Genomic DNA, 115,343 nt, shown 5'->3' with positions numbered 1-115,343 from the left:
AATATTGCGGAAGAATTTCCGATCAGTGAAGCAGCTGTTAAGAAGACGCAGAGACATTTCAAAAGCATCATCAAATTAGATAAAAATTTCCACATCTACATCCACGGTGACCGTCAGAAATTGGCTACGGGAGAAGATGAAAAAGGGAAATACTATATGTTGTATTTCGATAAAGAAGTTTAAACTATAAAATCGCCCAGTTAATGAATAAAATTATAACTTTATAACGAATCACAAAAATATTCGTTATGAAGTTTATGATCATTTTCTGGATGCTCTATACGCTTTTTTTCTGCATCCCATTTCCGATTTTCATTTATACGACCAGCATTGAGAATCCTTTAGAACCTAAAAGTTCATTGGAGACGAGCCATATCTACCTGGGGATTTCTTTGGTCATCTGGTTATATGTTGTAGGATTTTTTATCTACAGTATTTTTATAGAGACGATAAAATCTAAAAACAGAATTAACACAATTATGGAGCGTGGGATTCCCAGAGATGCAAAAGTGATTGATTATAAACTGATGAAATACAGCGCGAAGTCAAATACCAATTTCATACAGATTGTATTAGCTTTTGCCAACCTCAGAAATGTGCAGATAGAACATGTGATGTTTTTTAATGACATCAAACCTGAAGAAAAGAGGTTTGAAGCAGGAAAAACCGTTAAAGTGCTGCTCAATCCCAATCCATTACAGGAACCGTATTTTATTTTAAAGGTACAGAAAACAAAATATAATAAGATAGGAATGGCCTTACGGGTGATTTTTATGCTTTTCCTGCTCACGTATATTCCGGCACTCTATTATTATTTTTATACTACAGAATCTTTTAATTTCGGATGGCGGTTTTTAACGTTTATGCATCCTATTATCTTTAGCGGGATTATGTTTTTAGCCATTATTCTGGTGTATCAGCTGATTATTAAAAGCGTCTTCTTTAAAAATAAAAACGAACGTATTCTTTTCGCCGGAAGAAATGCCGAGGCGGATATTATCAGTGTAAGCCAGACAGGATTGATTATTAATGGGCAGCCTCAGGTCTTATTCCAGGTCAGTTTTAAAGATTTTAAAGGGAAAGCGCATATTGCGACCTACAGAAAAGTAATTTATCTTCTGGATATTGCTTCAGTACCGAAGCACGGAAAGATTGAAGTGATGTATGACGAAAATAATCCGGGGAAAATTATTATTCCAAAAGTGTCTGCAGAAAGCGGCACCATAATGACTTAGAAATAAGGGCGAAAAGATATGTTTATCTTTTCGCCCTTTTCTTTATTTTTTTCCAAAGAACAACGCTCTGCTGTACTCGTAATTCATTCTGGCAATATTCAGCACAGAGATTCCTTGCGGACATTCCACCTCGCAGGCTTCCGTATTAGAACAGTGCCCGAATAATTCATTGTCCATCTGCTTTACCATGCTAAGAACTCTTGTACTCCTTTCTTCTTTTCCCTGCGGAAGTAAAGCCATATGAGAAATTTTGGCTGAAGTGAAAAGAGCGGCACTTCCATTTTTGCAGGTTGCTACACATGCACCACAACCGATACAGGCAGCTGCGTCAAAGGCTTCTTCAGCCAGCTGATGAGTGACAGCAATAGCGGTGGCATCGGGTGCCTGACCTGTATTGACTGATACAAAACCACCTGAAGAAATAATTCTGTCAAAAGAAGAACGGTCGACTTTTAAGTCTTTTTTTACCGGAAAGGCTTGTGCCCGGAAAGGTTCTATGACTATGGTTTCTCCGTTTTTAAATGATCGCAGGTGAAGCTGGCAGGTCGTTGTATTTTTTAACGGACCATGCGCTAATCCGTTGATCATCATGCCGCATTGTCCACAGATGCCTTCCCGGCAGTCGTGATCAAATTCTACAGGTTCATCTCCTTCCGTAATGAGTTTTTCATTCAGGGTATCCAGCATTTCTAAAAAAGACATATGGGAATTCAGTTCTTTCAATTCATAATCTACCAGTTTTCCTTCAGACTGGTTGTCTTTCTGTCTCCATATTTTAAGATGTAAATCCATAATTTCTGTTTTTTATTTGTAGCTTCTTACCGTAGGTTGTATTTCTTCGAATACCAGGGGTTCTTTAATCAGTTCGGGCTCTTTGTTTTCACCATTCCATGCCCAGGCGGAAATAAATTGAAATTCGGCATCATTTCTTAATGCCTCTCCATCCGGTGTCTGATATTCTTCGCGAAAATGGGCACCACAGGATTCGTTTCGGGTAAGAGCGTCGTAGCACATCAGTTCTCCAATTTCAAAATAATCTGCCACACGGCCTGCTTTTTCAAGTTCGGAGTTCATAGAATCTCCTTTTCCGGAAACTTTTACATTTTGATAAAACTCCTGCTTTAGCTTTTTAATTTCTTCAATGGCATATTTCAGGCCTTCTTCATTTCTTGCCAATCCGCAATAATCGTATAAGAGTTTTCCTAAGGTTTTGTGATAATAATCTACCGTCTTGGTTCCGTTGATTCCGATAAACTGTTCTATCTGTTTTTTTACCCCATTTTCTGCCTGATCAAATGCGGGGTCGTCAATTGAAATTTTCCCGGTGTGGATTTCATTGGAAAGATAATTGGCAATCGTATAAGGGGCGATAAAATAACCGTCCACAGAAGCCTGTAATAGAGAATTGGCTCCTAATCTATTGGCTCCGTGATCTGCAAAATTCGCTTCTCCCAATGCAAATAATCCTGGTATAGTTGTCATCAGTTCATAATCTACCCACAGACCACCCATGGAAAAGTGAGCAGAGGGGGAGATCATCATAGGCTCCTCATAAGCGTTGTATCCTGTTATTTTAAGATACATATCAAACAGGTTTCCATATTTCTCCTGAATTTTATCTTTTCCTTGTTCAAGTATAGCTTTCGAAAAATCAAGATAAACAGCATTTTTCAAGGGTCCGATTCCAAATCCTGCATCGATGCGTTCTTTAGCAGCACGGGAAGAAATATCTCTCGGTGCCAGATTTCCAAAGGCAGGATATCTCCGTTCCAGATAATAATCTCTTTCGTTTTCAGGAATATCATTGGGAAGTCTGGTTTCCTCTTTTTGTAAAGGAACCCAGATTCTTCCGTCGTTACGCAGTGATTCTGACATTAAGGTCAGTTTTGACTGATAATCTCCGGACTGAGGAAGTGAAGTAGGGTGCACTTGAATCCAGCTTGGAGAAGCCATTAATGCTCCTTTTTTATGAGCTCTCCAGATCGCAGAACCATTACAGCCCATCGCCAGGGTTGATAAATAATAGATTTTACCATATCCTCCGCTTGCAAGCACTACGGCATGGGCAGCATGTCTTTCGATTTCGCCGGTATCCAGATTTCTTACAATAATTCCTCTGGACTTTCCGTCAATAACAACGAGATCCAGCATTTCATGTCTTGAATATAGCTGTACACTGCCTTTTCCGACTTGCCGCATCAAAGCCTGATAGGCTCCCAACAGCAGTTGTTGGCCGGTTTGTCCTCTGGCATAAAAAGTTCTGCTTACCTGTACACCTCCAAAAGAGCGGTTGTTGAGGTAGCCGCCATATTCTCTTCCAAACGGAACACCTTGTGCTACGGCCTGATCGATGAGGTTTAAAGAACATTCTGCCATCCGGTAAACATTGGCTTCCCTTGCTCTGAAATCACCGCCTTTTAAAGTATCTAGAAACATTCGGTAGACGCTGTCACCGTCATTTTTATAATTTTTGGCTGCATTTACGCCTCCCTGTGCCGCTACGGAATGCGCTCTTCTCGGACTGTCCTGAAAACAGAATGATTTAACATTATATCCCATTTCTCCTAAAGAAGCCGCAATTGAACTTCCTGCTAAACCTGTTCCTACCACAATAACATCTAATTTTTTGCGGTTGGCAGGATTAACGAGCTTGGCTTTCTTTTTATAGTTGTCCCATTTCTGTTCCAACGGGCCTTGTGGTATTTTTGAATCTAAAATCATAACTTTTCTGTTTAATGAGCAGTGAAGTATACATAAATAGGCATCAGTGCAAAACCGATACTGATGATCACTGAGTAGGCAATTCCAATCGTTTTAAACCATCGTACAAACTTCGGATGATAAAGTCCCAGCGTTCTGACAGAACTGTGTATACCATGGATAAGATGATAACACAGGGCGACCATAGACAGTACATAAATAATGACATACCACCATTCTTTGAAAACAGTGACTACCAGGATATAAAGATCTTTATTCCCATTTTCATCCAATGGCGGGTTTCCGAACTTATAGATATACCAGAAATTCTGAAAGTGAATCACTAAAAAGATCAAAATCAACGTTCCTAAAATCCCCATATTCCTGGAAGCCCATTTGCTGGCTCTTCCCCGTTGGTCTTTGCGGTAGCTTCCGCCCGTTTTTTTATTGTGTAAGGTAATCACGAATCCATCCAATGCATGAAGAAGAATGCTTGCATACAGTACGTATGAAACTATTTTGATCACAATATTTCCGGATAAAAAATGCGAATAGGCATTAAACTGCAGGTGAGCCTGCTCCTGGGGTAAAAAAATCTGAAGGTTTCCCAAGAAATGAATCAACAGGAAGAAGCCCAGAAAAAGTCCTGTAAGGCACATCAGCATTTTCCTTGATAAGGTAGACAGCATATTTTTTTATATATATAAATTAATAATATCCTAAAATTTTCATCCAAAGTCCACCGACACCCATATAGATAATCAGAAGGACAATTCCTATTTCCAGTCCGCGAAGCCACCATGCTTTCAGTTCAACATAACCGCTTCCGTAGAATACCGGAGCCGGACCGTGCCCATAATGAGTAAGTACCCCATAAATTGATCCTAAGAAACCCAACATCATTGCTAACAACATAGGTGGAATTCCTAAAGAAACACCTACTCCTAACAGCGCAGCATACATTGCTGCTACATGGGCGGTGGCGCTGGCAAAAATGTAATGACTGAAAAAATATACCAGAATAATAACCGGAAAAGCAACCTGCCAGCTTAATCCTCCGATTTTAGCTTTAATTAAATCACTGAACCAGCCAATAAATCCAAGTTCATTAAGGGTACTTGCCATCATGACCAGTACGGCGAACCATACAATCGTATCCCAGGCGCCCTTTTCAGCTTTTACATCTTCCCAGGTCAGTACCGAAGTTAGTAATAATAAAGTCAGTCCTATAAAAGCAGTAGTGGTAGCATCAATAGAAAGAGCTCCGCCAAAAATCCAAAGTCCCAGTAAAATAAAGAAGGCTAGTAACATCAGCCATTCATTTTTAGAGATAGGGCCCATTTCTTTCAGTTTTTCAGCAGCCATTCTTGGTGCATCACCTGTTTTTTTCAATTCAGGCGGATATAATTTATACAATACCAAAGGAACAACAAAGAAAGCTACCAGACCCGGTACAAAACCGGCAGCAGCCCAGGACATCCACGTAATATTGATTCCTAAATTGGCCGCAAATTTTTGACACATCGGATTACTTGCCGTACCTGTTAAAAACATGGAAGATGAAATCAGATTCATATAATAACTGTTCAGCGTTAAAAATGAGCCTAATTTTCTGTGGGTTTCAGGTTTTTCCGGAACAGAATCGAAGCTGATTGCCATGGATTTCATAATCGGATAGATAATCCCTCCGCCTCTTGCCGTATTACTTGGAATAGCAGGAGCCAGACAAACGTCAGCAAGTCCTAATCCATAGGCCAATCCAAGAGAACTTTTACCAAAAATTCTGATGAATAAAAAGGCAATCCGGTTTCCCAGTCCTGTTTTAATGAAGCCTCTGGCAATGAAAAAGGAAATCCCGATCAGCCAGATTACTTTATCTCCAAAGCCTGAAAGAGCCTTTGTAATTGATTTTCCGGCATCACCGGGAGCCGCAACCTGGGTAAGTGCTGTAAACCCGATGGCCATCATACACATAGTTCCCATAGGAGCTGCTTTAAGGATAATTCCTAAAATAGTAGCGGCGAAAATAGCAAACAGATGCCATGCATCCGGGGAAACCCCTTCGGGTACAGGGATAAACCATATAATAAGCGCAACGGCAAACGTTATCGCTATATTTTTAAGATTAATTTCTTTCATGATAATCAATGTATTAAGCGGTTAAAATCTACTCTGTACCTGAACGATAAATAGATTGTTGTTGTATTGTGAAGTATTGTCAATCTGGTATTTGTAGCGGTCGAATTGCATTCCGAGTTGTATTCTCGCACCATAATTTTTCAAAAACTCTAACCCTACCATCGGTGTAACGGTTTGTCTTGGATTTGAATTGATTCTGAAATTAGTATCAATGTATTCATAGCGGCATGACAATTCAAAAGCGCTGAGGTTTTTATGATTCACTTCATACCTCAGATTCGGAAGGAAATAAACCCCTCGGATCAGATATTCGTCCGGATTTTGAGGCCTTAATTCCGGGGTTACAGCAAAATAGAGTGGATGATTGGTTGCCTGCTTGGCTTCCAACTGCATATCGAGGCTCCATTTAGGATCAAAATTAACCAGCGAGCTGAGGTCAACACCTACGGCGTATATTTTTTTGCTAAAAACTTCACCGATACCTCCATTAAACCCTAAATTCAGTGCATATTTTTTATTCAGTCCAAAAACCATTCGGGTAGAATACTGTTTTCCGTTATCATTGTCATTCACCTGGTTTTTCCCATTTCCATTAACGACGGATAGGGCATATTGAAAAGGGATCTGACCTAATTGGAGCTGCCCCGTAGCTGAAAGACCGATCTGGAAACTTGTCCAGCCCAGTTTTCCGAATTCAGTATATTGGTTGGACCAATCCAGGGACTTGATGATGTCGATAGGGTAGGTTTCTTCAATACCAAACCACGGTCTGAACTGTCCTACAGTAAAGGCTAGTTTAGGATTAAAAGTATATTTCAGGTAAGCATTTTCAAGGACTCTGCTTTTAGGATCATTTTTAAAATCAGCAAAATTAGCCAATGCTACCACTTCCGTACGTTTGCTGATCTGTGCACGAACCTGAACACGCATGTATTTGAGCATGAAATTATTGCTTGTGCCTGATCCGTCGGAATGATGAAGTCCGTTAACATCCACATCCTTAGACATACCTACCAGATACCGGGCCTGAAAAAGACCTTTGATCTGAAGCTGAGGATATTTCACGTTATCTTCCTCCGGTTTAGTTTGAGCAGAGTCTGGAATCTGTGCGGTTGCTGATGCGCAAAAGAGCATAAGACAAAAGAACAGACTACTCTTTTTTGTTGAAAAAAAGGTCATAAAATTGGTATTTAATGATAAATATATCGATGGATGCTAACCTTACTTATATTCCTAAGAATTTGAAAGGTTTGGATTCTTTAAAATTAGTATTGGCTTTCCCGCTGTAGGTTTGGTAATTACTGAGATCCAGTTTCATTACTTTTGCTTTAGGGCTTAAATCAAAATCTTTAAGGTTTATCCAAAATGTATTAGGGGTAAATACGGTTTCAAAATAATAGACCAGATTTTTCTGATCTGAAACAGAACGCCATCTCGTAGAGGAAATATTAGGCTCTGTTTCTGAAGAAATACCATAAGGAACAGAACAATTTCTGATCACGCTGAATACGCTGGCAACAGCTGTACGCGTATCACTGGTCTGCGGAATGGCATTGATATAATAAGAAGCTCTTACAAAACGATCTGCTGCACGATTGGTTCCTGGAAGCATAATATTTCCCGGAATTCCCTGCCAATAAGCATTTAAAGCAAGCTGTTGGTCGAAAACGGGAGAATTCGTCATTACGGTATAAGAAGGATCGTGGTGAATCACCAGCTTTCCGTCAATGTATTCAAAAACAGCATTATCGCCTGTTGCGTCGGAAAGTGAAAGATGCACGGTAGCAAATTTTTCAGTTCCCGGAATATAATCACTGACAATAACGAATGGATCGTTTTTCAAATAATCAACGGCTTCTTTTACCGTTCCGAAATTATCAAGGAAATATTGTGCCCATAAGGAAATGGCAAGTCCCTTTTTATTCCCTTTAGGATTAAATTCAGGATATTTGGATTCACCCAGCCATAAAAGATTGGCCACAAGGCCGTTTTCATTCATTCCGTCGGCTGTAGCAATATCCCATGAAGTACTGATGATACTGCCATATTTGGAGGTCCATTGTAATGACAGCGGTCCCACTTCTCCAGTATGTTGAATCCCTCTCGGAAAAACCCAGAGATTAGCTGGAATTTCATCTTTCCAATCCATAGATCGGGCTGTGAGTACGGTTTTGTCCGGACCTTTATAAACGAGCCTTGTACAGGCTTCATATTCGCTCCAAATTCCTATGGAAAGGACAAATGATAGTAATAGTAAAGGGAACTTTTTCATAGTATTATATTTTTTGAACTGACGTAGAACTTATATTGAAATTTCGGCAAGAAATTCAACGATTACGAATTGAATTCATTATTTGGTGATATAAATTTAATAAATTTTGTTTAATTAACATAATTATTTTAAACATTAATGTGAAATTTATGTTAAGTATCAGTGTTGCAGATTTACGCTTGAAATATTGAAAAATTTTCATTATATTCAAAATAGAAATAGCGGTAAAATATTGAAAAATGAAGTTTGTTTTGGCTTGATATTTGAATAGTTAGCTATAAGCAATGCAAGGCATATAGTATTATATAGCCTTAACTCTTCGGTACCACAAAGTACTATATCTTTAAAAAAATCGTTATATTTGATAGTTTAAAGAAATATATGAATTTTGTAGAGTGCCATGAGGAGCCAATACATATCCCTGGATATATACAAAGTTTTGGATATCTGATTGGCATTGACGCAGTCTCTAACTCCATTACCTTTTTTAGTGAAAATATCAAGGATATATTTTCTATCGAGAACACCAGACAGCTTTTCGATAAGAAGATTACTGACTTTCCTGAAATTTTTCCCAGTATCATAGAAGCCGATATTTTTGCCTCCCTGGATCAGTTTACAAAAAGAGAAAATGAAACTCATTTTGATAAAATATTCATCGGCGAAAAAGAATATCATTTTTCTATTTTCAGAAGTAATAATCATATTTTTTTAGAGTTTGAAGCCGTATTGGAAAATCCCAATAAGCGCATTTCCAATAAATATGACAATTTCTATATCATTGATGATGCACAGGAAATCTGGGAACAGCTCCTGAGCACCCTTTCAAAAATCGTGAATTACGACCGGATGATGGTATATAAGTTTATGATGGACGGTTCTGGAAAAGTAATTGCTGAAAAGAGCAATAATGCGATGGAAAGCTTTCTAGGGCTTCACTACCCGGAATCTGATATTCCAAGACAGGCAAGGGAACTTTATTTAAAAAAGAGAAAAAGAATTTTCAGTAATGTATATGCTGAGAATGTTGCTCTTATCAGCAAGACAAGTGGTAATATTGATCTCAGCTTTACGGCATCAAGAGGAATGTCTCCTATCCATGGGCAATACATCAAAAATTCTGGGGCATCTTCCAGTTTCAGTGTTTCTATTATTATTGACGATTATCTTTGGGGGCTTGTTACCTGCCAGAATTCTGAACCTAAACACATCGATCTTGAAGATCGTGTACAGGCAGGGATTTTTACAGCATTGGCGGCCAATGCCTATTCTTCCTTTAAGTCTAAAAAAGAACTGAATTATCGTATAGCGCTGAATGAAAAATCAGCAGCTCTGAAATCTGACTTTTTAAAACACGGTACTTTATTCGATTCTCTCATTGGAAATAAATCCGAAATTAAAGGACTGCCGGAAGCTGATGGACTGGCTATTATCGCAGAAGATAATATCGTAACAGAAGGAAATGTTCCTGAACGGGCCGTTATTGAAAAAATTGTCGATTGGGCTCATGAAAATACACAAGATAATATCTATATCAGCCGAAGCTTTCTTAAAGATTTCGGCGATATTTTAGGATTGGATGAAAGAGCAGCCGGGATTGCGATCTATTTTGTGGAAAGAAGCAAAAATGAAATGCTGATCTGGTTCCGTAAAGAATTTGACGAACATATCAACTGGGCAGGAAATCCAGAGAAGAAAATAGGGGTATTTTCACAGAATGGCGAAGAAAAGCAGATTATTTCTCCAAGAACATCTTTCCATGTATTTACGGAGAATATTAAAGGAAATTCAAAAAGATGGAATTCCAGAAATATCAGTGCGGTACAGGCTATACGTGATGTGATTTTAGAAACTTCGCATAAGCAGTATACTGCCATCAAAGAGCTGAATAACCAGTTGAGAAAAGTAAATGAGGAACTCGACAGTTTCTCGTACACGATCTCGCATGATTTGGGCACCCCCCTTACCGTGATGAAACTGAATGCCCAAATGCTTCTTTCTAATTTTGAAAAGACAGAAAAGAATAAAAATAAATTAAACTCGATTATTGAGGAGATCGACAATATGGCGGAGATGATGCATGATGTATTACAGCTCAGTCGTGCGAAGCATAGCGAAATAGATCTTGAGAGTTTACAGACCGTAAATACCATCAGAAAAATCTCGGAAAATGCTAAGATCACTTTCGAAAGCCCGAACAGTGAAATCATTATTAAAGAATGCCCGGATGTTCTTGCAGATAAAACCATGCTTCATCAGGTGTTTTTAAATATCATTAATAACGCTGTAAAATATTCTTCCAATCAGGATCAGCCAAAGGTAGAGATCGAAGGAAGTGAAGATGGGGAAACCATTATTTACAGGATCTCAGATAACGGAATCGGAATTCCAGAAGAGGAAAAACACAAAATGTTTAAAATCTTCAACAGAATGGATAACGCGAAAAAATTTAAAGGAAACGGAATAGGGCTGTCTATTGTTCATCGTATTATGAAAAGAATCGGTGGAAATGTGGCCTACGAAAGCAATAAAGATGGTACTTCTTTCATTTTAACGTTTAAAAAGCCTTAAATTTGAGGAAACTTTTAAATACTTACTATGGTATCTGAATATCTTAAAAAAAACACGGCAGAATATCACGATGCTGCTGAAAAACTTTTTAATTCTGAAAAGATCTTTAACAGAACTTTTACTTTAGAAGACTACAAAAAGATTATCAACACCAATTATCTGATGCTTTTGCATTCTGAAGATAAAATATTCAACAACCTTTCTGATAAATATGCTGAAAAGCTTCAGTTGGATAATAGAAAAAAACTTCCTTTAATTGAGAAGGATCTTGAAAGTCTTTCTCTGGAAAATCAAACGGCTTCCCATGATCTTGAGTTCAGTAATGAGCATGAAGCACTGGGAGCTATGTACGTGATTGAAGGATCCACATTAGGTGGAAATGTAATTGCAAAACAGCTTTCTAAAACGGAAGGATTTGATCAGGTAAGCTTCAATTTCTTTGGATGCTATCAGGAAAATACAGGACCGATGTGGAAAAATTTCAAAGAGGTTCTGGATACTGAAGTGAGTGAAGAAAACTACAATGAAGTGTTATCCGGAGCTAAAAAATTATATACGTTTCTATTAAACGTCAATTAATTTCTTTTAAACCTTAATAAAATTCCTGAAAGATTGCCCAATTTTTCAGGAATTGTTAAATTTGGGCGTTCTAATTTTTAGACTCAACTAAAAAATAAATTTTTAAAAGTATACAATATGAAAGTAACTGTAGTAGGTGCAGGCGCTGTAGGAGCAAGCTGTGCGGAATACATCGCTATGAAAAACTTCTGTTCAGAAGTAGTTTTAGTAGACATTAAAGAAGGTTTTGCTGAAGGTAAGGCAATGGATTTGATGCAAACCGCATCGCTTAACGGATTCGATACAAAAATTACCGGAACAACAGGAGATTACAGCAAGACTGCAGGTTCTCATGTAGCAGTAATCACTTCAGGGATTCCAAGAAAACCTGGAATGACCAGAGAAGAGCTGATCGGTATCAATGCCGGAATTGTAAAAGATGTTACGGCTAATTTAGTAAAACATTCTCCTGAAGTAATCATCATTGTGGTTTCTAACCCAATGGATACAATGGCTTATCTGGTACACAAAACATCAGGTCTTCCTAAGCACAAGATCATCGGTATGGGTGGTGCACTGGATTCTGCAAGATTCAAATACAGATTGGCTGAAGCACTGGAAAGCCCTATTTCTGACGTTGACGGAATGGTAATCGCTGCTCACAGTGATACAGGAATGCTTCCATTATTGAGCAAAGCTACAAGAAACGGAGTTCCTGTAACTGAATTCTTAGACGAAGAGAAACAAAAATATGTAATCGAAGAAACGAAAGTAGGAGGAGCTACCTTAACTAAACTATTAGGTACTTCTGCATGGTATGCACCTGGTGCTGCTGTTTCTGTAATGGTTCAGGCGATTGCATGCGACCAGAAGAAAATGATTCCTTGTTCTCTAATGCTTGAGGGTGAATATGGTCAGAATGACATCTGTTTAGGTGTGCCTGCGATCATCGGAGCTAACGGTGTGGAAAGCATCGTAAACATTACACTGACTGCTGATGAGCAGTTAAAATTCGCTGAAGCAGCTAATGCTGTGAGAGAAGTGAATGGTGATTTGAAGTTTTAATATTTTAAACTTTATATACAAGAACCCAGCGCCAAAGGCGCTGGGTTCTTTATTTTACATCAAAAAAAGACAGACCCTCAAAAGAGAAAGGTCTGTCTAAATAATAACTAAAGGCAAATATATTTTTATGGTGTAATGACCACAAGTACATTTCCACCCAGCTCGCTCCATGATGCGGTAACCGTTGCGCCTGGTGGAGTACTGAAAACTCCTCCCGGAACTTCACAAGCTTTCTCCAGACGATAATAATCTCCGGCAGGGCTGATGATATCCAGAACTCCCCATCTGCTTACGTTGCTTACAAACGCGGGAATAATGTTTCCGGTAGAAGGATTGGCTGTATAACTGGTTCCACCTACTGCTTCAGCGATGACGTCCCATGTATAAATGGGGGGATTCACAAGCTGGGCAGTATTGTATTGAGTATACGTCACACTTTGACCAGAGTTGAGCGTGGTATATCCCTGGGCTGTTATAAGAGGTTGACAATCCATTACCAGTTGATTGCCACGGCCGGCAAGTCTGAACTGGATATTATTCGGGGTGAAATTAATAATCTGGATGGTATTGGTTTGTGACAAAGCCAATGAAGCAATGGATAGAAATATAAGGAGTGCTATTCGTTTCATAGTGGATAATGGTTTTAGTTTTAAGAATTATAGTTGATTATTACTGTCGCGGAAGATCTCTAAAGCCCATTTTAAGGCTGCTTTTTTGTCGCCGTTTGTTGCTTTTTGCAGTTCATCATCTTTTACACCTGTAGATTTGATCAGGCCCTTTGCGGCAGGATATAAAATATTCAGTCTTCGCTCACTCATTTCGGGGAATTCCGGAGAACGTTTTTCTTCTTCGGTGGGAAGATTTTCTGGATTGTTGAGATGAGTCAGTGCCTGTTTAAAGTTTTGCACCGCTTCGTTTTTCTGATTTTCCTGTGAAAAGACAGGCATGTTTTCATTGCTGCATGAGGTAAGAAATACACTGCATGCAACCATTAAAAGAATGTTTTTTTTCATAAAATTGGAGCTATGGATATGATATTTGCAGGTCTTAGTACCTGAGTTATTTGTGAATGACAAGTTATTGAGTGATTACAACCAATACATTTCCGTTTAGTGTATTCCATGTGGCGGTAATAGAAGATCCGGGAGGAGTTGTATAAGGACCATCATTACCGGTGCAGGATCTTCCTAGCTGCAATTGCTCTCCAGCCGGAGTAAATATATTGATGAGTGCCCACGAAGTAGTACCACTAATGGCCGTGGGAACGCTCATTCCAGTAGTCAGGTCGTAAGTAATATGAGTGCCATCGGGAGCGTAAACCTTCCATGCATTGATTGGTAAGGCTGTAAGATGCGTTGAATTGTATTGTGAATAGGTAATTGATTGCCCTGGAGACAAAGCTATCGGATCCTGGTTGTATACCCAAGGCACGCAGTCAATAGTTGGAGCTACCTTGTCATTTCCTTGCAGAGTAAATTTAACGTTATAAGGAGAAAAATTAATGATCTGAATGGAATTCGTTTGGGAATACATCATTGATGTTATCAGCATAAAAATGAATAATGCAGTTTTTTTCATAAGTGAACTGTTTTAGAGAAGATTAAAGTAAGTTATTACTGTCACGGAAGATCTCTAAAGCCCATTTTAAGGTTGCTTTTTTGTCGCCGTTTGTTGCTTTTTTCAGTTCATCATCTTTTACACCTGTAGATTTAATCAAGCCCTTTGCGGCAGGATATAGAATATCCAGTCTTCGTTCACTCATTTCTGGGAATTCTGGAGAACGTTTTTCTTCTTCGGTAGGAAGATTTTCTGGATTGTTGAGATGAGTCAGTGCCTGTTTAAAGTTTTGCACCGCTTCATTTTTCTGATTTTCCTGTGAAAGGACAGGAATATTTTCGTTACTGCATGAGACAAGAAATAAACTGCATGCAGCCATTAAAAGAAATGCTTTTTTCATGATATTATTTAGGTTATTAGTTGGGTTAAAAATATTAAAATTTCATTAATAATCAATTATTGGTGAAATATATTTTTAGTTAATCACGTTTGTTTTAATGATATATTGTAGTAATGTTTTGATAAATAAAGGGTTGTTGTTTTTCGAATGGATGAGTTTTTATCGTATAAAACGCCAAAAACATCACTTATTAGTGATGTTTCTATTAGAAAAGCGTGATTTTAAATATGAATTTGTATGCTTTCTTGTGAGATTTAATAAGAGATAATGTATTTCAATCAATTTTCAACAGTTTATTGCTAAAAATGAAATACAGTTTTATTTCAGATTTCTTCTGGTTTTTTCTTTTTTAAGATTATTCCAGTTGATGAAATTAATAAGTAATAAAGGGAACAGGCAAACCGGAACGATAAGTAAAGGGCTGAATCCTTTTTCAATAGTAAGGAAGAGAAGTGCACAAAAGAGTAGGACCAGTGTGCACATCAGCATTATAGTCATTACTTTTAATGTTTTCTCATTTTTTATGAGTTCTTCATCGGTGTAGTCGGTTATTAGTTTATTTTTCATATTATTTTTGGTTAATTACTTCTAAGGAACTGATATTTCCTGTGGGGACTATTTTCACAGTTTTACTGCCTTTTTCTGCATAGAAATAGTAGGAACTGTTGTTGTCAATAATATAGATTTCTGTTGTTTTTCCCGAATTGAAGGTCACAACATAATTATTCTTAAAACTTTGTTTCTCAAGTTTATTTTTCACCATTTTACCTTGTCCTATTCCAAGACCAACAAAAAGAGAAAGAAGTGCGAATGCCACAATTACCCCGAAAACAGGGATCATTGCCTTTTGGAGTTCTTTTTTGTCTACATCTGCATTAAGTCGGTAAGACTTAAGTATTTTTTTACCCCATTCTTTATGACTGTTTTTAATGAGGACTGCCTGATATATAAAAAAGGCAAGGAATATAAAAGTGATCAGAATGATAAGAATAGGGTTGGAAGTAATATCAGAAATAGGACTGATCAGGATATCGGTAATGGAAGAAAATTTTAGAATATGTATTCCCAGCGGATAAAAAAAAATACTTTCCTTTAAAAGTCCAAGAATGATGAGGTATAAATACCCCAACGGAAGAAGTCCTTGAATTTTTTCAAAATATTTCATGCCACTAATATATTATTTTTATCCTAATACTTAGGGTCTATTTAGATTAAATAAAAGAAAAAAACGTTCTGTAGAGAGCGTTTCTGTTATGATTTCTGACAGGTTTTATTATATGATTTTGTGCTTTCAATTTGTTTCAGATCTTAAGATTAACTAAACGACTGCCTGAATTCCAAAGGCGACAGATTAGTTTTATTTTTAAATAATTTACTGAAAGACTGGGGATGTTCAAAGCCCAGTTCGTAAGCAATTTCACTTACAGACAATGGGGTGGTTGACAGTTTTTCTTTTGCTTTTTCGATCAGTTTTTCATGAATGTGCTGCTGGGTACTCTGTCCGGTAAGTATTTTTAATAAACCGGTAAGATAGCCGGGGGAAAGATTAAGCTGGGCTGCAACGTGTTGCACGGAAGGCAGACCTTTTATAAGAAGGTCTTCATTACTGAAATAATCTTCCAATAGATCTTCCAGAGTATCCAGGATTTTATGATTGGATATTTTACGGGTAATAAACTGTCTTTGGTAGTAGCGTTCAGCATAATGCAGAAGGGTTTCAACCTGGGAAATGATGATATTCTGACTGAATTTATCAATATTAGCATGGTATTCCTGCTGGATATTCAGTATGATCTGTTTCAGTGTATTTTCTTCTTTTTCAGAAAGAAATAAAGCTTCATTCACCGAATAATCAAAATATTCATATTGTTTTATAGTCTTGGCCAAAGAAGTTCCCCATAGAAAATCGGGATGGATGAGCAGTATCCATCCCGTATGTTCAGTGTTTGAATTTGGATCTATCGTAATACTGAAAACCTGTCCCGGAGCCATGAAAAACATAAACCCTTCGTCAAAATCATATTCCTGCTGGCCATATTGTATTCGTGCATTAGAGGTACGTTTAATAGAAATAGAATAAAAATCCTGAATCCAGCTCAATTCAGTACTTTCCGGATTGCGCCTGATGGTACTGTAATCGATGATGCTGATCAGCGGATGTTCCGGCTTAGGCAGTGCTCTGAACTGATGGAACTCAGTGATGGTTTTTATTCTTACGGGCTGTTTCACGATACTAAATTACATATTATTGATGATACGCTGCCGCAAATTGTTCAGCAAAATCTTTCAGTTTTACATTTCCAAGCACAGGCTTATGTTGTCTGTAATCTTCATACAAGAGACCGCTCCCCCTGGCTGCATTCATCTCTACAAAACCTTTTGCCGTTTTAGGATTCATCCCTGCACCGATCATTCCATTAAGCATTTCTTCATCGGTAACGGTAATCCATTTCAAATCTGGATTTCCAATGGCTTTCCCTAATGTTGCTGCGATGTCATCAGGCGAAATTTCTTCACTGGCAATATAGCGAACCTCTCTTCCGTTAAAAGGTTTTTCAATTTCTTCAGCAATAACAGCAGCAATATCCAATGGCGAAACCCATGGTTCCTTTTCACTGCCTCCATAGTTTTGGAAGATGGCATTTTGAGATTTTATAGTAGGAATAAAAGAAAACATATTGTAGTAAAATCCTACAGGACGCATAAATTTAATGGATACCTCTTCAGGAAGTTCATTCAATAGCTGCTCTACGTTATAATGAAAGGTGAGAATACCGTTTCCATCCTTCATGTGAGCCCCGATGCTGCTTAGATGGATGATGTTTTTAACCCCTGATTTTTCGATAGCAGATTTATAATTGCTTCCGATTTTAGTATTGGCTTCAATAAAATCCAGATCATGATTAAAAAAACTGCCGGCATTCAATGCTTCCATGGCATAGACAACATCAGCTCCCCGAAATGTTTCCGCCAAGAAATCAATATCTTCCATCGTGCCTATGGCAGCTTTGGCACCTAATGCTTCAATAGCTATTTTTCTTTCAAAACTGCTGCTTATAACCGTAACAGCATGTCCTTTACGTATTAATTCTTTGGTTAGCGGTTCGCTGATATTTCCTAACGAGCCTGTTACAATAATTTTCATTTTAACTATTTTTATACGGACAAAGTTCAGGAATAGCTACAGATCAGATGTAGCCGGATCTGCTTTTTATGTAGCCAAAAAAAGAGCGGTAAAAACCGCTCTCTCATTTATCTAACAATGTTTACAAATAAACACATCCACATCCTGTTTCCCATGACTGACAAAGGTGCTGGGGCTCAATACATCCGCCACCGGGACCGCCGCCGCCAGGACTGGTTCTATAACATATCCCGCCACTGCAGTAGCTGTTTCCACCTCCACTTGGAAATCCAGGCGGACAGTTGCCATCGGCATCACAGATAGCAAAAGGGATATCTCCACCACTAATGAATACCAACTCTTTTCGTGTTAATTTCTTTGAATTTTTCATAGCAGTTACTATTTTTAATTTGATAGGACTAAGATATAAAATTATTTAACACACTTTACGGTGATTTAAGTTTTTGGCGAAAAATTTAAAATGAATACTTGTTTTTCTGCATAAAGTATAAGATATTTTCGAGATAAACTTTAAAAAGATCTCCCACAGACTCAGCTTATTTAACAGATCATCATAAAAGAATCCATGTTATCAGCTCAATCTGTGGGAGATTATCGTAATGCTATGTAAGAAAAATCTGGCTTTACATTTAAATCATCCTTATTATTAAAAATAATAGGAAGCAAGTTTCATTACGGATTTAATACACTAAAAGAAGCTTCAGAATTAGCAAAGAAGTTACTGTATATAACCTCTGTATTTCCCACACGGATCTCATAAATATTTTCCTGAAGGCCTTTTACCAAATCATTCGCGACATCGGAAGCCGGAATTCCATTTTCTTTGCCACCGATTCCTTCGGAAAGGTCTGTGTTGACGAGTGGTGGCATTAATTCAAATACTTTAACGCCAGTATTTTTTGCAAGTTCATATCTCAGTAATTGAGTATAAGAATGCAGAGCTGCTTTAGAATCCGAATAGGTAGGAATATTTGATGCGGGAACAAAAGCAACAATTGATGAAACGTTGACGATTGCTGCTTCAGTCTGCTGTTTTAATAAAGGAAGTAATTTTTCGGTTAGTCTTACCGGAGCGAAATAATTGGTGGCAAACTCAGCGACGGCTTTATTATAGCTGTCTGAATTTTCTGAAAGTGTATAAGCATAAGCATGTCCGGCGTTGTTAATAAGGACATGCAGAGATCCGAATGTGTTTTTAATCTCTTCGACCAATCTGTCAACATCACTTTCGTTGGTAATATCGGCCTGAATGATAAAAACATTTTCTAAATTTTTTGCTGCTGCATCTAGCTTTTCCTTATTTCTTCCTGTGATAATAACGGTGTTGTTAGGACTTAATGTTTTTGCAATTTCTAATCCGATTCCTGATCCTCCTCCGGTAATCAGAATGGTGTTGTTGGTGATGTTCATAATGTTTGTTGTTTAATTATAACGTATTTTTATATTTTGTACTATTTAGTACAAAATTGGATAAAAAATTTTATTCGATGAGTTTGAGATTAAGTGCAATGAGTGAACGAAGGGTTTCGGGAGAATTTTCCATTCTTCTGGTCACATGAATTCCGTTCCATAAATTGCTTAAATGCCATCCCAGGATTTCCGGATCTTCGGTACTTTTGATCTGTCCGTTTTTTTGTGCATTTCTAATGATATCTGTAAAAAGCTGTTGTAAATTTTTCAGTAGGAAAGCGGTGGTCATTTTTATTTTCTGGTCTTTTTCTGAAAGCTGAACCAAGGCGTTTCCCAAATAGCACCCGCGCTCTTTATCACAGTCGGGAGAATCGGCAAGGCTTAAAAAGTATTGTTTGATGAATTCTATCTTGTTTTCAGCATTTGCTACGCTTTCCAAAAAAAAATGATAAAATTGTTCTGAAAACTGTTGGAGAGATCTGATATAAAGTTCCTGTTTCCCCCCTTTAAATGCCAGATAAAAACTTCCTTTTCCGATTCCCATAGCTCCAAGCAATTCATCTGCGGAAGCAGTATCGTAGCCCTTGCTCCTGAAAACTTCAGTTGCTTTTTCTACGGCTTCGTGCTCGTTAAATATTTTGGGTCTTCCTGCCATTGGGATTAATTTCTGAAGCAAAGGTAAATAATTGTACTATTCGGTACAAAATAAAAATATCAATATCTTTTATAGCTTCTGTCGATAAGATGTTGGGATGGTATCAAATGTTTACCGTATAATAATATACTCTTCATCCACCATCAATTCGATATAAGGACCCTGTAAAGGATAATGTTTCGGACTTTCTAGGTGTCCAAAGTGAAGTGGATATTTCTGAGTAAGATGCCGGACTTTACTTCCAAAAGAATTGATGTCAACAGATTGTATATGATCTTTTTTCTGTCTTCCATTAGTGAAAATGAGCATCAGGTTGCAATGGTTTTTAAAATCAAAATCGTTGTAATAGAATACAGACAAATGTTCTTCATGGCAAATGTGTACAAGATCATGAATAAAACTTATTTTATCTTCCAAAGGCAGATTACAATCGATTCTCATGGAAAAATTTTCAGCATGATCTTTTTTAAAATCGGATCCGGTAAGCTGAATAAAACGATGTTCTATCGTCTGAAATTTTTCTGCTTCAGGATTGAAGTTTTTCGTTGATTTTATTTCGAATGGAAATCCGGGGCCCAGTGAAACTGCGTTTTCTAAGATCAGTAATTTTTCTATTTCAAGGACCAACTGAAAATGATAATCAAAAAGACTATAATCACCGATAGTCATCATAAGTTGATTTCCATTGATCTTACATGACAGATACGTATTCTTAAACTCAGATTTCAGGTGTTCTAATTTTTCAAGGAAACGGTCGACATTATCCACTGAAACTTTTGCTTCCAGCTCTGCGGGGTTGTTGGCGTGCCCTCCAATCCCTTTGAAAAAATGAAAAAAATTGGAATGGTATAAATTTTCCGGAAATTGATAATACCAGTATACTCCTAAAATCATGAGTGCAGTAATTGATGAAAATGTATGATTCTCAAATTTAAATAAAATTTCACATTCCAAAACTTTGAAAACCCTTAAATTTGTGGTCAATAAAAATGTACCAGATGCTTAGGAAAATTTCAATTGCGGCAGCTACCGCTTTGTCCGTAATTACAATTAATGCTCAGAAGACCAAAAATTCTCAGGTAGAAAGACCCAAATTAGTCGTAGGTCTGGTGGTAGACCAGATGCGTTGGGATTATCTATACCGTTTTTATAATAAATTTGGAAACGAAGGTTTCAAAAGATTACTGAATACCGGATACTCTCTGAATAACGTACATATCAACTATGTGCCCACCATTACGGCTTTAGGACATACTTGTATTTATACAGGTTCAGTTCCTGCCATTCATGGGATTGCCGGAAACGACTGGACGGATAAAGAAACCGGTAAAAATGTGTATTGTACAGCAGATGAGAGCGTACAGCCGGTAGGAACTACGAATGCAAAAGCAGGAAGTCACTCTCCTAAAAATCTTTGGTCTACTACCGTAACTGATGAATTGAGGCTGGCTACCAATTTTCAGGGTAAAGTAATTGGCGTTTCTTTGAAAGACCGTGCTTCTATTCTTCCGGCAGGTCATACTCCAAACGGAGCGTTTTGGTTTGATGATTCTACAGGAGATTTTATTACGAGTACCTGGTACATGAATGAATTGCCGCAATGGGTGAAATCTTTTAATGCACAGAAACAGCCGGAGAAATTAGTGGCAAACGGATGGAATACCTTACTTCCTATTAATCAATATACAGAAAGTTCACCCGATAATTCTTCATGGGAAGGGCTTTTGGGAAGTGCGAAAACGCCGACTTTCCCTTACAGCAATTTAGCAAAAGATTATCAGGAGAAAAAGGATAATATTCGTTATACCCCTTTCGGAAATACACTAACCCTGAAATTAGCCGAAGCTTCTGTGGAAGGCGAAAAATTAGGGGCCGATGCTGTCACAGACTTTTTAGCGATCAACCTGGCATCTACCGATTATGCAGGCCACAAATATGGTCCTAATTCTATTGAAGTAGAGGATGTTTATATAAGGCTGGATCAGGATCTGGCTCAATTTTTCAACTATCTGGATTCAAAAGTAGGAAAAGGAGAGTATACGATTTTCCTTTCTGCAGACCACGGGGGAGCACATTCTGTAGGGTTCTTACAAGAGCATAAAATAGCAACGGGTTTCTTCGGTGAAGGAATGGAAAAGGATATCAACCAAAAATTGAAAGATAAATTCGGGGTGGATAAACTGATCAATGCAGTGGATAACTATCAGGTATATTTTGACAGAAAACTATTGGCAGACAACAAGCTTGAATTAGATGATGTAAGAGATTTTACGATCAAAGAACTTGAAAAAGATCCTACGATTTTATACGCGGTTTCCGTTACCAAAGTTCAGGAATCTACTATTCCGGAGCCTATAAAACAGAGAATCATCAATGGTATCAACAGACAGCGAAGTGGTGATATCCAGCTGATCTCCCACGATTCTATGCTTCCTTCTTATGCTAAAAAAGGGACGACGCACAGTGTATGGAATTCTTATGATTCCCACATTCCGTTAATCTTTATGGGTTGGGGAATACAGCATGGTGAAAGCAACAAAGCGTATAATATGACTGATATTGCACCAACGGTTTCTTCTTTATTGAAAATCCAGTTTCCAAGCGGAAATATCGGAAATCCAATTACTGAAGTGATCGGGAAATAATATCAAAACAAATATAAAAAAACACTCCTCTTAGGGGTGTTTTTTTTGATTAAATAAATGCTAGGATCGGATGATCTGCTGGATGTGTTTCTGGAACTTTATATTCTTTTTCCTCACTTTAACAATGAAGAATAATAATACTCCAATGATCAATAGGCTTAACCCAACGATGATTGCTGTAAGAAAACGATAATGTGAAGTCAGTTCCCTGCTTTTCATCAATGTTTCTCTGTTGTGATTGTTGATCGCATGGTTGATGGATTTCAATTCATTCTGTGCCCTCTGAAAGCGCATTTCAAAATATTTCTTATTGTATTTTTGATAAAATGCCGGTTGTCCCAGTGCCAAATAATTTTCAGCCATTTCTTTATAAATACCTTCATTAAGAGTTAAATCACCCGTATTTTTGCAAAGATCTTCTGCCTGAATAAGCAGTTTCAAAGCCGTTTCATTTTCTCTTTTTTGTTTATAAACCTCAGCCATACCTTTTAATGCAAACGCTTCTAAGCTTTTCGCCTGATTTTTTTTTGCAAAATCCATCGACTGTAGGAATGCCTGGTGGGCTTTTTCCAGTTGATTGAGTTTAATATAGCAGTAGCCGATATTATAAAAAACAACACTGATATTGGCATAGGTCCCTTCCCTGGTTATTACTTTTTCAAAGTGCCGGATAGAAATAAGCAGTTTTTCTAAGGCAATCTCAGGATTCGACTGGCTTTTATAGATCATTCCCCGGATGGCATAGCTTCTTCCGCTTTCAGAATGCTTTTCAGGGGCTTCGTCCGGAAGTTTTGCGATATACGTTTCAACCTCATTAAGAGTTTCAAGACTTTTACTGAAAAGTTCCATCTGCTGGTACTGGACGGCTGCTGAAATCAGAACTTTAATCTGGGTTTTGAGATCATTGGTCTGTAATGCCAATTCTTTAGCTTTTACAATATATTGCAGGGATTGGTCGAAATCTCTTTTGGCGATATTGGCAGTAGAAATAAGAAGAAGGATACTGATCTGGTTATTGATATCTTTTTCTCTTTTGAACAGGGTTTTACAGATGTTGATCGCATTGTCGGGATTATCATAAATCTCTATTCGTGCTTTTTGCATCAGAGAATCATCTGATATCTTCTGTCCGGAAAGAGGTGATAAGACCATCAAAAATAAGACGGTAACTATTTTTAAAGCTAATTTCATAACGTATTGCTTTTACTTATTTCCTGGATATAGGTATTGGGAGACATGCCGGTTACCGATTTGAAAACAGTGGTAAACGCACTGTGCGAGGAAAATCCGCCATATTCTGCCAGATAACTAACCTTATAATTAAGATACACAGGATCCGTTTTTAACAAATGGGCTATATGGTTGATCCTTAAATCATTGATGTAGCCATTGAAATTTTTGCCTTTGCTGTTGTTGATGACTTCAGAAAGATATTTGGTATTGATGCCCATCTGCGCAGAAAGCATCGATATCGACATGCTTTTGTTGAGGTAGCGGTCAGATTTTTCCCATTCGGCCAGCTTTAAGAGAATTTCATCTTCTTTTTCTTTAGAAATCTTGTTCGCATCTTTTTCCGGACTTTTTTCTGCTGAAAATACAGTTTCTTTAACTGGATCTGTTGGCTGAATCTGAATGTCCTCTTCCCATTTTTTTTGTTTCTCAAAGAACTCAGACTGTTTTTTTACCTCTTTATTTTTATTAGTTAAGAATAAAAAATAAACGATTAAAATAATGATGAGAAGAGAAAAAATGGAAGCTAATACCTTTATTTTTTTTGATTCATTCTGCTCCTGAAATTCCAGGTTTTTGGTTTGATTAGCTTCTACCAGCTTTATAATATAACGAATACCTTCTCTCGTATTGGAGTCTAGTTTTGCTTGTATCTCCGTGTAATACTTGTTGTATTCATGGTATTTTTCATCATTATGCAGTGCAAAATAATTCTTGGATAACGATTCGTAAATTTTTGATTTCAAATCACTGTAAGGAAGATTCTGAACCTTCGTTAATGCTTTTTCCAAATGGATTACAGCAGTTGTGTATTCTTGCTTTAAAAAATAATAGCGGGAAAGACTTTCATGAACCATTGCCTGAAGATAGGCGTAATCCGTTTTGTTTTCTGTAAAAAGTAAAGCAGATTCTAAAAGGGATCGGGCGTCTTCTAAATGATTTGACCTCATCAGATATAACGCTTTAAAGATCTTATTTTCAATGTCGAGAATCAGATTTTCCTGGTTGCCGGAACCAAGATATTGATCACTTTTTGCCAGGTTTTCTAAAGCTGCCGGATAATTTCTGTTCAGTCCAAAATTAAGGGCCTGAAGCTGATAAAGTTTAGCGGTGGTTATTTTTAATTTCGCATCATCACTTTTCAATAATCTCTGATCAGCCAGCAAATTGGAAATTATTCTTGTTGACTGGTTGTATAAATCCAGATTCTGATATTGATCTGCAAGATTATAGTCGCCAAATACCTGTAAAAAATAAGAAAGATTTTCTCTTTCTCCGGAGTCTTCCTTTTGGCTGTATGTATTGACGGATTGTACATAATCTCCTTTCATTGCATAGGCCTGTGAGATGATATTTTGCAAAACTATTCTGTGTTCGATATTCTGGTCGCTGATCAGTAAGCTCTGGGAATAGCTGATGCAATCATCGGGATTCTGATATAATTTCTGAAAAGCTTTGTCTGATAAGATGCTAAAATCAGGACCCGATTGGCCATTAATAAAAACTGAGCATAGCAGTATAATCAGTAATTGTATGTTCTTTTTCAATATCTTCTTATGAAAAAAAACATTTTTGTTGATTTTTCCTTCCGTATCCTTATGATCTGTCTTCAAAGTAGAGTTTTTGTATAGGTTTGTTTTTTAATGATTTATATTATTTGTTCTTTTGAATTTCACGAATTATGTAAGTCTAACCCTTTTGAAATGCCAAATATAATATTAATATTGTTTCCACCAATTCAAAATAATAACCCCAAAGAAACATGAAAAAAATTTACAACCTTTCATTGAAAACTTTATATGCTTGTGCGCTGTTTGGTTTTTCAGATATGGGTGCGCAGCTTACCGTGATGGGCGTGGGAAATTATACGGTAGGAAGTATCTCTGATAATGGAGTCTTAAGTATGCATACGAGTGGAGGCGGGATCTTTAAATGGGATGCTGCAAACGGTCTGGTTCAGATTGGAAATCTTACGAATGGATATCCTGCAGCAGGCAGGACTCTTATTTCTGGTGATGGAACTAAAATAGCGTCTTCGGTGACGAATCCCAACACCAATTTTAATGAAATAGCGACGTATGATACCGGCACTGCAGCCTGGACCAATCATGGAGGCCTTGTTCCTACAGGATGGGACGGAAGTGTAAGTTCCACTTGGGGAATGACAGCTGATGGAAATACCATTGTGGGGCTGGGCTGGCTTACGGCAGGAAGTGCTCATGCTGTAAAATGGGATGCCGTAAATGGTGTAACAGATTTGGGAAGCATAATTGCTGGAAGAAGTTCGAGAGCCAATGCTGTAAATACCGATGGTACCGTGATTGTAGGATGGCAGGATGAAGATAACGGAACCAGAAGCGGGGCAAAATGGGTAAATGGAGTAGAAAGCTTTATCACAGATGGTAATGGTGATAATGTAGGCGAAGCGGGAGGCGTTTCTGCTGACGGAAATACAATTATAGGCGCTGCAATGCCCAATCCTTATGTTTGGAGTGCTACAGCAGGCCTTGTTTATATAACACATCCAAATTCCTCTGCCTTCTTCAGAGGCGGGGCAACGGGAATTTCTGCTGATGGCAGAAGAGTAGTCGGCTTTTTCAGGCCATTCGCGGCACCCCCGATGTCTGGAGAGGGCTTTATATGGACCTCGGCAGCAGGGCGTATCAATCTGAATGATTATGCGGCTGGCTTGGGAATCAATACGCAAGGGGTTACGATGTCGCTGCCACTGGCAATATCCGGGGACGGGAAAAAAATTGCGGGAGTAGGAACTAATGCATCCGGACAGATCGTTGCATTTTATCTTGATCTGTCGGAGTTTCTTTCTACCAGAGAAAATGGTAAACAGGGTAATAATATATCCATTTATCCTAATCCTGCGAAAGACATTATTTACATCAAAGGAATTAACAGCATTGAGAAAGCTGAAATATACAATATGGTCGGTCAAAAAGTAAAAACATTCAATTCTGGGGAAGACAGAATTGATGTATCCTCCCTGTCAAAAGGGAATTATATACTGCATGTGTTCGTGAAAGGGGAAGTTTCACACAATCATAAATTCATCAAACAGTAAAAATTAAATTAGACGCACTTAAAAAGACTTAGACCATAAACTCGCAGAGAAATCTGCGAGTTTTGTATTTTAGGATTTAGATTGTTTTAATTGATATAAGAAGCGTTAAAAGACATGGAAATAGGCCTGCAGGGCATATTGATCCCGGATGATGTTCCGTTATTTACCGCTCTGATCATTCTTATATCCAAAGTATGATTTCCTGCAGTAAGGAATTTTACCGTGTTGATGGTAAATTGCGTACTGGTTCCTGCTGTTGTTTCCTGCGTTCGGAGATAACAGTCTGTGGCGATCCCGTCAATATATAATCTTGCCTCATAGGTGGCTTGTCCGCCTCCTGCGGGAATTCCTACATAATCTACTCCAAGCATGAAATTAATGAATAATGTTTTACCACCGGCCGGGACTGTAACAGATTGAGAGGTACCGGTTACGATAGCAGCTGTAAGATCATTAACATTAAAATCGGCGCCGGTAGTACTGTTCACAGCAGCCGTATTGATACTGGCAGGCGTTGGATTGGCAACGGTGATTATATTTCCTGCGGAATCAACGCCTATAGACTGTCCTGTACCTATTGGAGTCGCTGAGGTAAGATTCGTCAGCCTTAATCCAGAAACATTCGCTATTCCTGAAGCTATTTCGAATTTTGTATTGGGAGCTGCTATGCCTATACCGATATTTCCGTTGCTTAATAAAGTGACTTTTTCTATGTCATTGGTTTTTAAAGTAAGTGGAGCGGTATTCATAGTCCCCAGACTCAGTTTGGTTGAGTTTCCGTAAGAATTTACCTGTGCCTGGTTGGCATCATCTACATGCATATCCAGATTGGCAGATCCTCCGGTTAAGGTCATAGATCCTTTGGTAGAACCGCTTGCAGCAAGGGTTCCCAAGCCTGAGCTGGTCACAATGGCGAGATTGGTATTTTCATTGGTGAAAAGTAAAGGATTTCCATTGGTGGTAATCGTTCTTGCACCTGTCAGTACACCATTCGAGTTATAGATATTGGAGGATAGCCCTAATTTTGTCCAGGCTGTTCCGTTGAAATAATAATACCCCACAGCATCTATATTGGAGGCAGTTCCTGTTAATGTTCCTGTTGCAATACTGTTTACATAAATCAATGTTGAATTGGGAATGCCGGTCATACTTTGCGCTCTTTGCCGGTCTACTCTTGGGATGAGCAATCCGTCAACGGCAGTACCGGGGCCGGTGGCATTTTTTGCAGTAATATCAAGGGTTGAAGAGGGTAGGCTGATATTAATTCCCGTTTGGGCTATAGCAAATACAATTCCCGTAAACAAAAATAAGACTGAAAGTTGAAATCTTTTCATGGAGGATGTTTAAGATAATGAAGGATTACAATATTTATATTGCTTTATCCTATTTGGGTAAAACTTAGTTTAAATAAGAAGCATTGAATGACATTGAAATTGGGGTGCAAAGCATATTGGCACCGGAAGTTGTTCCATTATTGAATGTTCTCTGCATTCTTACATCAATCGTATGATTTCCTGCGGTCAGAAACTTAATGGTACTGATGCTGAAAAATGCATTGGTACTGATTCCTACTTCCTGAGCACGCATATAACAGTCTGTGGGCACTCCGTCTATATATAACCGTGCTTCATAATAAGCCGTTCCGCTTCCGTCAGGTGTACTGATATAATCTACCCCAAGCATACAATTGATAAATAAGGCTTTACCGCTAGTGGGAATAGTAACGGATTGGGATGTTCCTGATACAACCGTTGCCATGAGATCACTCACATTAAAGTTAGCTTCAGTAGTACTGTTCACAGAAAAAGTACTTACGCTTGTTGGGCTGGGATTGGCAACAGTTACCACATTTCCGGTTGTATCTACACCCAATGCCTGGCCGGCAGCTATGGGGGTGGCAGAAGTAAGATTGGTAAACCTTAAACCGGATATATTGGCTGTTCCTGAAGTTAATTCTAAAGCTGTATTAGGAGTAATAGTACCAATACCTACATTTCCGTTACTCAATAGAGTCAGTCGTTCTGAGTTGTTGGTTTTAAGAACAAGAGGAGTAGAGTTGGTCGTTCCCATACTGAATTTTGGAGTCGTTCCTGCAGCATTGAGCTGCGTTGCGTTGCCATGCTCTGTATACGTGTTGACTGTATTTGTGTCTGAAGATAAGCTTACGGTACCTCTTGCAGATCCGTTTGCGGAAAATCCACCTTCAGTTTCACTGCTGATAATACTAGCTGTAGTGGTTCCGTTGACAAAATTAATAGGATTTCCTTGGGTTGTTACCGATCTGAAGCTGCTTAGAGTACCATTTGAAGTATATATATTAACAGAAGGATTTAATTTAATCCAGGAAGTCCCGCTATAGTAGTAATAGCCCGGTGCATCTATATTGACAGCCGTTCCGGTTTGTGTACCAGTAGCAATGGTATTAACGTAGATCATGGTAGATATGGGAATACCAGTCATACTTTGTGCTCTTTGTCTGTCTACTCTGGGCACCAATATCCCATCTACCTCAGAAGCAGTTCCTGTAGGGTTTTTAGCATTGATATCTAAAGTAGAGAGAGGGGTGGTGGTATTGATCCCGATTTGTGCGAAAGGTAAAGAACAAGCAGCAAAAGTCAGTATGATAGAAAGTTGAATACTTTTCATAGAGAATGTTTTAAAACGGATTTTCATTTTTACTGTAAGAATAATAGTGGTTAAGTCAGTCTTTTTGTTGACATTAATTCAAATAGGTTGCATTCAATGACATAGAAATCGGGATGCAAAGCATATTAACCCCTGAAGCAACTCCATTATTAAAAGTTCTTGTCATCCTTACATCGATCGTATGATTTCCGGCTGTAAGAAATTTCACCGTATTAAAACTGAATTGTGCGCTGTATCCACCGGGCCCGTATTCCTGGGTACGCATATAACAATCTGTAGCAGCGCCGTCTATATACAGCCTTGCTTCATAATAAGAAGAACCGCTTCCAGTAGGGTTGCTGCCATAATCTATTCCCAGCATAAAATTGATAAATAAGGCTTTCCCACCAGCAGGAATACTCACAGACTGTGAAGTTCCCGGTACTATGACCACAGTAGTGTCATTGACATTAAAACTCGATCCTGTCGTACTGTTTACAGAGGCGGTAGTCACGCTGGCAGGTGATGGGTTGACGAGTGTAATTACATTTCCTGCAGCATCCACTCCCAAAGTCTGTCCGGTGCTGATGGGCGAAGCAGAGTTAAGGTTCGTAAATCTTGTGCCAGAAGTATTGGCTGTATCAGAAGAAATTTCCAGTTTTGTATGGGGTGCGGATGTTCCTATACCTACATTTCCATCACTTAGAATGGTAAGCCTTTCGATTCCGTTTGTTTTTAACACAAGCGGGCTGGCATTGGTAGATCCGATGCTTAATTGAGTAGAATTTCCGGAAGAAACGAGCTGTGCGCCGGTAGTATTTACAAAATAATCAAGATTGGCTGAGCCTCCGACCAGATTTAACCATCCTCTTGATGAGCTGTTGGCAGACCAGGCTCCTTCCGTTGCAGAAGTGATTATTTTTATGATGTTTGCCCCGTTGATGAACGTTACAGGATTTCCGTTGGTCGTTACCGTTCGTGTGTCCGATAAAGCTCCGTCAACATTATAAATGTTCTGTGAAGTAATAAGTTTTGTCCATACCGTTCCATTAAAATAATAATAACCTGCTGAATCGATGAGGGCTGCGGTGCCGGTTAATGTTCCCGTAGCGACACTGTTGATATAAATCAGCGTGGATACGGGAACTCCAGACATATTTTGTGCTCTCTGCCAGTCTACTCTGGGAACTAACAGTCCATCTGTATCAGTGGAAGTTCCGGTAGAATTTCTGGCACTAATATCCAGTGTGGAAGCAGGGAATGGATTATTAATGCCAACTTGTGCAATAATGAGTGTGAAATTCGCAAATAGGAATATAAGAGAAAGTTGTACTCTTTTCATGGTTTAGTTTAACGTGTAGATTGATAATTGCTAGGTTGCAAATATTGATCTTTTATTTATAAAACAAACTAAAAAGAGAATAATATTCTATTAAACTATTGGTATTGATGTTTTTAATTATTCATTTTCCTCCGTATCCTCGATTTCATCGCCTTCTCCATCCTCATACTGCTCAAGATAATAAGTGAAACTAAAGTCTTCCATTTCATCTTCCGCATCTTCAAGCGTAGCCAGCAGATCTTCAAACATCTCCAATTGGTCTACCGTCATATTGACGAATTCAAGGTGAAGGGGCATTTCCAGTCCTCCGGTAATGATGTCAGACAGCGCATCAAGATTATCGCCGAAATATTCCGGCAGCGTTATCTTCTCCTTTAATTGCGCGTAAAAGTCTTCGTAGTCGCCTATGTCTGTAAAATCGATATATATTGTTTTCATATTCTGTTATTTATTATTTAATCATTTTTTGTCATTGCGAGGAACGAAGTGACGAAGCAATCTCAAAAAAACATCCATGATATTTTCAATCTCGCAATGACTTATTAATTACTGTTTCTCAAAACTCTTATAATGGTTTTTGGTCAGGTACACATCGCCTTCTTTTGTAAAGATGATCCGGTCTGCATTTCTTCCGCCGCATTGATAATTCACATCTGCCTCAAAGTATTTTTCACCATCCGGAAGTCTTCTTTCTCTGTTGCTGAATTTGTCACCACCAATTGCTTTTCCCGGAAGGGCTTCACAAAGATTCCCTTTTGATGGATTCCAGCCTTCATTTCTTGCTTCATTTTTTGTGATATAATAGTCGGGCAGCCGGTGCTGCTGTTTTACATAACTGATGACGGTTTTTTCTTCCGTTAATTTTTCAATTGACTGTTGACCCGCCGAGGAACTTCCGGTATTTTGATCTTCTGCAGAAATGCTTCCTAAACTGCCAGCTTCTGTTGTTACAGGATTGCGATCATTCTTTTTATCCGCTATAAAATTATTATAAACGTACATGGCAGACATTCCAAAAAGAAGTCCTAAACAGATGAAAAACAGAGATCTTATTTTACTATTCATATCGTTATTATCAAGGGTGAAAGGGGGCAATGTCAATTGTCAATTGTCAATGGTGAATTAAAAATTGACCGGTTACTATTCACTTTTATTTTCCATATCATTAATAGCCAACAGTGAAATGTCAATGGTGAGTTGTGAATTAAAAAATTGACTATTGACCATTCACTTTTATTTTTCTAAGAGCAAAATGTCAACAATCAATTGTGAATTAAAAAATTGACCATTCACAATTCACTTTTCCCATCTTAATCGTTTCTCCATTCTTCAGGAATATCACATACCGGGATTGGATCGATTTTGTGTCTTGCAGCTTTGTGCATTCTGTCGAAAATCAAGAATACCTCTTTATCACGACCTTCATAATCATCAGCGGTTTTCGTTCCATATTCTTTCTGGATTTTTTCCAGCTCAGGATAAGTGGCGCCAATCTGTTGTTCATCGGTTCTGTCTACGTCCCAAAGTCCGTCTGTAGGAATTGCTTCCTGAATATTTTTCACCAGATTTAATGCTTTTGCAAGCGTGTATACTTCGGTTTTGTATAGATCAGCAATAGGAGAGACATCTACACCGCCGTCTCCATATTTGGTGTAAAATCCAATTCCGAAATCTTCCACTTTATTTCCTGTTCCGCATACCAAAAGTCCGTTAAGCTGCCCATAATAGTATAAAGTAAGCATTCTCAGACGAGATCTTGTATTGGCGAAAGCTAACTTTTCATTAGGATAAATTTCTTCCTGTACATCAAAGGTTTTATATAGCTCTTCGAAGGCAGGCGTTAGATTAACAGACATGGTTTCTACATTCGGGAATCTGGATTTCAAATCATTCATATGTTCCCAAGCACGGTTTACCTGATCTTCTTTCTGGCGGATCGGCATTTCTATTAATAATGTTTTTAAGCCTGTCATAGCAGCCAGAGTAGAAACAACTCCTGAGTCCACTCCTCCGGAAACGCCTAATACATATCCATTTACATTTGCTTTTTTAGCATAATCTTTTAGCCAGCTTACAATATGATCAATTACTTTTTGTGTCTGCATTGTTTATTTTTTAATCTATTTCAAATTTTACAGGATAATATATATATCCCTTTATATTTTTAATCCCTTATCAGATAATTTTCTTTTTAGATTCCCTAAAAAGTGAGGTCAAAATTACTGGTTTTTTCCTAACCAGATTGAGGATAATTATTTTTAATTTGTAAAATTCTGATATCTGATTTCTTGTGTCTAAATTATTATTCAGCTCCAAAAACCGTAAAGTCAGTTTTCATTCCTTTTTTTATATCAGATTCTTTCATCTTGTTCCCTCCTACATTTAAAGTCTGCAGGCTTGGATTTCCGGAGACATCGAGTTTCTGGATTTGATTATGCTCAACATTCAATTTTCTTAAATTTTTAAGCATTGCCAGGTCAATTGTTTTTAATTTATTTAAAGATACCGTTAGCTGATCAATTCTGGGAGTTGCTCGTAACGAAATATTTTCAAGCAGATTGTTGTCGAGATAGAGTGATGCCAGGCTTTTAAGGTTTTCTGCTTCAAATTTTGAGATTTTACAGCCTGTACATGAAAACAGCTCCAGATGATCCATATTCTTAATGATTACATTCGAAATGCCGTTGTCATCCAGCATGATCATTTTCACATTTTTGAAAAATACGAGATCGTCTGTTGAGGTAATACCTTTCTGTACCAAAAATAAATTGGTTACCCGATTTGCTTCCAACTGCTCGATAGATCCACTTTTATTCAAATCAAAATTTTCCAGAACGGCCTTTTCAAGATTTTTATCTTTAAAGTCGAGTTTTTGTCCGTAGAAAAGAGAAAGACCAGAAATAAGGCAGAGGATTGCAAATATTTTATTTTTCATTATTAATTGTGTTTTTAATCCTTATTTTTGTAAAACATAAATTCCATGTAAAAATAATGAAGATTTTTAGAATTATTACGCTTTCTTCTCTTTTAGTTTTAGGATTAAATTCTTGCAAAAAAGAACCTGAAAACCAATGGAAAGTAGAAGTGAAAAATACAGCTGAAAAAGTTGAAATTACGGATATTTCAAAAGAATTTTACAGCCAGAATATGCCGCTGGATCAGTTTAAAGCTAAATTTCCATGGTTTCAGGGAACGGTTTCCGATGCAGATTTTGAAAAAAGAAGAGGAGATGAAGCAGAAATTAAAATCTATAAAGAAGCTGCTGCTAAAATAGACCAGAATAAACTTCAAAAGGAATTACAGGATTTGTTTTCCCATATCAAGTATTATTTTCCGAAATTTAAGAGTCCTAAGGTATATTTGTTTTCATCAGCATTGCAGATGATTCAGGACCCTATTTTTTATGATGAAAAGGGGAATCTTTTGTTCATCGATATCACCGGCTTTATGGGAGATGGAAATGCCAATTACAAAGGCCTGGAAATGTATTTTCAGAAATCGATGAACCCACAGAATATTGTTCCTAAAGTTTCCCGCCTTTTTGCTGAAAATATTGTGACAGCATCTCCTGACCACCAGAAATTTATAGATCAGATCGTCCTTAATGGAAAAATCATGATCCTTCAGGATGCCTTTTTACCGGATGTTCCTGATTATCTTAAAATCAACTATACCCAAAAACAGTATGAATGGGCGAAAGCAAATGAAGCGAATATCTGGAATTATTTTGTGGAAAGTAATTTGCTTTTTGGAGATGACCACAGGCTGGAAGAGCGTTTCATCACGCCGGGACCATTTTCAAAATTTTATACGGAGATCGACAACGAATCTTCTCCACAGATTGGAATTTTTACCGGGTGGCAGATGTGTAAAAAATACATGGAAGAAAAACCTGAAACAAAACTTACAGACTTCCTGAAAATGGATGCTACCGTAATTTTTAATCAATCAGGATATAAACCAAAGTTAAAAGAATAAATAGTATACAATTTAGAAAAAATAGAAAAAATGAGAAAGACTCAAATAACGATAGACGTAGAATTGGATGAAAATCACATCCCTGAAAGCATTACCTGGAACGCACAGGATGGGGGTGTTGAAAAAGAAGAAACCAAAGCTACGATGATTTCCGTTTGGGATGATAAGGCTATGGAAGCATTAAGAATCGATTTATGGACCAAAGAAATGCCGGTAGATCAAATGAAGATGTTTATCCACCAGATTATGGTATCTTTAGGAAGTACCTATCAAAGAGCAACGGGTGAAGAAGATGTAGCACAGTGGTTGGAAGAAATTGCTGAAGAATTTGCCATCAAGTCTGCGATTAAAATGTAAAAATATAACACTACAGCAATTTAATAGTGACTGATGAAAGGCATTATTATTGTTAAGTTGTTACACTATTAAATTGTTAAATTTTAAATCATGAATTTTAATACAAAAGTTATTCACGGAGGGCAGCATCATGAATCTGCTACAGGATCGGTAAATGTTCCTGTATTTTTAACCTCTACATTTGCACAAAAAAGTCCGGGAGTACATTCCGGTTATGAATATTCAAGAGCAGCCAATCCTACCAGACAGGCATTGGAAGACTCTCTGGCAAGTATTGAAAATGGAGCCAGAGGATTGGCGTTCGGTTCAGGACTTGCAGCCATCGACTGTGTGTTGAAATTATTAAATCCGGGAGATGAAGTTGTTGCAGTAGATGATTTATATGGCGGAACGTACAGAATGTTCACCAGACTTTTTGAAAAATATCAGTTGAAATTTACGTTCGTGAATTTTGATGATGTTTCTAAAATTGCTGAAGTTCTTACCGACAAAACAAAATTGATCTGGATAGAAACGCCAACCAACCCATTGATGAAACTGGTAGACATCAAAGCAGTAGTGGAAATTGCAAAAGGGAAAAATATCCTGGTAGCGGTAGACAATACATTTGCAACTCCTTATATCCAAAGACCGATTGATTTAGGCGCAGACATTGTGATGCACTCTGCTACAAAATACTTAGGTGGACACTCTGATGTTATTGCAGGTGCGCTTATTGCTAAAGATACAGAATTAGGAGAACAACTTCACTTTATTCAATTTGCAAGCGGTGGTATTTTAGGACCACATGATTCTTATTTGGTATTGAGAGGAATTAAAACTTTAGCCTTGAGAATGCAGAGACATTCCGATAACGGATTGAAGGTAGCAAGATATCTGGAAACTCATCCTTTAGTAGACAAAGTAATTTTTCCGGGATTAGAATCTCATCCTCAGTATGAGCTTGCAAAATCTCAGATGAAAGAATTTGGAGGAATGGTTTCATTTACTTTTAAATCAGGGAAAAAAGAAGATGCCGTGAAGTTTTTAGAAAAAGTAAGAGTTTTCACACTAGCTGAATCATTAGGTGGAGTAGAATCTTTGGCCAATCATCCTGCTTTGATGACGCATGCTTCAATTCCTGCTGAAAAACGTGCAGAATTAGGCATTACAGATGATTTAGTTCGTCTAAGCGTTGGAATCGAAGATGCAGAGGATCTGATTGCAGATCTGGAAAAAGCTTTTTCTTAACCATTTACTAAACATATTATAATGAGAAAGATTCAACTTTTAATTATTCTGGGTTTCTTCAGTCAGATGGTATATGCTCAGGTTAAACCAACTGACGAGCTGTATAAAACAGCAAAAAAGCTCGACAGTCTGATATTTGATATCGGCTTTAATAAATGCGATCTTTCTCATTATGATTCCATCGTCAGCGATGATCTGGAATTTTATCATGACAAAGGAGGAATTACTTCAGGAAAAGAGGCTTTTACAATTTCCATCAAAAATAATATTTGTGGTAATCCTAATAAAGTAAGACGCGAACTTGTTCCCAACAGCATGAAAGTGTATCCATTGTACAACAATAATGTTCTGTATGCTTTCATTCAGGAAGGAGAACATGATTTTGCTGAACTTGATAAAGGAAAATGGAATAAAGGCAGTCGTGCGAAATTTACCATTTTATGGATTTTGGATGGCAAAGACTGGAAAATGAAAAGAGTACTAAGCTATGACCATCATTTATAACCATCATGAGTAATACCAGAAAAGCAACTGTTCAGGATGTACCTCAATTAGCAGAATTATTTGATCAATACAGGATTTTCTATCATAAAGAATCAGATGTTTCAGGTGCTGAATTATTCTTAAAGGAAAGAATAGAAAGCAAAGATTCAGAAATTTTTGTAACAGAAGACAACGGAAGTCTAGTCGGTTTTGTGCAGTTATATCCCTTATTTTCTTCAACAAGAATGTGCCGTTACTGGCTGCTGAATGATCTCTACGTTAATGAAAACCATAGAGGAAAAGGATATTCTAAAGCTTTGATCGAAGAAGCCAAAACTTTATGCAGATCTTCGAAGGCTGCCGGTATTTTACTGGAAACAGGAAAAAATAATGATATTGGCAACCAGCTGTACCCGTCATGTGGTTTTGAATTGTATGATTCTGTCAACTTTTATGAATGGACCAATCCGGAAAATTAATTAACTACTAATCATGTATAACGTATTATAAACATGTCAGATTTTCAAAAATATATTCAAAGATATCTTGATGAGATTCCTTCCGAAAACTGGTTAGAAGAATTGAAAAAATCAGGAGAGAAAACCGTAGATATTTATACTAAGCTTACCGAAGAGCAGTCTCATTTTGCGTACAGTGAAGGAAAATGGACTCTGAAAGAATTATTGCTGCATTTATCAGATACGGAAAGAGTGTTTCAATTTCGGGCTTTATCCTTTGCAAGAGGAGATCAGGCTGCATTACCCGGCTTCGACGAAAATGAATACGCAGACAATTCATTTGCCAACGAAAGAACCCTGGAATCTCTACTGGAAGAATATAAAACAGTAAGAAGATCATCTCAGATATTACTGGAAACGATGCATCCAAAAGCGTTACACAACACAGGAATTGCCAACGGAAATGAAATCGCAGTAGAAACAGTCGGAAAACTGATTGTAGGACACAATTTCCATCACTTACATATTATAGAAGAAAGATATCTTCCGGGATAAATGATTTGCGAATGTCATGCGTAGATTGAAAAATTTAGAAATTACCGAAAGTATCAAATACCGAAAACTGGTTTTTGATGAAAACTATCTGGACAAATTAGATACATTTACCATTTATTTGGCTTTCATATCACTTATTGTAATCTCAGTAATTTTGTTTGGGGAAATAACGCCATCTAAGAATAATAGTTTAGAATATATTATCTTGATTTCCGTCATAAGCTTTAGTTTCTACGGTCTTTATTGCAAAGCAACAGAAAAAACATTAAAAGAAATAAAATTCAATATACACAAAGAAGACGCAAAACAGAGAATTCTAGAGTATGGTAAAAAATATAATTATAGGATTTCTAAAATTTCAAATGACTTAATATTTTTTAACGAGCCTACAGATGTATATAATTCAGGACATCATGAAATGACTACCATTATTTTTTTTAAAGATGACGCAATTCTCTATACTTTAATAAAAGAGGGGGCAAAAATAAATGCACCTGTATTACTTTCTCAACATCTTACCAGACTGGATTTAAAAAAAACATTAAATAAGACGAAAAATACCAATACAGGCTATTTTAGTTCATTGTTTCATGGTTAATTCAATTAACTTTACATAAATCCTATCCTATATAATATTAGAAAATAATGGAAAATAAATAGGGATGTTTCAAAATATAATATTCAATAGAAATGGCTTTTAACCCATTTTTTAAAATTCATTTTTTATTTTTGCAAATGGAGGTAAGACTCATTATATTATGGAAAACATTATCGAAATATTAAAATCCGGCGGAACAATCCTTTATCCTACAGACACCATCTGGGGAATTGGGTGTGATGCGACCAACGTTGAAGCCATCAATAAAATTTATGACATCAAAAAAAGGGAGAAAAACAAATCCATGATCATTTTAGTGGAAACTGAAAAGAGGCTGCAGGATCTGGTAGACGTTCCCGAAATGGCGTGGCAGATTATTGATGTAAGTGAAAAACCGGTAACGATTGTCTATGAAAATCCAAAAGGGTTGCCCAAAGAACTGTTGGCAGAAGACGGAAGTATAGGAATTCGCTTGGTAAAAACCGACTTTTGTAAAAAACTGATCACCAAATTAAACAGACCTTTGGTTTCTACTTCCGCCAATTTTAGCGGAGATAAAAGCCCGTTGAAATTTTCTGATATTTCTAAAGAAATTATTGATGTGGTAGACTATGCGGTGGAAGAGGATAGAGAAAAAGTTTCAAAATATTCAGGCTCTTCAGTCATTAAAATATGGAGTGACAACAGAATAAAGATTCTCCGCGAGTAAAAGAAAAGATTTTAATTATCTTTGCAGGATCATTCAACCGCTAAGGCATGTAAGAATAGTAAGCAACGCTTGATCTCTTGATTCCTTAACGGTTATGCGTCAGATCAATAAAGAGTATACAACTCCGTAGGGATCTGAAACTTAAATTCTAACCTCTACATAATAAACATGTTCATTAATCTTAATCAAAATAGAAATTTAAAACTTTTCAAAATCATTTCTGAGGTAGCCTCGAAAAATAACCAGTCTGCATACATTGTGGGTGGATATGTTCGTGATTTACTGATGAAAAGAAAAGCCTCTACTGATATTGATTTTGTTACTGAACAGAGCGGTATTGAACTGGCTCAAAGTGTTGCCAGTGAAATTGACCCGAAGCTGAAAGTATCTGTTTTTAAAACCTACGGAACTGCAATGATCAAATACAAAGATCTGGAACTTGAATTTGTAGGAGCAAGAAAAGAAAGTTACACAGAAAACAGTCGAAAGCCGGAAGTAGAAGGTGGAACGCTGGAAGATGATCAGAAACGAAGAGATTTTACGATCAATGCGATGGCCATCTCTTTAAATAAAGATAATTTTGGAGAACTTATCGATCCTTTTAATGGGGTGGAAGATCTTCAGAAAGGCATCTTAAGAACACCCCTGGAACCTGCTCAAACCTATTCTGATGATCCGTTGAGAATGATGCGGGCCATCCGTTTTGCTTCTACCTTGCAGTTTACCATTGAAGAAAAATCATTATCGGCTATACAGCAGGAAGCAGAAAGAATCAAGATTGTTTCCATGGAACGGGTAATGGTTGAATTTAATAAAATTATGCTTTCTGAAAAACCTTCTATCGGTTTAGGACTGATGGAAGAGACCGGACTTTTACAACTGATCATCCCTGAATTAATAGAATTAAAAGGAATTGAAGAAGTAGAAGGACAAACCCATAAAGACAATTTCTACCATACACTGGAGGTGCTAGACAATATTTCGAAAAATACAGACAACCTTTGGCTTCGCTGGTCGGCATTGCTTCATGATATCGGAAAAGCACCTACGAAGAAATTTGTTGAAGGAACAGGCTGGACATTTCATGGTCATGAATTTTTAGGTTCAAAAATGACAAAAATGCTCTTCCAACGATTAAAACTGCCATTAGGACCCGATATGAAGTATGTTCAGAAAATGGTGAAACTTTCGTCTCGTCCTATTGCTTTAATCACAGATGATGCCTCAGATTCTGCATTAAGAAGGCTGTTATTCGATGCTGGTGAAGACCTGGAAGATCTTTTCACACTTTGTAAAGCCGATATTACCACCAAAAACTCCAGAAAGCAGGAAAGATTCAAGAAAAACTTTGAATATGTAGCGGTTAAGATCAAAGAAGTAGAAGAAAAAGATCAGGTAAGAAACTTCCAGCCGCCTATTTCAGGGGAAGAGATCATGGAAATGTTTGCCCTTAAACCTGGCCGCGAAATTGGAATTTTAAAAGAAAAAGTAAAAGAAGCCATTTTGGAAGGCGAGATCCCGAACGAGAAAGAAGCGGCAACAAAATTTGTGATTGCAGAAGCTGAAAAACTGGGATTACAAGTGTAAATAAAAATGTATAATACAACATAAAAACGGCCGGATCATTGATCCGGCCGTTTTTTTTATATCAGCTTATAAAAGAAATCCGGACGACTTCGAAGAAGCCGCCCGGAAAAAAACACAAATGATGAAAAAAAATAAAAAATTATATAAACGCCGAAGCGTAGATTTAGTTTTTATAAAAACCGTTCGTTGCAATTCCTGCAGTGAATGTTTTTAACAATGCTCCTGTACTGCTGTTATAAATGTTGATCTTGCTATCAGATGTAAAATTAGTAGTAGAAACATAGATGTTACTATCGATGATATCAAATCCATATAAAGTTCCTGTTGGTGCCGTGAACAGAGGGGTAGTAGGAACGGTTGTAGAACCTAAAGCCATGCTGTAAACTTTATTGTCGCCAGTTGAAAAATACAAAGTGTTATTGCTAATTCTTAATTTCTGAGCCTGTGGAATGGCAGTAAGAGTTGTTGCAGCAGCAGTTCCGTCTGTAGTATTGATCTTATAAATATAAGAATTGGTATTGTCAGAAGCCAATGCATATGCATTACCATTATAAGAAACAAGATCTCTGATAATTCCGTTGCTTGGAAGAGTTACAGTCTTGTCAACTACATTGGTGGATGGCTTTACAATAGAGATGGTATATCCTGTTGCAGTTTCGCCTGGAGCATATGTTACACCGTCAGTCTGTACCACGATGCTTCCGTTGGCCTCTACTACTTTTTCAGCTGCTCTGTCAAAATTGATGCTCTTTACAAAAGAATTGTCGCTGTTGTAAACATTCAGTTTATGTACACTCGCGTAATCGTTGTTGGTTACATAATATTGAGCTCCGGAAAATGCAATATATCTCGGGTTATCAAGATTACTCGTTACTGTAGAAACCTTTTTAAAGCTGTATCGGTTTACAATTTCAATTTTATTGGGAATATTACAAACCAGATAAGCATAATTTCCGCTGAAGCCTATCGTTTGAAAAACCTTACCTAACACTTCATTACTATTGTTGGCTGCATAGATTCCGTTATATACATTCCCCCAGTTATTGCTAATAAAAGAAACCTCAGAAGTCGGACTTGAGAAACCTCCTTCATTAGAGATAAGAACTCCGTTTTCATACGTTGTAGCGGTGGCTACAGTTTCATCATCATTGCTACAAGCAACATTGAAAAAAAGTGCCGAAGCAAATACAAAAGGTAAAATTTTTCTGATATTCATTATAATTTATTTTAAAAGTTGATATTTAAATTCACACTGTAATTCCTCTTTGGCAGCGGATAAGAAGCCATGGTGTAATAGATTTCATTAAAAATATTATTCACCTTGAATCCAACCGTATATTTTTTAAGAAATGTTCCTGAAATCCCTGCATTCATTACAAAATACGGATCCAGCGCGTCACTTCTTTTTTCTTCTGTATCAGTGTACGTAAGCCCGTTGAACATTCCCTGTACATAGATCCTCATAAAGTCATACTGATAATCAACATTTCCAAAAATCTTATGGAGAGGAACATACATCAGTTGCTTTTTATTTTCAAGATTGATCGATTTTGAATATGTATATCCTATACTTGATTTCAGGCTTTGTTTCCCGAATTTTCGGGCATATTCTACCTGCGATTCCAATCCGTAAGACTCTACCTTATGAGTATTAAAAGGAGCATAATACCCAAATTGAGTCTGCTGCCAGCTAATCAGATCACGGATCTTCATATAATAAGGCGTTACGGTAATTTTAAAATCTGATACTATAAAATGATTGCTCAGATCAGCCTGATAAGAAGTTTCGGGTTTCAAATCCTTATTTCCTCCCGGCTGCCAGTACAGGTCATTGAAAGAAGGAAATCTGAAATTCCTGGAAATATTAAGCTCCGTGCTGTACCATGTTGCAGCATTCCATTTTCCTGAAAAAGAAAACAAAACAGGAGAACTGATTCCCTCTACAAAATCCTTTTTTACACCCGCTTCAAAACGCAGATCTGATGCCGCAAAATAGCGAAGCAATCCCGCTACAGAACCTACATTTCTGCTCACCTTAGAAATCTGGGAAGTTCCCGTACCTTCAGCTTTATTCACCTGAAATTCACCGATGACATTCACATTCCATTTTGGACTCAGGAAATAATTGAAATCATTTTTTACAATATAATTTTTTCCTATCCCGCCACTTGTAGCAGGTCCATTGACGTTGGCAAAATATTGAAAATTCTCTTCCGTGTAAGCAGCCTTAAATGAATTGCTGAACTTTGACTGATTCCAGTCCCAGGAAAGAAGACTTCTGATATTTTGGGTTTCGTATTTTGTTTTGGTTTCACTTTCAAAAAGTACCGGATAATTCTGATTTCCATTAAAAAATTCAGAAATCCAGGAAATCTGATGATGAGGAGCCACTTTATAAGCACCGGCAATATTAAAAGTCGTATTAAAATATTTTCCGTTCTGATTGATATAGTTTCGGGCTTCTTTCACCTCATAATCATTCTCACTGATGGAATGATTTCCTGTAACTTTAATACTTAATTTATCATTACTGTAGGAACCTTTGATAAAATGAGTAAAAGTACCAAATGAAGCCGCTTCAGAAAATAAAGAAGTATGAAAACCTTTATTGAAATCCAGATTATTGTTAAGATGGATGCTTCCCCCAATAGCACCGCTGCCATAAATGACACTTCCGCCACCTGCTTTTATATCAAGCTGGTCATATCCAAACAAAGGAATATTGTTGACATCTCCCTGACCCAGAAAATTAGAATTAATACTGATTCCGTTCCATACAAAAGCCGTTTGTTGAGCCGTAGTTCCCCTAAAAGAAGGCGAAGAAACTGCACCACGTCCGTTTTCCTTAATATATACCGGAGTCTGGAAACGTAAAAGTTCAGAAAGATTGGTGGAATTTTTCTCTGCGTCTTCAAGGGTAAGAGTGTTCACCTTATGAAAAAGCTTCACTCTGTTCATTTGACTGTCGAAAATATAAACAGTATCGATCCCTTTCTCCTGTCCGGAAAGAAAGCAACCATAAGACGACAAAAGCAGTACTAAAGATCTTTTTATATCCATACTATTTTACTTTTCCTCCGAAAGCAATATATTTTTTAATTATAATTCTGGCAGGTCTCCTGACTTTCGCTTTCTACACCTTCCCGTATGTACAGTGGTTTTTCGTAGAATTTCTTGTTGCGATTTACAGTTGCGGGGACAGTTTGGGGTTTACACCCAATTCCCTATTAATTCCAAATATGCTGGAAACCAAAATTTTTGTAAAGATAAGTTTTTAAATGTATTAGACAAAAGGCAATACTGAACCGCTAATTTTCAACGCTGCAGCTATGTTTTACCTCTGTTTACAGAGATAGCAGAGGTGAAATAAGTGCCAGTTTGCCTTACAAAAACGTCGCATCAAAATAGAAAGGCAAAAGATCTTTAATAGAATGTACTTTTACCACTTCCTCATTCATGCTTGAAAAATAAAGGTCAATATTCTCGTTTTGTTTCGTTTCATATTCCATTAAACTCTGGCGGCATGCACCACATGGCGGGATTGGAGGATTTTTCTCATGAAACTCCTTGGGACCGCCCACCACGAAAATCTTTTTGATTTTCACCGTAGGAAAATTGGCTCCTATCCAAAAGAGCGCTGTTCTCTCAGCACAAAGCCCGGATGGAAAAGCGGCATTCTCCTGATTGTTTCCGGAATATATTTCTCCGTTTTCCAGCAGGACAGCACATCCTACAAAAAACTGAGAATAAGGTGCATAAGCGTTTTCACGGGCCTGTTTTGCTGTTTCGAATAATTTTTTCTCGATATCATTCAGTTCACTGCTATTTTTAAAATATTCGTAACCGATCTGTATGTCTTTTTTCATATATTGTAGGCCTAAAAAAGGGGGATAAAATTAGCTCTTTTTACTCAGGTGGGCAATATTATTTTATTCTTCCGGTATCTCTATTAAATTTCAAAAAAATAATATGTTATATACGCCAATAAAATTCAGAAACGTAGAGCTTAAAAACCGATGGGTAATGTCTCCCATGTGCATGTATTCTTGTGAAAACGGTATCGCCAATGATTTTCATTTCGTACACTACGGAAGCCGGTCGCAAGGCGGTACAGGTTTAATTATGGTTGAAGCTACTGGCGTAGAACCACGCGGACGAATTACCAACCATTGCATGGGAATCTGGAATGATGAGCAGGCAGGAAAACTGCAGAAAATTGTAGAATTCGTCCACAACAGGTCAGAAAGCAAAATTGGGATTCAGATTGCTCACGCGGGTAGAAAGGGGTCAACGTGGAATAATCTTCAGATTCCTATTGAAGAAGGCTGGGAGACCATTGCACCAAGCCCGATTCCTTACCATCCTACAGAAAGAATTCCGCACGTGTTGAGCGTTGAAGAAATCAAAGAATTAGTTCAGAATTTTAAAGATGCCGCAAAAAGAGCTGTACAAGCTGGTTTTGATGTCATTGAAATTCATGGAGCTCATGGCTATTTGGTTCATCAGTTTTTATCACCTCTTTCCAATGTAAGAACGGACGAGTATGGCGGAAGTTTTGAAAACAGGATTCGGTTTTTGCTGGAAATCGTGGATTCGGTGAATGAAGAACTTAGTGAAAACACTGCATTATTTGTAAGGATTTCCGGAACGGAATATGCTGAAAACGGCTGGGATGTTCAGGATAGTGTCAAATTAGCTGAAATACTGAAAGATCATGCTGTGGATTTAGTGGATGTTTCAAGCGGCGGGAATATTCATGGGGCGAAAATTTCTGTTTTTGAAGGGTATCAGGTTCCTTTTTCATCTCAGGTAAAAAATAATGGCGGGGTGAAAACCGGAGCTGTAGGATTAATTACGAATGCCGAGCAGGCAGAAGAGATCCTTCAAAAAGGAGAGGCAGACCTTATATTTGTAGCAAGGGAAATCTTAAGAAATCCTTATATTGCGGTACAGGGCTCTTTTGAAATGAAAGAAGAATGCTTTTTTCCACACCAATATTTAAGAGCGAAAATTTCTTCCTAAAATTTACATTGAACAAGCGGAAAAATGAAAATTGAAGACTTCATGCTGACCTGTCCCAGCAAAAAATTCCTGGGAATAGAATGCTTTGGTTGTGGCGCTCAAAGAGCTATAGTCATGGTATTGGAAGGTCGATTTTCTGAAGCATTTCATTTGTTCCCTGCCGTTTATACCCTGTTGATTTTTTTTGGAATGGTTGGAGTAAGCTTCATTGACAAAAAAAGGAAATACGGAAATGCTTTACTGCTGGCTGCCGTCTTCAATGTCATCTTTATGATTATATCCTATTATTACAAATATTTCCATCTGGGCAGCTATTAAAATGATCAATATAAATACTAAAAACCGCTTCTGGCGGTTTTTTTAGCTTACAATTAGATCCTGAATCATTGTATTGATATATGTTCGTAAAAGTAGACGTAATTTTTGATATAATAATGAATGTTAAAAAATAACTTTCAACTCTTAAATAAGGTTTATATTTTTTAACACTAAATCAGTTATTGATGAAAAAAGTCGTAGAATTACTACAAAATATAAAATAATCAGTAAAAAATTTTTATACTAAACCCTGAAAGCTATCTTTGCTATACCAATCTTATGAATACTATAATCTTTAATGATTAAAATTTACCAATATGGCAGCAAACTCAAGAGGAATCTTAAAATTCAATGGAGGCGAGGGTCAAAAGCTATTAAAGCTTAATTACAGCGTATCTAGATCTACAGACGTATCAGGACGTGTAGCATCAGACCCATCTAACGCGATTATAAAATTAACAGTCGAGGCAACGGAAAAATCTGATATTCTGGAGAGTTTACTGAACGGAAAATATAAACCGACAAGCGGAGAAGTTACTTTCAATAAATCTCATGAAGAAGGAACATTGATTACTTTAAACTGGGAAAACGGATACGTTATCCAGCATGAAGTAGACTTTGACGCAGTAGACAGCAACAGCATGCTGATCAGTTTTGTGATCAGTGCCGAAGAAATCAACTACGGAAACTCAGCTTTCAAAGGACTTTGGCCATCCAGCTAGGTTCACAGGAGTAGCAATATCAAAAAAGACTGTCCTTTAAGACGGTCTTTTTTTACCTGTTATGAAAGTGCACTTTCTGAAGGGGAATTTTGTTTCATATTCAAAAATTCCCATATGATTGAATAATTTTATAATTTTTAATAAAATCACTTACAAATTATGTCTACCACACCTGAAAACTCAAGGGGTGCGTCATTCCGTCCCGCACAAAATGCTGACGGAGTATCCGAGAATCATCATATAGGGATCAACCGTTTGGTTAAGCTTTCTCTCGTTATAGAAGGGAAAATGATCAAATACTATAAGCATTTTAAACTCACACAAAGCGCACAGCGCCATCATGAGTTTGTTCTTACCCTGGCACACGATACTCTTGGAGACCGACAAACCCACGCACTGGAAGAAGCCAATAAATTTCTTGGAAAACGTCTGACAGCGGTGATTTCATATAAGGATATCAATAACAGCCCGGAAAGAACTTTTGTGGGAGTGATCACCGCAGTAGGATTCAGCCAGGAGAAAATGAGCCTGGGGAATATCATACTTTCCGGATACAGTCCAACGATCCTGTTGGATGGAGCGCCTCATATCCAAAGCTTTGGCGGAGTACAGCCTGTAAATGTCGGAATTATTGCCGAAGAAGTGATTAAACAGGGCATCGATAAAAGCCGGTTTGACATAAGGGTTGACGCGAATAATTTTTCCCAGATCATCTACAGCAGCCAATATAACGAGACTCATTATAATTATCTGGCAAGAATGGCTGAAGCATACGGTGAGCAGTTTTACTATGACGGAGAAGTCCTGCATTTCGGGAAACTTCCCCCTCAGAATAAAGCGATCACCCTTACGTACGGAAGCAGTGCCAACGATATTAAAGTAGAATTGAAAGCCGTTCACACAAAACCGCAGTTTTATGGGTATAACAGCAGTAAAAACGAAAAACTTACATCCGGCGCAACTCCTATTCAGCATGTAAGCGATCTGGCAAAGACAGCTTATAATCATAATGAGAGCATTTATAAAACACCCGCTCTTCAGATGGCTCCGATCAAAGCATCGACTCATCTTGATGTGGAATACTCACAAAAAAGTGCTTCAGGAAGTGAAGCGGTGAATGTTTTTTCTTTATCAGGAAATACTACCGTTCCTTTTTTACATCCCGGCTGTGCTGTGGATGTTCAGATGCGCAAAACCGATACGAATGAAACGTCCTATTTTACCAGAATCATGATCACGGAAACGATTCATGAAATAGACACTATAGGCCATTACCATGGAAGTTTTGCAGGAATAGCAGCCGATACAGGTTTCCTACCCAAACCCGATTATAAAACACCTATTGCAGAACCGCAACTGGCTACCGTCATTTCAAATACCGATCCTGAAAACCAGGGAAGAGTACAGGTGAGATTTGACTGGCAGACGAATGATACGACTCATTTTATACGCATGATGAGTCCGGACGCAGGAGGTACAGACCAGATTACCCAAAACAGAGGGTATGTTGCCATTCCTGAAGTTGGTGATCAGGTGATGGTTAATTTTGTACATAACCATCCCGACAGACCATTTGTCATGGGCGGAATGTTCCATGGCGAAGCAGGCTTGGGCGGTGGAATCAACAATCATCTGAAATCCATCCAGACCCGAAGCGGAATCAGAATTCTGATGAATGATGAAGAAGGAAGTGTGAAGATTGTGGATCCAAGCGGAAATATCTACTTCATGGACGGTAAGGGAAATATCAGCATGAACGCTCCTAAAAACTTTACATTGAATGCCGGGGAAAATATCAATATCACGGCTGGAAAAGAAATTTCAGTGAGTGCGGGAGAAAGCATCACGAGCTCTGCCAATGAAAATATTATTTCTACGGCAGGAAAAGATATCGTACAGACTGCGACAGGTGACATCCGGGAGTCTTCTGACACCAGAACAGAAATGGTAGATAAAGAATTCAAAAGACAGTCGGAAACTTCTAATGAAATAGCCGGAGAAATATCAATGTTCAGCGAGATGGAAAATATGACGATGCAGAGCGGAAAGATTGTGGAATTCAACAGCGCTGAAAAATCAAAACTTTTCTGATATGGCTATTATAAAGACCGCAAAAAATATACACATAAAAGTCACAGACTCTTATCATTTGAATGTGGGAAAAAAGGTTGAAAAAATCGCGAAAAAAATTAATGTAGAAGCACAAAAACAAAACCTCGTTCTGGCAAGCAACAAAAAGATAACGTCTCATGGAAACAAATAAATTAAAAGTTCTCCTTCTTTTTGTTCTCTGCAGTTTCTCGTTAATAAGTTGTCAAAATAAAAAAATGGAAGAAAAATACAGTTGGTTAGGAACCATTTCTGCACCTCAGGAATATCCCATGGAAATCTATAGCGGAGCTATTATTGCCGACGATTTCAAGTATGGTTTTGATGCCATCTGGGGAACCCAGAATACAGGCTGGGGAAATGAAGGCGGAACTATGAGCGTGGAACCCAGCAAAATGGGAATCCCGCATCAGCTGGAATTTACCTGGTATTCTTTGGTAGAAAGAAAATTTTACACCGGGAAATGGGATTTGGATCAGAAAAAAATAAAAGAACTGTTTGATAACGGTTTTATAGATGAGGATACCCATAAAAAAGCCACCTACACTAATTTTATAGTAGGATTAGCTCCAAAAGGAAGAGTCGTGTTATGGATAAACGGCCCCGGAAACCAGAAAGAAGTGGGTGTTTTTCAGGCGCATGATACCATTATTACCAAAGAAAAAGCCTACGAAAATGCAAAATATATGTTGAAAGACGGCTTTGCAGACCGGATGCTGAATGATCCTTCCTATGAAACATTTAAACCGGAAGTACGGCAGAAAATAGCAGCACAGGGATATCCCGCAGCAGAAATTTATGATTTGTACAGAGAAAAGTACAGTTGGAAACCTTCAGTTATACTGCAGGAAGGCGGAGAATGGATAGATTTCGGATTTACAGCCTATAACGGTGAACAGGAAAATCTTTTTGGAGAAAGCTTAAAAGCTGATACCTATACAAAAAGAGCCGTTCCGAAATTCTGCGGTTTTTATTGGAAAGATAAAACCAACAACAGATATGCGATGTGGGTGGATGCTTTCGATGAGAAAGAAATATTTGAACTTTTTCAAAAATTCGGTAAAGAAGAGAATATCGATTTTGTCATTAAAATTAATGAAGATAATACCAAAGCAACGCTGTCTTTAAAAAGCGAAAAACAGGAACTTCCCATTACCAAGGCAAAGATCCGATTATCCAGGAAAATAGAATAGCGTATTTTTCATTATCAATTGTAAAATAAAAACGATGCACAATAATAAATTTGGAGAATATACCCCAGAAATAACCAAAGAGGAAGTGATAGACATTACCCTCGGGATGTTTTTTGACGGGACTTTGAATAATAAAACCAATACCATCGAAAGAAGGGAGAAAACTCCTGAATACAAGAAAAATGGAGGCAATCCTACGGATAATAACAGCTACAACAACGATTGGAGCAATGTAGCACGTTTGTGGGATAATTACGATAAAAATTCCGGCATTTATATCGAAGGAATTGGTACCGAAGATAAACAAAAAGATTCCATGATGGGATATGCCTTCGGATCCGGCGATACCGGAATCCGTGGAAAGGTGAGAAAAGGCTGTGAAGAGATTGTGAAAAAAGTGAAAAATATCAAAAGCTCAAAAAAAGCAGATAAAATTGCAGTCCTTACTTTTGATGTTTTCGGTTTCAGCCGCGGTGCCGCCGCCGCCCGTAATTTTGTGCATGAAATAGGCAAAGCAAAATATAAAGCAAGCTCCACAACGGTTTCCCATGAAGGAATGACGGTTACTTCCCGCTATGACAGTGACGGTAACAGTGTAACCGAAGAAGAACTTCCGAAATGGGGACATCTGGGACTTAAGCTACAAGAAGCAGGAATTACCGTGGATGTATTGAGGATAAGATTTCTAGGTATTTATGATACCGTATCCTCCTATTCAAAATACCTTAATCCGGTGCCTAATTTTAGTAATGATGTGGAAGAACTGGGCTTAAATGATATCGGAAAAGCGCAGACCGTTATTCATTTTGTAGCAGAAAATGAACATAGAGAAAATTTTGATCTTACCAATGTGCATGTTGGCATAGAGAAAACATTTCCCGGGGTACACTGCGACGTCGGAGGCGCCTATGAGAATGGAGAGGAGAGCTGGGAAGAGATTGAAACTTCATGGACAACCAGTGCGAAATTAAAGGCTTTAAGAAGCCAGCTTATTGCAGACGCATGGTATAAAGAAGATCAGCTTACTATCACGCCAGGGTTTTATCTGGCACTAAAAGGAACCCGTGAATTAGTAAAGACATACAGCTACATTCCGCTGCACTTTATGGCTGAGCATGGAGTCCAGAAAACAGTTCCGCTGACCGTAAAAAAACTGACTGCGGAAACCTATTCTATTTCAGAAGATCCTTTACTCGTAAGGGTAAAAGACCGTCTGAGACCTTATGCAATGGAAAACGGAAAACAGTACACCTTTAAAAGATATAAAGATATTGAAACAGCTTATGGAGGCGCTTCCATACCGGAAGAAAAATACGCGGATTACCAGAAGGAGATGAAAGAACAGGATGATCTCCGAATCCTCCGAAACAAGTATCTTCACTGGTCTGCAAGGAGAGAAGGCATCGGAATGGATCCTACATCAGACAGAGTAAGAGTATTGCATTAATCTTTACAATATGAAGAAACATCTCGCGGTAAGAATAGGAATTGCATTGATCGGCTTTGTGCTGATCTACTGCTATGCTCACTGGGATTCCTGGTTTAATCCCCGTCAGTCGATAGGAGGAAATGATGGCATGTCAATTCCTATGGATCTTGTTTTGAATATCAGCTGGGGAGTCCTTTGGTGCCTGTTCATTTTGATAGAAATGATTGTGAGTTTTTTCACAGGAAGAAATAAAGAAAACAGAAGTACAAATGGCATATTGCTCATAGCAGGAATTATTTTTCTGGGTATATACATCGCCACTATTAAATAAAATCTACCCGCAGAAAGGATATTTCTGATATGGGATCATCAGTATGGAGAAATTTAACAAACATATCGTTCAGAAAAATGAAACCTTAAAAAGTATAGCTTCTCTATACAATCTGTCCACCGATGTGGTAAAAGGCTTTCATAACAACTGCTGCGATGTTAAAGATATGATCCTGATTGATCTTACCGGTCAGAAAGAAATTTTTGTCCCGAGAACAGCCGTTATAGATAAAAGCAGGTTGGTGGAATTCGGACGGGGAAACAGCCTGGTATTCCAGCCTCAAAAGGCATTTTCCAGATATGGGGTGACTATTACTATTGAAAGTGGCGACCGTAAAAATGAATTAAAATATGAAACCTCTGTCCGGTGGCTGAATACAGAAAATAAACTGCATTTTTTTGAAATCGACAGAACTTCCAATCTGTATCTGAATGAAGAAGAAGTGAATGAAATTGCAGATCTTCTGGCATACAAAACATCTAAAGTTCTGTATCCGCTTCAGGTAAGTGTAGATGAGACCGGAAAATTCAATGATATCGAAAACCTTTCGGTTTTTAAAGAAAGATGGGCGGGCGTTAAAGAAGAAGTCTACAAAGAATTCGATGGAGAAACCGTAGATCAGTACTGTGAAAAAATTGAAAAAATAATACTGCAGCCGGCCGGAATAAGCCTTTATCTGAAAAATGACTATTTCCTCCGCTCTTTATTTTTCGGAATCTATCAAAGTTTTGGAAAGGACTATCAAACAGAGCTCACAGAAACCTTTCCGGTTGTTAATAATCCGGTAGAGCCCAAGTATGGAATACAGCTGGAAATAGACCCTCTAAAAGATGAATACGGTCTTATTAATATAGAAGGACAAGGAAGATTGAATGATGAAAGAACCGTTTATGATTTTATAAACCGGTCGCCTTTCTCACTGATTATTGATGAGGATCCAACAATGAATCATCAGGGAACTTTCAGATTAATGTGTTATCTGAATGGAGAATATTCGCTGCCGAAATCGCTCTACTTAGAATGCAGCATTATGCTGGAGGAAGAAAAGAAAATCTCTGCATCCGTTTCAGAGATAGATGAAAATTAAATGACCACTTCACTAAAGATAAATTAATATGGCAGAAAAACATATTGTAGTACAAGGCGCTATGTGCAAATGCCAGTTCGGACAGCTTCCGGATAAGCTTAAAGTACTTACCCATCAGAAAGAATATGCCAATGATAAAAGCGCGGCCAAAAAACTGATCGTTACCACAAAAGAAATTGGAGCCGCAACATTTGAGAAAAATACGTTCGGAAACTGTATGAAAATGGGGGTGCCGCCACCGCCATGCAAAATTATGGTCACCGAATGGCAGAAGTTTTATGAAAAAGTACAGCTCAGTAACGGCGGATATATCATTCTGGAAGACAGTAAGGCGGTGTGTGCCATTGCAGGAACTCCATGCATTGAAATTATCGACCACGGACAAAGAGCCGAAGCAGGCCAGCAGAATTTTAAAAATGCTGATCAGGATGTACAGCAGCAGATCAACCCTTTGGTCGATGCTGAATCAATGTACAGCAAACAGCCTAAGAATGAAGGTATAGAATTTGGGAAACAATAACGGTAAGCCATGGCAAAAGGGATAAAAAGTATAAAGCAGCAGCAGGTAGTCGGTACCAGTGTATATCTGGTTGTAGACCACTGGCATGATGGAACCACAGAAGCTGATAAAAATAAAAAAGTAACCTGGCTGTGTTTTGCACAGGACAGGAAAACACCGTTGGATACACGGGTATTGGATTCAAAAGACAGCTACATCATTAAAATACCTTCAAAACTGGCAGGTTCTTACCGGTATTACGTAGAAGCAAGCCTGTCCGGTAAAAAAGATCCTAAAGCCAATACAGGTCTTGATGTCTTCGGGACGGCAACGAAAAAAATAGTCACCAGCAAATGGTGTACAAAACCGGATGCAGAAGACGTCAGAAAAACCTATGTTTTCTCCTATGGCCATCTGGTGTATTTAGGACTTGAAACAGAAGGACTCAATGGAGATAAATTGATTGTAGACGTTTACAGACGCGTACCTGGCGGTGGTGGGGCAGATGATGACCAGCATATGGACACCTACACCAATGTTCAGGTAATAGATGGGGAGGTCAACCTGAAAATGGGGAATACCTATAAATGGTTTGGAAAAATAAAAAGACCCAATGCGACTGAAGAGTTCTATGTAAAAGTAAAAGATGCTTCCGGCCAGTATGTAAGTGACGGTAAGGATAAGCTTCATGCCCGGTTTCTTAGAATAAAAAATCAGGTAGTCAGTAAAAATGTAGAAACACCCACCAACCATACCCCTACCAAAGTTGATAAACCGGATATAAATTTTAAAAGATACGAGCCGTGCAGATATGATAAAATCATTGTTCATGATAAGGATAGTAATAAAGATGCCTTTGACTTTACATTATATGATCCTTTACAGAAGAAAAATATTACACGATATGAAACACTGGCAAAAAGCAATGAAGAAGGAAAAACAATTGATTTAACATTTGAAAAAACAACCAATAAGGGATGCTTTACAAAACCTTCCCATAAAAAAGAAGTTGAAATTTATATCAATGGAAAAAAGCAGAGAACAGAAATTCTGAAAGGAGATAATTATGCACTACCTATTCAGGCAAGTGCTAATACGGTCTTATTGAGGACAAGTCCGGAAGTCTTTTTTATTACCCCGGATTCTCCAACTACCTATAGAGTGGTGAGCAGAACCTGTGCACAACCTGGTAACCCTATTGAGATAGTGGTATATCCCAATGTAGAAAGAGAAGTTGCATTTGTCTTAACAATGCTTCCCACTTATAATAGGGAACGAAACCTGAAATTTACCAAGCAAGAATCTTTAACGAGTTATAACAAAGAAAAAAGTTTAAAGTTAATTCGGGATGAGGTAGAAACATTAATACACACAAAAGGGGGATTTGGCTTTGGACTTCAGGCTAAAGTAAAAGTTGATAATATTGAATCATCAATTGAATTAGGCAGGACAAAATCTCAGATTAAAAGACTTATTGATTTTTATTATAAACTCAATGAATATCTTTCGATGTTTGATGCTGGTAACAAGGAGAGTCAGGATTTAGAATATAAAGTCAGACCAGGCATTAAATGGACTTTTGATGTAGAACCTCCCAATATAGCCTTAGCCCTTAGATTTACAAATAGGAAAATAGGAAATACCCAGCAAGTTGTAACACAAATAACGGGTGGAGTAGCATTAAAGCCCATCGTTAAATTCAAGATTGGAGTAGATCTAATGTCATTACTTCAGTTTATGGGACTGGGAGGGAAGATCGCAGACTGGATCAAAAATGTTTTGGAAGCCAAATATAAATTTACAATATATGTAATATTTGAAGCTTTTTTGGAAGCAAGAGGAGAGCTCACTATGGCCTATAATAAAATAGAAGGTTTTGGACCTGGACCAAGAAAACTTCAGATTGAGGCCGGAGTTGCCATTAAAGGAGGCGCTAAAAGTACAGAGTTTGTGACAGTAATAGTCCCTGAACCAGATGGGAAACCACAAACAGTAAAAGTTGAAAAATGGAAAGGCGAGGCTTCAGGAACAACCTCTTTTGTGTATACCTATGAAATCAGTTCAGACAAAAAAGGACAATACAGCCAACATAAATTAGAATTTACTGGTATTAAAGCTACAATTGTTGTATATTCTATAAAACAGGGAATGAAATATAATGAAAGCTACCGGAAAGATTTTACTATTATAGAAAAGCCCGATGAACCAATTGCAAAATCGGAAAAAGAATATACCATATGAAAATAAACTATATGCGAGCTATTTTCTCACTCATTCCTATATTAATTTGTGGTGTATTGCTGTATATATTGTACGTAAATAAAGTGAAAGGAGTTCTCATATGGGGAGTGGTTTTACTTACCATGGCAGTTTTTATTTTTGTGTTTATTTCATCTTTTATGAGTACAGGAAAATTTCAGACAGAAGAAGAAGCTAATAAATATAAAGGAAAAATACTTTATAATAATGAATCCTTTACGATTGTTACCTATTCTAAGGATTTTGTTGTCAACTGGAATAGCATAGAAGCTGTTTTTTTTATAAACACACCACCTCTTGATGGTGAGTATCATAATAAAGAATACAGAATTTTTCTAAATAAAGAACCTGTAATTATAAACAAAAAACCACTAAAATGGTATGATAAAATCTTGCCTGCTCCTAAAAAACAGGAATACCCAATGATTAAGATTGATGATTATTATAATATCGATTTTAATACATTGTATCCGTCAATAGAGAAGTTTTTAACAAACGAAAAAATGCCATCAACCCTCTTAAATGGCAAATTTGGAAATCAGGTAGAATACAGTAAAAAAGAAAATACAATCATAGGAATTCCTTATGATAAATTGTTGATAACAACGGGCTTTTATAAAATATTTGATAAAGGAAGCCATAGTGATGGAGAATTGAAAGAGTATAGAAACAATGCAACAAAAATATAAACAATGAACAAACCTATATATAACTTTGAGATAAAAGCATTTTATTGTTTGATAGAATTGAAAATTAATGATATTCTAGTCTTTTGTCATTATGAAGAAAATGGGAGTATATGGGTGGACTGGCCAATAAATCAATATATGTTGGAAGCCGGAATTCAGTCTTTTGAAGTGAAAATTCTGCCTTACAAAAATCATGAAACACTGTCTGAAAAAGCACAATTGGAAGTCGGTATACATTCCGTAGATGCAGATGATGATAACAGGATAGAAATCCTGGAAAGAAAAGAAGTTTCCATTTCAGATAAACAGCAGCTCCCTGCCTTCATCCATAAAGGTACTTTCAACGCAAAGATTCCTTATAAAAATACAGGTTGGAAAAATTCAATGAGCATAGAAAAAGAAGACGGAAAAAAACTTTTGTCGGAAATATTGCAATGGAATTCCAAACTTTTGAATATTTACACCTCTTCAAATATTGAAGAATACAATAAAATATACACTGACCGGGATAAAGAATTTGCCGCTGCTTATTATATTGAATATGAAAAAAACACTTCAGATGTTTTTCATTCAAAATTTAAACACTTAACAGCTTTGCCCAATGATTTATATCAATTGGTTTTTTATGCAGGTGGAAAGTTGGCAAGTGTTAAATTGCCTAATGAATTACCAGGATTTACCTACGATCCGAAAATTAAAGATGAAAATGGATTAGGAATCAGTTTGATTTTGTTTTTCCACAGAAAAAAACAAGGCGAACCTTTAGAAATCATACGATAAAGCCATCAGAAAATAAATCTGCGAAGATTCACCGAGTGCAGACTCTTAAAAATAAATACAATGAAATACTTCTTAATTTTTTTAAGTTGTTTAGCCGCGTTGCAGTGCAATTCGCAAAAGAATGAAGATCCCAGACTTTGGGGTCAGTGGGAGGGAACCCTTAAAGATGCCCAGACAGAAAAGCCTATCGGGAAAATTGTGTTGGAATTTACCAAAGACGGAAAATTCGTCCAGTATGTAGGACAGGGAAATTCGCAAAACATCATCCCATCTACCTATACTGCTCAGAACAATACAATCATTTCTACAGATAAAGCCAGTGAAAAAGACGAAAGTCACTATACCATCAAAAATGATACTCTGATCATCACGTACGAAGGCATTGAAAATAAATATGTAAAACGTAAATAACGGAACAAAAGTTTAGAAACTGATAAAATAAGCATCGGTTTTAAATAAAAAATCCTTCTCCTTAATCAAGAGAAGGATTTTTTTATTACCCTATGTTTTTACTTTACAATAAACTTTAAAGAGGTCGTATCAAGCATTAAAATATAAACTCCCTGTTCAAGATTTTTAATTCTAATGGAATTTCTATTTCCTGTAAAAGGCTGGTCAATACTTTCCATTACTTTCCCTTGGAGATTATAGATTACCGCCTTTCTGATACCTTCCGTATTCCCTTTCACAAAAATTTCCTGATGTGAAATCGGGTTAGGGTAGATTTGCAGACCTTTAGAATCCTCAGTCAACGCAGTAGAAATATTTTGACTTTGTTTAGCAGCTCCCGAATAACATGTCCAGCTTAGATCATCAATAGCGATACGGTTGGCGGACGAAGTATTTTCCAGCGTTACAACAACATTTCCTGAAATATTAATATTGCTGATAGTCGTAGTGGCTACCGTGGCACTGTAAGGAATTGTTCCCACGGTCGTACCATTTACTTTTACGGTGAAGGTACTGTTGCTTCCGGAAAACTTAAGCTGCGTAGTTACCGTTAGAGAACCAATACCATTGCTTGAGCTGCTTGAAGTTAATGAGCCATCTCTTACCGTGATGGCTTTATTAGAAATCGTCTGATCTGTTCTTGAATCCGTTGCAGTCCATGTGATACCGCTATTGGTCCATGTTCTTGTAGTGTAAGAAGCGCTGCTTGCGGGGATCGTTTCAAACGTTTCATTCACACAGTTGGTAGAAGGAACAGTGCCTGCATTGGTTGTTCCGGAAACTGTTGAGCTGTTGGATGAAGAATTTCCGGCAGCATCTTTTGCCACAATATAGAAATTATAACCCGTTGAAGGAGTTAATCCGGAGATCGTTGCTGAGGTAGAGCTCACTGTAGTTTGTAAACTTCCGTTCATATAAACAGCATAAGAAGAAACTCCAACATTATCTGTAGCGGGATTCCACGTAAGAGAAATACTGTTTGAGGTCTTTGCTGAAATACTAAGATTAGTAGCTGTAGTAGGAGCCTGAGTGTCTGATGCAGGCTGCTGAGAACCCCAGATTTGATTCACGTAGCTCGGATTATCAATGAATGGGTTTCTATTTCCCTGATACGCATAAGAGGCATTATTTCTAACAATTTCAGCCTGAGATACAGGATCCTGATTGTGCCAGGCCAGTAAGACATTCAGCTCCCAGGTCTGAAGGCCGGGGAAAGCACTACTTCCCAGCATGTCACCTGAAGAAAAAGTAGAAAGTTTGCTTTGATAACGGGTCACAAAATAAAAGATCATTCGGGCTACATCGCCTTTAAACTCATCAATCGGCTCAAAAACAACTCCGGAATATCCCGACGAAGCAGAGCTTCCAAGCTTAGAACCGTTTTGAGACGTAAAAGTGGCTGTTCCTACTTTTCCGAAAGGATAATTAGACCTCATCCCGTTCACTTTTCCATCCGTTGCCCTGATGAAATTAATATCAGAAACCATTGGTGAAGCCTGATTAAAAAGACTTTGAGGAATGATATGTTCACGGTTATAGCAGTTTCCTTCCACGGAATACGTACCGCACTGGTTGGTACCCGGCGTAAACTTATAAGGATCTGTTGCGGTCGGTTTTTCAGAATAAATATCCATAATAGAACCGTCATTTTCATACGTTTTATCGATGTCGGTCGTTTTATAGGCGGTCCAAAGTCCGTTGTACCCTTTATCCTGATGTCCATTGGTGATAATTGAGCTCAATGCCGTCTTTAAAGTGGCACCTGATAATCCGTTGGCGGAGCTGTAATATCCTGTAGGAGCCTGAGCATTGGCTGTTCCGGCCCATACAAGAAATAAGATAAGTTTTTTCATAGTAATATTATAATGTACCGTAAGATTACTATATTTTTTTGAATGAAAAATTACATTATTGTTAAATTTAATAAGTATTGCATTTAAATTCAACCAAAAGATAACCTCTAGTGTAAGAATATCACTATAATGAATATGGAAATGATTGTGAGGCAAAAATAAAAGCCAGCACAAAAAATTGCACTGGCTTTATTAATATAATGATTGATTTAAATCCTGTTATTTTCTTTGAGGAGGATAATTTTTCATAATTTCCATCATGATTTCCGGAATCTGTCTCTGTTTTGCTTTTGGAGAATCTACTGAAATTCCGCTTCCGATCCCTTGCCAAACCAATTTTTGACTTCTTGCATCTACAAGATCAACGATAATGGCACCTTCGTTATAATTGCTGGTCCAGGTTCTGCTCATTCCAACGCCCCATCCGAAAGGACCGCCCCATCCCCACATTCCATAAGGAGTGCTGCTGTTGATATCGGTTACTTTTTTGTGGTTTGCTTTTACATTCACGATCAGATCAGGATTCTCACCCGACTGAAGACCTTTGCTTTGTAATTGTTTAGACAGTTCGTTTAACACCCTGTCCTTATCAATATCATTCAGTTTCAAATCGTCGATTCTTATTTTATAGGTCTTGTAAGAATTGAAATTCGCAGTGTCGGCATAATCAGAACGTACCTGGAAAGGACTGCACGATGTGAGGCCCAAAGTAGCCGAGGCTAACAAAATAAAAATATATTTTTTCATTTTATTTATTTTTTTTATCGTTTTTAATGAATGTATCAGTCTTTTTATCGTATCCATAAGGGCAATGCCTGCAGCCGCTCTTACAGCAATGTCCCCTTTTTAAATGGAATTTTTCTGTGAAAACCTTGTACCCCTGTTCATTATAGTAAAAGTCTTCGTGTTCTTTGATATCAAAATGGGCCATAAGTTAAATCTTAAGTCAAAAAACTTTTATATTTGTTATATGATAATTGTATGCCAAAAGCCATTAAAAAAACTTAAAATTAACGGCATTGCTCTTTTTCCCTTTATCTTCATAAGGAAACCCGAAGATAAGGAAAATAAAGAACTTATCAATCACGAAAAAATCCATTTGAGACAACAGCTGGAAATGCTGGTTATTTTCTTTTATATTTTTTACGTAATTGAATATTATTACTGGTTTTTTACCCTAAAAGACAGCTATCTGGCCTATAAAAGAATCTCATTTGAAAGAGAAGCCTATGCCCATGAAAATGATTTACATTATCTGAATAAAAGAAAATTCTGGGGCTTTCGGAAATATTTGTGATAAAAGATAAAAGATAAAAGATAAAAGATAAAAGATAAAAGATTAAAGATTAAAGATTAAAGATAAAAGATAAAAGATTAAAGATTAAAGATTAAAGATTAAAGATTAAAGATTAAAGATTAAAGATTAAAGATTTTTTGAAATAAACATCAATAGAAGCGGGTTTTAACCCGCTTAAAATAAAAAACAAAAAATCCTCTGGCTTTAGCTAAAATATACATTTTAATCCCACAAAAATATACCCCCAAACATCTGTGAAAATCCGTGTAATCTGTGGTAATAAAAAATCAGGATCAATTTCCAATATTATTTCCACAAACAAACATAACCCCAGACATCTGTGAAAATCTGTGCAATCCCTGGTAATAAAAAACACATTCAAATTTTTCATGATTTTTATCTCTAAACAAACCTTCAACTTTAAAAAACACTAATTTTGTAAACTTTAATTTTTTCGTATTCATTAATTTATCATTGACCACAAAAATGTTATTACAAATTCCATCCGAACCTGTACCCATCCAGGAAATCCCAGTCAATAAAAATGTAGGCCTCTTCATGAAAAGAGAAGACCTTTTGCATTCTGAAATTTCAGGGAATAAATATTGGAAGCTGTTTTATAATGTGAATACCTATGCAAATAAGAATTCTGAAAAACCTTATATCATTACCTTTGGTGGTGCTTTTTCCAATCATATTGCTGCCGTTGCTGCCGTTGGGGAAATGTCAGGAATTCCAACGCTGGGAATTATACGAGGGGAGGAACTCCAGAACAAATGGAAAGATAATCCCACTTTATATTTTGCCTTTAAAAAAGGAATGAATCTGAAATTTGTAACCCGGGAAGAATATCGGAACAAAGAAAAATTATCCGAATTTTTACAGCAGGAATTCCCGGAAGCATTGATTATTCCTGAAGGTGGAACGAATGAGGAGGCTGTAGAAGGCGTGAAAATGATGCTCAATAACGAAACAAAAGATTTTGATTATCTTTGCACCGCAGTCGGAACCGGAGGAACCGTTGCCGGGATATCCAGATTTTGTGAAGATTATCAGAAAGTTATAGGGTTTAAAGTCGTAGACGACTCCTCTTTGGAAAATAAAATTGTTGAACTAACCTTGCAGAAGAATTTTAATCTAATAGATTCATGTTGGGGCGGTTATGGTAAAATAAAAGATGAAAACATCCGTTTTATTAATGATTTTAAAGAGAAATTTGGAATTCCGTTAGAACCGATCTATACAGGGAAAATGATGCAGCGGGTGGTTGAACTCATCGATGAAGGATACTTTCCTGAGAACAGTAAAATTCTGTGCTTTCATACCGGAGGATTACAGGGAATTGAAGGAGCAAATTTGCTTTTAAAGAGACAAAATAGAAATTTAATTATATAAGTAAAATTGAAAAACATGAAAAGACTTTTCTTACTCGTAAGCCTTTTAGTTTTATCAAAATTCTCAGCCCAGACTTGGGCTACTGAAGACCAATACATCCAGAGATTTGCCCAATATGCGGTAGAAGAAATGGAAAAGTATAAAATTCCTGCTTCCATCACGCTTGCCCAGGGACTTCTGGAAACGGGCGGTGGACAAAGCAGATTGGCTCAGGAAGGAAAAAATCACTTCGGAATAAAATGTAAAGAAGACTGGACAGGAAAAACCATGAAACATACCGATGATGCTCCCAATGAGTGTTTCCGGGTGTATGATGATCCAAGACAGTCGTATGAAGATCATTCGATATTTTTATCAACAAGAAAATATTACACGAATCTTTTCAATCTGGACATGAAAGATTACAGAGCATGGGCGTATGGCCTTAAAAAAGCAGGGTATGCGACAAACCCCCGTTATGCTTCTATTCTTATTGGTAAAATTGAACGGTACAAACTCTACGAATACGATAATACCAACTCTTCAGAAGTTCTGTATGCCGTTCTCAGAATGTATCCCGAATTAAAAGATGACATAAGCTTTATGGCCAGACTGGAACCGTCCAGAGCAACGCCTAAAAGAGAACCGGTTACGGTAACTGTACCTTACAAGCAAACCACTTTTGCCCAGCAGCAGAAAAGAGTCGAAAGAATTAAATCAAAAGCAGAAATCCTGAACTCTATTTTAATTTTAAGCCATCCTAATGAAGGCCTGAAATATATTGTGATTCCTGAAGATACCACCGTGAAGTTCATTGCCAATAAATTCAAAGTCAGCGAAAGCAGACTGATGAAGTGGAACGAGCTGGATAGTGATGTTTTAAAGAAAAACGAAATCGTATTCCTGGAATCAAAAAATTCTGCAGGAAATACCGCTACATATAAAGTGGCATCAGGAGAAGATATGCATGATATCGCTCAAAAATTTGGAGTCAAATTAAACAAATTATATGCTAAAAACAGAATGGATGAAGGACAACAGCCATCTGCAGGACAGCTGATTTATTTAATAGATAAAAAACCTAGAAATTAATTTTTATTGATCATTTGTTACAATGGTAAGGTAACCATTAACAGACAGCATCAACCATCAATCAACATATGAAGTATCAAAGAAGTTCGGCTTTATTCGATGAAGCTTACCAATACATTCCGGGAGGAGTAAACTCACCGGTTCGGGCATTCAAATCAGTAGGAGGAGTTCCTGTTTTTATGAAATCTGCGAAAGGAGCTTACCTTACAGATGAAGATGACAATACCTATATCGATTATATCAATTCATGGGGTCCAGCAATTTTAGGACATACACACGCTGAAGTTTTAGAGGCTTTACAGCTGCAGGCAGAAAAAGGATTCTCTTTCGGTGCCCCTACAGAACTGGAGACGCAGATTGCAAAATTCATTGTAGAAAATGTTCCGAATATCGATCAGATAAGAATGGTTTCTTCAGGAACGGAAGCTTGTATGAGTGCAGTACGATTGGCAAGAGGATTTACGGGAAGAGATAAGATCATTAAATTTGAAGGGTGCTATCATGGCCATTCAGATTCATTTTTGATTAAAGCAGGAAGCGGTGCTGCCACTTTCGGAAATCCCAATTCTCCGGGAGTAACGGAAGGAACAGCAAAAGATACTCTATTAGCCCGTTACAATGATGTTGAACAGGTGGAAGACCTTTTCCGTCATAATCAGGGACAGATTGCGGCGATTATCGTTGAACCCGTTGCCGGAAACATGGGCTGCGTACTGCCGGAAAATAATTTCTTACAGCATTTAAGAAGGATCTGTGACGAAAACGGAGCTTTACTTATTTTTGATGAGGTAATGACTGGTTTCAGACTGGCTTTCGGAGGGGCTCAGGAACTTTTCAATGTAAAGGCTGATTTGGTGACTTATGGAAAAGTAATCGGAGGTGGACTTCCGGTGGGTGCTTTTGCAGGTAGAAATGAAATTATGGATCAACTGGCTCCAAAAGGAAGAGTATATCAGGCTGGAACATTAAGCGGAAATCCGCTGGCCATGAGAGCAGGGTTGAAGACTTTACAGATCATTAAAAATGACGAAAATTTCTATAACAGAATTAATAAAACAGCAGAAACCTTAGACTTTGAAATTGGAAAAATTTTAAATGAAAAAGGAATTTCCCACAGAATTAATAGAAAAGGATCGATGATGTCGGTGTTCTTCAATATTAAAAGTGTTTCAAATTTTGACGAAGCTCAGGAAGCAAATCATGCGCTGTTCAACAACTTCTTCCATCAGATGCTTACCAATGGAATTTACCTTCCTCCAAGTGGTTATGAAACGTATTTCATCAGCGATGCCATCAAAGACAAAGAGATAGATATGACATTAGAAGCGGTTAGAAAATTTGATTTTTCTTAACAGTCAATCATTACAGATAAAAAAGGGATGAGGTTTTACAACTTCATCCCTTTTTATTTTTGATAATTCGGAAGATTAGAAAATATTATTACAAATTAAAGGCTGTCATTGCGAGGAGCGAAGCGACGAAGCAATCTCATAAAAATACAGATCAGTACTTACTCCAATAAATCATACAAATCTTGTGATAAACCATACACGCTATTCATTTCTATTCTCTTTAATTTTGTAACAAACAGATTGGAAATGAACCCTTCACACAATATATCCCGTAAAACTTTTATTAAAAATTCAGCCTGGGCCATGGCAGGACTTACTTTAGTTCCTGATATCATCAGTGCAACACCGTTTTTTGATGACCCAAACCAATCAGCAGATGGGAAAAAGAGTTTTAAAAATGTCCGTTTGGAGACCGGGTTTATTTATGAAGAAGGAGAAGTGGTTTCAACCCAGACTGATTTGTTTTATCTCGAGACCGAAAACGGAAAAATAACGAAAGTTTCCGCAAATCTTCCTAACGCAAAAGCGATGGATGCCAAAGGAATGCTGATGCTTCCTGCGTTTAAGGATATGCATATTCATTTAGACAAAACATTCTATGGAGATCATTGGCAGGCCGTAAGAAAAAGAACAGGCGGAGTAAAAGGAATGATTGCCCTGGAACAGAAAATTCTTCCTGAAATGCTGAAAAACTCAACGTTGAAGGCGGAGAAAATGATTGAACTGCTTCAGTCAAAAGGAACCTCTTTTGCAAGAAGCCATGTGAATATTGAACCGACTTCAAAATTAGAATCCTTAAAAAATCTACAGAAAGCTTTAGATCATAAAAAGATAACTTTTGGAGCAGAACTGGTTGCTTTTCCGCAGCACGGAGTGTTCTATACAGATTCGGTTCCGTACCTGAAAGAGGCGGCGAAAATGGATATTGATTTCATTGGTGGGGTAGATCCTTATACCATCGATGGTGCTATCGAAAAAACAATCGATTTTACCGTTCAGTTAGCATTGGATCATCATAAAGGTATTGATATTCACCTGCATGAAAGTGGAGAATCTGGCCTGAAAACCGTAGAGTATTTAATTGATAAAGTCAATGAAAATCCAGCTTTAAAGGGAAAAACATATTTGAGTCATTGCTTTGTATTAGGAAAATTAGACAAGGCAAAACAGGAAGAAATGGCCGAGAAATTAGGAGGTGCACAGATCGGAATTGTATCAACAATCCCGTTTGGGAGCCTGATCATGCCGATTCCGACTTTATATAAGCATGGGGTGACCGTTCTCACAGGAAATGACAGTATTGTAGACCACTGGAATACATTCGGAAGCGGAAGTGTACTGCAGAAAGCCAATCTGATGGCCCAGATGTATGGCTATTCCACTGAATTTTTATTGTCAAGAAGTTTAAAACTGGCTACAGCCAATATACTGCCGCTGGATGATAAAGGAATTCAGCAGTGGCCAAAAACAGGAGACCAGGCTGATTTTGTATTCTTAAAAGCAAGCTGTTCTGCGGAGGCCGTTTCCAGAATTTCGGAGGTGGAATCATTAGTTCATCAGGGAAATATAGTTTTTTAAATAGAACCTCGGGAAATTTACTTATTTTAGAGAGTAAATTAACAGAGTGAGCCATCAGCCAGATTATTTTCCAGTGTTAGGAATTCATGAATTCAGTGAAAATCATTCGCTGGGATGTCATCTGGTATTTAACGAGCTGCATGGAGAACGTTCTATTGATGAACCTCACAAGCACGATTTTTTCATCATTAATCTTTTCGAAAAGGGTAGAGGGATCCACACTATTGACTTTATCGAACATAAAGTGGACGATCATCAGATCCATCTTGTTTTTCCTGATCAGGTGCATCAATGGGTCATTGAAAAAGAAACAATAGGCTATCAGCTGATGATCAGCCGGGGATGGTTTGAGAGCTTTCTTCCGGCCTTACGGTTTTCTGCTTCGTATTATCAGAACCATCCAGTTATTGGTGTTTCAGAAGTAGTGTTTCAATCTCTTTTGTATGAATTTCAAGCAATTCAAAAAGAGGTTACTTCAGAAACTCCCTTTTGGGAATTGATCCGGAAACGAAGTGAGTTAATTGGTTTGTTAGTGAGTAAATCCGTGGAAGGTACTTTCAAAGACTTTGAAAATTATACTTCAAATCCTATTATTACTAAATTTTTAAATTTAATTTCTATTCATTTTAAAACAGAACGTTCGGTTTCTTTCTATGCAGAAAAACTGAATATTTCTGCCAATTATCTGAATATTGTCTGCCGGAAAAATTTAAATGCTTCGGCTTCATCCCTCATTCAGGATCGGATTCTCCTGGAAGCAAAACGGCTGTTAAAAGTCTCTGAAATGTCGGTAAAAGATATTGTGTATGACCTCGGTTTTTACGATCACGCCAGCTTTTCAAAATTTTTCAAAATGCAGACCGGAATGACGCCATCGCAGTTCAAAGAATAATCTATACAAAACAAGACATAATTGATACCTCTTCTTCCGGAACAGGGAGTGTAATTTTGTAGGGTTAAAACTTAGACTATGCAGTTTCCCTATCAATTACCCGTCAAAAGAAAATATTCACTGAAAAATGTCCGTCTTGAAACGGGTTTTGAATATGATGATCGAGAGGTCATAAGAACTAAAACCGATGTATTCTGTATTGATATTGAAGATGGAAAAATCAAAGCAGTACATCCCAATGATCCAGCTGCAGATGTGGTGGATGGGAAAGGTTTTTTGATGCTTCCTGCATTCAAAGATATGCATGTCCATTTGGATAAAACGTTGTACGGGCTTCCGTGGCAGGCTCTTTCCCCGAAAAGAAAAACAGTGAAGGATATGATCACCTACGAGCAGGAAATTATTCCCGAACTTTTAAAAACGTCAGTGGAACGTGCAGAACAGCTGATCAGCCTGCTGCAGCATTATGGAACCCACTTTGCAAGAACGCATTTTAATATTGATCCTACTTCAGGTCTGAAATCACTCGAAAATTTAGAAAGGGCACTGGAGAATAAGAAAGATTCTTTTACCGCTGAACTTGTTGCTTTTCCACAGCATGGACTGTATTATACTGATTCAGTTCCTTTGATGAAAGAAGTAGCGGCATTTGAAAGTGTTGGTTTTATCGGTGGCCTGGATCCCTACAGTATTGACGGAAATATAGAAAAGGTAATGGATTTTACCGTACAACTCGCTTTGGACCATGATAAAGGAATTGATATTCATCTCCATGAATCAGGAGATTCCGGGATGAAAACCATTAATTATCTCATTGATAAAGCTGTTGAAAACCCGCGGCTTCAGGGAAAAACCTTTATAAGCCATGCTTTTGCGTTGGGTCATCTTTCTCCAAAAGAAACAGAACAGATTGCCGAAAAGTTAGCTGCCGGAAAAGTGGGAATCGCATCTTCAGTACCGTTCAGAGGAATGATCATGCCGATTCCTGTATTGAAAAAATATGGGGTAGAGGTAATCATAGGAAATGATAATGTGCAGGATTACTGGAGTACTTTCGGATCCGGAAATATGCTTCAGAAGGCACATTTAATTGCAGAGTTATACGGATATGAAACAGAATTTGAGCTTTCAAGAACCCTGGAATTTGCCACGCAGAACATTCTTCCATTAGATGATCAGGGAAATCAGCAGTGGCCCAAGGCAGGCGATGATGCATCGATTGTTTTAGTAGGTGCCAGCTGTTCTGCGGAAGCCGTGTCCAGAATGTCTGAAGTGAAAGCTTTGATGCATGATGGAAATCTCTTTTGGAAAGACTGAAATTTGAATCCTTAACCAGAATAATGTCAGGAAGTGTGAAGCTGGAAGAGAGGGTAGGATTAACGGTTCAATATAAGCTTCCAACCTCCTTCTTCCAGCTTCTGGCTCACCTCATAGTAAAACTCACGTAACTTATATTTTTTAATCCCTTGTTTTTTTGAACGGAAACCGCCCGGAAAATTTCCCGGGCGGTTTCTTGATTGTTATGAATAAAATTAGTTACTTCTTGTGATAAACCTTATAAATTAAAGTTGGTCCAGCCTGCATACCACGTATCATTAGCATCTTTTACCGCTCCTCTGAACGTTACTGGAGTAAACCAGCTCGTTAACTTAGTGTGTGTAAACAAACCACCTGTTAATAAAGGAGATCCTGCTGCAGGGGAGAAGTTAGGAGTTGTTCCTGCCGGAGCCCATGCATTCGTTAATTTTGCATCAGCAGAATACGTTAGAGTAGTATTCGCTCCAGTGTTGAACCAGGTTGTAAGATCTGCCAACGTATAGCTGGTTGGAGATGATGTAGAAGGTCCGAATTTTAAAGGAGTGGTGTTTCCTGCTAAAATATTATTCTGGAAAGCCATGCTTGAATTAACAATATTGGCATCGGTTGGTGCTCCTTTCGTTGCATCAATAAATAAACCGATTGGGAATCCTGTGAATACAGAGTTGAATACAGAAATTGATGAATTTCTTCTCACCTGTAACGCATGCTGAAACAGAGAGTTGATTGATCCTGCATTAGTACCCGTACTTGAAGAGTTGATTGGGCCGATGATCGTCATGTTTGAGAACGTAGCTGATGTTTTAGGAGTTAGCGTAGAACCGTTAGCATCATTATCAGATTCAAATGCATTAGAACCTGAAACGTCGGCAACCTGAGAGTCTCTTACCGCAATTCCAAACTGTATTTTTCCTGAGAATCCGTTATCTGTATCAAAATCATCATCAAGACCTTTGTAAGAGATAAGGTGAGAACAGTTTACCGTTCCTCCAAACCACTCAAAACTATCGTCATTAGCGTACGCTACTTCCACATAATCTACAGTCGTTCCGTTACCTACACCTCCGAATGTAATTCCATTGATTTCTTTGTCCGGTAGAAATGCATATCCGGCATATTCTACTCTTACATATTTTAATATACCACTATTGTCAGCAGCATTGGTTCCGCCATAAAGACCAAGACCTTCCGTATTGTTGATACCCCCTTCAATTTCTCCGATTCCGGCCTGCCCGTTGAAAGAAGCATTGGTAGGCGCCGCACCCAATATTACAAGACCTGCCCAGTCACCTCTTTTAGGACTTGGTTTCTCTGAAGTGAAGATAATCGGGTTGCTGGCAGTACCTTCTGCCATGATTTTACTTCCTCTGGTAATAATTAATGAACCGTTTTTGTCGGCTTCACCTACAATTTTAGTTCCCGGCTCGATCGTTAATGTAGCTCCGTTAGATACATACACTAATCCTCTTAACTTATAAGTTTTGTTAGCTTTAAGGGTAAGGTTGGAAGTGATCTTTCCTGAAAGAATAAGGTTTTCAGTTTCACCGTTTCCTGAGCCACCATTTTGAACGATGGTCTCACCATCTTCTTCTATATTTCTACATGCAGTAGTAGTTACTAAAGTACCTAGCATAAAAGAATATAAGACGAATTTTTTCATATTGTAAAGAGTTAAATTATTTATTAAATATTGATTGTATTAAAAACTATAGCCCAACGTTAAACTGATGTTAGTACCCGTTAATCTTTCTATAGCAAGTGCATCGGCACCATCGTATTTTTTATTACCGTTCAGATCATGATAGAACTTTGCACGGCGGTTTAAAATGTCTGAAACATTAAGTTTGATTTCTCCCTTGTTCTGCCAGATCTTTTTAGCAACCTGGAAATCAAGCAAAGGTCTTGGTGCTTCCCAGATTGGTGGAACCTGATCATTTCCTACATACAGAATTCTTCTTCCGATCATGTTGAAAAGTACAGTTGAAGTCCAGCCTGTTTTTTCAGCATCATACTGCATGCTTAAGTTGATTGTATAAGGAGACTGCCCCTGCATTGGCCGGTCAGTTTTTGTAGCTTCATCCGTTACTTTGTTTTTGATCAGGGCGAAATTTCCACCGAAAGTGAAGTTTTTAAGTACGCTCACAAAATCAAGTTTTTTTCTGAATTCAAGCTCAGCACCGTAAGCATCAGCTTTATCTACGTTCATGTAGTTAAACGTATTACTTGTTCCTACACCGGATTGATTAAAATATAATTCAATAGGATTTTTGAAATTCTTATAGAAACCTGCCACAGAAAGGATTTCCCCGTTTCTTGGGTACCATTCCCAACGAAGATCCGCATTCGTAATTTTCGTTCTCTGAATGAATTTATTACCGATCACTGTAGCTCCTAAATCAAAGTCGTAATAGGCCAGTGGAGAAACCTCTCTGAATTCCGGTCTTACTACCGTTTGTGAACCGGCAACACGGATATTCATGCTGTTATTTACCTTAAAAGTTAAATTAAGCGCAGGTAAAAAGTCTGTAACACGCGTGTTAACAAAACGATCGTCACTTCTTTTCGTACTTCCCACCAATTGATCAAAGTTTTCTACTCTTAATCCCCATACCGCTCTGAACCATGGTGTAAAATTGTTGTCCAATTGTAAATAACCTGCGTTAAGAATAGTATTGGCGATATATCTGTACTGGTTTCCTGCAATTTCGTCGAAAGTAAATTTGCCGCCTTCCGTTCCGAAATTTCCAGGATTGAAAATAGTTTCAAAAGGTTGGGAAAGTAACCCCTGGTTGTATCCTGCAAGTCTTACAGAGAAAGGTCTTGAATTGTAAATTCTGTCTTTTACCTGGAATAAATATCCTCCTTTTACCGTTTGTTTCTGTCCGAACATAGTAAAAGTCTTCGATAGATCCCCACCAGCGTTATATAAATAATCGCTCAGGGTAGAATAGAAAACACTTCCTGATTTTTGGGATAATCCGTTAGAGATCAAAGCAAGATAAGGGCTTCCTGTGATATCAGGATATTGATTATACTGAAGACGCTGTAATAATGGAATATACTGATCCAAGATACCAAAACTTCCGTACCAGTTCAGAGTAACACCTCCTAAAACATTAAGTTTATGCGTTCCGTTAAGTGTCGAATTATAGAACGTAGTTTCTTTAAATCCGATTTCTCTTGCCATGATATTCGTTCCGTTGATCGGATCAAATTCAAAATCTTTTCCTGTTCTGAAAGACATATGGTTCACCGTGTTATTGGTGATGATGTTTTTCAGGGATATTTTGTTGTCGCTGTTAAGTTTTAAAGTAAGATTCAGCAATCCACCCAAAATGACATCGTTGCTGTATTTTTCAGTGAAATAGTCAAAATTCGTATCAGCAAGCTGGTCATTAATGGTAAAGAAGCGGTTTTTAGATTCAGTTCTTTTTTTAGTGTTGCTGTAGTTAAGAACGGCGATAACACCTAAATCTTTTCCGAAAACCTTCGTATTGAAACCTCCGTCTACCTGTAAGCTTACATTTTCAGGATATCCGATACTGTTGTATCCCAATCCTTTTACATACTCCTTACCGATGTTGGTCTTATCATTCTCATTTAAAATACTGAAACTGTTTTTTGCAGGCATATTGCTCGGAAGCTTTCTGTATCCGTCATCGATTCCAAGAAAATCCCATTTTCCGCCCTGCTGCATGTGAAATTCGTGATTCATGGTGATGGAGTTTCCACCTACACCTACCTGAACATTGAAGAAATTTTTGTTGGGAATATCTTTAGTGTTTACCTGGATAAGTCCTCCAGCCCATTCACCGCTGTACTCAGGGATAAACGTTTTATTGATCACCAAAGTTTCAATAACGTTGGCCGGGAAAAGGTCAAAAGAAAAAGTCTTTCGGTCCGGTTCAGTACTTGAAAGCTGAATACCGTTCAGCATCGCCTGGTTATAACGGTCAGATAATCCTCTTACAACAATATACTTTCCATCAAACAAACTCACCCCGGAAACTCTTTTCAGTACTTCTCCAGTGTTTCTGTCAGGACTTCTCTTAATCGCTTCCACCCCAATCACCTGAGATACGACCCCGGAATTTTTCTGCAAACCGATAGTAGAAGCTATCGTTTCTTTTCTGGCATTGGATTTTATAACAACGCCCTCGATTTCTTTTGTGGACGGTTTACCCATAACAATATCAAGATGAGTTGTGTTGTCGCTTTTTACCGTAACTTCACTGATCTCTTTCCTGTTGTAGCCGTTGGACGTTACGGTGATAACATAGTTGGTTCCAGGTGACAGATTAATAGAGTAGTATCCGGAAATGTCAGTAGTTACTTCCTGATCATTCACTTTTACTTTTACACCTTCTATAGGATTATTGTCTTTCTCATCCAGTACCCTACCTTCCAAAACCTGACTTTGTGCAAAAGCATAGCCAGCAGAAAATAAGGCAAGTAGCATAATGCTCTTGTGGAGTTGTTTTTTCATTTTACTTTATCTTACTATATTCTTTCGACGCAAAGAAAGACAAGTTTAATGGGGTAAATGGTTTAGTTAAATTTAAATTTTCCTTAACTAAACATTAACAAAACGATATTATTGTTAACTTTATGTGAACGATAACAGATTTATTAATCTGTGCTTTAAAAATTATTAACTTTGACTCAGTAAAAATTGAAAATGAACCAAAAGAAAATCCTCTTAATAGACGATGAACTGGATATTTTAGAGATTCTGTCTTACAACTTGGAAAAGGAAGGCTACGACATCTATACAGCCACAAACGGTAACGAAGGTATTGATAAAGCCAAGGAAATTATCCCCGATCTTATCTTACTGGACGTGATGATGCCTGAAAAGGATGGTATAGAAACTTGTCAGGAACTTCGTAAAGTAAAAGAACTTCAAAAAACACTGATCGTTTTTCTATCAGCAAGAAGTGAAGAATTTTCTCAGTTAGCGGGTTTTCAGGCCGGAGCCAACGATTATATCGTTAAACTGATTAAACCGAAAATTCTTATTTCTAAAGTAAACGCTTTATTGCAGTTGACCTCTCAGGTTTCCGATAATGCCAAACTTATTGAAATCGGAGATCTTGTCATCGATAAAGACAATTTTAGAGTTTCTAAAAGCGGACAGCAGTTTTTGCTTCCTAAAAAAGAATTTGACTTGCTTTATCTTTTAGCTTCCAACACCGAAAAAGTGTTCAAAAGAGAGGAGATTTTAGAAAAAGTTTGGGGGAATGATGTGATTGTGGGAGAAAGAACCATTGATGTACACATCAGGAGATTAAGAGAAAAATTGGGAATCAACACCATTCAGACCTTAAAAGGAATAGGCTATAAACTCATAGTTTTATAGTTAAAAAAAACTAACTTTACCTATCAACCCATAAAAACGTTGTAAAATTGAAATTTTACAGACTTACCCTTATAGCCTCATGTCTTCTGACATTGGTCATGTTTCTGCTAGTGCTTATATTTGATTCACTAAAGGATATCTATGACCGGACCCCTTTCTTTAAAATAGGACTTATCATCTGTCTTATCGTTATTTTTGTAATCAATTATGTCGTGCTAGAGCTGCTTTTCAATTATTATGGGAAAAAGCAGGTTCGCGGACTTTCACAAATGCTGCCACAGGAGATCGTACAGAATCATGATGAGAATATTACCATCAGAGAATTAGGGGAAAGATTTTCCGATCTCAATCAGCAGCAGGTTACGGAGATTGATATTTTGAAGGAAATGGAAAGTTACCGTAAAGAATATATCGGCAACGTTTCCCATGAGCTGAAAACTCCTCTTTTTTCCATTCAGGGATATGTAGAGACTTTAAGGGATGGCGGAGTAGATAATCTTACCATCCGGGATAAATATTTGGAAAGAATAGACATCTCTGTAGAAAGATTAATTGCCATTGTTACCGATCTGGATATGATCAACAGGCTTGAAGCGGGAGAAATTAACCTTACTGTTTCAAGATTTGATGTCAACCTTCTCATCAAAGAAATTTTTGACCTGCTGGACCTTGAAGCGGAAAAGCACAACACCACTTTACAGATCCAGACGCTGCATCCTCAGATTTTTGTAGATGCAGATAAGCAGAAAGTATCCCAGGTTTTCATCAATCTTGTTTCCAATGCAATCCATTATGCCAACAGGCAGGAAGCAAAAGTAGTCGTAAAAACCAGTGTCCTTAAAAATAAGGTCCTGATTGAAGTGATCGACAACGGAATGGGAATAAAAAAAGAACTCCTGCCGAGAATTTTTGAAAGATTTTACCGGGTAGAGACCAGCAGAAGCAGACGAGAAGGTGGTTCTGGGCTGGGGCTGGCTATTGTAAAGCACATCCTTGAGGCTCATAACGAAAACATTACAGTAGAAAGTGTATACCTTGAGGGTACAAAGTTCAGTTTTATGCTGGAGAAAAGTAAATAATTCCGGCAAAATGTAAGAAAAAAAAATATTTTAAAAAATCCTGAAATATTTTTTTGTCACATGTCATTTATTATATATTTGCAGGAGAAATTTATCATAATAATCAAGGCAAAAAAGTAATTTAAAGACTGATATGGTTTACAAAATCCGCGTAATATTAGATGCGAAAGAAGATATTTTCCGTGATATCGAAGTTAAAGGGAAACAGACGCTATGGAACTTACATTTAGGAATTAAAAGTGCATTCAGCTTGCAGGGAGATGAGCTTTCAACTTTTAATTTATTGGAAGAAGATGGAACAATTGTAAAAAGTGTTCCGTTAGAGGATATGAGTGATGATGGTGATGGAGAAATTATGTCGGATGTTTATATAGATGAAGCTTTTGCAAAAGCAGGTGACAAAGCTCAGTTCCAATATGGTTTTCTTGACCTTTGGGAATTTTTCTGCGAACTTGTGGAAGTTATTGAAGAAACAAAAGGAGTGAACTATCCTATTACAGTCTACAGATTTGGAAATGTTCCTTTAAAAGCACCAAGCAAAAGCAATGGAGGAGGATCAAAAAAGAAATCAGCTATGCCTTTGATGGATGATGATTTCGGTTTTGAAGATGACTTCAGCAGCGCCAGCAGCTTTGAAGATGAAGATGACAGCTTCGATGATGAAGACGAAGATGACTATAATGATGATGTTTTCGACGATGAAGAAGATGATAACGACGAAAGATAATAAACAATACATACAGCCCCGGATATTCATTCGGGGCTTTTTTATTCTTTCACTAGAAAAACAATTCCTATTTTTGTCCAAAATAAACGAATGAGAAAATTAATTTTATTAGCCGTAATTGGTCTGGGAATTGTTTCTTGTACCACTCAAAATTTAAGAAATACTATGGATTTGCCGAAAGAATGGAAGCATACAACGAATATCTACGAAGTCAATATAAGACAATATACAAAAGAGGGAACCTTTAAAGCATTTGAAAAAGAAATGCCCCGCCTGAAAACAATGGGCGTGCGTACCCTTTGGTTTATGCCGATCACACCCATTGCCCAGCAAAATAAAAAAGGAAGTCTCGGAAGTCAGTATGCCGCTGCAGATTATACTTCCATCAATCCTGAATTCGGAACATTAAATGACTTCAAACATATGGTGAATGAAGCCCATAGATTAGGTTTTAAAGTGATTATCGACTGGGTCGCCAACCACACAGGCTGGGATCATATATGGACAAAAACACATCCCGAATTTTATCTGAAAGATCCTGATGGCAAATTTCATATAGCTTCCGGAATGGATGATATTATCGAACTGGATTATAAAAACCAGGACATGCGTAAGGCAATGATCGAAGCCATGAAATTCTGGGTAAAAGAAACCGATATCGATGGATTCAGATGTGATCTTGCCTCTTGGGTAGAAGTAGATTTTTGGCAACAGGCCCGTCCGGAAGTAGAAACCCTGAAACCTTTGTTCTGGTTAGGAGAATTTGACGAACTGGAAAGTCCTGAATACGGAAAAGTTTTCGATGCAAGCTACTCCTGGACCTGGATGCATAAGTCCAATGATTATTACAATAAAAATCTCCCTTTACAGGACCTGAAAGATCTTTTAATAAAATATTCCAATATCGGGGATGCATCAATGAGAGCCTGGTTTACTAGCAATCATGATGAAAATTCATGGAACGGTACCGAGTATGAAAAGTATGGAGTGATTACAAAACCGATGGCCGTATTTTCTGCGACATGGAATGGAATTCCATTGCTCTATTCAGGACAGGAACTTCCAAACATGAAAAGATTAGAGTTTTTTGAAAAAGACGTAATCAAATGGACCAATACCTACCAGAATGCCGATTTCTATAAAACGTTATTGAGTATAAAAGCGTCTAACCCTGCATTGCGTGGCGGAGATCCCAATGTATCAACTTATCTTTTGAATACGACGGCAAATGACAAGATTTTAGCCTATGTTAGAAAAAATGGTAAAAATGAAGTTCTGGTCGTTTTAAATATGTCAAAAGAACCGGTGGATTTCAGTATCGAAGACAACAATCTGTCCGGAAGTTTCAGGAATATATTTGATGCAACAAAAAGAAATTTCGACAGTGAAAAAAACTTTAACTTCAAAGTTTCAGACTATGCTGTATTTGAAAAATAAACCATAAGATTTTAAGAAAAGATCATACATTATAAAACGGGCTTTAGCCCGTTTTTCATATTTCATATCAATAAAACGGTAGCCAAGTAAAATGAATAAGGACAAAATAATCGATACCATAAGAACTAAAATCGCTGACAAAATTCAAACCTTTGAAAAGCTGATTGCTGAAACCCGTGCTTCTAACAACGAAACAAAAAGTTCGATGGGTGATAAATATGAAACCAGCCGTGAAATGGTTCAGCAGGAAATCAACAACCTTCAGAGACAGCTCAATGAAACCGTAAACCAACAGGCTTTAATTCAGAAAATAACCTCGGAATCTTCTCCTAAAGTCCAGAATGGAGCGTTGGTGAAAACCGATCGGGGATTATTTTATGTGGCTGCTTCCGTAGGGGAAATCAGTATTGATCAGCAAAAAATAATGACAGTCTCTGCAGAATCCCCATTGATAAAGGCGATGTTTGGCAAGAAAAAAGGCGATGTATTTACGATCAACACAGTCACTCAAACAATTGAAAACATTTGGTAATAAATGATCTTAAAATATTTTATTGATGTATTGTGGTTAAATGGTTGATAAAATTTAATAGAATATAATAATTGTTATGTAGGTAAAATTAATATATTTTGTTTTTATGATGGTATTTTTAAATAATTTAGTATTAATCGTTAAAAATTAAGAAAACTTTATTGTTAAAGTTTAAAATGACCCTTGATTTTGTCGTAAATTGAACTTGGTTATTTTAAAGAAAATCATATAAAATTTTATCAATATGGGAATTTTAGAAAACAAAGTCGCAGTAGTGACAGGTGCTGGTTCCGGAATCGGGCTGGCCATTGCGCTTACCTATGCAAAAGAAGGGGCAAAAGTGATTGTATCAGATATCAATGAAGAACATGGTGCACAGGCTGTGGAACAGATCAAATCATCAGGTGGAGAAGCTTCTTTTGTGAAGGCAGACACCTCAGATCCGGCACAAGTAGAAGCCTTAGTGAATTCAACAGTTGAAATATATGGAAGGCTGGATATTGCCTGTAACAATGCAGGAATCGGTGGCGAATCTGCCTTGACCGGGGATTACAGCTTGGATAGCTGGAAAAAAGTATTAAGTGTAAACCTGGATGGTGTATTTTACGGTTGTAAATACGAACTGCAGCAGATGGAAAAAAATGGAGGCGGAGTTATCGTTAATATGGCGTCCATCCACGGAACAGTGGCCGCCCCTATGTCTTCAGCATATACGACTGCAAAGCATGCCGTTGTAGGATTAACCAAAAATATAGGCGCCGAATATGGTCAGAAAAACATTCGTTGTAATGCTGTAGGTCCCGGATATATAGAAACACCGCTTTTAGAAAATATGAGTGGCGATCAAAAGGAATCTTTAATTGCAAAACATCCGATCGGACGTTTGGGAACTGCTCAGGAGGTGGCAGAACTGGTACTGTTCCTAAGCTCGGAAAAATCTTCATTCATGACAGGTGGTTATTACCTTGTTGATGGAGGGTATACCGCCGTTTAATATAAAATTTATGTGGTTACTATACAAAGCATTCATGAAAATGGATGCTTTTTTAATAGTTTTTTAGGTTAGTTTTTTCTAAATTTGAGCTCTCAAAATTGCCTTCAAAATGCAGAATTACCTAGACCTTTTACAACATATCATCGATAACGGAACAGATAAAACCGACAGAACCGGAACCGGAACCAGAAGTGTTTTCGGATATCAGCTCAGATATGACCTGTCAAAAGGATTTCCTATGGTAACTACCAAAAAGGTACACCTGAAATCTATTATTTACGAACTGCTTTGGTTTTTGAAAGGAGATACAAATATTAAGTATTTAACAGACAACGGCGTAAGCATCTGGAATGAATGGGCAGACGAAAACGGAGATTTAGGTCCGGTTTACGGTGCCCAGTGGAGAAGCTGGAACGGTGCAGACGGAAAAGTGGTAGATCAGATCTCAGAAGTAATTGATCAGATTAAGAAAAATCCTGATTCCAGACGATTGATTGTTTCTGCATGGAATGTAGCAGAGATTCCCAATATGGCATTGGCGCCTTGCCATGCTTTGTTTCAGTTTTATGTAGCAGACGGGAAACTGTCGCTTCAATTGTACCAGAGAAGTGCTGATGTTTTCCTGGGCGTTCCGTTTAATATTGCAAGCTATGCGCTGCTCCTAATGATGGTTGCACAGGTTTGTGACCTTGAAGTAGGAGATTACGTACACAGTTTTGGGGATGTTCATATTTACAATAACCATTTTGAACAGGTCAACAGACAGTTGGCAAGAGATCCTAGGCCACTTCCAACCATGAAGCTGAATCCTGAAGTAAAGGATATCTTTGGCTTCAGTTTTGAAGATTTTACATTAGAAAATTACGATCCACATCCTGGAATTAAAGCTCCTGTAGCCATCTGATGAATCGTATAAAAGTCATCATGATAGCGGTCGCTGCTATTTTTATGTACGGATGTAAAAAAGACAACAGCAAAGCCGAATCCATTAACCTTATAGAAGATCTCGATGTAACTAAGAACGCTGTTTTTGATACAGTCACAGTTCCTCAGCATATCACGAAAATTGTAAAAGATATTTCCGGTATTAATGTCTATGAAACCTCAGTTTTAGCCAAAGGTGTTACCGTTTCCGAGAATTTTGAAAATTTCAAAAAATTAAAAGAGATTGCTTCAGATGATGAGCTGGTCTCCCTTTTAAACAATGAAAATAAAGTAGTTGCTGTGTATGCAGCGATTGGGCTTTGGAAAAAAAACCCTGATCTTACCAATCAGATATTTCAGCAATTTTTACAGGTAAAAACCCAGATTCATACCCAGAATGGTTGTATTGTGGGTGATCAAAACCCTGCTGAACCTCTATACAGTCAATATATAAATGCTCTAGATGATAAAGACATCATACACGATGCCAGGCTGAAAAAGCTTGACAGTCTGATCATTTTCAGTCCGAATCCTTCGGAGAGCCTTTTAACGGAAGTTTTCAGATACAAACTATATCCGAAACAGTACAACAAACAGATTGAGAAGTTAGCTTTTACCAATCACAAGATTCCGGCCATCAATTATCTCAACCGTTGGTATAAAGGTGACTACACCAATCTTCTTCAGAAAGAATTCAGCTCAATGATTACCAATGATACCCTGATAGACATTAATAAGCAGAAAGCTTTAGCTTATTTATTATCTTTTAGAAATCCGGCTAATAAAAAAGTCATTCTTGATTATATTAAAAAAGATGCTCTTTGCGTAAAAGAACATGAAATTTTAATTGAACTAGAGAATAATGGAATTTTCCCAGGGCAGGATTATTAGTGATTTTTATTGATTCATGTAACAAAATCCCTATTTTTAGGACTTATTTTGAAAATTATTACCATGTTCAGAAAAATAGGAATCAGTATTTCCATTGCCGCTTTTAGTCTGGGATTTGCTCAGAATGTTGACAAACAAAAACTAGATAATTACTTCAATGCTTTGGATGAAAATCATAAAGTAATGGGCAGTTTTGCGATCGCTGATAAGGGAAAAGTAGTCTATACTCATGCTATTGGATTTTCTGATGCAGAAAGCCAAAAAAAGGCAGATGTCAATACCATTTATAGAATTGGATCTATCACAAAAACTTTTACCGCTGTTTTGATCATGAAAGCCGTAGAAGAAAAGAAACTGACTTTAGATACTCAATTAAGCAAGTTTTTTCCTACCATAAAAAATGCCGATAAAATAAAAATTGAATACCTGCTAAACCATAGAAGCGGAATTCACAGCTATACTGATGACAAGGAATATGCAAGCTACTACACCCAGCCCATTGCCAAGGAAAAATTAATTGAAATCATAGAGAAAGGTGGTTCGGACTTTGAACCAGATACTCAGTTTCAGTACAGCAATTCAAACTATACCATTCTTACTTATATTTTGGTAAAAGTGTATGGTAAAAAATATTCGGAGCTTATTGAAAAATATATTGCAAAACCTTTACAGTTACCATATACTCAGGTAGGCGGTAAAATTGATATTTCGAAAAACAATGCCTATTCATACGATTATAAAAACGGAAAATATATAAAAAGTCCTGAAACAGATATGTCAGTTCCCAGTGGTGCGGGATGTATTATTTCTACCCCTACAGAACTGATCACTTTTATGAATGGGTTAACTTCAGGTAAACTGGTTTCCAAAAAAAGTTTTGATGCGATGAGGCAATTCAAAGATCATTATGGTTTTGCACTGGTAGAAGTCCCTTTCGGAGAGAGAAAAGGATTTGGGCATACCGGAGGAATCGATGCATTTCGTTCCGTGCTTTACTATTTTCCTGACGGTGAAAAAACAATTGCAATGATCACCAATCAGTCTGATTTTGATAATAATCAAATGGCTATTGTAGCATTACAGGCAGCTTATGGGATGGATTTTCAGATACCGGACTTTAAGATAGTTGAAGTTTCAAATGCTGATCTTGAACCGTTGGCAGGGAATTATTCAAGTCCCACAGTTCCATTGAAAATCAATATTTTTATTAAAGATAAAAAATTAATGGCGCAGGCGTCAGGTCAGAGTGCATTTCCTTTAGAAGCAACTTCTAAAACAAGTTTTACATTTGATGCTGCAGGAATTACAATAGATTTTAATCCAGCGAAAAAAGAATTTGTGATTTCACAAGGCGGAACGAAAAATACATTCACAAAAGAATAATAACCATGTTGGACAGCTAAACAGGCTGCCGTAATAGATCCATGGCCACTACAATTATCAAGCTTAATCCTGAAGTGAAAGATATTTTTGCTTCAGGATTAAAGACTTTACGGTAGTAAATTACGATTCATATCCTGGAATTAAGGCTCCGGTAGCAATTTAGCTTTAGATTATATATTGCTGAAATCTTTTTTTATTACAGAATTTCTATTATTTTTGACCCCATCAGAAGCTGAGCTTCTACACAAATTTTGAAAAAATAGTATGAAAAAAATAATAAACAATAATTATCTGATATTTTTGAATATCTTAATTATTGTCTACAGCCTTTATATCTGTTTATCTGTTTTCAAAGAGAAAGCCGTACTCACAGATGATTTGGCTGGATTTTATGTATTGCCATCCGTTTCCGGATCCTATTTCAGCTTTATTTATTCTTTTCTTGATTCCCAAATAATGGCAGCCAGACCTGTATCAGGAGTGGTGACAGGGACATTAACTTTTCTTTCGAAGAATAATGAATCTGTTTATTTTATGGGGTTGCTCTTTTTCCCGCTTTCATTAATGGTGATATATTGGGTGGCCAGGAAAATGGTATCAAAAGAATTGGCCAGCCTTTTTACTTTATTGTATTTATGTTCTTCGATAGGAACAAGTATTCAGTTCTCTACAATTATGCTCAATTCAAATCTGGCAACGATCTTTTTTGCATTGAGTATTTATTATGTATATGTCCGGAAAAATATTTTCATAAGTTCATTATTTTTTATAGCATCCGTATTCAGCTATGAAATTTTTCTTCCATTAATACTCCTTAACCTGTTTCTTATTAAAGAAAATAAAAAAAGAATTTTATTTGCAGTTCTTACAGTAGGAATAATCGTTATTTTCAGAAAAGTTATTCAGCCAAATGTATTTGTGAATTCCTACCAAAGAGATGAAATAGGACGGGCCTTTGAATTGAAAAGAGTAATGTTTGTGGCTATGTGTACTGCGAAATTATTTTTCAGAGATTTTTTTGAAGGAATGTATAAAGCAGTATTGAATCTCAGAAAAATGAATGCCTTTGAAGTTATACTGTCATTATTAATATCATCAGCAGTGTATAAGCTATTTTGTAACTATGACTTTAAAAGCAAATTACAGGACTACAAAAATCTGACTATTATTTCCTTTATTTCCATATTGGCAGGACTGAGTATTTACCTTTTCTCTTCCTATATTCCTACACTTTTTGGATTTGAAAACCGAAACCTCGGTGCCATAAGACTTTTCTATACGTTATTTATCATTTCCGGAGTGATCTGTCTGTCCGTTAAGTTGAAATTGCACGGCAAAATGATCAGTGCTCTTCTGGCGGGGATTGCTTTACTTTTTGTCATTACCAACATCAGTGTGAAAAACTCATGGATGTACGCAAGTAAATTTAATAATGAATTATTCAGCAAACTGAATACAGCTCTTAAAGAAAACCATATTGAAACTGGAGATATCTGCTTAGATTATGATGTATTCAATGAGATTATAGCCAATCCGAATCTTACCTTCAGGGAACCACTTTTTTATAAAGACTGGGAAAGCCCTATGCTTTGTAAAATAAACGGTATTGATCCTCTGAAAATCCGTGTTCATAATGTGGAAACGAAAAAAGACTGTACAGTAATATTCCAATATAAAAACGGGAAAATGACCCGTACAAAATAGCAGATCATTTAAAAACATTCTGGTCTAAAAGCTTTAAACATACTTTCTTTAGCGATTGTTTCTGAAATAAGTTTTAAATTTGAAAGAAGAACCAATACCATTTTGATTCTGAAAAAGAAGAATTGAAAATATGGTTAAAAAATCAAATACTTATCACAGAAATACATTATGAAATATTTAAAAATAAACACCGCCGGAGCAACTGATCTTGAAGCATTGAAAAATGCAATTCTCCAAATGAAAGGAGTAGATTCTGTGGAAATCATTGACGAAGAAAACCCTGAAAGCGAACTGAAAAAAGCTTTTGCGAAAACAAAAGAACAGTTGAAGAAAGGAGACTATGAAACATTAGTGAATGATATTTTTGAAATCATCACAAAAAATAATTCTAAGAAATAATAAAAACTAGTACAAGAAAAGAATATTCTGGTACAGTTTTCTTGTATAACATATAATTCATAATAAATAAATGAAAAAGGCTGTTTTATCAATCGCTATACTGGGAATGTTCTTTTCCGCCAATGTATCAGCACAAACCGAAACTTCAGGGAGGGAAAAAGTTTACAGAGCCACCCATACCAAAGTAACGGAACTAAAACACACTAAGCTAAAAGTAAATTTCGATTATCAAAAGGAACAAATGAATGGGGAAGAATGGCTGACTGCCGCTCCTTTTTTCTATCCTACTAACGAATTGACACTTGATGCAAAGGGAATGTTGATTCATGAAGTAGCTTTGGATATTAACGGTAAAAAATCTTCTTTAAAATACGACTATAAAGATGATGTGCTGAAAATTATTCTGGATAAAACCTATCAGAAAAATCAGGATTATACAGTGTATATCAAATATACGTCTCGTCCGAGCGAAGTGAAACAACAGGGAAGTGCAGCAATTAATGATGCAAAAGGGTTGTATTTCATTAATGCTCAGGGAAATGACCCCGATAAACCTACCCAGATCTGGACACAGGGAGAAACGGAATCTTCTTCTGCATGGTTTCCGACTATTGATAAATCCAATCAAAAAACAACTCAGGAAATCTATATGACGGTTCCTGATAAATATGTGACGCTTTCCAACGGATTATTAAAAGATTCCCAAAAAGAAGCAAACGGGTTGAGAACTGATCACTGGGTGATGGATAAAAGACACTCAACATATCTTTTCTTCATGGGAGTGGGCGAGTACGCGATTGTAAAAGACAAATGGAGGAATATTCCTGTTGATTATTATATCGAAAAAGAATATGAGCCTTATGCAAAGCAGATCTACGGAAATACTCCGGAAATGATTGAGTTCTTCTCAAAAAAACTGGGTTACGATTATCCCTGGGCTAAATATGCACAGATCTCAGGAAGAGATTACGTGAGTGGTGCAATGGAAAATACAACAGCAACACTTCATGGAAGCGATATTTTACAAAAACCGGGACAATTAATCGACGAAAACACTTGGGAAGACACTATCGCTCACGAATTATTTCACCAATGGTTTGGAGATTTGGTAACGGCGGAAAGTTGGAGCAACCTTACGGTTAACGAATCTTTTGCCAACTACTCAGAATATCTTTGGAATGAATATAAGTATGGAAAAGATCAGGCAGACTACCATCAAATGAGGGATGTTAATCAATATCTTACGACGCCTGGGAACTTCGAGAAAAACTTAGTAAGATTCAATTATGATTCCCGTGAAGATGTGTTCGATTTGGTGACGTATCAAAAAGGAGGAGGAATTCTTCATATGTTGAGAAATTACTTAGGAGATGATGCTTTCTTTGCTGGATTAAATGATTATCTGAAAACATATGAATATCAGAACGGAGAGGCTCATCAATTGAGATTGTCTTTCGAAAAAGTTTCAGGAAAGGATTTAAATTGGTTTTTTAATCAATGGTATTTCGGAAATGGAAACCCGAAAATTAAATATTCTTACACTTTCGAACCTGTTAAAAAGCAGATTGCGGTGGTTATTGAGCAAAGCCAGGAACTACCATTTCAGTTTCCTTTGGCGATAGATGTTTATGACAACGGAAAGCCAAAAAGATACAATGTTTGGGTAAATGCAGAAGCAAAAAATACATTCAATTTTGATGTTTCTAAAAATGCAGATCTGGTCAATATCAATGCGGACGGAGTTTTATTGGCAGATATTACTGATATAAAAACGCCTGAGCAAAACTTAATGCAATTCCTGGGCTCAAAAGAATTCAAGAGTAAATACGAGGCATTAAATGGAATTAAAGGTCAGGTTGGGAAAAATCCTGCAGCAACAAAACTATTGGCAGCAGCGATAAAAGATCCTTTCTTTAGAATAAGAATTAAGGCTTTGAGCTTGATGGATTTATCAAATGCAGAACAATTTAAAGCGATGGGTGCCGATGTTGAAAAATTAGCTTCAAATGATCCAAAAACTTTGGTTCAGGCAGCGGCAATTTCAGCTTTGGCAAAAACTAAAGATAAAAAATATGTTCCGATTTTCGAAAAAGGAGTGAATGCCGTTTCAAATGCTGTAAAAGGAAATTCTGTAAGTGCAATCGTTGAAATTGATCCTTCCAGAGCAAATGTTTTAGCGGATAAAATTGATCTGGAAGGTGCTCCGGAAGATTTATTAAGTAAGTTGTTACCTATTATAGTTAAAAACAAAGTGACTTCTCAGATGTCAAATATTGCTCAGATTGCAGCATTTTATCCTTTCATCAAGTTCCAGAATCCGGAACTGGGAAAATCTGCAGAAGAAGGTTTCAACTGGATCATGAGTTCTGATAACCTGAAAGCAACAGAAAGTATTACAAAGATGGTGAGCCAGGCAAAAGGGCAAATGGGAGACAATCCACAAGTAAAAATGATGATCTCTCAAATGTTAAAAGATGGTCTTGCTAAGAAAATGGAAGTGTTGAAACAAAATCCACAAAACGCTGTAAGTATCAACAAGCAGATTGATGCGATTAATAAAGCGATAGAAGGTTTTAAATAAAATAGCTCAAATATTATTATTGCGAAACACACTGTTCATACGGTGTGTTTTGTTTTTATGAAGCTTCTAGTACTACATAATAAAAAACTAAAATTGATAAAACATTTTTGTTTAATGGCAGGAAGTCCGGAATGGGAAGTTATTAATTTCTTTTAAACAGAACTGCCTAACAGCTCCTTCCAGCCTTTCTCTTCCAGCTTCGAGTGCTCTTCATCTTAATTTTCTTACTCTTAACCCAAATTCAAGTTAGAAAAGCATTCCATCACAGGGGGTGCTTTTTATTTTTTGATGTTTTAATACCTTTTTTTGAAAAAATTCACTGTTAATTTTCTACATTTTGGGTAAAATTGGAAGTGTGGCTCCTTTATTTTTTTTTCTCATAATGTTTTTTTTCTGAATTTTATTTATCACTTAAACGGATATACAGAACCCCTCCATATTTTTTAAAAGTTCATAAAATTTTGATAAGAATCTTTTTATGAGAATCTTTTTTTTCTTTTTGATAGTAGTAATAGGTAATATCTTATTTTTCTATTAGTTTTTACGAATTTAATACTCTTGAATGTGTTGTATATCAATGATTTATATGTTGATAGTATTAATGTTTATTAACATATTTGTCTCTTGAATATATTAAAATTTGTTAATATGAATGTAAAATTACGAGTATTAAGCGCAGGGGTTCTGTTTTTTATCGGACAGACGGCCTGGGCACAAAAAACTAAGACCGATACGATCTCTGATTCAAAAGAAACTAAAATTGATGAGGTTATTCTTACAGGCTCTTACGGGATGAAAATTACTCCTGAACAATCCACCGGTTCATCATCAAAGGTTTCCGGGAATGTACTGGATAAACCATCTGCAATATCTATTGATAACGTCTTACAAGGTACTGTTCCGGGATTAATGACAACAGCAAGCTCAGGGCAGCCGGGTGCCTCGACCATTACATTGATTCGTGGGATTTCTTCTTTGACATCGGGTAATGATCCGCTGTATATTATTGATGGAGTTCCTGTACAGTCAGGAGATATTTCAGGAGCTTTAACATCACAAAATGCGCTGTCCCTGATAAATCCTGCTGATATTGAAGATGTACAGGTTTTAAAAGATGGTGTTGCCACTGCAATTTATGGTTCAAGAGGGGCTAACGGCGTGATTGTTATTACCACAAAAACCGGGAAAAAAGGAAAATCTAATTTTCAGTTTATAAGTGAGATAGGAGCTTCAAATGTTGCATTTGATAAATTGAAGATGCTTAATGCTCAGGAACATGTGAATTATTTAGGACAGGCATTATATAACAAATATCCGTCAACCGATCCTGTCAATGGTTTTTCAAATCTGCAAGAGGCAACGGATTATGCAAAAACGGATATATTGAACTGGGATGGTACTACGGATACCAACTGGAGAAAACTGACCAGAAGAAATTCTCCGATCACCAACAGGTATAACCTTAGTTATTCAGGAGGTTTTAAAGATTTTACATTATATGCATCCTTAGCCTACCTAAAACAGGAAGGATTGTCATATGATGCCGCTTTTGACAGGTATACAGGAACGATAAAAGCTAACTGGAAAGCAAGCGATAAATTGAATATTACTTTTGCGACAAATTTATCAAGAACTGTACAGACCGGACCAACAGATGCGTCGTCCTATTCGAATCCTATTTTCTCCGGAACATTGCTTTCTCCTACGCAAAACCCTTACCTGGCTGATGGTTCTTATAACCTGGACCTGGTATACTTAAATCCTCAGTTTAACCCTTTAGCTCTTACTCAGGCAAATCTTACAAAAGGAACCTTTGATAAGGTATTGACTTCAATAAATGTCGACTATAAAATTTTACCTTATCTAACGTTTAATTCCAATTTTGGAATCGATAATACTTCAGCAAATGAGTTCACATATTGGAATCCCGATTTTGGAGATGGATATGATCCGTCTAATTCTAATGGTAACGGGATCTATTTCAAATCGATGAGGAATTTCTTTACCTGGAACTGGTATAATTTCCTGAACTTTAACAAGACATTTAATGGACTGCATGATGTTTCTGCTTCTATCGGTATGGAATCTACGAAAAGAACGCTGGAATATAACACCTATACTAAAAGAGGGTTTCCTTCCGGAACAAGAATCCAGTATGCAGATGCAGCTGCCAATGTTACCGACGCAACAGGAAATACCGATGCCTGGACGCTTATAGGATATATTGCAAGAGCATCTTACACCTATAATAAATTTGCAACGATTACAGGTTCTGCCAGAAGAGATACTTATTCCGGGTACACAAAAGCCGGGAATTTCTTCGGGATCGGACTTAGCCTTGATTTAGGTAAAATGAATTTTCTGCCATCTTATATCAACATGCTGAAATTTAGAGCGAGTTATGGAGAGAACGGTAATCAGGCAGCAAGTCCGTATGCGAAATATCCACAGTATACACTGAATGGAAATTATCTTCAGACCAATGCCGGTTATATTCTGACCCCGGGAGCCCCGGATGGTTTGGTTTGGGAAAAATCTAAGAAAAGAAACATAGGATTAGACTTTTCACTAGGTAAAGGAAATTTCTACGGAAGCTTTGATGTTTATTCCAATATAAATCCTGATCAGGTATACGATGTTCCGATTTCTCCTTCTACAGGATTCAGCACAATCATTAAAAACCAGGCGGAAGTAAAATCTAATGGTTTTGAAGTGTCATTGGGGTATAGAACAAGCAGTGAATCATTTAGCTGGGATGTAAAAGCTAATTATTCTTATAACGATTCCAAAGTAACCTACATCAAAGGAGATCCTACTCCTACGACCATTCCTGGGTTAAAAGCATTCTTTCCCGGACATAATCCTACCGAATATTATACAAGATTATGGGCTGGGGTAGACCCTTCAAATGGTGATCCATTGTGGTATACGGATGATACAAGAACAGCAACCACTAATGATGTAAATAAAGCAAAATTATCCTTTACCGGTCAAAAAGCGCTGCCTACTCATATTGCCAGCTTGATCAATGAGTTTACTTATAAAGGATTTAAGTTATCATTCATGTTGAATTATCAGGGAGATTATTCAGTTTGGGACCGATGGGGATTTGTATATGAATCTGATGGACAATATCCTACGGTGAATACATCTACTGCAGCATTATATGACTCATGGAGTCCTAGCAATCCAAATGCTTCAATGCCTAAACAAGTATTTAACGGGAATAAGTCTTCAAATGCCAACTCTACAAGATATTTATATAAAGGAGATAATATCAGGCTAAGAAATGTAGAACTGGGATATACATTTAAAGGTTCAGTACTTAATGTAAAAGGACTCAGAGGGATTTACGCTTATGTAAGAGGGGTGAATTTATATACCTATGCATTTGATAAAAGACTCCGTTTTGATCCTGAAGCCAACTCAAATGCTTTCAGTTACACGGTGTCTAATTTAGGAGCATATGACATGACGCAACCTAATATGAGACAGTATGTTTTTGGAGTACAGGTTGATTTTTAATTATTTAAAATCTTAAAAAAATGAAAAAAATAAACATTATATTAATAGTATTAGTAGGAGCAACATTAAGTTCTTGTAAAAATGAATTTTCTGAAGAATTACCGCGTATAACACTTCCTTTGGATCAGGCCATCAGCAATGAAAAAATATTAAATACATCTGTAAATGGTTTGTATGGACTTTATCAGACGCAAACCAATGGTGATGCGTTGAATTCTTACGGAGCTATGCTTCCTACTTTACAGGAGTTACTTGGAGATAATGGTTTTGTGGGTATAGTAAATTCAAACAGATTCTCAACTACGAGGGATTCTAACCTTACCTTTTATACACAAAACAATGCTGATATTGCTACGCTGTGGTCCAGTTTGTATAAGATTATAGCCAATGCTAATTTCGTTATCAGCTATGAAGGAAAAATCCCTGATGATCCCAATACATCTGGAACCCCGGAAAATTTATTTGGTCAGGCATATGCGGTAAGAGCAATGGCGTATTCATCTTTAGTATCTTTGTTCAGTGATAATTTTAATGGTTCGAATCCGGATGTTGGAGTTCCGCTTCCTTTAGATTTTAAGCCGGGAACTAACCTGCCCAGAGCGAGTGTAAAACAGGTGTATGATCAGATCCTTTCTGATTTAACAAAAGCGGGTTCTTTAATAGGGACTGACAATGGTAATAAAAAGCTTAATGCTGTCGCTGTTGATCTGTTATTGTCAAGATATTATCTGGCCGTTAAAAACTATGCCCAGGCTAATACATATGCACAAAAAGTTCTGAATAACGCATCATATACTTTATTACCTTCTTCAGGTGTTGCTAATTTCTTTGGAGTAGACGGCGAAGGAAATGCCGAAACCATTTTCCAGATTGATTATAATGCTTTAGACTTACCCGGAGATAACGATGGAATTACGGCAACATGGTCTTCTGTAGGCAGATATAAACAGAATTTTGCTACTCAGACATTCTTTAATAAATTAGGAACTAGTGACGTCAGAAGAGGAACATGGTACAGAAATACAGGATACGTTCTGACTCTGAATGATAACCCTAAGCCGGTAGATGTCATGAAATACACCGTCACAGACAGAGACGTTGTTGTGATGAGAAAGACAGAAGCTGTTTTTAATCAGCTGGAAGCTTTGTATTACACAAATCCCGCGGATGCTCTTACGAAGTTAAATGCTTGGGTGAAAGGCTATAGAGATACTGGATACAGCTATTCAGGTTCAGGTACAGATCTGTTGAAAGAAATTCTAATGCAGAAAAACCTGGAAATGTTCCTGGAAGGTTTCAGATACAGTGATTTGAAAAGAAACGGAATTTCTTTTGTAAATCCTCAAACTCAGGTGGCACTTACGCCATCTAAAGTTCAGTTCAAAGCTTTGCCGCTTCCACAGGCTGAACTTAATACCAATACATTGATTTCACAATTTCCGGGATATTAACATAAGTATCCTGATAATTAAACTTGAAGCCCTGCCTGAGCAGGGCTTTTTTATTGATAATTATATAATGTGTATTTTTATTTTTATTAATTTTAAATAGAGAAAAACTTCATAGGACCTAATAATACTTTTCCCTTTATGTATTTTATATGTTTTTAATTTATCCATATTATGTGATAAATCATGTTTGTTTTTATTTAAAAATACTATTTTTGCGAAATTAATAAATAAAAACAAATAACTTATTCTAAATGAAAATAAAATTATTTTCTTTATTTTCCTTATTCATAGGATTTTTGGGATTTTCTCAAACCGAGGTATATTTCAAATATGATGAAGCAGGAAATCAAAGATACAGAGGAACAAATGCAAATGGTAAAACTGCTCCTAAAGACTTACTACAAGAAACTATTTCTGAGGATCTTACTGCTGAAGAAATAAAAAAGGAAGCCTTATCCAAGGCAGTTCCGGCAATCGATGAAAAAGTATTCTGGAAACAGATAAGACTTTATCCCGTTCCTGTCAATGACTTTCTTACCATAGATTGGACCAATGAAACCGATGGACTTATAGAATCCGTATCCCTTTATCAGCACAGTACTGTTCACTGGAAATTCCAGCAGCAAAACAATCCGGGACTTAATAAACAGCTTAAAATTAATATGTCAGGTTACGAATGGGGAGTATATGTCCTTCGGTTTACTTTAAAAGACGGAAGGGTTTTCAGTAAAAGCATTACCAAACGATAAACTTTTAACTATACTAATTTAAAGCACATGAAAATTCTTTCAGCACTGATACTTTCGCTGGGATCAGTATTTGTCTTTTCACAAGGCATAAAAGAAAAAAACAGGACATCAGGTACAGGACAAAATTCATCGTCTCTGGTAGTTAAAGCTAAAACCGGGATTTCAGATCCTGTTATTACGAAAAAAGATCCTGGAAATATAAATTCGGGAGGTCCAACCGATTCCCAAGCTGGCGCTGATAATATCCCGCAAACAATTGAAACTCCCAATAATAAATACCATGATACCCGTGGAGATATTGATGTAAGCGGTTCCGGGCAATTAAGTTTTAGTCTTCCTATTGCTCTTCCTCCGGGAATAAAAAATGTGGCCCCTCAAATTAATTTAACGTATAACAGCGGATCCGGATCCGGAATTGCAGGTTACGGATGGAATCTTTCCGGAATCAGTTCTATTTCCAGGATTGGAAAAAATATTGATAGAGATGGCAAAGTACAGGGCATCAAATTAGACTATTCTGATTATTACAGTTTTAACGGGCAGAGACTTATTCTTAAGTCTGGAGAATACGGAAAAGATGGGGCAGAATATGTAACGGAAAACTATTCCAATATCAAAATAAAATCTGTAGGAGCCATTGCAGGGCAATTATGGAAAGGACCGGAATATTGGGAAGTCACAATGGAAGACGGTTCGCAGATGTGGTACGGAGCAACTGCTTCAGGAAGCAGTGCCGCAAGAACACCCGTAGAATACAATATTGTAAAATGGCGGGATGTAAATGGAAATTATATACAGTACAATTACGTACTCAGTAAAAATGTAGCCGCGCTGTCTTCTGTGCAATGGGGAGGGAATGATGTTGTAAACAAAAATCATTTTAATACCGTTACTTTTAATTACAATACGGTTGTAAGCCGTGATATTAAGGAATCTTTTTATTTAGAAACGGTAAATTTTCAGCAAGAAAAGCTGCTCAACAGTATTACAGTAACCTCTAATGGAAACCCGTTTAAAACTTATGAGATCGCGTACAAAAAAATGGTTCCAATTATCAGCAAATTGACACGATTATAGAGAAAAATGCTGCAGGAGATGCTGCGAATCCTATTTATTTTAATTATGAAAATTCCTCAGTAACTGGCAGTAAAGAATATCAGGCAGAACGTTTTGATGATCTGTATGATAACAAGGGAGATATTGTAGGCGGCGATTTCAATGGAGATAAGAAAATTGATTTTGTTTATAAGACGACACTGGTTTCCGACCGGTACAGCAACCAGGTAAAATACCAGATTCCTTCTGTCTTAGGAAAAAAATCTTCTGCTGCAAAAGCTACCAATAATAATGTATTTTTAGATTATGATGTTCTGAATACGCTTGAAGTAAACGATATTCATGCTAATCAGGATACATATGGGGCTAAGTTCAGACAGTATGACTTATCCCAGGCAATTCCGACCCTGATCAGAGAATCTACAGTACCAATGGGCGTGGTTCCGGCCATATTATCTACTGATCCCAATTTGTTAATCTACCCAAGTCAGATATTTTCTACTACGACTCAGGTTAATGACAGTGATTTTTTAGGAACCGGAACTACGCAGATGCTTTTTAAATTAAGCTTATCACAATATTCACCTTATCTTACCAATACAAAGGTTGAGGTTTTTAATTCTTATTTCTATTATAATCCTGAAAACAATCATACGTTAATCCTTTATAATAAAATACAGAGACATTCTACTGTAAAGGTAGCCGACTTTGACGGAGATGGGATTTCTGAAATTTTTGAATACCGTCAGGACGGAACCTATCACATATGGAAACTGGGGCAGTCACAATTTGAGGAAATCAGATCTGGAAATAATGTTAAAATTACAGATTATACCATTTCCGGTGATTTTAATGGTGATAAAAAAATAGATTTCCTTACGCCTGATGCTTCGGAAAGCAGCGGATGGAATTTATACTTGTCTGATGATGTTGGTTTTAAAAATTACTACTATGCTGACTTGGTATGGTTTGAACCCAGCAGAGTAGGATCTCCAAGAAAAAAGAGACAGACGAATAAAAGCTATATCGGTCTTGATACCAATAATGACGGCAAGTCCGACATCATGGTATTTGAATCGCAGTTATGGGCCAGAGACGGTATTTTTGATTGGAATAATCCCGATTCAAGTTTTGGAATCAGCAGATTGATCAGTGATGGAGTAGATGCTGACGGAAAAGTAATTTTTAGATATGTTACAGATTATACACCTGTTGAACTGAATCAGAACATTGAAACCTTAAACTTTTCGAGATATGGGGAACATTATATTCCTATCGTAGGAAACAATATTTTACAAAATAAAATTTATATCACCCATAAAACTAAATTAATTTCTATTGTTTTTGAAGATGTTACAAAATCTGCCCTCGTAAACAGAATTTGGCAAAGCGGATTTAATACTGATATAAAATACAGCCAGCTAGATGATTCTGCACAGACAGGAGCCTCGGATCTGCTGTATCCTTATTTCCAGTTGAAGATGAACCCTAATTATTATATGGTTGACAGGATATCGCAGGAAGGTCGGAAAAATGATTTTAAATACAGAAAATTCATCGGTCATCTTAAAGGAAAAGGAATGATTGGTTTCCATAAAACAGCACGTTCGACCGTATTTGCCGATGGGTTGGAGAATACTAAAGTATGGAACGGAACAGAAATAGATCACCTCAATGATGGAAATGTCAGCAAACAATGGTCTATCAGAACAAATAATGATAATCAGGTTTTCCCCGCAGACGTTTCTGAAAATAATACCCAGTTGCTTACCTTTAAATCCACAGGATATAAATCTGATAAGCTTCTTAACGGGCAGGTGGTAACCACGGTATCCGATGCAGATAAACCTAAAATTGTAAGAGCAGTACTTCCCGATTACACAAAAACAAAAGATTTTCTAACGAATACCATAACAGAAAATATCGTAACGTATGGTCTGTATTATCTGCCTGTACAAAGTGTTGTAAAGATTAACGGAAATTTTGGAACCACCACCACTAAGTTCGGATATTCAAACAATCTTAATGGAGTAGGAAAAGATTATTTCATAGGCCGACCGACTGCCAGAATTGAAGAAAAGAAAGCCTATTCCGATACCCATATCATGGCTGAATACTATACATATGAAAGCAATAGACTGAAAACAAGCACAACTATTGCAGGAACAAGTATTGATGATGCCGTTGCAGAAGAATATCTCTATGATGATTTTGGAAATGTTACCCAAAAGAAATCCACGACAGGATATGATGACAAATTCCTGGTGGAAAATGCACAATATGATGCTCAGGGTAAATTTGTAATCAAAAAGACAGACAATTTAGGATTGGAAACCCATATTACTTATAATGATTGGGGGCAGATCCTTACCGAAAAAGACCCTTATAATAACCTTACGACCAATACCTATGATAAGTGGGGGAAATTGATGACCTCTAAGACTAATCTTGAAGGCACTACCACCTACCAGTATGAGAAACTGGATGGAGGAAGAGGAACTAAGATCTCAGAACTATCATCAGATGGTGATCAAACTGTGACGTATACAGGGATATTGGGACAGGTCTATAAAGTATCAACCAAGCATTTAAAACAAAACTTTTATTCACATGTCTTGACCGGTTATGACAAGCTTGGAAGAAAAATACAGATATCAGAACCATATTTATTACCGCTTATTGAAGGTATTGAACCTATGGATCCGATAAAATGGAATTACATCAAGTATGATGATACTACATTTCCAGCAAAAACTACCGCTATTTCCTTTAATGGTAAATCCTCTGAAACGGTTGTAACAGGGAATATAACAACTGTTAAAGAAACCCATCCGGAAGACTATGGAAGGATAACAACCAAAACGACAGATGCTTTGGGCAATGTGATTTCTGCGACCGATAAAGGGGGAGCTATTCAGTTTTTTTACAATGCAGCAGGAAATCAGATCAGAGCGCAATATGCACAGAATACAGTAACCACTACATACGATGCCTGGGGCAGGAAGCTGGAACTCAATGATCCTTCCAATGGAATCTATCAGTATGAGTACACCGGTTTTGGCCAGATCAGAAAAATCACCAGTCCTAAAGGAACCAAAGAATACACATTCAATGCTTCCGGGCAGGTTATTACGCAAAGAGATATCTCTACAGATAATGGGCAGGCTACTGATAAAACGATTTCCTTTACCTACGATACTAAAGGAAGATTAGCAACCAGATCCGGAACTTCTAAAGGAAATGCATACACTTCAGGAGTAACGTATGATGCTCAGGGAAGATTGCTTTCCTCATACGAAACAAGCAATGGAAAAAACTTTATTAAAAAGGGAATTACATATGATGATAAAGCAAGAGTGATTTCATATGAGCAGCAGCTTCATTCTTCAGGAATGCTGACGAAGGTTACCATAGAAAATGTGTATAGTAGCTGGAATGGAGAATTATATCAGATCAAAGACAAAAACACTGGCAAAATTCTTTGGCAGCTAAATGAAGCAGATGCTAAAGGGCAGGTGCTTAATGCTAAATTAGGAGAATCTACCATTGTTAACAGTTACGATGCTAATGGTTTCCTATCCCGTACGCAGCATTCATCGCAGGTAAAACCAGGTATTTTAGATATTAAATACACTTTTAATGCAATTAAAAATGAACTGGTAGACAGAACGACGTTAGGAGATTTCAATATCCTTGAAAAATTCACTTACGATGATAACAATCGTTTAGTGAGCTGGACGGATCCTGTAACGGGAATAAAACCGCTTAACAGGAACGTGTATGATGCAAAAGGAAGAATATTGGAAAATGATCAGGTGGGTATTATAAAATATGAAAATGCGGCCAAGATCTATCAGCCTACAGGAATGACCCTGAATGCAGCAGGAACGCAGAACTATAATAACGATCTTATCCAGTCTGTTAATTATAATGAAAATAATGATCCCGTATTCATCGACGGTGAGAAAGGAGATGTAGCGTTTCAGTATGGATTGACAAGCATGAGACAGAGAGTTACCTACGGCGGTAACTTTACTACAGACGGAGATGGAAAATTCACTAAATTTTATAGTGAAGACGGAAGTTTTGAAGTGTTGAAAGACAATACCAACAATAAAGAAAAGCATATCCTCTATATTGCGGGAGCGCCTTATGAAAGTGATATCATTTACATGAAGAATTTTGATGACGATACGGCATCTTTTAAATTCTTGCATAAAGATTACTTAGGAAGCATTCTGGCCATAAGCGATGAGGCTGGGAACAAACTTGAACAGAGACATTTTGATGCCTGGGGTAATTTTACTCATCTTCAGATAGGAAATGGGGCAATTATCACTGATAAGAATATCATTGCCAATACGCCGCTATTAGTAGACAGAGGATACACCAGCCATGAACATTTTGCAGAAGTAGGAATCATTCATATGAACGGGAGATTATACGACCCATTATTAAGAAGATTTCTGAATGCGGATGAAAATATTCAGGATCTGTACAATACCCAGAATTATAATAAATATGGATATGTATTAAATAATCCCCTGATGTATAACGATCCCTCCGGAGAATTTATCTGGTGGGTTCCCATAGTAATTGCCGTTGTATCACATGCTGTACAGAGTTATTATATGAACCAGCCTATGACGCTTGACGGTTTGGCAGTATCCCTAATAATTTCATATGCAAGCTCAGTAGTTTCATATGGTATCGGAGAGGCTTTCCAGGCTGCAGGGGTCGTCAGCAGTTTAGGTAAATTCGCAGGGGTGGTAAAACATATTGCCCATGGTTTATCCGGAGCTTTGCAATCAGCTGTTCAGGGTGAAAGCTTTGGAAGTGGCTTTTTAAGCGGGTTCTTAGGAAGTATGGCTGGGAATGCCTCTGCAAAATATTTAGGAGGTGGATTAGGAGCTTACATGGCGACAGGATTTGTCATGGGAGGTATTGGTGCAGAATTAGCTGGAGGTAATTTCTGGGTGGGTGCAGCCATAGGTTTTAGTGCCAGTGTATTTAACCATTATGAGCATCAGGTAAAAGAAAAGAATATGATCAGGTCGAAAGTTAAAGATCCTGATGCTGTACCGGAAAGAAATATGACCTCTGTAAACGGGATTAAAAAGCAGGTCAAAGTATTATTTACGGCAGACATGAATAAAGCAGATAGTGATCCTATGGTAACAGAGACTATCACTAACCTGAATGCAAAAAAAGCTGGAAATACCTCAGCGAGGGTTAATGAAAATAACGGAGCGGTTACCTCAAAAATTGAAATAAAGTATCATAATAAAGCTTTTCTATCTAATTATGCACTCGCAAAGACCATCCTGCATGAGTTCTATCATGCTGCAGATTACTTAATGAACAGATGGTCAATGCAGTATTATGAATCGAAAGTGAAAAACAAAATGAGTGGCACTGTTTTGAAAAATTCAATGACAGATTGGGCGGAAAAGCGAGCCTATAACTTTATATTCAAAATGGGAGTGCCCGAAAGTACCTATCACAAAAAAGATTATTATAAATGATAAAAAAGATTATAACACTAGTAAGCTGCTGTCTGTTTTACAGCTTTTTTGCACAATCCAATGCAGTTTCTTTCTCAGTAAGACAAGTTGATGCAGAAAAAATTGAACTAACGATCATCAATAGCAGTCCGCAAAAAAAGGTATTGTATATGGACACTTCGAATCTGAGAATTACAGATGCTCAGAATTTTGATTTAGAGTATGAAATGTTTTTAACCAATGTTCTGGTCTATAAAAAGAATGGGGGGTATGCCGTTCCATTTACCAGATATTCTTCTACCTATCAGGAATGTCATGAATTCGGAGAAAACAGATCAACCGATATTCAGGATTATATCAAATCGAACAGGCTCGAACTGAAAGGAAAAGAAACTAAAAAAATTCTGTATGATCTCTCAAAACAAGAGAATATTCATTTTGACGAGAATGAATCTATCAAAAAAATGGATTTGAAAGTGAAGGTGGTCTACAAGGGAAAAAATATTGAGCAGTATCTGAAAAATAGAAAATGTTTTACTTCGAAAAAAGATCTTGAAGGCATTACATTTGAAAATATCAGTTCCAATACAGTAACCATGAACCTGAATGTTCAAAAAATTATGCCACCCAAATAGTTGGATCGCAATTTTTTTAATTTTATAATCGGCACAATCAGTTGTGCCGATTATAAAATTAAAAAAATTATGCCACCCAAATAGTTGGATCGCAATTTTTTTAATTTTATAATCGGCACAATCAGTTGTGCCGATTTTTTTATTGTATAAGTTCCTGCAACAAATTGAAGTTGCTTTTGGTGGCTAAAACTGTTTAAAACAAAATATGTATTTTTATAATGATTTGATAGGTAGTGTTTTGTCTATATAAATAATATTCTAAAATAATTAAGATAATGAATAAGGTTTTACATTTTCTTTTTCTGTTTGCTTGTATTCCTCTGTATTTTGGGCAGTGGGGATCAGTTGATAAAAGATTTCTAAAAAAAATGGAAAATTTCAAAAAAGAAGATTTTCCGGAAATCAAATTCAATACTCCCTACTTATTGGAAGGTATTTACGAAACAAAGAAAGATTTTATCCTTATCGAACCAAAAGTTGAATACGAAGAATCGCAGGCAAACTATACTTATTTGTATATCAGCGACAATGGGAAACTCTATTTTTTTGCTAATCTTGGCAAGTTGAAAAAAATTGAAGCGGAAAAGGATTTCAATGCTTTCAGCGGTATTTTGTCTAAAAATAATAAGAAGGTGTTCATATATCGGGAACAGGTTTTTCATTCCATTTTTGGGATGGATATGGGAAACGGAATATACAAACAGGAGATAAAGCTGGCTGCCAATATAATTTATTTCCAGAATGGAAATAGGTGTTACGTATATTCAGTTACCAATTAATAAAGTTGTTAAGACTGTTTCTACTTCCAGAAACCATGAGTTTGTGCCCAGGTTTTAAATAAATCCGGCCATGCAGCTACAGGACTGCCTTTTTTACCCAGCCCCCAGCCGTGACCGCCAGTCGGAAATAAATGCAATTCAGTCACCACATTTACTTTCTGTAAAGCATGGAAGAGCAATACACTATTATCTACGGGAGAAACAGGATCATCAACTGCATGTGCTAAAAAGATGGGCGGAGTAGCTGTGTTCACTTGTTTTTCTACAGAGTAAGCCATTTCTTCTGCTGTTGAAGAAGTATTGCCCAGAATACTTTTAAAAGAATGAGTATGGTTATTAGGAGGAAGCATTGAAACAACCGGATAAATAAGTCCCGCAAAATCGGGTCTCGCTGAAAGAGAATCTATTGCATCCACAGGTTGATAAAACCTTTTATCAGGTTGTGTTGCTGTCATTCCTGCTAAATGTCCACCCGCAGAAAACCCTAAAATTCCTATTTTTTCAGGATCAATTCCATACTTTGGAGCTAGATTTCGAATCATCCGTATCGCTCTTTGGGCATCCTCAAAAGGAACATTCACGGATTTCCAGTTTTCCTGTGGAAGCCTGTAAATCAGTTCAAATGCAGTAATGCCCTCGGATTGAAGCCAATGAGCACCAGGAGTACTTTCTTTTCCCAATTCAATATGGGCATATCCACCACCACTGATCACTAAAATAGCAGTACCATTAGGTTTTTTAGGTGAGTGAACGATTAATCGTGGGTTCGATATAGCAGTAACAGATCCTTTAGAGCTAATGAGTTCCATTCCTCTTGAGCCGCCAGTATCCGGCATCTTGTGTGCCCATAGAGGGATTTGCTCCAGATCATGTGAAATTTGGTATTTTTCAGTAGACTGTGCCTGGTATTGATTCCCTGCAGCAAATAATAGGATAAAACAAATGAGAGATTTCATAAGCCAAAGATGATGATCTAAAACCGGTGCTGTTGGTCGAATTATTTACTCTAAAAAAATCGTAGCATTCTGGTAACTTTTGGGAGTGACACCTACCAACTGTTTAAATACGCGGGTGAAATAATTGGTATCGGAAAAACCTGTCTGGTAAGCCGTTTCTTTAATGCTGTTTTGTCCGGCTAATAATTCCTTGGCTTTATTAATCCTTTCCTGTAAAATAAAATCATTCGGGGAAGTTCCCAGTTCATCCTTAAACATTTTAAAAAAATTAGATTTACTTACATATGCCAGTTGGGCAATACTTTCAATCGACAGCTTCTGATGAAGATTTTTTTTGATATAATCTACCGCAAAACCTATCCTCGATTTATTTTTGGCAATATTCTTTTCTACCATACTTCTGGCCTGCGTTTGCATAAGTCGTATAAGCAATTCTTTCAACGCAAAATCTGCCATAATATCTTTTTGTGAATTGTCATCCATAGCAATTCTCATGATATTGTTGGTGGCAGAAACAAGGGACTTATTATTGAACAGAAAATATTCGTCAAGTTGGAGATTCCATGTTGAGGTTTCATCCACTTTCGGTAAACTGTAATTTAAATAATTAAGAGAATTTTCAATAAATTCAGGATTAAGGCTTAAAGAAATACATTGGGTAGGCGTTTCATCCGCTTCAGGAAAATCAATCACCATGGTTTCTCCAGGGGAAACTAAAACACTTTCTCCCGGGAAATAATCAAAATAATTCGTTTTATTTTCGAGTTTCATATGTTTCTTGCCACGGAGCATTGCCGTAAAAGCAATATTCTCAAAATGCAGCTTTACATTAAAAGCAGCCTTGTGGGTTTCATAGATGCTGAACTCGCAGTTGTTTAGATTGAAGGTAGTTTGATTTTCAATAAGGCTCAACAGCTGATTTTCTGTCTTTAATTCAGGAGTATCTAATAAAAATTTATTATTATTCATTTCTAAACATTTTTTGTTGCCTTCTTACTCAAATATAGAAATTTTAATACGATAGAGTTGTTAATAAAATGATAAAATTGAACGTCTGCACGATTTTGATGTTTTTTTGTAGGATTTTGCTATGCCGTTGTCTCAGTTAACTGTAATTTGGTTGGAGAGAAAAAACAAAATTATACTAATATGAGCACTATTACAGAACAGAAATCAGACAGCGTTTTACAACGTCCTGAATTTAAAAGCAAATATGATAACTATATTGGCGGTAAATTTACAGCACCGGTTAACGGTCAGTATTTTGACGTAGTTTCACCCGTTGACGGTAAAAACTTTACCCAGGCAGCACATTCCTCTAAAGAAGACTTAGAGTTGGCCGTAAATGCAGCAGAAAAGGCATTTCAAACCTGGAAAAATACATCCTCTACAGAAAGGAGCATCATTCTTAATAAAATTGCCGACAGGATCGAGCAGAACCTGGAATATCTTGCAATTGTAGAAACCGTTGACAATGGTAAAGCCGTAAGAGAGACCTTGGCCGCAGATTTACCTTTAGCAGTAGACCATTTCAGATACTTTGCCTCCGTAATCCGTGCAGATGAAGGATCTCATAACGAACTCGATAAAGATACCGTTTCCCTGATCGTTCACGAACCGCTGGGAGTAATTGCACAGATCATTCCTTGGAATTTTCCTTTATTAATGGCTATTTGGAAGTTGGCTCCTGCATTGGCAGCTGGGAACTGTGTCGTATTGAAACCTGCAGAAAGTACCCCGATCTCTATTATGGTCTTAATGGAAATCGTTGGCGACTTACTGCCTCCGGGAGTCGTAAATATCGTAAATGGTTTCGGGGCAGAATTGGGTAGAGCATTAGTGACCAATCCAAAAGTGGCCAAAGCAGCATTTACAGGTTCTACAGCTACAGGACGTCTTGTGATGCAGTATGCTACAGAAAATATTATACCGGTTACCTTAGAATTAGGAGGAAAATCTCCCAATGTTTTCTTTAGCTCAGTAATGGATGCAGATGATGCATTTTTAGATAAAGCCATCGAAGGAGCAGTTCTTTTTGCCTTGAATCAGGGTGAAATTTGTACCTGTCCTTCAAGACTGCTGGTTCAGGAAGATATTGCCGATGCATTCATTGCAAAAGTAATTGAAAGAGTAAAAGCAATCAAGGTTGGAAATCCATTGGATAAAACCGTGATGATGGGAGCGCAGGCTTCTCAGATTCAAAAAGATAAAATTCTTTCCTACATCAAATTAGGAAAAGAAGAAGGAGCAGAAGTTCTTGTCGGTGGAGACGTTAACCATGTTGGAGAAGGACTGGAAAGCGGATATTACATCCAGCCGACGATCTTCAAAGGAAATAACAGAATGAGAATCTTCCAGGAAGAGATTTTCGGACCTGTGCTTGCCTTCACCACCTTCAAAGATGAGGAAGAAGGAATAAAAATCGCGAATGATACCATTTATGGCCTTGGAGCAGGAGTGTGGACCAGAGATGCCCATCAGCTTTACAATGTTCCGCGTCAGATTCAGGCGGGTAGAGTTTGGGTGAACCAATACCACTCTTACCCTGCAGGAGCACCTTTCGGAGGGTATAAGCAGTCTGGAATCGGTAGAGAGAACCACAAAATGATGTTGGATCACTATCGTCAGACTAAAAATATGTTGATCTCGTACAACAAAAACAAATTAGGTTTCTTTTAATTTTAAATATTAGGGCGTGCCCGTTTGCCTTGCTATAGCAGGGCAAAACGGTCGGGCTTTCCAGGGCTTCACTTCGTTACGGTGCTCCTTTTCATTACGCACCGCCTCGTTCCTCGCCGCCCTTCCAATCCCTCACGCGAACAACCATTTGTCCTTATCTGAACTTTTTCAGGTGAGCAGGTAATTTCATGAGCATTAACAAGGTTCAAAATCTTGAAAAGGCTTTTTTAATTTAATTAAAAACTAACTCAAAAAAATAACTATGATTCCAAAAACAATGAAGGCTGCAGTGGTGCAAGGTTACGGACAGCCCCTGAAAATCGAAGAAGTTCCCGTAAGAGCACCCGGAAGATATGAAGTATTGGTAAAAGTAATGGCCTGCGGGGTTTGCCATACCGATCTTCATGCAGTAGATGGCGACTGGCCGGTAAAACCGAAAATGCCTTTGATCCCCGGACATGAAGGAGTAGGTATCGTAGTAGCATGTGGCCCCGAAGCTTATGTAAAAGAAGGTGATGCCGTAGGAGTTCCGTGGTTATACAGTGCTTGCGGATGCTGTGATTACTGTATTACAGGCTGGGAAACCCTTTGTGAAGCTCAGAAAAATGGTGGCTACAGTGTAGATGGTGGTTTTGCAGAATATGTAATTGCCGATTCAAGATATGTGGGATATTTAAAATCAAATGTCAATTTCCTGGAAATTGCACCCATCCTTTGCGCAGGAGTAACCGTTTATAAAGGCTTAAAAGAAACAGAAACAAAGCCGGGAGAATGGGTGGCCATCTCTGGAATTGGAGGATTGGGACACGTTGCAGTACAATATGCAAAAGCAATGGGAATGCATGTTGCTGCTATTGATGTTTCCGATGATAAACTGGAACTGGCAAAAAAACTGGGTGCAGATCTCGTAGTGAATGCAAAAGATACGGATCCAGGAAAATACCTGCATAAAGAAGTGGGAGGGATGCATGGCGCATTGATCACGGCAGTTTCTCCAATAGCCTTCAAGCAGGGCATTGATGTGTTAAGAAGAAAAGGAACCATCGCACTGAACGGGCTTCCTCCAGGTTCATTCGAGCTGCCTATTTTTGAAACGGTATTAAAGAGAATTACCGTGAGAGGATCTATCGTAGGAACCAGAAAAGATATGCAGGAAGCATTGGATTTTGCCAATGAAGGATTGGTAAAAGCGACGGTAACTGCCGCTAAATTGGAAGACATCAATGAAGTTTTCGATAAAATGAAAAAAGGACAGATTGATGGCAGAATCGTTTTAGATATTGCCGGTTCTAATTAATATATTGAGGTTAATGTAAGAAGCCTGGCAAAAATAAAATTGCCAGGTTTTTTTTAACTTTAATAATGCTAAAACTAATAGAGTTAAGGTACTATATTTGAATAAGCAATAAGAAGCAATAAGCTCTTGAGGTCATCTTGAAAATGGAATAAAAAAATAATGTATTGTAATGTCCAGCGCTATTCAATTCAATTTTTATCGCAGATAAAAATCCCTGCGCCTTAGAAACGTATCAAAATAAAAACAATAGCGCCTTTGCGATTATCCGACAAATAAAGAAATCATAAAAAAATGGAAACAAAAATAGCAAGACTCTCCGCAACAGAAAAAGCTCTTGAAGTGGTTTGGGAACTGGAGAAAAAATATGGCGACCTGATGTTCTATCAGGCAGGAGGATGCTGTGAAGGCACCCAGCCGCAGTGCTTTGAAAAAGGTGGTTTTTTCCCAAGAATGAATGATGCCATGATAGGGACCATTAATGAGCATGAATTCTGGATCGACCGCGATCTTTTTGAATACTGGAAGTATTCACACTTTACATTAGATGTGGTAGACGGATTTGGTCCGGGTGGATTTTCTCTGGAAACTCCATTGGGAAAAACATTTAAAGTAGTGTACAGACTTTTTACCCCCGATGAATATGAAAATCTGGAGCCTGTGAAACGCAGTGAATGATTCTTATTATATGATATTTTTAATAGTTGTTTTTCTGAACAATAAAATTGAGCTCTCTTTCAAAATCATATTTATTTCTTTTAATATTATTTTTTAAAGCAAAATAATAGCCCACATTTGTAATTACTGCGATGGTTAATGGCCATATTATTTCAATATGTTTTTCATTAATAAAAGTAAAAACGAATAGAAAGCAAAAGATAATTGTTACAATAAAGGGTAAAGTATGATAGAGAGAAGGTGTAATTTCTAGTGTGATAGACGTGTTCCCAATTTCTTCTGAGAAAGTACCATTTATAATAGCATTAATAATATTTATATCGAAAATACGTTTTCTTCTTCTGATCATAAAATGGGTATTGCTAATCTGTCCTCTGTACTCAAACCTGGTAGGAATTGTAGAATCTGATATCAAGGAAAAATTTAAGTTTGTTGTGTATGTTATCTTCTTTAATTTTTCGGCGAGTACACTTTTATCTATTTCAATGTTAAGAATTGAACGGTCATATAAACCAATACTTTTAAAAAATAGATTCATAAATTTCATTTAGAAAATAATTTCAGACCTTCACAAACCGATTCACAAACATCGCCGCCACAATATCTCCCACAGCATTCAAAACAGTGGCTAGTGGATCTACCAATGTTCCAATAATCATTATCGCCGGAATGGCTTCTTGCGGTAGTTTATACACGGAGATCATCAGCATTTCACCAATATATCCACCGTTAGGAATTCCGCCCGCTACAATACTTACAAAAACAGTAATTCCTAATGCCAGCAATAAATTGGTAGGCTCAAAAAAGTCTCTGCCGATAATAAGAAAAGCAACATATATTTTAATAATAGAAGACATGGACGACCCATTTTTATGCAACGTGGTACCAATCGGAATCACCAGATTCGCAATGGAATTTGGAATGCCAATCTTTGAAGCTGCCTGAAGGTTGGCGGGCATAGTTGCAAAACTGCTGCAGGTACTTAATGCTGTAAGAGTTGGATAGACGGCATTTTTCCAAAAGCTTTTGATTCCGTTCTGTCCATCCGCCATGAAAGCATAGAGCGTGAAGAATACAAAAAAGTAAATGATCCCTGCAATATAATATAATCCCAGAGGTTTAGCATAAAATCCGAAAAGCTGAGGTCCCAGTGTAGCCACCTGAAATGCAAAGTAGGCTCCCAGACCAATAGGCGCTAGTTTCATAATCAGGAGCAGTAGTTCTTTCATCACTTCATACCCTGATGCAATAAAAGCTCTGAAAGATTGTCCCTTTTCACCTGCTTTTCTTGCTGAAATACCTGTCATAAAAGCAAATATTAAAAGAGCCAGCATATTTTGTCTGGAAAAAAGGGCGGTAAATTCTCCTACAGTGAAAAAACTTACAATCCTGTTTCCCCAGCCTTCTTCATTAGCTGTTTCCACGACAGCTTCCGAACTTCCCGATACTCCCGATACAGGAAAAAGATACACGGCACAAATCGTAAAAATAGCTGCAGTCAGGATGAAAAACAGAAATGTAAAAGACATCACTAAAATAATTTTCCCAAATTTCGACTGCTGTTCTAAAGAAGCAATAGAATTGGAGACAGCAAAGAATACCAATGGAACCACACTTACAAAAAGAAGATTAAGAAAGATATCTCCTAAAGGTTTAATATACTCTACAATGCCGGGAGATACAATACCGATTACACTTCCAATTGTAATTCCCAATAATAAAAATATAATTCCGGCGTAGTTATGTAATACCTCTTTCATGCGGTGCTTTTTATCAAAGATAGGTTTATTTTTAACATTTAGTTATAGAATTATCAGGCTTAAATTTCATAAATTTGAGTAAACAACCTTTCTATGGCTTATATAGATTACTATAAAATTTTAGGCGTAGATAAAAGCGCAACTCAGGACGATATTAAAAAAGCCTATCGGAAACAGGCAAGAAAACTCCACCCTGATCTTAATCCCGACGATAAAGAAGCTGAAAAAAAATTCAAAGAGCTTAATGAAGCCAATGAAGTGCTCAGCAATCCCGAAAATCGTGCAAAATATGATAAATACGGTGAAAACTGGAAGCATGGTGAGGAGTATGAAAAAGCCCAACAGCAGCAGCAACGACAGTATCAGGGACAAAACCACAGCGGTGGATATTCCGGTGCCGATTTTGGCGAAGGCGAAGATTTTTCAGATTTTTTCCAAAGTATGTTTGGCGGATCTGGAGGAGGCTTTGGCAGAAGTTCAAAAGGAAGTGCATCCGGAAAATTCAAAGGCCAGGATGTTCATGCGGAGCTGAATCTCAATTTACGGGATGCGGCCACTACCCATTCTCAGACTTTTGATATTAATGGTAAAAAAGTAAGAATTACCATTCCCGCAGGCGTATATGATGGACAGCAGATTAAATTAAAAGGACATGGAAGCCCGGGCTTTAATGGCGGACCTAATGGAGATCTTTATATTACATTCAATATTCCGGCAGATCCGGATTTTGAAAGAGTAGGAGATGACCTTAAAACAAAAGTGGCTGTTGATCTGTATACCGCAGTGCTGGGTGGAGATGTAAAAGTAGACACTCTGAATGGAAGTGTAAACCTTAAAGTAAAACCTGAAACCCAGAACGGGATGACGGTAAGGCTAAAAGGAAAAGGGTTTCCTGTGTATAAAAAAGAAGGCCACTTCGGTGATCTTTTCGTCACTTATGAAGTGAAAATGCCAGTAAATCTTACTGAAAAGCAGAAAGAACTTTTTGAACAACTTAAAAATTCCTAGGCGATGAGTGAAAGAATATCACGGGAAGATCTCGTAAAAATTTATAATATAGAAATCACTTTTTTTGATGAACTGGTAGATTACGGCCTACTCCAGGTAGAGACTGAAAATAATGTTCGGTACCTGATGTATGAAGATCTGCCTGCTCTGGAAAAATTTACGAACTGGTATTATGATCTGGAAATTAATATTCCCGGTTTGGAAGTCATTCATGAAATGCTGCAAAAAATGGAACACTTACAGCAGAAGAATCGTGAACTGATGAATAAACTTTCTGCGATCAGTGCGCAGTATGAAGATATTTAGTTTAGTTTTGTAGACTTTAAAAGTAACTAACAAAATTTTTCTAAGTAATGAGTGACGAAAAGGTTATTACCTTAACCCCTAACAGGAAATATTTCGAAGAAATTTATTTCAGCGGTAACCAGGGAAGCCTGTTTTTTTCGCCGACAACAAAGAGTAAAACCATCACAACGATTATTGTAATCATCGCGTTGTTGATTGTGTTTTTGATGAAAGATAATTTGAGCAAAGAGAATGTTGGAATCTTGTATTTTTTAAGTTTTATCTTTCTTCTGTGTGCGGTGTATCTTTCCTTGAGTATCAATAAAGTTTCAAGATGGAAAAAGCAGGTGTACAGATATTTAAAAACGCTTGAAGATTCTAAAAAATACGAAATCAGACTGAATAATGAATCTTTCAATGTTGCGATCGATCAGCAGGAAGAATATAGCCTCTGGAAAGATTTTACAAATTTTGAGATCAATGATCAGTTTATTTCCTTGGAAGGAAAATTCAACTATATGTTTCCTAAAAAATCAATGAACGAAAAGGATTATAATCTCCTCAAAAAAGTAATAAAAGATAATATTAAATCATAAAAAAATCAGAGCAATTTGCTCTGATTTTTATTTTATAGTAAAAGGGGTTTAGGAAAAGTACTTTTGCATTTTTACTCCAGCCAACCCATTTCTTTCATCCACTCGTCATTGTAGATTTTCCCTACATACCTTGAACCGTGGTCATGAAGAAGTACAACGATTACATCATCTTTGGTGAACTGATCTTTCATCTGAATCAAAGAAGCAATAGCACTTCCCGCAGAATATCCACAGAAAATCCCTTCCTCTTTAGCCAGTTTTCTTGCATAGATCGCACCGTCTTTATCTGTTACCTTTTCAAAATGATCAATCACAGACATATCGTAGTTTTCAGGAATAATATCTTCCCCGATTCCTTCCGTAATATAGGTGTAAGCATGGTCGTAATGAAGTTCCCCTGTTTCATGGAATTCCTTTAAAATAGACCCGTACGTATCCACACCAATTACTTTAATATCAGGATTTCTTTCTTTAAAGAATGTTCCACAACCTGTTACAGTACCTCCTGTTCCGGCACCTGCTACAAAATGCGTCAGTTTTCCTTCCGTCTGTTCCCAGATTTCCGGAGCAGTAGATTCATAATGCGCTGCTCTGTTGGATAAGTTGTCATATTGGTTTACATACCATCCGTTTTCTGTTTCTTTAGCCAGTCTTTTAGAAACTGAATAATAAGAACGCGGATCGGTAGGCTTTACATCCGTAGGACATACAATCACCTCTGCACCTACAGCACGAAGGATGTCGCATTTTTCTTTTGACTGCTTAGAGTTGGTTACAAAAATACATTTGTATCCTTTGATGATGGCGGCAAGGGCAAGTCCCATACCTGTATTTCCGGAAGTTCCTTCAATGATCGTTCCTCCCGGTTTTAATCTGCCGTCGTTTTCGGCATCTTCAATCATTTTAACAGCCATTCTGTCTTTTACAGAATTCCCCGGATTGAAAGTTTCTACTTTTGCTAAAACTAATGCTGGAAAATCCTCTCCTAAAACTTTATTAAGCTTTACCAGTGGAGTGTTTCCTATCGTTTCAAGAATATTTTTTGCGTATTTCATAAATGGTTTATATGCGGTGCAAAGATAAGGCTTTAAAAATTAGCCGTATGGTGTATGTATGATGATCTGCATAACAGGGAGTGAATTTTACTCATTGATAATCACTGTTCACGATCCAACATTATCTTATCTTAATTATATTTGATGGCCTTAACCGGTGAGATTTTACTGATCAGATAACTTGGAATAATCAAAGCTAAGGCTGAAATAATCAAAATTCCTACTGAAATTGAAATGATGGCAATAGGATTCAAATCTACAGGAACGGTGCTCACATAATAGTTTTCAGGATTCAGTTTAATGATTCCGAAAAATTTCTGAAGCAGCAATAATCCGATACCGATAGCATTTCCATATAAAAGTCCGGGAATCATGATAATCAGTGTATAATTAATAAACGTTGCACGAATCTGCGCATTGCTTGCCCCTAATGTTTTAAGAAGACCGATAGAATTTGTTCTTTCGATAATAAGGATCAGAAGGAGCATCACGATATTAATTACGACAACTACCAGCATAATGATGATGATCAATGCGATATTAGTGTCAAAAATGCTTATCCAGTCAGTAATCTGCGGAAACTTTTCAGTGGCTTTTTCCGCATAGTTTTTATACCCGATCAGTTTTTCAATTTCAGGAAAATCTTTGTCAACATCATTTACATTCTTTAGAAAAATATCAATACCGCCGATCTCATCAGGTTTCATATCCTGAATTTTCCTTACATGATTAATACCTCCGATAACGAACTGCTCGTCAATCATTTTAATATCCGTTCTGTAAATTCCAACAACCTCAAATTTTCTGTATAAAGGTTTTTGATCAGCCTTTGAAAAAACAGTTACAATACTGTCCTTTACTTTCAAATGAAGGTCATTGGCTATTTTTTGAGAAATGGTAACCCCATTGTTAAATCCTATTTCAGTTACTTTGGGAGTGGTTCCGGCAATCAGGAATTTTTTAAACCTCAGGCTGTCAAAATCTTTTCCGACTCCTTTAAATATAATCCCCGCAAAATTATGCTCATTACGCATAATCCCGGTTACTGTAGCATACTTCTGTACACTTTCTACATCTGGAATTTCTTTTATTTTGGGAATATTCAGTCCCTGATTATCCAATACAGAGGTGTTGTAGGAAGAATTTGATCTTGTAGATCTTACGGTAATATGCCCGCTGAAATCTGCCAGTCTTTCTTTAATAGCTTTTTTCGAACCGAAACCTGTAGCTACTGTAATGAGAGAAACAATGATCCCTAAAGCAACAGAAAGTCGGCCTATGAAGATGATAACCCTCGAAAGGTTATTTTTGTTATCTTTGGAAAATGCTATTTTTCTAGAGAAATATAAAGGAAATTTCAAGCTTATGAATTTAGATTTCAAAATTAAAAATTTACTTCTTATTTGCCTAATTTTTTTAGGAGTATTCAACCAATATTATTCTCAGACTCAAGATCAACCGGTTTTTAAAACAGGTGCAGACCGTCCTGAACTCTATTTGCCTTTATTAAAAGGTAAAACTATAGGAGTCGTTACCAATCAGACAGGATTAATGAGTGATAAAACCCATCTTGTTGATTTTTTAGTTAAAAATAATATTAAAATCAAAGCAATCTTTGCTCCTGAACATGGTTTTAGAGGGGATGCAGATGCAGGAGAAAAAGTAAAAAACGGAGTAGATACCAAAACAGGTATTCCGATCGTTTCGCTGTATGGAAATAATAAAAAACCAAAACCGGATCAGTTAAAAGGAATTGATATTGTAGTTTTTGATATTCAGGATGTAGGAGTTAGATTCTATACCTATATTTCTACTTTAACCTATCTGATGGAAGCCGGGGCTGAAAACAATGTTGAAGTCTTGGTTCTTGATCGTCCAAATCCCCATGACGGCTATATAGACGGACCTGTATTGAAGAAAAAATGGGCAAGTTTTGTGGGAATGCATGAAGTTCCTGTCGTGTATGGATTGACGATAGGAGAGTACGGGAAAATGGTGAACGGTGAAAGATGGCTAAGTAAAGGAGTTCAGGCTAAATATACGGTCATCCCTATGCAGGGGTATCAAAAAATGAAAAGGTATCCTATTTTGGACAAACCATCTCCCAACCTTCCCAATGATAAATCTATCAATCTATATCCAAGTTTATGTTTTTTTGAAGGAACCCAGGTTTCTGTAGGAAGAGGAACGGATCTGCCTTTCCAGCTCTATGGATCTCCGTGGACGAAAGACCTTCCTTATCAGTTTACTCCAAAGCCGAACTCCGGCGCCAAAGATCCTTTCTTAAACGGAAAATTATGCTATGGTGAGAACCTTTCCAACTACCCGAAAGATCTGCGAGCATTAAATCTGGAATGGGTTATTAAAGCCTATAAAGATTATAAAAATCCGGATCAGGGTTTTTTCCTGAAAAATTTATGGTTTGATACATTAGCCGGAACTGATGAATTAAGAAAGCAGATTATTGCTGGAAAATCAATTACGGAGATCAAGGATTCATGGAAAAAAGATTTGGAGAAATTCGAAAAAATAAGAGCTCAATATGTTATATACAAAAATTAACTAAGTAATAAAATTACTTAGTTAATATATTCTTTTTAATCGTCCCATTCTGTGATGGGAATTCTGCTATCTGAAATCAGGTATCTGTTTAATCAAAATCAGGAGGTGGAGTATTGTCATTCTTGCCTTTATTGAAAATAACAAGTCCTATTGATAATCCTATAACCCCTGCAACAGCAATTAGTAACGCTGTTTGAAGTTTGTCAGGTTGCTCATTTCCCAGATAATTCATTAAAAAGACAATCACAAAAGTGATAGCTGAGATGATAAGATGGTTTCTTCCGAATAACTTCATGAGATTATTTTAGTTTATAAGATATCATTACCCCTCCTCTGTAAGGCATAATCTCGCCACTTTTATTGAATTTTTGAGCACTATCATAACGCCGGCCGGTCCCGCGTTCATATCCTTTATAAAAGTCTTGCGAAGATCCTATGGATGCATATAAATCAATATTCCAACGATCAGATACTTTGAACTGATATCCTCCTGTTACACCAAATATTATAGAATATCCCTTTTGGTAAATATTAGAGTTGGTAAATAATTCTCCATTGTCTTTAACGAAAGTTCTATCGTTCCAATAATTCCATTTTTGGGTATTAAACGCTGCTCCCGCAATATTTGCTCCAATATACCAATGTTTGAAAGCTTCGTTAAAGTAATATCTCCCCTCTACAGAAACAGAATAATACTGAAGTTCATGTCCTGCAAAAGATTTCCACGGAGAAATCAAAACATCCCCTTGTAATGTAATTTTTTGAGTCAGTTGTTTTTCCACTGCTACATTAAGTATTCCTAGTGGAGCAAATGCCGCATTTCCTTTTATATATAGGCTTTTTTCCTGTTCCTGCGCCATCAATGTTCCTGCCGAAAATAGGACAAGAAAGCCTGTCAATAGTGTGTGTTTCATCATTTATTTTATTTGCTTCAATAGTTCTTCTGCGAGCTTAGCATCTTTGTTAGCCTGCACAGCCATATTTTTAGACATTTCTGCGTAATTTTTTGCCGTTTCTTTGTTTCCTGTTAAGAAATAGAGTTTTGCCAGAATATAAGTGTTTTCAGCAGTTTCACTGGCCATTACAGATTTCTCTGCCCATTCCGAAGCCTTTTTTAAGGAAGCTGGGTTTTTAACATGATCACTGAAGATCCATGCGGCTTTTAAGAGCTCATTAGGCTCGAATGCTTCAGATTTTTTATAATATTCCAATGCAGCCTTTTCGTATTCAGGGAAATTGGAGGTTTGCTCGTAGTAACTTAACTTCATTTGGTTAAGCCTAACCGTTGCAGCTTCTTTTCCCACTAAAGGTTCGGCAGTTTTCATAAAATAATCATCGTTGATTCTTTTATTTTTATCATCAACAGACTGCTCTGCTACCTTTGATAATTTAAGCTGATTGTCAAACTCTTTGTAGGTTTCTTCCGGAAGATATTTAATGATCTCTGCCTTTCTGGAAGTAAAAGTATTATAATTGCCATCTTCCACAGATTTTAGAAAGAACAGCATATAGCCGATTTCTTCTTTTGAAAGTACTTCCGATTTCTTCTTATTTTCAAAATATCTTTCAGAAGCTTTCTTGGCAAATTCATAATCGGTAGTAGAATTCAGTTTCATGATATTGATCAAAAACTCAGGGTCTTTTTCTCCATTAGCAAACCGGTCTTTTAAAGATCCTTTTTTATTGTTTGGGGAATTGATGTCCTGCGCCATGGAAAGAAACATGCTTTCCTCCATATAACCATAATTTTGGGAGATCAGCTCTCCATCACCATTAAGAAAAAGATAAGTAGGGTAGGAACGTACACCAAATTTAGCTGCAATTTCTCTTCCTTCTCCTTTTTCCATATCAAATCTTGCATTGACGAAATTGGCATTGTAATAATCTCCAACCGATTTTTGGGTAAAGATATTTTTTTCCATCATTTTACACGGGCCACACCAAGAAGCATATGCATCAATGAAAACCAGTTTGTTTTCCTTTTTTGCCTTTGCGATAATATCCTTAAAGGGTAAATCCTGGAACTGCATGGCCTCCTGAGAGAATATCATGAGAGATAAGAAAACAAATATTCCGGAGATGATCTTCTTCATTTTTATTTAAAATTTGTACGCGAAGATAATTAATTTTAAAAAGATAGGCTATGAATTTAAGAGGGATAAGCTTATATTAACTAATTTTAAGACTGCATCTTGTCCCTGATTCCTTTTGAAGTTACTTGATTCCTTTTTAAGCTTATGATATGTACATAAAAAAACCGCCTTTATAAAAGGCGGTTTGTGGTTTCTCCAGGAATCGAACCAGGGACACATGGATTTTCAATCCATTGCTCTACCAACTGAGCTAAGAAACCTTATATGGTAAGTATGTTACTTTTAAGGTGGTTGCAAAAATAATACTTTTTTCTATACCAGGCAACTGTTTTTGCAGTTTGGAATAAAAAACTGCCTCCGTAAAGGCAGTTTGTGGTTTCTCCAGGAATCGAACCAGGGACACATGGATTTTCAATCCATTGCTCTACCAACTGAGCTAAGAAAC

The 115,343-nt window shown here is 37.2% G+C and carries 106 protein-coding genes, 2 tRNA genes and 1 riboswitch (1 of these 109 running past the window's edge); of the genes, 62 read left to right on the top strand and 46 right to left on the bottom strand.

Translation table 11 applies throughout. The features are described 5' to 3' along the window. Together SB679_RS12365 and SB679_RS12360 are read left to right on the top strand one after the other, a co-directional pair. Nucleotides 1-183: the end of a nucleoid-associated protein gene (locus SB679_RS12365; protein WP_410702631.1), read on the top strand. It extends 831 nt beyond the left edge of the window; the window shows 183 of its 1,014 coding nt (coding positions 832-1,014); its start codon lies beyond the left edge, outside the window; the stop codon is at nt 181-183. 65 nt (nt 184-248) lie between these two features. Beyond that, nucleotides 249-1,235 (top strand): hypothetical protein, encoded by a 987-nt coding sequence (locus tag SB679_RS12360; RefSeq protein WP_410702630.1) that lies wholly within the window; start codon nt 249-251, stop codon nt 1,233-1,235. Between the two features lie 42 nt (nt 1,236-1,277). On the opposite strand, the gene SB679_RS12355 is transcribed toward SB679_RS12360, so the two are convergent. Genes SB679_RS12355 through SB679_RS12330 form a run of 6 tightly spaced genes read right to left on the bottom strand, consistent with a single transcriptional unit; the run spans nt 1,278 to nt 8,346 of the window. After that, on the bottom strand, nt 1,278-2,027 hold the full coding sequence (locus SB679_RS12355) for a succinate dehydrogenase/fumarate reductase iron-sulfur subunit (RefSeq protein ID WP_410702629.1): 750 nt from the start codon (nt 2,025-2,027) through the stop codon (nt 1,278-1,280). Nucleotides 2,028-2,039: 12 nt separating this feature from the next. After that, nucleotides 2,040-3,956, bottom strand: a complete 1,917-nt coding sequence (locus SB679_RS12350) for a fumarate reductase/succinate dehydrogenase flavoprotein subunit (protein ID WP_410702628.1) — start codon at nt 3,954-3,956, stop codon at nt 2,040-2,042. Nucleotides 3,957-3,967: 11 nt separating this feature from the next. Next, entirely contained in the window at nt 3,968-4,624 is a 657-nt protein-coding gene (locus SB679_RS12345) for a succinate dehydrogenase cytochrome b subunit (RefSeq protein WP_410702627.1), read from the bottom strand. A 19-nt stretch (nt 4,625-4,643) separates the two neighbouring features. Then, nucleotides 4,644-6,074, bottom strand: a complete 1,431-nt coding sequence (locus SB679_RS12340; RefSeq protein ID WP_410702626.1) for an anion permease — start codon at nt 6,072-6,074, stop codon at nt 4,644-4,646. Nucleotides 6,075-6,095: 21 nt separating this feature from the next. Next, complete coding sequence (locus SB679_RS12335) at nt 6,096-7,253, bottom strand: porin (RefSeq protein WP_410702625.1); 1,158 nt, start codon at nt 7,251-7,253, stop codon at nt 6,096-6,098. A 46-nt stretch (nt 7,254-7,299) separates the two neighbouring features. Next, nucleotides 7,300-8,346: a linear amide C-N hydrolase gene (locus SB679_RS12330; protein ID WP_410702623.1), complete on the bottom strand. Its 1,047-nt coding sequence runs from the start codon at nt 8,344-8,346 to the stop codon at nt 7,300-7,302. Between the two features lie 381 nt (nt 8,347-8,727). Here SB679_RS12330 and SB679_RS12325 point away from each other — a divergent pair, with 381 nt between their 5' ends. The 3 genes from SB679_RS12325 (at nt 8,728) to SB679_RS12315 (ending at nt 12,540) form a co-directional block, all read left to right on the top strand. Further along, the gene (locus SB679_RS12325; RefSeq protein ID WP_410702622.1) at nt 8,728-10,917 is read left to right on the top strand and encodes an ATP-binding protein; all 2,190 of its coding nucleotides are present in this window, start codon (nt 8,728-8,730) and stop codon (nt 10,915-10,917) included. 27 nt (nt 10,918-10,944) lie between these two features. Further along, nucleotides 10,945-11,496, top strand: coding sequence for a biliverdin-producing heme oxygenase (locus SB679_RS12320; RefSeq protein WP_410702621.1), 552 nt, complete (start codon nt 10,945-10,947; stop codon nt 11,494-11,496). Nucleotides 11,497-11,613: 117 nt separating this feature from the next. Then, nucleotides 11,614-12,540: a malate dehydrogenase gene (locus SB679_RS12315; protein ID WP_034710107.1), complete on the top strand. Its 927-nt coding sequence runs from the start codon at nt 11,614-11,616 to the stop codon at nt 12,538-12,540. A gap of 125 nt (nt 12,541-12,665) precedes the next feature. Here the strand turns inward: SB679_RS12315 and SB679_RS12310 are convergent, their stop codons facing one another. The 12 genes from SB679_RS12310 to SB679_RS12255 all read right to left on the bottom strand — a co-directional run bounded on the left by SB679_RS12310 (nt 12,666) and on the right by SB679_RS12255 (nt 20,601). Continuing rightward, the gene (locus SB679_RS12310) at nt 12,666-13,169 is read right to left on the bottom strand and encodes a hypothetical protein (protein ID WP_410702620.1); all 504 of its coding nucleotides are present in this window, start codon (nt 13,167-13,169) and stop codon (nt 12,666-12,668) included. A gap of 27 nt (nt 13,170-13,196) precedes the next feature. Then, nucleotides 13,197-13,553, bottom strand: coding sequence for a hypothetical protein (locus SB679_RS12305; protein WP_410702619.1), 357 nt, complete (start codon nt 13,551-13,553; stop codon nt 13,197-13,199). 64 nt (nt 13,554-13,617) lie between these two features. Further along, nucleotides 13,618-14,118, bottom strand: a complete 501-nt coding sequence (locus tag SB679_RS12300; protein WP_410702618.1) for a hypothetical protein — start codon at nt 14,116-14,118, stop codon at nt 13,618-13,620. 22 nt (nt 14,119-14,140) lie between these two features. Continuing rightward, the gene (locus SB679_RS12295) at nt 14,141-14,497 is read right to left on the bottom strand and encodes a hypothetical protein (protein ID WP_410702617.1); all 357 of its coding nucleotides are present in this window, start codon (nt 14,495-14,497) and stop codon (nt 14,141-14,143) included. A 318-nt stretch (nt 14,498-14,815) separates the two neighbouring features. Further along, entirely contained in the window at nt 14,816-15,064 is a 249-nt protein-coding gene (locus tag SB679_RS12290) for a redox-active disulfide protein 2 (RefSeq protein WP_410702616.1), read from the bottom strand. A 1-nt stretch (nt 15,065) separates the two neighbouring features. Next, entirely contained in the window at nt 15,066-15,662 is a 597-nt protein-coding gene (locus SB679_RS12285; RefSeq protein ID WP_410702615.1) for a hypothetical protein, read from the bottom strand. 149 nt (nt 15,663-15,811) lie between these two features. Next, the gene (locus tag SB679_RS12280) at nt 15,812-16,726 is read right to left on the bottom strand and encodes a helix-turn-helix domain-containing protein (protein WP_410702614.1); all 915 of its coding nucleotides are present in this window, start codon (nt 16,724-16,726) and stop codon (nt 15,812-15,814) included. A 16-nt stretch (nt 16,727-16,742) separates the two neighbouring features. Further along, nucleotides 16,743-17,642, bottom strand: coding sequence for an NmrA family NAD(P)-binding protein (locus SB679_RS12275; protein WP_410702613.1), 900 nt, complete (start codon nt 17,640-17,642; stop codon nt 16,743-16,745). Between the two features lie 121 nt (nt 17,643-17,763). After that, complete coding sequence (locus SB679_RS12270; RefSeq protein ID WP_410702612.1) at nt 17,764-18,012, bottom strand: hypothetical protein; 249 nt, start codon at nt 18,010-18,012, stop codon at nt 17,764-17,766. Nucleotides 18,013-18,314: 302 nt separating this feature from the next. Further along, the gene (locus SB679_RS12265; protein ID WP_410702610.1) at nt 18,315-19,052 is read right to left on the bottom strand and encodes an SDR family oxidoreductase; all 738 of its coding nucleotides are present in this window, start codon (nt 19,050-19,052) and stop codon (nt 18,315-18,317) included. A 70-nt stretch (nt 19,053-19,122) separates the two neighbouring features. Then, entirely contained in the window at nt 19,123-19,707 is a 585-nt protein-coding gene (locus SB679_RS12260; protein WP_410702609.1) for a TetR/AcrR family transcriptional regulator, read from the bottom strand. Between the two features lie 111 nt (nt 19,708-19,818). Further along, entirely contained in the window at nt 19,819-20,601 is a 783-nt protein-coding gene (locus SB679_RS12255) for a hypothetical protein (RefSeq protein WP_410702608.1), read from the bottom strand. Nucleotides 20,602-20,705: 104 nt separating this feature from the next. Here SB679_RS12255 and pafA point away from each other — a divergent pair, with 104 nt between their 5' ends. Then, nucleotides 20,706-22,352, top strand: a complete 1,647-nt coding sequence (gene pafA / locus SB679_RS12250) for an alkaline phosphatase PafA (RefSeq protein WP_410702607.1) — start codon at nt 20,706-20,708, stop codon at nt 22,350-22,352. A gap of 60 nt (nt 22,353-22,412) precedes the next feature. On the opposite strand, the gene SB679_RS12245 is transcribed toward pafA, so the two are convergent. Then, nucleotides 22,413-23,543: a hypothetical protein gene (locus SB679_RS12245; RefSeq protein WP_410702606.1), complete on the bottom strand. Its 1,131-nt coding sequence runs from the start codon at nt 23,541-23,543 to the stop codon at nt 22,413-22,415. Further along, nucleotides 23,540-25,195, bottom strand: coding sequence for a helix-turn-helix domain-containing protein (locus SB679_RS12240; protein WP_410702605.1), 1,656 nt, complete (start codon nt 25,193-25,195; stop codon nt 23,540-23,542). The genes SB679_RS12245 and SB679_RS12240 overlap by 4 nt, the downstream gene beginning before the upstream one ends. Nucleotides 25,196-25,344: 149 nt before the next feature. Between SB679_RS12240 and SB679_RS12235 the strand changes: the two genes are divergently transcribed. Further along, nucleotides 25,345-26,658 (top strand): T9SS type A sorting domain-containing protein, encoded by a 1,314-nt coding sequence (locus tag SB679_RS12235; protein ID WP_410702603.1) that lies wholly within the window; start codon nt 25,345-25,347, stop codon nt 26,656-26,658. 86 nt (nt 26,659-26,744) lie between these two features. Here SB679_RS12235 and SB679_RS12230 read toward each other — a convergent pair whose 3' ends face one another. From SB679_RS12230 to SB679_RS12200, 7 genes are all read right to left on the bottom strand, one after another. Beyond that, the gene (locus SB679_RS12230) at nt 26,745-27,992 is read right to left on the bottom strand and encodes a hypothetical protein (RefSeq protein ID WP_410702602.1); all 1,248 of its coding nucleotides are present in this window, start codon (nt 27,990-27,992) and stop codon (nt 26,745-26,747) included. A 64-nt stretch (nt 27,993-28,056) separates the two neighbouring features. Then, the gene (locus tag SB679_RS12225; RefSeq protein ID WP_410702601.1) at nt 28,057-29,304 is read right to left on the bottom strand and encodes a hypothetical protein; all 1,248 of its coding nucleotides are present in this window, start codon (nt 29,302-29,304) and stop codon (nt 28,057-28,059) included. A 73-nt stretch (nt 29,305-29,377) separates the two neighbouring features. Next, complete coding sequence (locus SB679_RS12220) at nt 29,378-30,625, bottom strand: hypothetical protein (RefSeq protein ID WP_410702600.1); 1,248 nt, start codon at nt 30,623-30,625, stop codon at nt 29,378-29,380. Nucleotides 30,626-30,742: 117 nt separating this feature from the next. Further along, on the bottom strand, nt 30,743-31,063 hold the full coding sequence (locus SB679_RS12215; RefSeq protein WP_410702599.1) for a barstar family protein: 321 nt from the start codon (nt 31,061-31,063) through the stop codon (nt 30,743-30,745). A 108-nt stretch (nt 31,064-31,171) separates the two neighbouring features. Continuing rightward, a complete protein-coding gene (locus SB679_RS12210; protein WP_410702598.1) occupies nt 31,172-31,690 on the bottom strand; it encodes a ribonuclease domain-containing protein in 519 nt (172 codons plus the stop codon). Nucleotides 31,691-31,935: 245 nt separating this feature from the next. Then, nucleotides 31,936-32,730: an NAD(+) synthase gene (gene nadE / locus SB679_RS12205; protein WP_410702597.1), complete on the bottom strand. Its 795-nt coding sequence runs from the start codon at nt 32,728-32,730 to the stop codon at nt 31,936-31,938. 197 nt (nt 32,731-32,927) lie between these two features. Continuing rightward, a complete protein-coding gene (locus tag SB679_RS12200; protein WP_410702596.1) occupies nt 32,928-33,560 on the bottom strand; it encodes a leucine-rich repeat domain-containing protein in 633 nt (210 codons plus the stop codon). A gap of 56 nt (nt 33,561-33,616) precedes the next feature. Here SB679_RS12200 and SB679_RS12195 point away from each other — a divergent pair, with 56 nt between their 5' ends. From SB679_RS12195 to SB679_RS12155, 9 genes are all read left to right on the top strand, one after another. Beyond that, complete coding sequence (locus SB679_RS12195; protein ID WP_410702594.1) at nt 33,617-34,603, top strand: gliding motility protein GldB; 987 nt, start codon at nt 33,617-33,619, stop codon at nt 34,601-34,603. 30 nt (nt 34,604-34,633) lie between these two features. Beyond that, on the top strand, nt 34,634-34,960 hold the full coding sequence (gene gldC, locus SB679_RS12190; protein WP_034710124.1) for a gliding motility protein GldC: 327 nt from the start codon (nt 34,634-34,636) through the stop codon (nt 34,958-34,960). A gap of 90 nt (nt 34,961-35,050) precedes the next feature. Further along, a complete protein-coding gene (locus SB679_RS12185) occupies nt 35,051-36,190 on the top strand; it encodes a cystathionine gamma-synthase (protein ID WP_410702593.1) in 1,140 nt (379 codons plus the stop codon). A 21-nt stretch (nt 36,191-36,211) separates the two neighbouring features. Further along, complete coding sequence (locus tag SB679_RS12180; protein WP_410702592.1) at nt 36,212-36,694, top strand: DUF4440 domain-containing protein; 483 nt, start codon at nt 36,212-36,214, stop codon at nt 36,692-36,694. 5 nt (nt 36,695-36,699) lie between these two features. Next, the gene (locus SB679_RS12175) at nt 36,700-37,152 is read left to right on the top strand and encodes a GNAT family N-acetyltransferase (protein ID WP_410702591.1); all 453 of its coding nucleotides are present in this window, start codon (nt 36,700-36,702) and stop codon (nt 37,150-37,152) included. A 33-nt stretch (nt 37,153-37,185) separates the two neighbouring features. Then, nucleotides 37,186-37,686: a DinB family protein gene (locus tag SB679_RS12170; RefSeq protein ID WP_410702590.1), complete on the top strand. Its 501-nt coding sequence runs from the start codon at nt 37,186-37,188 to the stop codon at nt 37,684-37,686. Between the two features lie 25 nt (nt 37,687-37,711). Continuing rightward, complete coding sequence (locus tag SB679_RS12165) at nt 37,712-38,284, top strand: hypothetical protein (protein ID WP_410702589.1); 573 nt, start codon at nt 37,712-37,714, stop codon at nt 38,282-38,284. 160 nt (nt 38,285-38,444) lie between these two features. Then, nucleotides 38,445-38,993 (top strand): L-threonylcarbamoyladenylate synthase, encoded by a 549-nt coding sequence (locus tag SB679_RS12160; RefSeq protein ID WP_034710130.1) that lies wholly within the window; start codon nt 38,445-38,447, stop codon nt 38,991-38,993. Nucleotides 38,994-39,161: 168 nt separating this feature from the next. Next, complete coding sequence (locus SB679_RS12155) at nt 39,162-40,580, top strand: CCA tRNA nucleotidyltransferase (protein WP_410702588.1); 1,419 nt, start codon at nt 39,162-39,164, stop codon at nt 40,578-40,580. A 163-nt stretch (nt 40,581-40,743) separates the two neighbouring features. Here the strand turns inward: SB679_RS12155 and SB679_RS12150 are convergent, their stop codons facing one another. The 3 genes from SB679_RS12150 to cdd all read right to left on the bottom strand — a co-directional run bounded on the left by SB679_RS12150 (nt 40,744) and on the right by cdd (nt 44,446). Further along, nucleotides 40,744-41,796 carry a hypothetical protein gene (locus SB679_RS12150; protein WP_410702587.1) on the bottom strand — a complete coding sequence of 351 codons (1,053 nt, stop codon included), beginning with the start codon at nt 41,794-41,796 and terminating at the stop codon, nt 40,744-40,746. 11 nt (nt 41,797-41,807) lie between these two features. Beyond that, nucleotides 41,808-43,640: a TonB-dependent receptor plug domain-containing protein gene (locus tag SB679_RS12145; RefSeq protein WP_410702586.1), complete on the bottom strand. Its 1,833-nt coding sequence runs from the start codon at nt 43,638-43,640 to the stop codon at nt 41,808-41,810. A gap of 31 nt (nt 43,641-43,671) precedes the next feature. Then, a riboswitch (cobalamin riboswitch) is annotated at nt 43,672-43,849 on the bottom strand. Between the two features lie 114 nt (nt 43,850-43,963). After that, nucleotides 43,964-44,446 carry a cytidine deaminase gene (gene cdd / locus SB679_RS12140; protein WP_410702585.1) on the bottom strand — a complete coding sequence of 161 codons (483 nt, stop codon included), beginning with the start codon at nt 44,444-44,446 and terminating at the stop codon, nt 43,964-43,966. A 103-nt stretch (nt 44,447-44,549) separates the two neighbouring features. On the opposite strand from cdd, the gene namA reads away from it, so the two are divergent. From namA to SB679_RS12075, 13 genes are all read left to right on the top strand, one after another. Then, entirely contained in the window at nt 44,550-45,602 is a 1,053-nt protein-coding gene (gene namA, locus SB679_RS12135) for an NADPH dehydrogenase NamA (protein WP_410702584.1), read from the top strand. A 24-nt stretch (nt 45,603-45,626) separates the two neighbouring features. Next, the gene (locus tag SB679_RS12130; protein ID WP_410702583.1) at nt 45,627-45,920 is read left to right on the top strand and encodes a DUF2752 domain-containing protein; all 294 of its coding nucleotides are present in this window, start codon (nt 45,627-45,629) and stop codon (nt 45,918-45,920) included. Nucleotides 45,921-46,237: 317 nt separating this feature from the next. Further along, nucleotides 46,238-46,642: a type VI secretion system tube protein TssD gene (gene tssD / locus SB679_RS12125; protein ID WP_410702582.1), complete on the top strand. Its 405-nt coding sequence runs from the start codon at nt 46,238-46,240 to the stop codon at nt 46,640-46,642. Nucleotides 46,643-46,801: 159 nt separating this feature from the next. After that, nucleotides 46,802-48,733: a type VI secretion system Vgr family protein gene (locus tag SB679_RS12120; RefSeq protein WP_410702580.1), complete on the top strand. Its 1,932-nt coding sequence runs from the start codon at nt 46,802-46,804 to the stop codon at nt 48,731-48,733. A 236-nt stretch (nt 48,734-48,969) separates the two neighbouring features. After that, nucleotides 48,970-49,944, top strand: a complete 975-nt coding sequence (locus tag SB679_RS12115; protein ID WP_410702579.1) for a DUF2931 family protein — start codon at nt 48,970-48,972, stop codon at nt 49,942-49,944. 34 nt (nt 49,945-49,978) lie between these two features. Further along, nucleotides 49,979-51,391, top strand: coding sequence for a T6SS phospholipase effector Tle1-like catalytic domain-containing protein (locus SB679_RS12110; protein WP_410702577.1), 1,413 nt, complete (start codon nt 49,979-49,981; stop codon nt 51,389-51,391). A 10-nt stretch (nt 51,392-51,401) separates the two neighbouring features. Next, the gene (locus SB679_RS12105) at nt 51,402-51,704 is read left to right on the top strand and encodes a hypothetical protein (protein WP_410702576.1); all 303 of its coding nucleotides are present in this window, start codon (nt 51,402-51,404) and stop codon (nt 51,702-51,704) included. 43 nt (nt 51,705-51,747) lie between these two features. Further along, the gene (locus SB679_RS12100) at nt 51,748-52,791 is read left to right on the top strand and encodes a hypothetical protein (RefSeq protein WP_410702574.1); all 1,044 of its coding nucleotides are present in this window, start codon (nt 51,748-51,750) and stop codon (nt 52,789-52,791) included. 28 nt (nt 52,792-52,819) lie between these two features. Beyond that, nucleotides 52,820-53,311, top strand: coding sequence for a DUF4280 domain-containing protein (locus tag SB679_RS12095; protein ID WP_034710142.1), 492 nt, complete (start codon nt 52,820-52,822; stop codon nt 53,309-53,311). Nucleotides 53,312-53,320: 9 nt separating this feature from the next. Beyond that, nucleotides 53,321-55,531: a hypothetical protein gene (locus SB679_RS12090; RefSeq protein ID WP_410702572.1), complete on the top strand. Its 2,211-nt coding sequence runs from the start codon at nt 53,321-53,323 to the stop codon at nt 55,529-55,531. Beyond that, nucleotides 55,528-56,238, top strand: a complete 711-nt coding sequence (locus SB679_RS12085; protein ID WP_410702570.1) for a hypothetical protein — start codon at nt 55,528-55,530, stop codon at nt 56,236-56,238. The genes SB679_RS12090 and SB679_RS12085 overlap by 4 nt, the downstream gene beginning before the upstream one ends. A 3-nt stretch (nt 56,239-56,241) precedes the next feature. After that, the gene (locus SB679_RS12080; RefSeq protein WP_410702568.1) at nt 56,242-57,018 is read left to right on the top strand and encodes a hypothetical protein; all 777 of its coding nucleotides are present in this window, start codon (nt 56,242-56,244) and stop codon (nt 57,016-57,018) included. 60 nt (nt 57,019-57,078) lie between these two features. Beyond that, nucleotides 57,079-57,429, top strand: a complete 351-nt coding sequence (locus SB679_RS12075) for a hypothetical protein (protein WP_410702566.1) — start codon at nt 57,079-57,081, stop codon at nt 57,427-57,429. A 98-nt stretch (nt 57,430-57,527) separates the two neighbouring features. Here SB679_RS12075 and SB679_RS12070 read toward each other — a convergent pair whose 3' ends face one another. From SB679_RS12070 to SB679_RS12060, 3 genes are all read right to left on the bottom strand, one after another. Then, nucleotides 57,528-59,321, bottom strand: coding sequence for an endonuclease (locus tag SB679_RS12070; protein ID WP_410702564.1), 1,794 nt, complete (start codon nt 59,319-59,321; stop codon nt 57,528-57,530). Between the two features lie 219 nt (nt 59,322-59,540). After that, the gene (locus SB679_RS12065; protein WP_410702563.1) at nt 59,541-60,068 is read right to left on the bottom strand and encodes a DUF4136 domain-containing protein; all 528 of its coding nucleotides are present in this window, start codon (nt 60,066-60,068) and stop codon (nt 59,541-59,543) included. A gap of 1 nt (nt 60,069) precedes the next feature. Beyond that, nucleotides 60,070-60,252 carry a DUF5522 domain-containing protein gene (locus SB679_RS12060; protein WP_084681376.1) on the bottom strand — a complete coding sequence of 61 codons (183 nt, stop codon included), beginning with the start codon at nt 60,250-60,252 and terminating at the stop codon, nt 60,070-60,072. Nucleotides 60,253-60,291: 39 nt separating this feature from the next. Here SB679_RS12060 and SB679_RS12055 point away from each other — a divergent pair, with 39 nt between their 5' ends. The 7 genes from SB679_RS12055 (at nt 60,292) to SB679_RS12025 (ending at nt 68,223) form a co-directional block, all read left to right on the top strand. Next, nucleotides 60,292-60,618, top strand: a complete 327-nt coding sequence (locus SB679_RS12055; protein ID WP_410702561.1) for a hypothetical protein — start codon at nt 60,292-60,294, stop codon at nt 60,616-60,618. A gap of 486 nt (nt 60,619-61,104) precedes the next feature. Continuing rightward, complete coding sequence (locus tag SB679_RS12050; RefSeq protein WP_410702559.1) at nt 61,105-62,013, top strand: 1-aminocyclopropane-1-carboxylate deaminase/D-cysteine desulfhydrase; 909 nt, start codon at nt 61,105-61,107, stop codon at nt 62,011-62,013. A 15-nt stretch (nt 62,014-62,028) separates the two neighbouring features. Next, entirely contained in the window at nt 62,029-63,084 is a 1,056-nt protein-coding gene (locus SB679_RS12045; protein ID WP_410702558.1) for a glucosaminidase domain-containing protein, read from the top strand. 68 nt (nt 63,085-63,152) lie between these two features. After that, a complete protein-coding gene (gene hemL / locus SB679_RS12040; protein ID WP_410702556.1) occupies nt 63,153-64,436 on the top strand; it encodes a glutamate-1-semialdehyde 2,1-aminomutase in 1,284 nt (427 codons plus the stop codon). Between the two features lie 246 nt (nt 64,437-64,682). After that, nucleotides 64,683-66,014 (top strand): amidohydrolase, encoded by a 1,332-nt coding sequence (locus SB679_RS12035; RefSeq protein ID WP_410702555.1) that lies wholly within the window; start codon nt 64,683-64,685, stop codon nt 66,012-66,014. A gap of 46 nt (nt 66,015-66,060) precedes the next feature. Continuing rightward, nucleotides 66,061-66,906, top strand: coding sequence for an AraC family transcriptional regulator (locus SB679_RS12030; protein WP_410702553.1), 846 nt, complete (start codon nt 66,061-66,063; stop codon nt 66,904-66,906). 78 nt (nt 66,907-66,984) lie between these two features. Further along, a complete protein-coding gene (locus tag SB679_RS12025) occupies nt 66,985-68,223 on the top strand; it encodes an amidohydrolase (protein WP_410702551.1) in 1,239 nt (412 codons plus the stop codon). Nucleotides 68,224-68,461: 238 nt separating this feature from the next. Here SB679_RS12025 and SB679_RS12020 read toward each other — a convergent pair whose 3' ends face one another. Both SB679_RS12020 and SB679_RS12015 read right to left on the bottom strand, forming a co-directional pair. Continuing rightward, nucleotides 68,462-69,883, bottom strand: coding sequence for a hypothetical protein (locus tag SB679_RS12020; RefSeq protein WP_410702549.1), 1,422 nt, complete (start codon nt 69,881-69,883; stop codon nt 68,462-68,464). Between the two features lie 39 nt (nt 69,884-69,922). Next, nucleotides 69,923-72,709 (bottom strand): TonB-dependent receptor domain-containing protein, encoded by a 2,787-nt coding sequence (locus tag SB679_RS12015; protein ID WP_410702547.1) that lies wholly within the window; start codon nt 72,707-72,709, stop codon nt 69,923-69,925. A gap of 192 nt (nt 72,710-72,901) precedes the next feature. Here SB679_RS12015 and SB679_RS12010 point away from each other — a divergent pair, with 192 nt between their 5' ends. The 19 genes from SB679_RS12010 (at nt 72,902) to SB679_RS11920 (ending at nt 99,932) form a co-directional block, all read left to right on the top strand. Beyond that, entirely contained in the window at nt 72,902-73,582 is a 681-nt protein-coding gene (locus SB679_RS12010) for a response regulator transcription factor (protein WP_034710154.1), read from the top strand. Nucleotides 73,583-73,629: 47 nt separating this feature from the next. After that, on the top strand, nt 73,630-74,661 hold the full coding sequence (locus SB679_RS12005) for a sensor histidine kinase (protein ID WP_410702545.1): 1,032 nt from the start codon (nt 73,630-73,632) through the stop codon (nt 74,659-74,661). Between the two features lie 133 nt (nt 74,662-74,794). Continuing rightward, entirely contained in the window at nt 74,795-75,388 is a 594-nt protein-coding gene (locus SB679_RS12000; RefSeq protein ID WP_410702543.1) for an IS1096 element passenger TnpR family protein, read from the top strand. A gap of 90 nt (nt 75,389-75,478) precedes the next feature. Beyond that, the gene (locus SB679_RS11995; RefSeq protein WP_410702541.1) at nt 75,479-76,825 is read left to right on the top strand and encodes an alpha-amylase family glycosyl hydrolase; all 1,347 of its coding nucleotides are present in this window, start codon (nt 75,479-75,481) and stop codon (nt 76,823-76,825) included. Nucleotides 76,826-76,916: 91 nt separating this feature from the next. Further along, a complete protein-coding gene (locus SB679_RS11990) occupies nt 76,917-77,357 on the top strand; it encodes a hypothetical protein (protein WP_410702539.1) in 441 nt (146 codons plus the stop codon). A 244-nt stretch (nt 77,358-77,601) separates the two neighbouring features. Continuing rightward, on the top strand, nt 77,602-78,351 hold the full coding sequence (locus SB679_RS11985; protein WP_410702537.1) for an SDR family NAD(P)-dependent oxidoreductase: 750 nt from the start codon (nt 77,602-77,604) through the stop codon (nt 78,349-78,351). A 109-nt stretch (nt 78,352-78,460) separates the two neighbouring features. Beyond that, nucleotides 78,461-79,255 (top strand): thymidylate synthase, encoded by a 795-nt coding sequence (locus SB679_RS11980; RefSeq protein ID WP_317740755.1) that lies wholly within the window; start codon nt 78,461-78,463, stop codon nt 79,253-79,255. 20 nt (nt 79,256-79,275) lie between these two features. Further along, on the top strand, nt 79,276-80,166 hold the full coding sequence (locus SB679_RS11975; protein WP_410702536.1) for a hypothetical protein: 891 nt from the start codon (nt 79,276-79,278) through the stop codon (nt 80,164-80,166). 63 nt (nt 80,167-80,229) lie between these two features. Further along, nucleotides 80,230-81,549 (top strand): serine hydrolase domain-containing protein, encoded by a 1,320-nt coding sequence (locus SB679_RS11970; protein ID WP_410702534.1) that lies wholly within the window; start codon nt 80,230-80,232, stop codon nt 81,547-81,549. 264 nt (nt 81,550-81,813) lie between these two features. Then, nucleotides 81,814-83,253, top strand: a complete 1,440-nt coding sequence (locus tag SB679_RS11965; RefSeq protein ID WP_410702533.1) for a hypothetical protein — start codon at nt 81,814-81,816, stop codon at nt 83,251-83,253. 168 nt (nt 83,254-83,421) lie between these two features. Continuing rightward, nucleotides 83,422-83,652: a hypothetical protein gene (locus SB679_RS11960; RefSeq protein WP_034710316.1), complete on the top strand. Its 231-nt coding sequence runs from the start codon at nt 83,422-83,424 to the stop codon at nt 83,650-83,652. 70 nt (nt 83,653-83,722) lie between these two features. Next, on the top strand, nt 83,723-86,233 hold the full coding sequence (locus SB679_RS11955) for a M1 family metallopeptidase (protein WP_410702532.1): 2,511 nt from the start codon (nt 83,723-83,725) through the stop codon (nt 86,231-86,233). A 648-nt stretch (nt 86,234-86,881) separates the two neighbouring features. Further along, complete coding sequence (locus SB679_RS11950) at nt 86,882-89,758, top strand: SusC/RagA family TonB-linked outer membrane protein (RefSeq protein WP_410702531.1); 2,877 nt, start codon at nt 86,882-86,884, stop codon at nt 89,756-89,758. 20 nt (nt 89,759-89,778) lie between these two features. After that, complete coding sequence (locus SB679_RS11945) at nt 89,779-91,209, top strand: RagB/SusD family nutrient uptake outer membrane protein (RefSeq protein WP_410702530.1); 1,431 nt, start codon at nt 89,779-89,781, stop codon at nt 91,207-91,209. Nucleotides 91,210-91,460: 251 nt separating this feature from the next. After that, nucleotides 91,461-91,958, top strand: a complete 498-nt coding sequence (locus tag SB679_RS11940) for a T9SS type A sorting domain-containing protein (protein ID WP_410702528.1) — start codon at nt 91,461-91,463, stop codon at nt 91,956-91,958. A 27-nt stretch (nt 91,959-91,985) separates the two neighbouring features. After that, nucleotides 91,986-93,035: a SpvB/TcaC N-terminal domain-containing protein gene (locus tag SB679_RS11935; RefSeq protein WP_410702527.1), complete on the top strand. Its 1,050-nt coding sequence runs from the start codon at nt 91,986-91,988 to the stop codon at nt 93,033-93,035. 410 nt (nt 93,036-93,445) lie between these two features. Continuing rightward, a complete protein-coding gene (locus tag SB679_RS11930) occupies nt 93,446-98,539 on the top strand; it encodes an RHS repeat-associated core domain-containing protein (protein ID WP_410702526.1) in 5,094 nt (1,697 codons plus the stop codon). After that, nucleotides 98,536-99,153 (top strand): hypothetical protein, encoded by a 618-nt coding sequence (locus SB679_RS11925; RefSeq protein WP_410702525.1) that lies wholly within the window; start codon nt 98,536-98,538, stop codon nt 99,151-99,153. Before SB679_RS11930 ends, SB679_RS11925 begins: the two co-directional genes overlap by 4 nt. Before the next feature lie 368 nt (nt 99,154-99,521). Then, the gene (locus SB679_RS11920; RefSeq protein WP_410702524.1) at nt 99,522-99,932 is read left to right on the top strand and encodes a hypothetical protein; all 411 of its coding nucleotides are present in this window, start codon (nt 99,522-99,524) and stop codon (nt 99,930-99,932) included. A 20-nt stretch (nt 99,933-99,952) separates the two neighbouring features. On the opposite strand, the gene SB679_RS11915 is transcribed toward SB679_RS11920, so the two are convergent. Together SB679_RS11915 and SB679_RS11910 are read right to left on the bottom strand one after the other, a co-directional pair. After that, on the bottom strand, nt 99,953-100,888 hold the full coding sequence (locus SB679_RS11915; protein ID WP_410702523.1) for an alpha/beta hydrolase: 936 nt from the start codon (nt 100,886-100,888) through the stop codon (nt 99,953-99,955). 45 nt (nt 100,889-100,933) lie between these two features. Continuing rightward, nucleotides 100,934-101,857 (bottom strand): helix-turn-helix domain-containing protein, encoded by a 924-nt coding sequence (locus SB679_RS11910; RefSeq protein WP_410702522.1) that lies wholly within the window; start codon nt 101,855-101,857, stop codon nt 100,934-100,936. A gap of 180 nt (nt 101,858-102,037) precedes the next feature. Between SB679_RS11910 and SB679_RS11905 the strand changes: the two genes are divergently transcribed. From SB679_RS11905 to SB679_RS11895, 3 genes are all read left to right on the top strand, one after another. Beyond that, a complete protein-coding gene (locus tag SB679_RS11905) occupies nt 102,038-103,567 on the top strand; it encodes an aldehyde dehydrogenase family protein (RefSeq protein WP_410702521.1) in 1,530 nt (509 codons plus the stop codon). A 262-nt stretch (nt 103,568-103,829) separates the two neighbouring features. Further along, a complete protein-coding gene (gene adhP, locus SB679_RS11900; protein WP_410702519.1) occupies nt 103,830-104,864 on the top strand; it encodes an alcohol dehydrogenase AdhP in 1,035 nt (344 codons plus the stop codon). A gap of 291 nt (nt 104,865-105,155) precedes the next feature. Further along, a complete protein-coding gene (locus SB679_RS11895) occupies nt 105,156-105,539 on the top strand; it encodes a DUF779 domain-containing protein (RefSeq protein WP_410702518.1) in 384 nt (127 codons plus the stop codon). 19 nt (nt 105,540-105,558) lie between these two features. Here the strand turns inward: SB679_RS11895 and SB679_RS11890 are convergent, their stop codons facing one another. Both SB679_RS11890 and SB679_RS11885 read right to left on the bottom strand, forming a co-directional pair. Further along, complete coding sequence (locus tag SB679_RS11890) at nt 105,559-106,077, bottom strand: hypothetical protein (RefSeq protein WP_410702517.1); 519 nt, start codon at nt 106,075-106,077, stop codon at nt 105,559-105,561. A gap of 22 nt (nt 106,078-106,099) precedes the next feature. Further along, nucleotides 106,100-107,299, bottom strand: coding sequence for a dicarboxylate/amino acid:cation symporter (locus SB679_RS11885; RefSeq protein ID WP_410702515.1), 1,200 nt, complete (start codon nt 107,297-107,299; stop codon nt 106,100-106,102). A gap of 93 nt (nt 107,300-107,392) precedes the next feature. Between SB679_RS11885 and SB679_RS11880 the strand changes: the two genes are divergently transcribed. The 3 genes from SB679_RS11880 to SB679_RS11870 are packed head-to-tail and all read left to right on the top strand — an operon-like array spanning nt 107,393 to nt 109,188. Further along, nucleotides 107,393-108,307: a DnaJ C-terminal domain-containing protein gene (locus SB679_RS11880; RefSeq protein ID WP_410702514.1), complete on the top strand. Its 915-nt coding sequence runs from the start codon at nt 107,393-107,395 to the stop codon at nt 108,305-108,307. Nucleotides 108,308-108,310: 3 nt separating this feature from the next. Beyond that, nucleotides 108,311-108,613 carry a chaperone modulator CbpM gene (locus SB679_RS11875; RefSeq protein ID WP_410702513.1) on the top strand — a complete coding sequence of 101 codons (303 nt, stop codon included), beginning with the start codon at nt 108,311-108,313 and terminating at the stop codon, nt 108,611-108,613. Between the two features lie 47 nt (nt 108,614-108,660). Continuing rightward, on the top strand, nt 108,661-109,188 hold the full coding sequence (locus tag SB679_RS11870; protein ID WP_410702512.1) for a hypothetical protein: 528 nt from the start codon (nt 108,661-108,663) through the stop codon (nt 109,186-109,188). Nucleotides 109,189-109,259: 71 nt separating this feature from the next. Here SB679_RS11870 and SB679_RS11865 read toward each other — a convergent pair whose 3' ends face one another. Further along, complete coding sequence (locus SB679_RS11865) at nt 109,260-110,243, bottom strand: PLP-dependent cysteine synthase family protein (RefSeq protein WP_410702511.1); 984 nt, start codon at nt 110,241-110,243, stop codon at nt 109,260-109,262. Nucleotides 110,244-110,374: 131 nt separating this feature from the next. Then, on the bottom strand, nt 110,375-111,604 hold the full coding sequence (locus SB679_RS11860) for an ABC transporter permease (protein WP_034710177.1): 1,230 nt from the start codon (nt 111,602-111,604) through the stop codon (nt 110,375-110,377). Between the two features lie 4 nt (nt 111,605-111,608). Between SB679_RS11860 and SB679_RS11855 the strand changes: the two genes are divergently transcribed. Beyond that, nucleotides 111,609-112,805: an exo-beta-N-acetylmuramidase NamZ domain-containing protein gene (locus tag SB679_RS11855; RefSeq protein ID WP_410702510.1), complete on the top strand. Its 1,197-nt coding sequence runs from the start codon at nt 111,609-111,611 to the stop codon at nt 112,803-112,805. A gap of 88 nt (nt 112,806-112,893) precedes the next feature. Here the strand turns inward: SB679_RS11855 and SB679_RS11850 are convergent, their stop codons facing one another. The 5 genes from SB679_RS11850 to SB679_RS11830 form a co-directional block, all read right to left on the bottom strand. Further along, entirely contained in the window at nt 112,894-113,100 is a 207-nt protein-coding gene (locus SB679_RS11850; RefSeq protein ID WP_410702509.1) for a hypothetical protein, read from the bottom strand. Nucleotides 113,101-113,104: 4 nt separating this feature from the next. Beyond that, nucleotides 113,105-113,722 carry a DUF3575 domain-containing protein gene (locus SB679_RS11845; RefSeq protein ID WP_410702508.1) on the bottom strand — a complete coding sequence of 206 codons (618 nt, stop codon included), beginning with the start codon at nt 113,720-113,722 and terminating at the stop codon, nt 113,105-113,107. Beyond that, entirely contained in the window at nt 113,723-114,898 is a 1,176-nt protein-coding gene (locus tag SB679_RS11840) for a thioredoxin family protein (protein WP_410702507.1), read from the bottom strand. 187 nt (nt 114,899-115,085) lie between these two features. Then, a tRNA-Phe gene (locus SB679_RS11835) sits at nt 115,086-115,158 on the bottom strand. 113 nt (nt 115,159-115,271) lie between these two features. Further along, a tRNA-Phe gene (locus SB679_RS11830) sits at nt 115,272-115,343 on the bottom strand.

It is taken from the genome of Chryseobacterium sp. SIMBA_029, assembly GCF_046535275.1.
In the GTDB taxonomy this organism is placed as follows: Bacteria; Bacteroidota; Bacteroidia; order Flavobacteriales; family Weeksellaceae; genus Chryseobacterium.
Note: the sequence above shows the minus strand (reverse complement) of the source record. Positions and strands in the feature narration are given on the sequence as shown.

Coding starts and splice junctions, on each gene's coding strand:
- SB679_RS11910 (WP_410702522.1), bottom strand. CDS start 101,857: ATGAATAATAATAAATTTTTATTAGATACTCCTGAATTAAAGACAGAA.
- pafA (WP_410702607.1), top strand. CDS start 20,706: ATGCTTAGGAAAATTTCAATTGCGGCAGCTACCGCTTTGTCCGTAATT.
- SB679_RS11915 (WP_410702523.1), bottom strand. CDS start 100,888: ATGAAATCTCTCATTTGTTTTATCCTATTATTTGCTGCAGGGAATCAA.
- SB679_RS12170 (WP_410702590.1), top strand. CDS start 37,186: ATGTCAGATTTTCAAAAATATATTCAAAGATATCTTGATGAGATTCCT.
- SB679_RS12180 (WP_410702592.1), top strand. CDS start 36,212: ATGAGAAAGATTCAACTTTTAATTATTCTGGGTTTCTTCAGTCAGATG.
- SB679_RS11935 (WP_410702527.1), top strand. CDS start 91,986: ATGAAAATTCTTTCAGCACTGATACTTTCGCTGGGATCAGTATTTGTC.
- SB679_RS11850 (WP_410702509.1), bottom strand. CDS start 113,100: ATGAAGTTATTCGGAAGAAACCATCTTATCATCTCAGCTATCACTTTT.
- SB679_RS12225 (WP_410702601.1), bottom strand. CDS start 29,304: ATGAAAAGTATTCAACTTTCTATCATACTGACTTTTGCTGCTTGTTCT.
- SB679_RS12315 (WP_034710107.1), top strand. CDS start 11,614: ATGAAAGTAACTGTAGTAGGTGCAGGCGCTGTAGGAGCAAGCTGTGCG.
- SB679_RS11845 (WP_410702508.1), bottom strand. CDS start 113,722: ATGATGAAACACACACTATTGACAGGCTTTCTTGTCCTATTTTCGGCA.
- SB679_RS12175 (WP_410702591.1), top strand. CDS start 36,700: ATGAGTAATACCAGAAAAGCAACTGTTCAGGATGTACCTCAATTAGCA.
- SB679_RS12075 (WP_410702566.1), top strand. CDS start 57,079: ATGAAATACTTCTTAATTTTTTTAAGTTGTTTAGCCGCGTTGCAGTGC.
- SB679_RS12080 (WP_410702568.1), top strand. CDS start 56,242: ATGAACAAACCTATATATAACTTTGAGATAAAAGCATTTTATTGTTTG.
- SB679_RS12130 (WP_410702583.1), top strand. CDS start 45,627: ATGAAAATTGAAGACTTCATGCTGACCTGTCCCAGCAAAAAATTCCTG.
- tssD (WP_410702582.1), top strand. CDS start 46,238: ATGGCAGCAAACTCAAGAGGAATCTTAAAATTCAATGGAGGCGAGGGT.
- SB679_RS11925 (WP_410702525.1), top strand. CDS start 98,536: ATGATAAAAAAGATTATAACACTAGTAAGCTGCTGTCTGTTTTACAGC.
- SB679_RS12260 (WP_410702609.1), bottom strand. CDS start 19,707: ATGGCAGGAAGACCCAAAATATTTAACGAGCACGAAGCCGTAGAAAAA.
- SB679_RS12045 (WP_410702558.1), top strand. CDS start 62,029: ATGAAAAGACTTTTCTTACTCGTAAGCCTTTTAGTTTTATCAAAATTC.
- SB679_RS11955 (WP_410702532.1), top strand. CDS start 83,723: ATGAAAAAGGCTGTTTTATCAATCGCTATACTGGGAATGTTCTTTTCC.
- SB679_RS11975 (WP_410702536.1), top strand. CDS start 79,276: ATGATAGCGGTCGCTGCTATTTTTATGTACGGATGTAAAAAAGACAAC.
- SB679_RS11855 (WP_410702510.1), top strand. CDS start 111,609: ATGAATTTAGATTTCAAAATTAAAAATTTACTTCTTATTTGCCTAATT.
- SB679_RS12105 (WP_410702576.1), top strand. CDS start 51,402: ATGAAGAAACATCTCGCGGTAAGAATAGGAATTGCATTGATCGGCTTT.
- SB679_RS11905 (WP_410702521.1), top strand. CDS start 102,038: ATGAGCACTATTACAGAACAGAAATCAGACAGCGTTTTACAACGTCCT.
- SB679_RS12035 (WP_410702555.1), top strand. CDS start 64,683: ATGAACCCTTCACACAATATATCCCGTAAAACTTTTATTAAAAATTCA.
- SB679_RS12220 (WP_410702600.1), bottom strand. CDS start 30,625: ATGAAAAGAGTACAACTTTCTCTTATATTCCTATTTGCGAATTTCACA.
- SB679_RS11985 (WP_410702537.1), top strand. CDS start 77,602: ATGGGAATTTTAGAAAACAAAGTCGCAGTAGTGACAGGTGCTGGTTCC.
- SB679_RS12310 (WP_410702620.1), bottom strand. CDS start 13,169: ATGAAACGAATAGCACTCCTTATATTTCTATCCATTGCTTCATTGGCT.
- SB679_RS12015 (WP_410702547.1), bottom strand. CDS start 72,709: ATGAAAAAACAACTCCACAAGAGCATTATGCTACTTGCCTTATTTTCT.
- SB679_RS11950 (WP_410702531.1), top strand. CDS start 86,882: ATGAATGTAAAATTACGAGTATTAAGCGCAGGGGTTCTGTTTTTTATC.
- SB679_RS12065 (WP_410702563.1), bottom strand. CDS start 60,068: ATGAAAAAATATATTTTTATTTTGTTAGCCTCGGCTACTTTGGGCCTC.
- SB679_RS11895 (WP_410702518.1), top strand. CDS start 105,156: ATGGAAACAAAAATAGCAAGACTCTCCGCAACAGAAAAAGCTCTTGAA.
- SB679_RS12010 (WP_034710154.1), top strand. CDS start 72,902: ATGAACCAAAAGAAAATCCTCTTAATAGACGATGAACTGGATATTTTA.
- SB679_RS12285 (WP_410702615.1), bottom strand. CDS start 15,662: ATGAAATATTTTGAAAAAATTCAAGGACTTCTTCCGTTGGGGTATTTA.
- SB679_RS11940 (WP_410702528.1), top strand. CDS start 91,461: ATGAAAATAAAATTATTTTCTTTATTTTCCTTATTCATAGGATTTTTG.
- SB679_RS12270 (WP_410702612.1), bottom strand. CDS start 18,012: ATGAAAAATTCAAAGAAATTAACACGAAAAGAGTTGGTATTCATTAGT.
- SB679_RS12200 (WP_410702596.1), bottom strand. CDS start 33,560: ATGAAAAATAAAATATTTGCAATCCTCTGCCTTATTTCTGGTCTTTCT.
- SB679_RS12145 (WP_410702586.1), bottom strand. CDS start 43,640: ATGGATATAAAAAGATCTTTAGTACTGCTTTTGTCGTCTTATGGTTGC.
- SB679_RS12330 (WP_410702623.1), bottom strand. CDS start 8,346: ATGAAAAAGTTCCCTTTACTATTACTATCATTTGTCCTTTCCATAGGA.
- SB679_RS12325 (WP_410702622.1), top strand. CDS start 8,728: ATGAATTTTGTAGAGTGCCATGAGGAGCCAATACATATCCCTGGATAT.
- SB679_RS12295 (WP_410702617.1), bottom strand. CDS start 14,497: ATGAAAAAAGCATTTCTTTTAATGGCTGCATGCAGTTTATTTCTTGTC.
- SB679_RS11890 (WP_410702517.1), bottom strand. CDS start 106,077: ATGAATCTATTTTTTAAAAGTATTGGTTTATATGACCGTTCAATTCTT.
- SB679_RS12305 (WP_410702619.1), bottom strand. CDS start 13,553: ATGAAAAAAAACATTCTTTTAATGGTTGCATGCAGTGTATTTCTTACC.
- SB679_RS12340 (WP_410702626.1), bottom strand. CDS start 6,074: ATGAAAGAAATTAATCTTAAAAATATAGCGATAACGTTTGCCGTTGCG.
- SB679_RS12185 (WP_410702593.1), top strand. CDS start 35,051: ATGAATTTTAATACAAAAGTTATTCACGGAGGGCAGCATCATGAATCT.
- SB679_RS11980 (WP_317740755.1), top strand. CDS start 78,461: ATGCAGAATTACCTAGACCTTTTACAACATATCATCGATAACGGAACA.
- SB679_RS12245 (WP_410702606.1), bottom strand. CDS start 23,543: ATGAAATTAGCTTTAAAAATAGTTACCGTCTTATTTTTGATGGTCTTA.
- SB679_RS11990 (WP_410702539.1), top strand. CDS start 76,917: ATGAATAAGGACAAAATAATCGATACCATAAGAACTAAAATCGCTGAC.
- SB679_RS12155 (WP_410702588.1), top strand. CDS start 39,162: ATGTTCATTAATCTTAATCAAAATAGAAATTTAAAACTTTTCAAAATC.
- SB679_RS11870 (WP_410702512.1), top strand. CDS start 108,661: ATGAGTGACGAAAAGGTTATTACCTTAACCCCTAACAGGAAATATTTC.
- SB679_RS11885 (WP_410702515.1), bottom strand. CDS start 107,299: ATGAAAGAGGTATTACATAACTACGCCGGAATTATATTTTTATTATTG.
- SB679_RS12100 (WP_410702574.1), top strand. CDS start 51,748: ATGGAGAAATTTAACAAACATATCGTTCAGAAAAATGAAACCTTAAAA.
- SB679_RS12235 (WP_410702603.1), top strand. CDS start 25,345: ATGAAAAAAATTTACAACCTTTCATTGAAAACTTTATATGCTTGTGCG.
- SB679_RS12115 (WP_410702579.1), top strand. CDS start 48,970: ATGGAAGAAAAATACAGTTGGTTAGGAACCATTTCTGCACCTCAGGAA.
- SB679_RS12025 (WP_410702551.1), top strand. CDS start 66,985: ATGCAGTTTCCCTATCAATTACCCGTCAAAAGAAAATATTCACTGAAA.
- SB679_RS12085 (WP_410702570.1), top strand. CDS start 55,528: ATGAAAATAAACTATATGCGAGCTATTTTCTCACTCATTCCTATATTA.
- SB679_RS12090 (WP_410702572.1), top strand. CDS start 53,321: ATGGCAAAAGGGATAAAAAGTATAAAGCAGCAGCAGGTAGTCGGTACC.
- SB679_RS12300 (WP_410702618.1), bottom strand. CDS start 14,118: ATGAAAAAAACTGCATTATTCATTTTTATGCTGATAACATCAATGATG.
- SB679_RS12150 (WP_410702587.1), bottom strand. CDS start 41,796: ATGAATATCAGAAAAATTTTACCTTTTGTATTTGCTTCGGCACTTTTT.
- SB679_RS12230 (WP_410702602.1), bottom strand. CDS start 27,992: ATGAAAAGATTTCAACTTTCAGTCTTATTTTTGTTTACGGGAATTGTA.
- SB679_RS11945 (WP_410702530.1), top strand. CDS start 89,779: ATGAAAAAAATAAACATTATATTAATAGTATTAGTAGGAGCAACATTA.
- SB679_RS12160 (WP_034710130.1), top strand. CDS start 38,445: ATGGAAAACATTATCGAAATATTAAAATCCGGCGGAACAATCCTTTAT.
- SB679_RS12265 (WP_410702610.1), bottom strand. CDS start 19,052: ATGAACATCACCAACAACACCATTCTGATTACCGGAGGAGGATCAGGA.
- SB679_RS12000 (WP_410702543.1), top strand. CDS start 74,795: ATGGTTTACAAAATCCGCGTAATATTAGATGCGAAAGAAGATATTTTC.
- SB679_RS12210 (WP_410702598.1), bottom strand. CDS start 31,690: ATGAATAGTAAAATAAGATCTCTGTTTTTCATCTGTTTAGGACTTCTT.
- SB679_RS12055 (WP_410702561.1), top strand. CDS start 60,292: ATGATAATTGTATGCCAAAAGCCATTAAAAAAACTTAAAATTAACGGC.
- hemL (WP_410702556.1), top strand. CDS start 63,153: ATGAAGTATCAAAGAAGTTCGGCTTTATTCGATGAAGCTTACCAATAC.
- SB679_RS11865 (WP_410702511.1), bottom strand. CDS start 110,243: ATGAAATACGCAAAAAATATTCTTGAAACGATAGGAAACACTCCACTG.
- SB679_RS12320 (WP_410702621.1), top strand. CDS start 10,945: ATGGTATCTGAATATCTTAAAAAAAACACGGCAGAATATCACGATGCT.
- SB679_RS12350 (WP_410702628.1), bottom strand. CDS start 3,956: ATGATTTTAGATTCAAAAATACCACAAGGCCCGTTGGAACAGAAATGG.
- SB679_RS12335 (WP_410702625.1), bottom strand. CDS start 7,253: ATGACCTTTTTTTCAACAAAAAAGAGTAGTCTGTTCTTTTGTCTTATG.
- namA (WP_410702584.1), top strand. CDS start 44,550: ATGTTATATACGCCAATAAAATTCAGAAACGTAGAGCTTAAAAACCGA.
- SB679_RS12215 (WP_410702599.1), bottom strand. CDS start 31,063: ATGAAAACAATATATATCGATTTTACAGACATAGGCGACTACGAAGAC.
- SB679_RS11920 (WP_410702524.1), top strand. CDS start 99,522: ATGGAAAATTTCAAAAAAGAAGATTTTCCGGAAATCAAATTCAATACT.
- SB679_RS12110 (WP_410702577.1), top strand. CDS start 49,979: ATGCACAATAATAAATTTGGAGAATATACCCCAGAAATAACCAAAGAG.
- adhP (WP_410702519.1), top strand. CDS start 103,830: ATGATTCCAAAAACAATGAAGGCTGCAGTGGTGCAAGGTTACGGACAG.
- SB679_RS12070 (WP_410702564.1), bottom strand. CDS start 59,321: ATGAAAAAACTTATCTTATTTCTTGTATGGGCCGGAACAGCCAATGCT.
- SB679_RS12360 (WP_410702630.1), top strand. CDS start 249: ATGAAGTTTATGATCATTTTCTGGATGCTCTATACGCTTTTTTTCTGC.
- SB679_RS12255 (WP_410702608.1), bottom strand. CDS start 20,601: ATGATTTTAGGAGTATACTGGTATTATCAATTTCCGGAAAATTTATAC.
- SB679_RS11880 (WP_410702514.1), top strand. CDS start 107,393: ATGGCTTATATAGATTACTATAAAATTTTAGGCGTAGATAAAAGCGCA.
- SB679_RS12275 (WP_410702613.1), bottom strand. CDS start 17,642: ATGAAAATTATTGTAACAGGCTCGTTAGGAAATATCAGCGAACCGCTA.
- SB679_RS11930 (WP_410702526.1), top strand. CDS start 93,446: ATGGGCGTGGTTCCGGCCATATTATCTACTGATCCCAATTTGTTAATC.
- SB679_RS12050 (WP_410702559.1), top strand. CDS start 61,105: ATGTTATTACAAATTCCATCCGAACCTGTACCCATCCAGGAAATCCCA.
- SB679_RS11840 (WP_410702507.1), bottom strand. CDS start 114,898: ATGAAGAAGATCATCTCCGGAATATTTGTTTTCTTATCTCTCATGATA.
- SB679_RS12195 (WP_410702594.1), top strand. CDS start 33,617: ATGAAGATTTTTAGAATTATTACGCTTTCTTCTCTTTTAGTTTTAGGA.
- SB679_RS11965 (WP_410702533.1), top strand. CDS start 81,814: ATGAAAAAAATAATAAACAATAATTATCTGATATTTTTGAATATCTTA.
- gldC (WP_034710124.1), top strand. CDS start 34,634: ATGAGAAAGACTCAAATAACGATAGACGTAGAATTGGATGAAAATCAC.
- SB679_RS11995 (WP_410702541.1), top strand. CDS start 75,479: ATGAGAAAATTAATTTTATTAGCCGTAATTGGTCTGGGAATTGTTTCT.
- SB679_RS11875 (WP_410702513.1), top strand. CDS start 108,311: ATGAGTGAAAGAATATCACGGGAAGATCTCGTAAAAATTTATAATATA.
- SB679_RS12355 (WP_410702629.1), bottom strand. CDS start 2,027: ATGGATTTACATCTTAAAATATGGAGACAGAAAGACAACCAGTCTGAA.
- SB679_RS11960 (WP_034710316.1), top strand. CDS start 83,422: ATGAAATATTTAAAAATAAACACCGCCGGAGCAACTGATCTTGAAGCA.
- SB679_RS11970 (WP_410702534.1), top strand. CDS start 80,230: ATGTTCAGAAAAATAGGAATCAGTATTTCCATTGCCGCTTTTAGTCTG.
- nadE (WP_410702597.1), bottom strand. CDS start 32,730: ATGCAGACACAAAAAGTAATTGATCATATTGTAAGCTGGCTAAAAGAT.
- SB679_RS12120 (WP_410702580.1), top strand. CDS start 46,802: ATGTCTACCACACCTGAAAACTCAAGGGGTGCGTCATTCCGTCCCGCA.
- SB679_RS12290 (WP_410702616.1), bottom strand. CDS start 15,064: ATGAAAAATAAACTAATAACCGACTACACCGATGAAGAACTCATAAAA.
- cdd (WP_410702585.1), bottom strand. CDS start 44,446: ATGAAAAAAGACATACAGATCGGTTACGAATATTTTAAAAATAGCAGT.
- SB679_RS12060 (WP_084681376.1), bottom strand. CDS start 60,252: ATGGCCCATTTTGATATCAAAGAACACGAAGACTTTTACTATAATGAA.
- SB679_RS12345 (WP_410702627.1), bottom strand. CDS start 4,624: ATGCTGTCTACCTTATCAAGGAAAATGCTGATGTGCCTTACAGGACTT.
- SB679_RS12095 (WP_034710142.1), top strand. CDS start 52,820: ATGGCAGAAAAACATATTGTAGTACAAGGCGCTATGTGCAAATGCCAG.
- SB679_RS12020 (WP_410702549.1), bottom strand. CDS start 69,883: ATGAAAAAATTCGTCTTATATTCTTTTATGCTAGGTACTTTAGTAACT.